Origin of the sequence: Streptomyces sp. NPDC088400 (assembly GCF_044753355.1) — a bacterium.
Classification (GTDB): domain Bacteria; phylum Actinomycetota; class Actinomycetes; order Streptomycetales; family Streptomycetaceae; genus Streptomyces.
On the sequence record NZ_JBIVMZ010000012.1, the window covers coordinates 1 to 112,088 of the forward strand.

Below are 112,088 nucleotides of genomic sequence, written 5' to 3' on the forward strand. Positions count from 1 at the left end.
CGCTGGAACAGCTCCCACAGCTCATCCGGCACCAGCCGCTCAACGATCGCAACCACGACCGAGAGCCTACCGAACCAAATGAGATGACTTCTAAGCACGCCCTCTACCCCCGCGTTGGTCACCGAAATCCGGATCACGTCGCGCGACACAACGCCGGTTCGACGCTGAACAGGCGGCCGGCGCCGCGTATCCGGCGCACACCGTCATGTCTCTGTCTCTCAGCTCTCTGCCTTTCCGGCCCGCCATCGGCGTCGCCGCACCGCGGGCCCACCCCCCAGCAAAAGGTGATGTCAATGTTTGATGTCGTGGCCATTCTTCATTGGTTCGGGCCATTCGTACTGCTCGGCGTATTCGTCATCATCTTCGCCGAATGCGGACTGCTGATCGGCGTCATTCTGCCCGGCGACCCGACGCTGTTCACCGCCGGCCTGCTCGCCGCCACCGGCGCCATCAGCCCCGATCTCGCGCTCGTGTGCCTGGTGGTCACCGTGGCGTCGATCCTCGGCAACATGTGCGGCTATTGGATCGGCGCGAAAGTCGGGCCGCCGCTGTTCGACCGGCCCAACGCCAAGCTCCTGCGGAAGGGGCAGGTGGAACAGGTCGAGCGGTTCTTCGACACGTACGGTACCCGCGCGATCGTGCTGGCCCGGTTCATCCCGCTGGCCCGCACGCTCATCACACTGATCGCCGGTGTCGGCCGGATGGACCCGAAGAAGTACTTCATCTACTCGGCCATCGGCGGCGTGCTGTGGGCCACCGGCATGACCCTCCTCGGCGGACTGCTCGGTCAGATCCCCTGGGTGGCCGACAACATCGACACCATGCTGCTCATCATGCTGGGCGTGATCGCGACGGTCTCGATCGTCCCGATCGTCAACGAGGCCATCAAGAAACGCCGGACGAAGGAACTCGCCGCCACCACTGCCGAGATCACGGCCGATCCCAACAAGACCGCCTGACACGAACCACCCCACGCGCACACTCGTCAAGCGCGGCGATCGACTACGCGCTGGTCAGCTGGGCAAGGTGACCAGGACACGACCACGACCGCCCGCGTCGACCCGGTCATGCGCCTTGGCGATGTCCTCCAGCGGGAAGCGTTCGCCGACATCAGCACTGAGGGCGCCGGCCGCGGCCGCCGCGGTGAGGTCGCGGGCCGCCTGCCGTTTGACCACGGCGGGGAAGTCGTCGCTGCCGAGCAGGCGCAGGGTGACGTTGTTGAACAGCAACGGCCAGAAGGGGAGTTCGGTGCGGTCGGCGTGGGTGCCGTAGGCGGCGATGACGGCATCGAGCGCGGTGACGGCGTTGTCGAGGTCGGCGTTGGCCGACAGGGACACCTCGATGACGCGGTGCACACCGTGGGGCGCGTACGAGCGGATGTCGGCCGCCGGGTCGCCGACATCCAGCGCCACTGCGTGGGAGACGACGGCCGGGTCGACGCGACCGAGGTCGGTGCTCCGGCGGACGGTGCCGATGACGGTGGCGCCTGCCCAGTGGGCGAGTTGGGCGGCCATGGAGCCGACACCGCCGAGCACACCGTGCACGAGGACGAGCCGGCCGTCGACCGGGCCGCCGGCGAACACGGCGCGGTGGGCGGTGATACCGGGGATGCCCAGGCTCGCGCCCAGTTCGTCGCCGAGGTGGCCCGGGAGCCGTACCGCCTGCTGGTCGGGTACGACGGTGTACTGGGCGGCGGTGCCGAAGGGCCGGTAGGACTGGGCGCCGTGGACCCACACCCGCTGTCCCACGCGGTGGGTGTCGACTCCCTCACCCACCTCGTCGATGACACCGGCCGCGTCACTGTGCGGAATGACCCTCGGGTACGGCATCGAGGAGCCCAGCCAGCCGCGCCGCTTCTTGGTGTCGCCAGGGTTGACACCCGACACAGTCACACGGACACGGACCTCACCGGGGCCGGGGTGGGGATCCGGCAGTTCGCCGACGTGCAGGACGTCGGCGGCGGGGCCCTGTTGGTCGTACCAGGACGCGAGCATGGCGGTACCTCCGGTGTCTTTCAGGGATTCTCAGGTGTTTTCTCGCCCAGGACTTCGCGGAGCCAGGCGCGTTCGGCGCGGCTGGTCGCGCGGGCGGGTGAGGAGAAAGCCATGCCGATAGGGGTCGGCGACCTCCCCTCGGCGCGCAGGGGCCGGTCACCGTCGTAGAAGAAGCTCGCCGGCTCCTCCAGGAACGCCAGGCGTCTGCGCAGTACCGCGTGCTGTTGGGTGACGTCGGGCAGCTGCGAGAGGAAGAACCTGCTGGTGCGCCTTCGTACACATGCAGCAGCTACGCGCTCTGCTCGTGTGGTGCGGCCGGACTTCCCTTCTACAGTCCCACCGAAGCAGAACTAGCCGAGGAAGCTCAGCCGGACCTGACGGTTCGTATTGTCGATGTTCGTGTCGACCAGACAGACGGACTGCCAGGTGCCCAGTTCCAGGCGTCCCCCGATCACCGGCAGCGTCGCGTGCGGTGGCACGAGGGCGGGCAGGACGTGGTCCCTGCCGTGGCCCGGGGCGCCGTGTCGGTGTTGCCAGCGGTTGTCGGCGGGCAGCAGGGTGCGCAGCGCGGCGAGCAGGTCGTCGTCGCTGCCCGCTCCCGTCTCGATGACGGCCACACCCGCGGTCGCGTGCGGTACGAAGATGTTCAGCAGGCCGTCCCGGCCCGCGGCGTTCTCCCTGAGGAACTGCTCGCAGTCGCGTGTCAGGTCGGTCACGGTCTCCTCTGTGCCGGTGCTGATGTTCAGGATCCTGGTGGTGAATGCGTCGGACATACGTCCATCCTGCCCGCCCGGACCGCGGGATCGCGCGTCCGCCTGCCGAGACGCCATTGACCGGATCCGGAATCACTCGCTACGTTCTGCCGCATGTTGCGTTCAGCTCTGCTCACCACGCGCGGTCACATCGACCTGCTGCGGGTGGCGTCCGCCGCGTGTCGCCGCGGCTGCTGACCTCTTTTTTCCCTTTTATCGCTCGTCGTTCTCTTTTCCGGCCGAGCTTCGCGTGTTCCTCTCCGCCGCACCCCGCTGATCGCGTGCCGTCGTAGCACCAACCCCGCGGGGGCGTCGAGGCACGTCTCTCCCCTCCTCCCCCCGTCTTCCGCTTCGCCCGATTCCCGCCTGTGGAGCCCCCATGACCGTCGATCACGCACCACCGGATATATCCCCTATATCCATTGATAAAGCGCCCGCCCTGGAGACCGTCACCCCGTCCTCCCCCGCCGGTTCCCGGCGCCGCTCCGTCCCCCGGTGGCTGCGCCGTACCGTCGGTCCGCTGCTGCTCCTGGCCACGTGGCAGGTGCTGAGCGCGACCGGCGTACTGCACCGCGACATCCTCGCCTCACCCGGCACCATCGCCAAGGCCGCGGGGGATCTGATCGCCGACGGCACCCTGCCGGCCGCCATCGGTATCTCGCTCCAGCGCGTCGCCGTGGGCCTGTTGCTCGGCGGGGTGATCGGGGTGGCGCTCGCTCTGGTCTCCGGCCTCTCCCGGCTCGGTGAGGATCTGGTCGACGCGACCGTTCAGATGCTGCGCACCGTGCCCTGGGTCGGGCTGATCCCGCTGTTCATCATCTGGCTGGGTATCGGTGAGGCGCCCAAGATCGCGCTCATCGCGCTCGGGGTCGCCTTCCACCTCTATCTCAACGTGTACGCGGGGATCCGCGGTGTCGACGAGCAACTCATCGAGGCGGGGCAGTCGTTGGGGCTCGGCCGGTGGGGTCTGGTGCGGCATGTCGTACTGCCGGGCGCGTTGCCCGGCGCGATGACCGGCCTGCGGTACTCGCTCGCGACCTCCTGGCTGGCCCTGGTGTTCGGCGAGTCCATCAACGCCGACGCCGGTATCGGCTTCCTGATGAACCAGGCCAGGGACTTCCTCCGTACCGACGTCATCGTCGTCTGCCTGGTCGTCTACGCCTTCCTCGGCCTGCTCGCCGATGTCATCGTCCGTACTCTCGAAAGGCTGCTGCTGCAATGGCGACCGACCTTCACGGGCCAGTGAGCACATCGCACGACTCCTCCGACGCGTTGGCCGTACGGGTCGAAGGGCTGACCCGGGCCTTCGACGGCCGACCGGTGATCGACAACCTCGATCTGACGCTGCGGCCGGGTGAGTTCACCGCGCTGCTCGGTCGCAGTGGCTGCGGCAAGTCGACACTGCTGCGGGTACTGGCGGGCCTCGACCGTGACATCCAGGGCACGGTGCTCGTACCGAAACGGCGCGCGGTCGCGTTCCAGGCTCCTCGGCTGATGCCGTGGAAGCGGGTCTGGCGCAATGTGCTGCTCGGCCTGGAAGGAAAGACCGAACGGGCCGTCGCCGAGAGCGCGTTGGAAGAGGTCGGGCTGAGCCACCGGTCCGGTGCCTGGCCCAAGACGCTCTCCGGCGGCGAGGCCCAGCGCGCCTCGCTGGCGAGGGCTCTCGTACGGGAACCGGATCTGCTGCTGCTCGACGAGCCGTTCGGCGCGCTGGACGCGCTGACCCGGATCAAGGCGCAGCAGTTGGTGGCCGAGCTGTGGCAGCGGCGCGGCTGCGCGGTGCTCCTGGTCACGCACGACGTGGACGAGGCGCTGCTGCTGGCGGACCGGGCGCTGGTGATGCGGGACGGTGTCATCGCGTACGAGACGCCGGTCGCGCTGGACCGTCCGCGCACCATCGGCGATCCGGGCTTCGCCGCGCTCCGTTCACGGCTGCTGACCGAGTTGGGCGTCGACGAACCGGCCGCCCACGAATCCGCCGCCTGACAACCCGGGACCTCCCCTCCTCACCCCCGCTCCCCAAGAAAGTCGCTCCCATGAAACGCTTCCTGCCCGCCGCCCTGCTCCCTCTCGCTCTTCTCCTCTCCGCCTGCTCCGGCGCCTCTTCCGCCAACGACTCCGGCGGCTCGGGTGGTTCACAGGGCAGGACCGACGGCAAGGGCTCACTCACGCTCAAGGTCGGCGACCAGAAGGGCGGCGCCGAAGCCGTCCTGCGAGCCGCGGGTGAGCTGGACGACCTTCCGTACAAGGTCTCCTGGTCGACCTTCTCCTCCGGTCCGCCCCTGCTCGAGGCAGTCAACGCCAAGGCCGTCGACGTCGGTTCCGTCGGCAACACCCCGCCGGTCTTCGCCGCCGGCGCCGGCTCGAAGATCAAGGTCGTGGCCGCGACCCACGGCGACGCCCGGGGCGACGCCATCCTCGTACGCAAGGACTCGCCGCTGAAGAAGGCCTCCGACCTCAAGGGCAAGTCCGTCGCGGTCGCCCAAGGAAGCTCGGCGCACTACCAGTTGATCGCGTCCCTCAGGAAGGCCGGGCTCGGTCTGGACGACATCAAGGTCAAGCTGTTGCAGCCGGCCGACGCCCTGGCCGCGTTCACCAGTGGCCAGGTGGACGCCTGGGCCGTCTGGGACCCGTACACCTCGCAGGTACTGCACGGCGGACAGGGCCGGGCCCTGACCGACGGCCGGGGTGTGGTCAACGGTCTCAACTTCCAGGTCGCCGCGCCGGCCGCTCTTGAGAACAAGAAGAAGTCCGCCGCCATCGGCGACTTCGTCCAGCGGCTGCGCCGGGCTCAGGACTGGGTCTACGACCACCCCGAGGAGTGGGCGAAGGTCTGGTCGAAGGACACCGGGCTGCCCTACGAAGTGGCCCTGGACGCGGTGAAGTTGAGCCATGGCACCCGGGTTCCGGTCGCCCTGGACAAGCCCGCGGTGGACTCCGAGCAGAAGATCGCCGACACCTTCGCCGAACTGAAGCTCATCCCGCGCCGGTTCGACTTCGCCGACTACGTGGACGACCGCTTCAACAAGAACCTGCCGCCGTCGACCTCGCCGGCGCGCAGCTACGGAAAGGCCTCTTCCCGATGAGCGTTCACCTGCACTGGTTTCTGCCGACCGGAGGCGACGGACGTACGCTCGTGGACCGCCACGCGTACACGGACGGAGGCATCAAGCGCTCCGAGATCACCCCGGTGAGCGGAGTCCGCCCTCCCGACATCGAGTATCTGGCGCAGATCGCCAAGGCCGCCGAGCATCTGGGCTTCGAAGCGGTGCTGACCCCGACCGGCACCTGGTGCGAGGACGCCTGGCTGACGACGATGGCGCTCGCCCAGCAGACCGAGCGGCTGAAGTTCCTGGTGGCCTTCCGGCCGGGCCTGATCTCACCGGTCCTGGCCGCGCAGATGGCGGCCACGTATCAGCGGATCTCCCGCGGCAGGCTGCTGCTCAACGTGGTGACCGGCGGCGACTCGACCGAGCAGCGGCGCTTCGGCGACCACCTCGACCACGACCAGCGCTACGCCCGGACCGCGGAGTTCCTCTCGGTGGTCAGGGGTGCCTGGCGCGGGCGTCCTTACGACTTCGACGGTGAGCACTACCAGGTGAACGGCGGACTGACCGCGCAGCCGCCCGACCCGCTGCCGGAGATCTTCTTCGGCGGCTCGTCGGCGGCGGCCGGACCGGTCGCCGCCGAGCACGCGGATGTGTATCTGACCTGGGGCGAACCCCCGGCCCAGGTGAAGGAGAAGATCGACTGGATCCGGGGGCTCGCCGAGGAGCGGGGCCGTGAGGTCCGCTTCGGCATCCGGCTGCACACCATCTCGCGGGACTCCGCCGGGGAGGCATGGGCGACGGCGAACCGGCTGCTGGGCGATCTCGATCCGGAGACGGTCGCGGCGGCCCAACAGGCCCTGGGCAAGAGCGAGTCGGTGGGACAGCAGCGGATGCTCGCCCTGCACGGCGGCTCCCGCGACACGTTGGAGATCTCGCCCAACCTGTGGGCGGGCGTCGGTCTGGTACGGGGTGGTGCGGGCACCGCGCTGGTCGGCAGCCACAGCGATGTCGCGGACCGGATCGAGGAGTACCACGCGCTGGGGATCGAGCACTTCGTACTCTCCGGCTATCCGCACCTGGAGGAGGCGTACTGGTTCGGCGAGGGCGTGACCCCTCAGCTGGCGGCGCGCGGGCTGCTCGCGGAGATCCCGGAGTCCCCGCGGCCGGGCACCCCCTCGGCGGACGGCCTGTCGGCATCCGGCGGCGCCCCGCTGCTGCTCGCCGGGGGCCGGTGAGCGTGCCGGCAGGTCGCCCGCGGGGGTCGGTGACCGTCTTCCCTCCGGCCCGCCCGGCGGGAAGATTCCCGGCCACGGAGCTGTTAGTAGAACCGTGAACGACTTCGGGGAGCGGGAACAGGACGTCAGAGCGGTCGATGTGGTCGTCGTCGGCGCCGGGCAGGCCGGTCTGTCCGGGGCCTACCACCTGCGGCGGCACGGGCTCGAACCCGACCGGGACTTCGTGGTCCTCGACCACGCCGCGCGGCCGGGCGGTGCCTGGCAGTTCCGCTGGCCCTCGCTGACGTACGGCAAGGTCCACGGCATGCACGCGCTTCCCGGTATGGAGCTGACGACCGGGACGGCCGACGACAGCCGCCCCTCCTCCGAGGTGATCGGCGCGTACTTCACCGCGTACGAGCGGCGGTTCGGCCTCCACGTCCACCGGCCCGTCGATGTCTCGGCCGTACGCGAGGGCGACGGCGGGCGGCTGCTGGTCGAGACGTCCGAGGGGACCTGGTCCGCGCGGGCGCTGATCAATGCCACCGGAACGTGGGACCGGCCCTTCTGGCCGCGCTATCCCGGCCAGGAGACCTTCCGGGGCCGCCAGTTGCACACCGCGAACTATCCGGGCCCGGAGGAGTTCGCCGGACTGCGGGTGGTCGTGGTGGGCGGCGGCGCCTCGGGTACACAGCATCTGATGGAGATCGCGGAGGTGGCGGCCGACACCACCTGGGTGACGCGCCGGCCGCCCGTCTACCGCGAGGGGCCGTTCAGCGAGGAGCGGGGGCGGGCGGCCGTCGCACTCGTCGACGAACGGGTACGGCTCGGGCTGCCGCCCCTGAGCGTGGTGTCGGTGACCGGGCTGCCGGTGAACGAGGCGATCGTACGGGCCCGCGAGAAGGGCGTTCTGGACCGGCTGCCGATGTTCGACCGGATCACGCCGGACGGCGTGGCCTGGGACGACGGGCGGACGGTCGCGGCGGATGTGATCCTCTGGGCGACGGGATTCCGGCCGGCCGTCGACCATCTGGCGCCGATGGGACTTCGGGAGCGGGGCGGCGGCATCCGCGTCGAGGAGACGCGTGCGGTACGGGACGAACGTATCCATCTGGTCGGGTACGGGCCTTCGGCCTCCACGATCGGCGCCAACCGGGCCGGGCGCGCGGCCGTACGCGACATCAGGCGGCTGCTGGGACGCGAACCGGCTTCCGTCTGAGGGTGGTTGAGGCGGGCCGGCGGCTCAGGCCATGTTCGTGTCGATCGGGTCCGGCACCGGTGGGCCCGGAGCCGGTCGGGGGCCGAGGCCGGTCGGCGTACGTTCGCCTCAACCCGCGTTCCTGCGGTTCCGGTTGAACTCCTCGACGTTCTTGCGGTGTTCGGCGTACTTGTTCGTGAAGCGGGTGTCACCGGACTTCACGGTCACGAAGTACAGCCAGTCTCCGCGCGAGGGATTGACGGCCGCGTTCATGGCCTCCTCCCCCGGGTTCCCGATCGGCGTGGGCGGCAGGCCTTTGCGCTCATAGGTGTTGTACGGGCTGTCGGTCTTGGTGTCGTGGAGGGTGGTGTCCAATGTGGAGCGGTTCAGCGCGTAGTTGAGGGTCGAGTCCATCTGGAGCGGCATGCCCAGGTCGAGCCGGTTGTGCACGACCCTCGCGACCTTGGCCATGTCGTCCGCCGTCGCGGCCTCGGCCTGCACGATGCTGGCGATGGTGACCGTCTGATAGCCCGTCACACCCTCGGGCCGGGCCCCGGCGCTGACGCGCTCGCCCCCGAACCGCTGGTTCGCGGTGTTGACCATATGGCTGAGCAGACTCGCCGGGGTGGTCGAGGAGTCGACCGGGTACGTGGCGGGGAACAGATAACCCTCGGGGTTGCCTCGCGCGGCCCGCGGCAGGGCGAGATGCGCGGTGGCCACGGCCCTGCGGGCGGTACCCGAAGGCTTCCTCAGGGCCTGGTCGATGGAGGCGTACACCTGAGTCGCCCGCCGGCCTTCCGGGACGACCAGGGTCGACGGCTTCTCCTCGTTGTCGCTCTCCCCGGTCAGCAGGAGTACGGGCACCAGCACGACGGCCGCCGCGACGAGAACCGCGGTCACCAGCAGGACCACCCGCCCACGGCGGGTCAGACGGGGGCGCCGACCGGGCCGTACGCCTGGAGGCTCGTTCATCATGCGGGCACGCTAACCCGGAGTGATCACCGATCCCGGCATCTGCGGTGCGACAACACGAATGACATACGGACGGCAGACGCGCGGCAGACGGCCGGTCGGTCAGCGCGCGACCGGCGCCATGTTCTCGTCCCGTACCGCCCCCGCGTCCACGGTGACGTCGGCCTCGGCGCCCGGACCGTCGGCATCGATGTCGACGTGGTGGGCCGGCCTGCTGTCCCTGCGGACCAGCGCGGCATAGCGGCCGTCCTGCCGGAGCAGTTCGTCATGGGTGCCCCGCTCGGCGACACGGCCCGCGTCGAGCACCACGATCTGGTCGGCGTCCCTGACGGTCGAGAGGCGGTGCGCGATGGTGATGGTCGTACGTCCCTCGGAGAGCGCGTCGATGGCCTCCTGCACCGCGTGTTCCGTACGGGTGTCCAGCGCACTGGTCGCCTCGTCCAGGATCAGCACCGGCGGGTCGCGCAGGATGGTGCGGGCGATCGCCAGACGCTGCTTCTCACCGCCGGAGAAGCGGTATCCGCGCTCACCGACCAGGGTGTCGTAGCCGTCGGGGAGCGAGGCGATGTGGTCATGGATCTGGGCGGCCCTGGCGGCCGTCTCGATCTCCTCGTCCGTCGCCTCCGGCTTGGCGAAACGCAGATTCTCCGCGACGGAGGCGTGGAAGAGGTACGTCTCCTGGGACACGACGCCGACCGCGCGGGCGAGGGTGTCGAAGTCGAGATCGCGCACGTCGACACCGTCGAGCAGGACGCGGCCGCCGGTCACGTCGTACAGTCTGGGCACCAGATAGCTGAGCGTCGACTTGCCGGAGCCCGTGGGGCCGACCACGGCGAGGCTGCCGCCGGACGGGACCGTCAACTCGATGCCGCTGAGCGTCTTCCTGCCCGCACTGTCCGTGTCGCCCTTGTTGCCCTCGCCGCTCTCGTCGCTCTTGTTGCCCTCGTCGCTCTTGTTGCCCTTGTCGCTCTTGCCGTCATAGCTGAAGTCGACGCCGTCGAACCGCACTTCGCCTCGGACCTTGTCGATCCTGACCGGCCGCTCCGGCTCGGTGATGTCGACGGGCAGGTCCAGGTATTCGAAGATGCGCTGGAAGAGGGCGAGCGAGGTCTGCATGTCCACTCCGGTGGACAGGAGGCTCACGGCGGGCCGGAAGAGGCCCTGCTGGAGCGAGACGAACGCGACGAGGGTGCCGATGGAGACGGCGCTGCCGGCGCCGTGCATCGCGATGCCCGCGGCCCAGTAGATGACGGCGGGCATGGCGGCCATGACGATCCCGATGGTCGACATGCGCCAGCGGCCCGCCATGTTGGAACGCACTTCGAGGTCGACCAGCCGCTCCGACTCGTCGGAGAAGGACGTGGTGAGGGAGTCGGCGCGCCCCATCGTCCGGCCGAGGAGGATGCCACTCACCGAGAGCGATTCGGTGACGGTGGCGGCCATCGTGGCCATCTGCCGCTGCCGCTCCGTGGTGATCCTCTTGCGCTCGCGGCCGACCCTGCGGCTGATCCAGACGAACACCGGCAGCAGGGCCATCGAGACGGCGGTGAGCCGCCAGTCCAGCGCGAGCATCGCCACCACCGAGGCCACGACGGCCGTGAGGTTGGAGACCAGGGACGTCGCTGTGGAGGTGACGGTCGCCTGCATGCCCCCGATGTCATTGGCGATGCGGGACTGGACCTCGCCGGTCCTGGTCCTGGTGAAGAAGGCGAGCGGCATGCGCTGGAGCTGCGCGTAGACGCCCGTACGCAGATCGTGCATGACCCGTTGGCCGACCGTCGTCGAGATCAGGGTCTGGAGCACGCCGAAGATGCTGGTGACGACGGCGGTGAGGATCATACCGAGGGCCAGCAGGCTGAGCAGCCCCGTACGGCCCTGCGGGATCGCGGTGTCGAGGATCTCGCGGAGCATGAACGGCGAGGCGACCGAGACCAGCGACGAGGCGGCGACGAGCAGTCCGACGATCGCGAGCCGGCCGCGGTAGGGGCGGAAGAGCCGGAAGATGCGCCGCAACTGGGCGGGCGGCTCCGGCTGCCCCGGGTGGTCGGGACGGGGCGAGGGTGTCCAGGTGGATAGTCCGGGCTTCATGAGCTCCTTCGAGGGGTGAGGAAGCGTCGGCGCAGCCACTGAGCTGCGGTAACACTCGATTCCTTGCAGAGCATAGCTCACTGTTACCTATGTTCACAATGACCCTTGTCCTGATATTATTCCCGCATGACCACCCCCGACGCCGATGGCATGCTCGCCGAGCAGTTGCTGCGGCTGACCCGACGGATCCACCGCATCCAGAAGCTGCAGTTGGAGCCGATCGGTATCACTCCGGCGCAGGCCCGGCTGCTGCGTACCGTCGCGTTCTACGATCAGCCGCCGCGCATGGCCGATCTGGCGGAGCGCCTCGAAGTCGTACCGCGCGCGGTGACCACCCTCGTCGACGGGCTGGAGGGGAGCGGCTGGGTGCGGCGTGTGCCCGATCCGACCAACCGCCGGGTGGTGCGTATCGAGCTCACCGACACCGGCAGGGCCACGCTGAATTCGTTGCGCGGCGCGCGGCGCTCCGCCGCGGAGGACGTGCTGGCTCCGCTGACCGCCGAGCAGCGCGAGGTGCTCGGCGGTCTGCTCTCGACGCTGGTCGACGGGGGTCCTGAGCGGCGCTGCTGAGCCGTCGCACCGCGGCCTTCCCGGCCTCCGTATTACCCGCCCGCCCCGGCCGCCGTCCGGGTGATTCCGGTCGGCTTCGGAAGCCCACCCGCTGGCTCGATCCGGCTCGTATCGCGGAAAACCGATTGCCCAGGCCACTCCAGGAGCGCGAACCTTGGACGGTTTTCGCCACTCCACGAGTCACTCCACGAGCCATGGGACATCATGCAGATTCGCGACCTTCCCTATCCCGATCCAGGGGTTGCCGATGCCCGGTCAGGCCCTCGGCTCCTGCTGTGGCTGGGGCGCAATCAGCTGGGCGGACAGCTCAAGTCCCTGTTCTGGGGCCTGCTGCACCACGCGGGCGTCGCCGGGCTGCCGGTCGGCGCGGGGCTCGCCGTCCAGGCGGTCATCGACCGCTCCGGCGCCCGGCTCGCGTTCGCCGGCGGTCTGATCGCCCTGGTCGGCGCCGCCATCGCCGTCGGCGACACGATGCTGCACCGCGCCGCCATAACCAACTGGATCACCGCCGCCTCACGCGTCCAGCAGCTGCTGGCCCGTAAGACCGCCGAGCTGGGCTCCGCGCTGACCCGCCGGGTCGCCGCCGGTGAGGTCGTCGCGGTCTCCACCGGCGATGTCGAGAAGATCGGCTGGTTCGTGGAGGCGCTCTCGCGCTTCCTGGCCTCGGTCATCGCGATCGTGCTGATCTGTGTCGGCCTGGTGCTCTACCTGCCGTCGCTCGGCATGCTGGTCGCGCTCGGCGTACCCGTACTCGCCCTCGCCGTACTGCCGTTGCTCCCCCGCGCCACCCAACGGGCCGACGTCCAGCGCGAGAAGGCCGGCAAGGCCACCGAACTCGCCTCCGACACCGTCGCGGGACTGCGCGTACTGCGTGGCATCGGCGGTGAGGAGCTCTTCCTCAGCCGCTACCGCGCCGCCTCGCAGGAGGTGCGGGAGGCCGCCGTACGCAGCGCCCGTATGTGGTCGCTGATCTCGGCGATCCAGGTGCTGCTGCCGGGCGTGCTGCTGATCACGGTCGTCTGGCACGGGGCCCAACTCGCCCTGGACGGACGCATCGGCGCCGGCGCGCTGGTGACCTTCTACAGCTCCGTCACCCTGCTGCTCTTTCCTCTGCACCACGTGGAGGAGATCGCCATGGCGTACTCCTTCTCCCGGCCCTCCGCCAAGCGCGCGGCCCGGGTGCTGTCGCTGGAGCGGACCGCGTTCGAGGACGAGCGCGGCGGTCTGGACGACGCCCGGCCGGTCGGGGATCTGTACGACCCCGCCACCGGACTGCTCGTCCCGTCCGGGCTGCTGACCGCGGTGGTGTGCGGGGATCCGGACGTGGCGGGCCGGCTCGCCGAGCGCCTGGGCGGCCATGCGGCCGAGGAGGAGAAGAGCCCGTCCGTGCTGCTCGGCGGGGTGGCGCTGGACGATCTGCCGCTGGAATCCGCGCGGGCGAGCGTGCTCGTACAGGACAAGGATCCGGTTCTGCTGTCCGGGACGCTCACCGAGTTGCTCGACGTACCGGCCTCCGGCGCGGTCGACCCGGAGAAGGCGCTCGCCGCCGCCCAGTGCGGGGACGTTCTCGACGCGCTGGCCCAGGCGTCGGTGGACGGCAGCGGGGATCCGATGGGGTCCCGGATCACCGAGCGGGGCCGCTCGCTGTCCGGCGGGCAGCGGCAGCGGCTGGCGCTGGCCCGTTCGCTGGTCACCGACCCGGAGGTGCTGGTGCTCGACGAGCCGACGTCCGCCGTGGACTCACACACGGAGGCACGGATCGCGCAGAGCGTGAAGGCGCTGCGGGCCGGCCGTACGACGGTGGTGTTCGCCTCCTCACCGCTGCTGTTGGACCACGCGGACCGCGTGGTGTTCATCCGCGCGGGCGAGGTCGCGGCGGTGGGTCTCCACTGCGAGCTGATACGGAACGACCCCGGCTACCGCGCGGTCGTCACCCGCGAGACCGAGGAGGAGGGCCCCACCGGGCCGGAACACCTCACCGGGCCGGAACGCCCCACCGATGGGCAACACCCGGCCGAGCAGGAACAGTTGATGTCCCCGGCGGCACTGCGGGCACCGGAAGAGATAGAGGAATCAGCATGATCGGCGTCGCGCCACCGGCCTACGACCCGGCGGCCCCGGAGTCGGCGACGACCCTGCCCGTCGGCACCCCGGGGACCGTACGGGCCTATGTGAGCGAGCTGCTGAGCCGGCACCGCAAGGCGTTCGTCCTGCTGGTCACCGTCAACGCCGTCTCCGTGATCGCCTCGATGATCGGGCCGTACCTCCTCGGCAGCATCGTCGAGGACCTCGCCGAAGGGGCGCGCGACCTGCATCTGGAGCGCACCGTCGCGCTGTTCGCGATCGCGCTGGTCGTCCAGACCGTGTTCGTCCGGTTGGTACGGCTGCGGGGCGCGATGCTCGGCGAGGAGATGCTCGCGGATCTGCGCGAGGACTTCCTCGTCAGGGCCGTCGGGCTGCCGCCCGGCGTGCTGGAACGGGCGGGCACCGGCGATCTGCTGTCCCGGATCACCACCGATGTCGACCGGCTGGCCAACGCCATGCGTGAGGCCGTACCACAGCTGGCGATCGGCATCGTATGGGTGGTGCTCCTGCTGGGCGCCATGACCGTGACCGCGCCACCGCTGGCGCTCGCGGTGCTGCTGGCACTGCCCCTGCTGATCGTCGGCTGCCGCTGGTACTTCAAGCGGGCGCCCGCCGCGTACCGCTCGGAGGCCGCCGGATACGCGGCCGTCGCGGCCATGCTCGCCGAGACGATCGACGCCGGCCGGACCGTGGAGGCGCACCGCCTCGGCGGGCGCCGGGTGGGGATGTCGGAACAGCGGATCAAGGAGTGGACCGCGTGGGAGCGGTACACGCTCTGGCTGCGGTCGGTGCTCTTCCCCGTCATCAACCTCACCCATGTCACGATCTTCCTGGCCGTGCTGGTGCTCGGCGGGTCCTTCGTCCTCCAGGGCTGGATCTCCGTCGGCCAGCTGACGACCGGCGCGCTGTTCGCCCAGATGCTGGTGGACCCGGTCGGCCTCATCCTGCGCTGGTACGACGAGCTCCAGGTCGCCCAGGTGTCCATCGCCCGTCTCGTCGGGGTGCGTGACATCGAGCCGGCCGAGGGCGACGAGTCGGTCGTACCGGAGGGCCGGGACGTCAGTGCCCATCAGGTGCACTTCGGTTACCGGGAGGGCGTCGACGTACTGCACCGGGTGACGCTGGACGTCAGCCCCGGCACACGGCTCGCCCTGGTCGGCCCCTCGGGCGCCGGGAAGTCGACCCTGGGGCGGCTGCTCGCGGGGATCTACGGTCCTCGCCAGGGACGTGTCACCCTGGGCGCGGCCGAGTTGTCCCGGATGCCCGCCGAGCGGGTACGGGAGCATGTCGCCCTGGTCAACCAGGAACACCACGTGTTCGTGGGCTCGTTGCGCGACAACCTGCTGCTCGCCCGCACGGGCGCGCGGGACGCCGAACTGTGGGCGGCTCTCGGCGCGGTCGACGCGGACAGCTGGGCACGGGCGCTGGAGGAGGGCCTGGACACCGTGGTCGGATCCGGTGGCGTCGCCCTGACTCCGGCGCAGGCCCAGCAGATCGCGCTGGCCCGGCTGGTGCTGGCGGACCCGCACACCCTGGTGCTGGACGAGGCGACCTCGCTGCTGGACCCGCGCGCGGCCCGGCACCTGGAGCGCTCGCTGGCCCGGGTCCTGGACGGCCGTACGGTCGTGGCGATCGCCCACCGGCTGCACACCGCGCACGACGCGGATGTGATCGCGGTGGTGGAGGAGGGCCGGATCAGCGAATTGGGCAGCCACGACGAACTGGTGGCGGCGGACGGCGCGTACGCGGCGCTGTGGCGGTCCTGGCACGGGTGACGGGACCTGCGAGCGTGGGGTGCGGATCCGCGTCCTCGGACCGACCGGCAATTTGGGGGCGGTCTCAATCCGCGAGTTCGCGCTGACGTCAGGGCGCGGCGTGCGCGGGGCCCGGGCGGGAGCCGTCGCACCCGAGACATCCGGCATCTCCGATGGCAAGATCGACTCAACTCGCCGACCAGGTCGAGCCATTGGCCGAAATGCACCACGGAGGCACCGTGCCCGCTCGTTCCACGCCACTCACTCTAGTCACCACCGCCACCGCCGCCGCACTCGTCGTGCTGTCGGGCTGTACGAGCACGAAGCCCTCCGCGTCCGGCGGCTCGGAAGTGGAGCTCGTGAACTCAGGCAAGCTCACGACCTGCACGCATCTGCCGTACGAACCGTTCCAGGTACGCAAGGGCAACGCCATCGTCGGTTTCGACGTGGACCTCGTGGATCTGGTCGCCAAGGAACTGAAGGTCACACAGGAGATCGTGGACACACCCTTCGAGGGGATTCAGACCGGCGAGGATCTCAACGCCGGGAAGTGCGACCTGGCCGCGGCGGGCATGACGATCACGCCGGTACGGGAGAAGAATCTGGACTTCTCCGCCCCCTATTTCGATGCCACCCAGGCTCTGGTCGCCAAGAAGGGCTCTTCCTTCACATCGCTGGCGAGCCTCAAGGGGAAGAAGCTCGGGGTCCAGCAGGGCACCACGGGTGAGACGTACGCGCAGAAGAACGCCCCGGGGGTGACGACCGTACAGTTCGAGGATGTGGCGCTGCTGCTCACGGCCGTGAAAACCGGTCAGGTGGACGCCGCCGTCAATGACAACGGCGTGCTGTTCGAGTACGTACGGAAAAACCCGGACACCGAGGTCACCGCCGAGTTCGAGACGGGCGAGAAGTACGGCTTCGGGGTGCGTACGGGGAATGACGCCTTGCGCAAGAAAATCGACGGGGTGATCAAGAAGGCCCGGGACGACGGCCGTTACGACCGCATCTACACGAAGTGGTTCCCCGCCGCTCCGAAGAAGTGAGGCGTTGACCACCGATGTCCATGAACCGTCGACAACGAACCCGTGTCATACGTGGTGTCCAGTACGCCGTGCTGGCCGCCGTGTTGCTTGTCCTCGCACTGGCCGCCGACTGGGGTGAGATACGCCGGGCGTTCTTCGATGTCGGCGTGGCCAAGGCCCAGTTCCCCGGCATCATCACGACCGCCCTCGTCAACACCGTCATCTACACCCTGCTCGGTTTCGGCTTCGGGCTGACTCTGGGTCTCCTCCTCGCGCTGATGCGGCTGTCGCAGGTCCCGCCGTACCGCTGGCTGGCCGTCGCCTATATCGAGTTCTTCCGCGGCGTTCCCGCTCTGCTGGTCTTCATCGCTCTTGGTTTCGGTGTCCCGCTCGCCTTCCAGGTGGCGCTCAACCAGTACGTGACCGTGATGCTGGCCCTCGGTCTCGTCGGCGCCGCCTATATCGCGGAGACGATGCGGGCGGGAATTCAGGCGGTACCCAAGGGGCAGACGGAGGCGGCGCGTTCGCTCGGTATGTCGCAGGGCCGGGCCATGGTGTCCATCGTCATTCCGCAGGCGCTGCGCATCGTGCTGCCACCGCTCACCAACGAATTGATCCTGCTGACGAAGGACTCGTCCCTGGTGTATCTGCTGGGCCTCTCGCTCTCCCAGTACGAGCTGGCCAAATTCGGCCGGGACGCGCTGAACCAGAATCGCAGCCTGACGCCGATTCTCATCGCCGGACTCTGCTATCTGGTCATTACCCTGCCGCTCGGTCATCTGGTCCGGCGGCTCGAAGCACGTACGGCGAGGGCGAGGTGAGAGCGGTGACGACAGCTCCTACGACGGACGGCGCGGCGGCGGACACACCCGCGATCGAAGTGCGGGGCCTGCACAAGTCGTTCGGTGCGGTGGAGGTGCTCGCGGGCATCGACTTCACGGTCGCCCGCGGCGAGGTCGTATGCGTCATCGGGCCGTCCGGCTCGGGCAAGTCCACACTGCTGCGCTGTGTGAACCGGCTGGAGGAACCGACCTCGGGGACGGTCGAAGTAGCCGGCACCGAGGTCACCGACCCGGATGTGGACATCGACCAGGTGCGTCGGCGGATCGGCATGGTCTTCCAGTCGTTCAACCTCTTCCCGCACCTCACCGCAGTGCAGAACCTGACGCTTCCGCAACGCCGAGTCCTCGGCCGCGGCAAGGCGGAGGCGACACGGATCGCCCGCGACCGGCTGGCCCGGGTGGGCCTGACCGGCAAGGAGTCCGCTTATCCGGCGCAGTTGTCCGGCGGTCAGCAGCAGCGGGTCGCCATCGCGCGGGCGCTGGCCATGGACCCGGAGCTGATGCTCTTCGACGAGCCGACCTCCGCGCTCGACCCGGAACTGGTCGGGGATGTCCTCGCCGTGATCCGCTCACTCGCCGACGAGGGAATGACGATGCTCGTCGTCACGCATGAGATGAGTTTCGCCAGGGAGGTGGCGGACCAGGTCGTCTTCATGGACGGCGGGGTCATCGTCGAGCAGGGCACACCGGCGCGGGTGATCGGCGCGCCCAGCCACGCCCGTACTCGGTCCTTCCTGTCGCGCGTGCTCAACCCCGCCACCGCGGGGCTCGGCGAAGGGACGGCTCCGGAGGCCGCTCCCACGCCACCCGGGGGAACCTCGACGTAGCCCTCGAAGCGGCGGTCCGAACCGGGGCGGGTGGCCGTGACTCGGCGGGGTCGCAGCCACCGATACGCCCCGGGCCTCCGGGGCGTATCCCCGGGGGCCCGGACCGCCGGGGACACGCCCCCGCTCAGATGAAGCCCAGCGCCGCCGCGCCGCCTATCCCGCCCAGCAGCATGAACACCGGCATCAGCACCTTGACCTCGACCCAGGCACCGGCCCGGAACCGCATCGCCTTCGGCGGGCCCAGCGGGTACCAGCGCTTACGGCCCACCGGTATGGGCCACAGGATCGGGCAGCCCGACACCGTCAGCGCGTCCCCGATGTCGTGCACGAGCGCGCCCAGGACGATCGGCAGCCCCAGCCAGAGGTACTCCTGGCCCGGTTCGGTGAACAGCCAGTTCGCCCCGTTGCCCGGCTGGTCGAGGATGCCCGCCAGCATCCACGCGCTGGTCGCGCCGAGCAGCCAGACCAGGATGTCGCTGGAGACCCGGGCGGCCCGCCACAGCAGTCCTTCCACCGCGAGCACCATGTGTACGAAGAGGATCGCGAGGACTCCCCAGCGCCCACCCGCGTACGCGACCGCCGAGGCACCCGCGCCGATCATCACGGCCCAGAGCCAGGTGTGGGTCAGCGTGCGGTGACCGCCGGTCCTGCGGGGGTCCCCCTGCTTCTTGGTCGCCTTGTAGACGGCGTACGACAGTTTGTCGACGACTTCACAGAGAGTCCGCGAGACCGGGCCGAACGCCCGGGAGATCGTCGCGGCCTTGTGGTCCAGGTCGGGGGCGAGCGCGGCGCCCGCGCAGATCAGCGCGCCGGCGACCAGGACCGGCCACGGCATCGCGTAGCCGGCGGCGGCAGCCGCGGCACCCGCCCCCAGCCAGGCCGCCGCCCCTGACAGAGAGTGTGCCGGTCCCATCATGGTCGTACCCGCCCCAATGCAGTTGTCCGCAGTTGTTGTGAAGCTGCCGTCGTCCCGCAGCCGTCGTTGTCGTGCAGCCGTCGTTGTCGTGCAGTTGCCGTTTGCCGTGAAGAACTGTGCGGTGAAGCACAGTTACCACCGCAGCGTATCGTCCGTGATCTTCGCTCAGCCGTCCAGTTCCCGGTTCCAGGGGTAAGGCAGGCAAGATGGGGGGCGTGACCCTTATCGATCAGCTGCCGCCGGATGCCGACCCCGATGCCCTCTTCGAGGCTTTCTCCTCCTGGGCCGAGGGCCAGGGCATCACGCTCTATCCGGCTCAGGAGGAGGCGCTGATCGAGGTGGTCTCCGGGGCCAATGTGATCCTTTCCACCCCCACCGGATCGGGAAAGAGCCTGGTCGCGGCGGGTGCGCACTTCACCGCGCTGGCTCAGGACAAGGTCACCTTCTACACCGCGCCGATCAAGGCGCTGGTCTCGGAGAAGTTCTTCGACCTGTGCAAGCTCTTCGGCACCGAGAACGTCGGCATGCTGACCGGCGACGCCTCCGTCAACGCCGACGCCCCGGTGATCTGCTGCACCGCCGAGGTACTGGCGTCCATCGCGCTGCGTGACGGCAAGCACGCCGACATCGGCCAGGTCGTGATGGACGAGTTCCACTTCTACGCGGAGCCGGACCGCGGCTGGGCCTGGCAGATCCCGATCCTGGAACTGCCCCAGGCGCAGTTCGTCCTGATGTCGGCGACCCTCGGCGACGTTTCCCGCTTCGAGGAGGACCTGACCCGCCGTACCGGCCGGCCGACCTCCGTCGTACGGTCCGCCACCCGGCCGGTCCCCCTCTCGTACGAATACCGCCTCACCCCGATCACCGAGACGCTGACCGAACTGCTGGAGACCAAGCAGGCACCGGTCTACATCGTGCATTTCACTCAGGCCGCCGCCGTCGAGCGGGCGCAGTCCCTGATGAGCATCAACATGTGCACGCGTGAGGAGAAGGACCGGATCGCCGAGCTGATCGGCAATTTCCGCTTCACCACCAAGTTCGGCCGCAATCTTTCCCGCTACGTACGCCACGGCATCGGGGTGCATCACGCGGGCATGCTGCCCAAGTACCGCCGCCTGGTGGAGAAGCTCGCCCAGGCGGGCCTGCTGAAGGTCATCTGCGGTACGGACACCCTGGGCGTCGGCGTCAACGTCCCCATCCGTACGGTGCTGTTCACCGCGCTCACCAAGTACGACGGCACACGCGTACGCACCCTGCGCGCCCGGGAGTTCCACCAGATCGCGGGCCGGGCGGGGCGTGCCGGATTCGACACGGCGGGCTTCGTCGTGGCGCAGGCTCCGGAGCATGTCGTGGAGAACGAGAAGTCGCTGGCCAAGGCGGGCGACGACCCGAAGAAGCGCCGCAAGGTGGTGCGCAAGAAGGCCCCCGAGGGCTTTGTCGCCTGGTCGGACACCACGTTCGAGAAGCTCATCGGCTCCGATCCCGAGCCGCTGACCTCCCGCTTCCGTGTCACGCACACCATGCTGCTGTCGGTCATCGCCCGGCCGGGCAACGCCTTCGAGGCGATGCGCCATCTGCTGGAGGACAACCACGAGCCGCGCAAGCAGCAGCTGCGCCACATCCGGCGGGCGATCGCGATCTACCGCTCGCTGCTGGACGGCGGGGTGGTGGAGCGGCTGGAGACCCCGGACGCGGAGGGCCGCGTCGTCCGGCTCACCGTCGATCTCCAGCAGGACTTCGCGCTCAATCAGCCGCTGTCCACGTTCGCGCTGGCCTCGTTCGAGCTGCTGGATCCCGAATCGCCTTCGTACGCCCTGGACATGGTCTCCGTCGTGGAGTCCACGCTGGACGACCCCCGGCAGATCCTCGCGGCCCAGCAGAACAAGGCGCGGGGCGAGGCGGTGGCCGCCATGAAGGCCGACGGTGTCGAGTACGAGGACCGGATGGAGCGGCTCCAGGACGTCACGTACCCCAGGCCCCTGGAGGAGCTGCTCGTCCACGCGTACAACACGTACCGCACGAGCCACCCGTGGGTCGGTGACCACCCGGTCTCGCCCAAGTCGGTGATCCGGGACATGTACGAACGGGCGCTGTCCTTCACGGAGTTCACCTCCTTCTACGAGCTCGCCCGTACCGAGGGCATTGTGCTGCGCTATCTGGCGGGCGCGTTCAAGGCGCTGGAACACACCATTCCGGACGACCTCAAGTCGGAGGACCTGGAGGATCTCACCGCCTGGCTCGGTGAGATGGTCCGGCAGGTCGACTCCAGCCTGCTGGACGAGTGGGAGCAGCTGGCCAACCCCGAGGTGGAGACGGCCGAACAGGCCCAGGAGAAGGCCGACCAGGTCAGGCCGGTCACGGCCAACGCCCGCGCCTTCCGGGTCCTGGTCCGTAACGCGATGTTCCGCCGGGTCGAGCTGGCCGCCCTGGACAACGTGGCGGAGCTGGGCAAGCTGGACGGCGAGTCGGGCTGGGACGAGGACGCCTGGGGCGACGCGATGGACGCGTACTGGGACGAGTACGAGGACCTGGGCACCGGGCCCGATGCCCGCGGGCCCAAGCTGCTCGCCATCGAGGAGGACCCGGAGCACGGCCTGTGGCGGGTCCGGCAGACCTTCGCCGACCCCAACGGCGATCATGACTGGGGCATCAGCGCGGAAGTCGATCTCGCCGCCTCCGACGAGGAAGGCCTGGCCGTCGTGCGTGTCACGGCGGTGGGCCAGCACTGAGACGCTCCGGCGCTCCGACGCCTGAACGTTCCGAGAACGGGAGAACACCGAACATGACGAACCCCGCCGAAAGACTGGTGGATCTGCTCGACTTGGAGCGGATCGAGGTCGACATCTTCCGCGGGCGCAGCCCCGAGGAATCCCTGCAACGGGTCTTCGGCGGGCAGGTCGCGGGCCAGGCACTGGTCGCGGCCGGCCGTACCACCGAGGGCGACCGCCCGGTCCACTCGCTGCACGCGTACTTCCTGCGGCCGGGCCGGCCCGGCGTCCCGATCGTCTACCAGGTGGAACGGATCAGGGACGGCCGGTCGTTCACCACCCGCCGGGTCACCGCCGTCCAGCAGGGCCGCACGATCTTCAACCTGACGGCTTCCTTCCACCGCCCGGAGAAGGGCGACTTCGAGCACCAGCTGCCGCCGCGGCTCGACTTCCCGGACCCCGAGACGCTGCCCACGGTCTCCGACGAGGTGCGTGAGCATCTGGGACAGCTGCCCCAGCCGCTGGAGCGGATGGCCCGGCGCCAGCCCTTCGACATCCGCTACGTGGACCGGCTGCGCTGGACGCGGGAAGAGGTCAAGGACGCGGACCCGCGCAGCGCGGTGTGGATGCGCGCGGTGGGCCCGCTGGGCGACGATCCGTTGGTGCACACCTGCGCGCTGACGTACGCGAGCGACATGACGCTCCTGGACGCGGTACGCATCCCGGTGGAGCCGTTGTGGGGGCCGCGCGGCTTCGACATGGCGTCGTTGGACCACGCGATGTGGTTCCACCGTCCGTTCCGCGCGGACGAGTGGTTCCTGTACGACCAGGAGTCGCCGATCGCGATCGGCGGCCGGGGACTGGCCCGGGGCCGGATCTACGACCGGGAGGGCCGGCTGCTGGTGTCGGTGGTGCAGGAGGGCCTGTTCCGCAAGCACGACGAGGCGAAGTAGCCCGCGACGAGGCGAAGTAGCCGCGCTCCGGGGCCCGTCGGCCGGTGGTCGGGGCCTTCGGGTCACCCGACGCCCGGCAGCGGGTCCTGTTCGGCGTCCCGCCGCCGGGTCCTGATGTCCGGGGCCGGCGGGTGGAGTTTGGCGTCGCAGGCGGGGCCGAGGCCGGTGCGGCGCGATGCCGTACCGGTGAGCGGCCTGCCGCACATACGGCACCGGACCTCGCGGGCGCGGCGGGCCGCGCCGTCCGGCTCCGAGCCGGGCAGCCGGTCGTCACCGGGCTGGTCGTTACCGGGCTGGTCGTTACCGGGCTGTGGTTCACGCGGGGTTTCGGGCACGTCCCAGCTGTATCAGCCCCGGCCGCCGGGGCCGTCGTCCGCGGGTCCACAATGAGGCGAGAACACCGGATACCGAGGAGATCTTGATGGCTCTGTACGACATTCCGCTGACCACTCTGACCGGTGAGCCCACCTCCCTGGCCGCGTACGAGGGCAAGGCCGTACTCCTGGTGAACGTGGCGTCCAAGTGCGGCCTCACCCCGCAGTACGCCGGTCTGGAGCGGCTCCAGCAGCAGTACGGCGACCGGGGCTTCACCGTCCTCGGCGTGCCCTGCAACCAGTTCGCGGGGCAGGAGCCCGGCAGCGCTGAGGAGATCGGGACGTTCTGCTCGGCGACGTACGGCGTCACCTTCCCGCTGCTGGAGAAGACGGACGTGAACGGGGAGACCCGGCACCCGCTGTACGAGGAGCTGACGCGGACGGCCGATGCCGAGGGCGCGGCCGGGGATGTGCAGTGGAACTTCGAGAAGTTCCTGCTCTCCCCGAAGGGCGAGGTCGTGGCCCGTATCCGTCCGCGTACGGAACCGGAGGCCCCGGAGGTCGTCGCGGCGATCGAGGCACAGCTGCCCGCCTGATCCCGCACCACGGGACAGCGACGCCGACGCCGGCCCTCCGCGGGCTCCGGCGTCGGCGTCGTTTTCAAGACACGTTCCAGTGCCCCATGCCGCTAACGGATCGGCATGCCCGACAGCGTGCGGGCGATCACCAGGCGCTGGATCTCGCTCGTCCCCTCGAAAATCGTGTAGATGGCGGCGTCCCGGTGCATGCGCTCCACCGGATACTCGCGGGTGAAGCCGTTGCCTCCCAGTATCTGTACGGCCTGCGCCGTGACCGTCTTCGCCGTCTCGCTCGCGTACAGCTTCGACATGGACCCCTCGGCCGAGGTGAACGGCTTGCCCGTCGACGCCATCCAGGAGGCCCGCCACACCAGCAGCCTCGACGCGTCGATACGGGTGCGCATATCGGCCAGCTGGAAGGCGATGCCCTGGTTGTCGATGATCGGGCGGCCGAACTGGCTGCGTGTCTTCGCGTAGTCGAGCGCGACCTCGTACGCCGCGCGGGCCGTGCCCACCGCCATCGCGCCGACCGCCGGGCGGGAGGCCTCGAAGGTGGCCATGGCCGCGTTCTTCACCCGCTCACCGCCGCTGCCACCGTCCGCCGCCGCCGCTCGCTCGCGTGCCCGTGCGAGACGCTCGTCGAGCTTTTCTTTTCCGCCGAGCAGACAGTGCCCCGGCACCCGTACGTCCTCCAGGACGACCTCGGCCGTGTGGGAGGCGCGAATACCGTGCTTCTTGAATTTCTGGCCCTGGGTGAGACCGGGGGTTCCGGGCGGCACGATGAAAGAGGCGTGCCCCTTCGAACCCAATTCGGAGTCGACCACCGCGACGACGACATGGACATTGGCTATACCGCCATTGGTCGCCCACGTCTTTGTGCCGTCGAGTATCCACTCGTCCTTCGCCTCGTCGTACACCGCGCGGGTACGCATGGCCGCCACGTCGGAGCCCGCGTCGGGTTCGGAGGAGCAGAAAGCGGCGAGCTTCACGTCGTCCGCGTCGCCGTACATCTGCGGGATCCAGGTGCCGATCTGCTCCTCGGTGCCGTTCGAGAGGACACCGACGGCCGCCAGGCCCGTACCGACGATCGACAGCGCGATGCCCGCGTCGCCCCAGAAGAGTTCCTCCATCGCCATGGGGATTCCGAGGCCCGTCGGGTCGAAGAACTGCTGGGCGTAGAAATCCAGGGAGTAGATTCCGATCTTGGCGGCCTCCTGGATGACCGGCCAGGGGGTCTCCTCACGCTCGTCCCACTCGGCTGCGGCCGGCCGGATGACGTCCGCGGCGAAACCGTGGAGCCAGTCACGGACCTGCCTCTGGTCGTCATTGAGATCGAGCGTGAACTCGGCCATGTTTTCCTCCAGCATGTTACTTGCGGTAACTACAGTCTGTTACTCACAAGTAGGGGATGTCAACCAGCCACGGCTCACTCACCATTGGCGGCGGGCAGGGTGTTACGTTGCCCGAGCGTCAGGCAATCGCACGGGCGGGGAGACACACCTATGGAGACCACACAGCAGACCGAGCAGCAGCGGTCCGCGCGACAGCGGCGTCGGCAATTGCTGGAGGCCGCGGACCGGGTGGTGCTCCGGGACGGCCCCCAGGCTTCCATGAACGCCATCGCCGCCGAGGCGGGCATCACCAAACCGATTCTCTACCGTCACTTCGGCGACAAGGGCGGGCTGTACCGGGCGCTCGCCAAGCGCCACACCGACGCGCTGCTGGACGCCCTGCGGACCGCGCTCGACGCACCCGCCGAGCGGCGCCAGCGGGTCGAGGCCACCCTCGACACGTATCTCGCCGCGATCGAGGCGCGCCCCCAGGTCTACCGGTTCCTGATGCATCCGGCCGAGGACACCCAACTGCCCGAGCCGGGCTTCGATGTGGGCCGCCATTCGGCTCCGCTGCTGCGCCGCCTCGGGGAGGAACTCGCCAAGGTCATCGAGGAGCGGGTGGACCTCGGGCCCGGCAGCGAGCAGCTCGCCCGGGTCTGGGGCCATGGCATCGTCGGCATGATGCACGGGGCCGGGGACTGGTGGCTCGGTGAACGCCCCTGCTCGCGGGCCCAGTTGGTGAGCAGCCTGGCGGATCTGCTGTGGGGCCGGCTGGCCGCGGTCGCCGACCGCGCGGGCGGCCCCGGCTTCTGAAACGCCTGACCGGGCGCGCATCGACGAGTCCGGTTCCTGAGCGCCGGGCGCGCGTCGACCGGTCAGGCGTACGGTCCCGCGGTCAGGCGTACCGTCCCGCGGTGGTCAGGCGTACGGTCCCGCGGCACCGGAGCCGGAACCCGGCCCGACTCCGTTCCCGGCCGCCGGTCCCGCCCCGGCGCCGTCCCCCGCACCGCCCCACGGGGCCCGGCGCGCCGCCCGCAGCGCCCTGGACCGCCGCCAGCCGGTGAGCCGGTCGGTGTACACCATGCCGTCCAGGTGGTCGCACTCGTGCTGGAGACAGCGCGCGAAGAAGCCCGAGCCCTCGATCCGTACCGGCTCGCGGTCCCGCGTGACGCCCTCCACCACCGCGCGGTCGAACCGCTCGGTGCCCGCCTCGATGCCCGGCAGCGACAGGCAGCCCTCCGGCCCGCGCAGGGTGAGGCCGTCCGCCTCGGCCGCCACCGGCCGGGGATTGACGACGTGTCCGAGGTGGCGGACCTCCTCGTCGTCCGGGCAGTCGTAGACGAACACCCGCAGGGGAACGCCGATCTGGTTCGCCGCCAGCCCGACCCCCCGGGCGGCGTACATCGTCGCGAAGAGATCCTCGATCAGCCGAGTCAGCGCCGGACCGAAGTCCGTGACGGGCTCACAGCGGGCGTGCAGCACCGGATCGCCGAGCATTCTCATGGCCTGTACTCGCCCGGTACTGCCGGGGATCGGACGGTTTCGCATGTCGATCAGGGTACGGTCCACGAGGTCCTCGGCCTTCTGCCAGGTGCCGCGGTTCGGGCGCCTGGCCGGATCTCGATAGGCTGACCCAGGGACCGATGCGAGGAGGACCAAGGACGATGTCAGGCAACACGGACCCGTTGTCGCCACGGGCCAAGCTGGCCGTGACGGCGGGCAAGGCCGCAGCGGCGGTGTCGCGCGCCGCCGGGCGTGGCAGCGGATCGGTGATCGGCGGCAAGGTGGCGCTCAGGCTGGACCCCGATCTGCTGGGGCGGCTGGCGCAGCATCTCGACGTCATCCTCGTATCGGCGACGAATGGCAAGACCACCACGACGCGGCTGATCGCCGAGGCGCTGCGGGCCGCGGGGCCCGTCGTGTCCAACGCTCTCGGCGCCAATATGCCCGCCGGAATCACCTCGGCGCTCGCGGGTGGTTCCGACGCCAAGTTCGGTGTGATCGAGGTGGACGAGAAGTACCTGGCCGGGGTGGCCCGGGACACGACGCCCAAGGCGATCGCGCTCCTCAACCTCTCCCGCGACCAGCTCGACCGCGCCGCGGAGACCCGGATGCTCGCGGAGAAGTGGCGCGAGGGGCTGGCCGGTACGAAGTCCGTCGTCATCGCCAACGCCGACGACCCGCTGATCGTGTGGGCCGCCTCCTCCTCGCCGAACGTGGTGTGGGTGGCGGCCGGCCAGGAGTGGAAGGACGACGCCTGGTCCTGCCCCTCCTGCGGCGGTGTGATGCAGCGGCCGGGCGACGACTGGTTCTGCGGCGAGTGCGGTTTCCGCCGCCCCGCCCCCAGCTGGGCGCTCCACGGGGACCATGTCCTCGACCCGCACGGTTCGGCCTGGCCGATCCACCTCCAGCTGCCCGGCCGCGCCAACAAGGCGAACGCCGCCACCTCCGCCGCCGTCGCGGCCACCTTCGGGGTGCCCCCGCAGGTCGCGCTGGAGCGGATGTACCAGGTGCAGGCCGTGGCCGGCCGGTACGACGTGGTGTCGTTCCTCGGCCGCGACCTGCGGCTGCTGCTCGCCAAGAACCCGGCGGGCTGGCTGGAGACGTTCTCGCTCATCGACCCGCCGCCGACCCCGGTCATCCTCGCCGTCAACGCCCGTGGCGCCGACGGCACGGACACCTCGTGGCTGTGGGACGTCGACTACACCCGGCTCGCGGGTCACCCGATCTTCGTCATCGGCGACCGCAAGCTGGACCTCGCCGTGCGCCTGGAGGTCGCCGGGCTGAACTTCCGGGTCTGCGAGACACCCGACGAGGCCGTGCAGATGGCGCCGCCAGGACGTATCGAGGCGATCGCCAACTACACCGCGTTCCAGGATTTGCGCCGCCGAGTGGGGAACTGACGCCGTGCCCGAGAACTGGACCCCACGGCCCCCGCGAACCCCTGGAGGAGGAACGAGAATGAGCGACAACAGCCTGCGCCTGGTGTGGATCTACCCCGATCTGCTGAGCACCTACGGGGACCAGGGCAACGCCCTGGTGGTGGAGCGCCGGGCGCAGCAGCGTGGCCTGGGTGTCACGCGCGTGGATGTACGCAGCGATCAGCCGGTGCCGACCTCCGGCGACATCTACCTGATCGGTGGCGGCGAGGACCGGCCGCAGCGGCTGGCGGCGGAGCGGCTGCGCCGTGACGGCGGGCTCAGCCGGGCCGTCTCCAACGGTGCCATCGTGTTCTCGGTCTGTGCCGGTTACCAGATCCTCGGCCATGAGTTCGTCAACGACCTGGGCGAGCGCGAGGCCGGTCTCGGGCTGCTCGACGTGGTGTCGACGCGCGGCGAGGGCGACCGGTGCGTCGGCGACGTACTGGCCGACATCGACCCGCGGCTGAACCTGCCGCAGCTGACCGGCTTCGAGAACCACCAGGGCATCACGCACCTCGGCCCGACGGCGCGCCCGTTCGCGCGGGTCCAGCTCGGCCGGGGCAACGGCACGGGCGACGGCACGGAGGGCGCGTACAACGACACCGTCTTCGGTACGTACATGCACGGCCCGGTGATGGCCCGCAATCCGCAGATCGCGGACCTGCTGCTGAAACTGGCCCTCGATGTGAACGCGCTGCCGCCGACCGACGACCGCTGGTACGAGGCGCTGCGCGCCGAACGGGTCGCCGCGGCCGTCCAGCCCGCCTGACCTCGCGGGAAGCACCCGGGGGCCCTGGCAGGGCCCCCGGAGGCGCCGTGGGAGCGCGTCCGGCAATCGGGCGGCCGGGTTCGGTCCACCCCCGCCCGCCGGTAGGCTGGCCGGGACCTGGCCGTACAACGGTGTCCGGCCGTCGACCCACGTTGCGAAGGTATCCCGGGCCATGCGAATTGGTGTGCTCACCTCAGGCGGCGACTGCCCCGGCCTCAACGCCGTGATCAGGTCCGTCGTACACCGCGCTGTCGTCGACCACGGCGACGAGGTGATCGGATTCCACGACGGCTGGAAGGGCCTCCTGGAGTGCGACTACCGCAAGCTCGACCTGGACGACGTCGCCGGCATCCTCGCCCGCGGCGGCACGATTCTCGGCTCGTCCCGGGTCCAGCCCGCGCATCTGCGGGACGGGGTGGAGCGGGCCCGGGGGCATGTGGCCGAGCTGGGGCTCGACGCGATCATCCCGATCGGCGGTGAGGGCACCCTCAAGGCCGCCCACCTGCTCTCCGAGGCCGGGCTGCCGATCGTCGGCGTACCGAAGACCATCGACAACGACATCGCCTCGACCGATGTGACCTTCGGCTTCGACACGGCCGTCGGTGTCGCCACCGAGGCGCTGGACCGGCTGAAGACGACCGCCGAGTCCCATCAGCGCGTGCTGATCGTCGAGGTCATGGGCCGACACACCGGCTGGATCGCCCTGCACTCCGGCATGGCCGCCGGTGCCCACGCCATCGTCGTGCCCGAACGGCCCTTCGACATAGGCGAGTTGAGCGAGCTGGTCGGCAAGCGCTTCTCGGCGGGGAAGCGGTTCGCGATCGTCGTGGTCGCGGAGGGCGCGAAGCCGCGCGAGGGCTCGATGGAGTGGGACGAGGGCGGCAAGGACGTGTACGGCCACGAGCGCTTCGCGGGTGTGGCCCGGCAGCTCTCGATCGAGCTGGAGGAGCGGCTCGGCAAGGAGGCCAGGCCGGTCATACTCGGCCATGTCCAGCGCGGTGGCACTCCCACGGCGTACGACCGGGTCCTCGCGACCCGCTTCGGCTGGCACGCCGTCGAGGCGGCGCACCGCCGCGAATTCGGCATGCTGACGGCGCTGCGCGGCACGGACATCGTCATGGTGCCGCTGGGCGACGCGGTGGAGACGCTCAAGACGGTGCCCGCCGAGCGGTACGCCGAGGCGGAGTGCGTGCTCTGATCCGTACCGCCCGCACCGCCGGCGCCTGAGTCACGCACCGTCGGCACCTGAGTCACCGCCGGCACCTGAGTCACGCCGACAGCTGACCAGAACCGCCCCCGGTCGCGGAAGCGGCCGGGGGCGGTTCTAGTCTGGTGCGGACAACCGGCACGAATCAGGCCGGGATGTGGCAGGAACGTCCCACGGGAGCACACGGATGGATCACGGCGGGCACGGCACGACCATGGATCTGCCGCCGTTCACGCTGGGGCGGGCGCTGGAGTACTCCCCGGACCTGTTCTTCCTCATCGGCTGCCTACTGGGGCTCGCCCTGTACGGCTGGGGCGTGCTGCGGCTGCGCAGGCGCGGCGACAGCTGGCCGGTCGGCCGCACCATCGGGTTCACCCTCGGCGTGCTGACCGTGGCGCTGGTGATGTGCACCGGGCTGAACGACTACGGCATGGTCATGTTCAGCGTGCACATGGTCCAGCACATGATCATCAGCATGGTCTCGCCGATCCTGCTGCTGCTCGGGGCCCCGGTGACGCTGGCGCTGCGCGCGCTGCCCGTCGCGGGCGGCGGCCGCAAGGGACCGCGCGAGCTGCTGCTCGCGCTGCTGCACAGCCGGTACGTCCAGGTCATCACGCACCCCGCCTTCACCATCCCGCTCTTCATCGCGAGCCTGTACGGGCTGTACTTCACCCCGCTCTTCGACTTCCTGATGGGATCCAAGACCGGGCACATCGCGATGATGGTCCACTTCCTCGCCGTCGGCCTGGTCTTCTTCTGGCCGATCATGGGCATCGATCCGGGGCCGAACCGGCCCAACTACGTGATGCGGATGCTGGAGCTGTTCGCGGGGATGCCGTTCCACGCCTTCTTCGGGATCGCGCTGATGATGGCGACCGAACCGATGGTCGACGCGTACCGCACTCCCCCGGCCTCGCTCGGGATCGACGCCCTGGCCGACCAGAACGCGGCGGGCGGTATCGCCTGGGCGTTCAGTGAGATCCCGTCCGTGCTGGTCCTGGTCGCGCTGGTCTTCCAGTGGTACCGCTCGGAGCAGCGGCAGGCGAGGCGCTCGGACCGGGCCGCCGACCGGGACGGTGACAAGGAACTGGCGGCGTACAACGCCTATCTCGCCTCGCTCCAGAGCAGGGGCCGCTAGCGCGGAACGCGGGTCCCGGGCGACGATGGGCTTCACGGCCCTGCCCGGAGGAGGACTTACATGTCCGGATCCACGAAGACCATGGGTGTGGTGACCGTCGGCGCGCTGGTCGTGGTGACCGGCTACACGGCGGTGCTCGGCAGCAACGGCTGGCTCTGGTTCGGGTGGGTGGTCCTGGGACTGGTCACGATCGGCATGATCACCTCACGCGGCAACTGAACCACCCCATTGTGCAACTCATCAGTTGCACAACAGTCCGGATTGATGCAACCATGGGGTTGCACGTCAGGTTTCGAGCAGCGGGAGGTTCTTCTCATGTCCACATCCGACGACCGCTTCGCCGACCGTATCGAGCGGGAGATCACCATCGCGGCGCCCGTGGAACGCGTATGGGCGGTGCTGACGGAACCGGAGCACGTCGGCCGGTGGTTCGGGCAGGGCACACCGGCCCCTGTCGATCTGCGTCCGGGCGGCATCATGCACCTGGACCACGGCGCGTACGGCCAGTTCCCCACGACGATCGTGACGGTCGATCCGCCGCGCCACTTCTCGTACCGCTGGGCGAGCGCGTATCCCGGCGAGGCGGCCACCGAGGGCAATTCCACCCTCGTGGAGTTCACCCTCACCCCGGAGGGCGAGGGGACCAGGCTGCGTGTGGTCGAGACCGGCTTCGCCGATATCGTCATCCCCGAGGACAAGCGGGACAGCGCCTCGCAGGAGAGCCACACGAAGGGCTGGACGGACATGGTCGGGAACATCCGGGAGTACGTGGAGCGGCTCGGCGCATGACGGCGGAGACCGGCCGGGAGACCGGCGCCCACGGGGAAGCCGGGCGGGACACAGGCCGCGGCCCCGGCCACGACAGCGGGCAGGACGCCGTGACGGAGGTCCTGTCCGCGCTGGCGGATCCGACCCGCCGCCGGATACTGGACGCCCTCGCCGCGCACGGTGAGGCGACCGCCACGGTCCTGGCCGCGGAGCTGCCCGTCAGCCGGCAGGCGATCGTCAAACACCTCGCCGTCCTGGACCGGGCCGGTCTGGTCACCGGCCGCAGGGAGGGCCGCGAGGCACGGTACGTGGTGCGGCCCGCCGGACTCGGGGCCACCGCCCGGTGGATGGACCGGGTCGCCGCCGACTGGGACAGCCGCCTCGCGGCCGTCAAGCGCCTCGCCGAGGCCACCCAGAACTCCACCGGCGGCTCCCCCGACGAACCGGGCCCCGGACAGGTCCGCGGGATCTGAAAGATCCACGAGACCTGTCCGGGGCCCGGTTGTCACACCCGCGCCGTCACATCGAATCGGTGGCGCGCGTGGGCTTTCCGTTCACGCTCGGAGTCGTGTCGGCCTCCTTGGCCTCGTTGTTCCGCCTGGTGCTTGTGGTCTCCTTGGCGCCTGCGGCCCCGGGGGACGCGCTCTTGAGCGAGTTGAGGATCGCCATGCCCTGGCCCACCAGACCCGCCGCCATGTCGTTGACGCCGTCGGTGCCGTTCAGGACGGTCAGATTCGCACCCGACATGCCCCGGGCGGCCGCGTCGGCGAGCGCCGGCAGGTTCTCCACGATGCGGTTGGCCGCGATGAGTTCCTGGTTGCCGTCCTTCAGCGAGGCGGCACGCGCGGTGTTCGCGTCGGCCTGGGCCTGGGCGAGGGTGCGCTCGGCGTACGCGTTGCCGTCCGCCGCGAACTTCGCCTGGTCACGGGCCGCTTCGGCCAGGGTGCGCTGCCGGTACGCCTCGGCGTCCGCCGGGCGCCTGACCTCGGCCTCCAGCCGCTGTGCGGCGAAGAGCGCCTGACGTTGCGCCAGTTCCGTCTGCTCCTCGACCGTTTCCCGGGATGCCCTCGCCTCGGCCAGCGGTCCCGCCTGGGCGGCGCGGGCGTTTACCTGCTCCGTCTCGGCGTGGAAACCGGCGCGCTTGATCGCGGTGTCGCGTTCGTACTCCGCCTTGAGCGCGGAGGCCTGCTGCTCGCGCTCGGTCGCTTCCTGGTCCGCCTTGGCCTGGGCGATCCGCGCCTGGCTGGCGACCGCGGCCGCGTGCGGGGCGGCCAGATTGCTGATGTAGCCGGTGGCGTCCTCGATCTCCTGGATCTGGAGGGCGTCCACCACGATGCCGAGCTTCTCCATCTCGCTGTGGCTGCCCTGCTTGACCTCCTGGGCGACCCGGTCGCGTTCGCGGATGATCTGCTCCACGGTCAACCCGCCGACGATGGAACGGAGGTGGCCGGCGAAGATCCGGCCCACCAGCTCTTCCATACGGTCCTGTTCCGCCAGGAAGCGGCGGGCCGCGTTGGCGATCGACACCGTGTCGTCGCCGACCTTGAACACGGACACCGCACGGACGTTGAGACGGATTCCCTGCTGGGTGACGCAGTCCTCGACGATCTCCGCCTCACGCAGCGCCAGGGACAGCATGCGGACCTTGTGCTTGATCGGCATCACAAAGCTGCCGTGCCCGGTGACGATCCGGAACTGCGTGTCCTGCGCCTGCCGTTTGGACCCGGATATGAGCATCGCCTCGTTGGGCGCGGGTACATGCCAGAACAGCATGACGGACTCCTGTCCTACTCACTACATGCCTCTTCGGTGATTCAAGAAGGAAAGGGCTCCACGATCACCGACCGCGCCGAGATCGACTCGACGACGATCACGCGAAGGTTTCTGCCGATCGGACGGCCCGCCCAGGCCGCGTACGCCTCGGATCCGCCCCGTACGGACACCAGAACCTCGCCGGGCCCGTCGGCCGGGATCGGAACGGTGACCCTGCCGATCGCTCCGACCGGGCTCTGCGAGGACTCATCTGCCGCGGACATACGTCGTTGCTCCGCCCGTTTCCCTCGTGGCGACGCTCCAGGGCCGGGCGGACGCAGACGTCCGTACGATCGGTTCGCCAGTCGCGATCATGGGTGACCACGCCTTCTGGAGGGCCGCGCCTCCGACCTCGTCCACCATCGAGGACGCCCCCGGCGAATCGGCCGACGGCGACATACCCTCGATGACTTCACAGTACTCCGCACGGTGTCAGGAAGGCATGACGAGCGGCGAGGATCCGGCCGGGCGTACAGGACCGCGGCCGGGACGGGCGGCGGGCAGGCGGGCAGGCAGGCCGTCCGCCCTATCGGGTGAAAATGACGTCCTGGCGGTTGCCGCGCGCGGGCACCGTCCCGGTGGCCGGATTCGCCGCCGGGCCTGCCGTCAGAGGGCCTCCGACGGGATCCGCCGCCGCCCCGGGCGACGCGCCGGAGGCCGGGAGGTTGCACCGCCCCGGTGAAAGCGCCGCCATGCTGCTGCCGAGTTCACCCGCGACCGTTTATCCGGAGGAGCGTTGCAGTGACCACGACGGGCACGGAAGAGTCGGCCGAGGCAGACGACAGCTACGAGAACGAGCTGCCGGTACGGCGTAAGCAGGCGGGCAATGTCGTCGTGAGGTGGCTGACCACCACCGACCACAAGACGATCGGCACGATGTACCTCACCACATCGTTCGCGTTCTTCATGGTGGGCGGTCTGATGGCGCTCTTCATGCGTGCCGAGCTGGCCCGACCGGGCCTGCAGATCATGTCGAGCGAGCAGTTCAACCAGGCGTTCACCCTGCACGGCACGATCATGCTGCTGATGTTCGCGACGCCGCTCTTCATCGGGTTCACGAACTGGATCATGCCGTTGCAGATCGGCGCGCCGGATGTGGCGTTCCCCCGGCTGAACATGTTCGCGTACTGGCTCTACCTCTTCGGTTCGCTGATCGTGGTGAGCGGCCTGCTGACGCCCGAAGGAGCGGCCAACTTCGGTTGGTTCGCGTACTCCCCTCTGACGGACTCGGTCCGCTCGCCGGGGGTCGGCGGTGATCTGTGGATCATGGGTCTGGCGTTCTCCGGTTTCGGCACGATCCTCGGCTCGGTCAACTTCATCACCACCATCGTCTGTATGCGCGCGCCCGGTATGACGATGTTCCGGATGCCGATCTTCACCTGGAACGTGCTGCTGACCGCCGTGCTGGTCATCTTCGCCTTCCCGGTGCTGGCCGCCGCGCTGCTCGCCCTGGAGGCGGACCGCAAGTTCGGCGCGCACGTCTTCGACGCGGCCAACGGTGGCGCACTGCTGTGGCAGCACCTCTTCTGGTTCTTCGGCCACCCGGAGGTGTACATCATCGCCTTGCCGTTCTTCGGCATCGTCACCGAGGTGATCCCCGCTTTCAGCCGAAAGCCGATCTTCGGCTATGTGGGGCTCGTCGGGGCGACCATCGCGATCGCGGGGCTGTCGGTGACGGTGTGGGCGCACCATATGTTCGTGACCGGTGGCGTGTTGCTGCCGTTCTTCTCGTTCATGACGTTCCTGATCGCGGTCCCGACCGGGGTGAAGTTCTTCAACTGGATCGGCACCATGTGGCGGGGGTCGCTGTCCTTCGAGACACCCATGCTGTGGACGATCGGCTTCCTCGTCACGTTCCTCTTCGGCGGTCTGACGGGCGTCATCCTGGCCTCGCCGCCGATGGACTTCCACGTCTCCGACTCGTACTTCGTCGTCGCGCACTTCCATTACGTCGTCTTCGGCACGGTCGTGTTCGCGATGTTCGCCGGATTCCACTTCTGGTGGCCGAAGTTCACCGGCAAGATGCTGGACGAGCGGCTCGGGAAGATGACTTTCTGGACGCTGTTCATCGGCTTCCACGGCACCTTCCTGGTGCAGCACTGGCTGGGTGCCGAAGGAATGCCGCGCCGTTACTCGGACTATCTCGCCACCGACGGATTCACCGCGCTCAACACCGTCTCCACCATCAGTTCGTTCGTGCTCGGACTGTCGATGCTGCCGTTCTTCTACAACGTCTGGAAGACCGCGAAGTACGGCAAGAGGGTCGAGGTCGACGACCCGTGGGGGTACGGCCGTTCGCTGGAATGGGCGACGTCCTGCCCGCCGCCGAGGCACAACTTCATCACGCTGCCCCGGATCCGGTCCGAGTCCCCGGCATTCGATCTGCACCATCCGGTCATCCGGTCGCTCGACGAGGCCCAGAACAATCCCGCCGCCGCCAAGTGAACCGGTCCGATCCGTCTCGGGACAGCCGTCCCGAGGCGTTCTGGTCCCGGAGCGAGGAGAAGCCTGTGAACCCCGAGGAGGACAGCGCCCGCGGTCTGTTCCAGATCGAGGGCTATCTGTTGTGGAGCGCGGAGATGGAGGACATCCGGCGCCAGGCGGCCCGGTTCACCGAGCAGTTGCCGTGGCTCACGACCGCCCAGCGTGAGGACGTGGAACGCGTGTACGCGACCGACCGGGCCGCCGCGTCCCGGGCCATGCTCATCCGGATCTCGGACCGCGTCACCGAGCTGCGCTGCGAATACACCGAGCGCTACCGGCAGCTCAGGGCGCGTTGTGTGACGGCGGCCGTGGTAACTGTCGGCGCGGCGAGCGGCACCTGTACCGCGGTCGCCCTGCTCGCGCGCTGACACCGGGGGGCGGTACGAGGGTGGCCGGTGGCGGTCGCGGGCCGGCGGCGGCCGCTCAGGGGCCGCGCGCCGGTCGCCCGCGACGCACCGGGCCGACGTCGGTGTCGAGGGCGCTCAGACCTCCAGCACGGCTTCGACCTTCTTGAGGTTGTGGCGGGCCAACGCCAGGTTCGCGCGGCCGCGGTCGAGCGCGAGGTAGAGGAACAGCGAGCCGTGGCTGGACATCAGCGGACGGATCAGGTGGTACTGCTTGCCGAGCGTGATCAGGATGTCCTCGATGGCGTCATCCATGTCCAGGGTGGCGAGTGTGCGTACCTTCGCGCGCACGATCTCGGTGTTCCCCGCCGCCGCGACCTCCAGATCGAGGCCCTGTCCCCCGCCCAGGGTCCCGAGCGACATACCACTCTCGTAATCGACCACCGCCACACCGAGGGCGCCTTCTATGCTCATTGCCTCTTTGAGAGCGGTCTCTAGGTTCATCGTGTGGTCCTGTTCCTGAAAGCTGAAGGCAGTCACCTACCCTGGCAACGAAGAGCCAGAGGACAAAGGACGCCAAGTTCGGTCACTAATGCGCAAGTTACAGACTAGGCTACTGTGTAATCTGTCTTGAAATGAAGGGGTACACGTGTCAGCGATCGAGGCGTCCCTTTCCTCGCTTCTGCAGACTCCCGGAGTCACCGGAGCGGCGCTCGTGGACGCGGTCACCGGACTCACGTACTGCGTGGTCGGAGACGCACTCGAAGTCGGAGACGGCGTGGAGACCGCCGAGCTGGCAGCGGTGATCACGAATCACGTGGGCCAGGCGGGGGCCGGGAGCGAACTGGAGAGCGTGATCGTGGCGAGTACGCGTCGCTACCACGTGGTACGGACCGTGCCGCGTGCCGGTGACCCCCTGCTCCTGGTCACCACACTGGACCGCGACGGAACCAATCTCGCGCTGGTGATGCGTCAGCTGAACGACCACGCGGAAGGCGTGCTGGCATGAACGGCGGTCCCCTGCCCCCGAGTCCGGCGCAAGCCGGTTCTTCCCCGCGCAACCTCCCCGCCCAGCTGCTGCGCCTGCATCAGGAGAATTACAGCGGCACCGTGCTGGTCTCCGGGGTGCCTGGCGGAACGATTCACCTGAGGGACGGCCTGATCGGCGCGATCGAGACCCCGGGGACGCCGTCGGTCGAGTCCGCACTGCTGAAATCGGCGCGTATCAGCGACGAGCACTGGGCGGCCGCCCTGACCGCGGCACGGCAGGTGGACGATCTCGGCGCGACGCTGGTCCGCCAGAGCCGGGTCGGCGCCGCCGAGTTGGAAGTCCTCTGCGCCGCGACCGTGTTCGAGGGCGCGTTCGCGATGGCGCTGGCCCGGCCCGACGGCTGGGAGGTGGGCGGGCCCGCACCGACCGTACTGACCCGGCACGGCATCGCACCGCAGACCGTCGCGGAAGAGACGACGCGCCGCCTGGCCCTGGTGTCCCAGCGGTGGGGGTCACCCGCCGAACTGGCCCGCGCGAGGATGCGGCCCTCGTCACGGGCCGACCGTGTGGCCGGCCGGCTGACGCGGCGTTACCAAGCCGTCCTCGCCGTCGCCAACGCCCGCCGTACACCGCGCGATCTCGCGTTCACCCTGGGGCGTGGGCTGTTCGCCGTCATGGTGGATCTGATCCGTATGAACGACCTCCAGCTGATCCAGTGGGAGGAGCCGCCCCCGGCCGACAGGCCGAGCACCGCCCCGCGCGTCGTCGAAGCGGGGGCCGTGGCCCGGACGCCCGCCGGCTCACTGCCACGACGCGTCCCTCGCGGACATCCCGAGCAACGTGCGTACGGCGGGACACGGACGCCCGACGGGCCGAGACCATCGGGGCTCACGGACGGCTCCGGACCCTGACCGGGGAGCTCGGGACGCCGTACGACACCCCACGGCAGGACTACGGCCGGATCACCACCAAGGAGCGAACACCCATGCACGCAAACTCGTCCGTCACTTCTCTCGTCGATGTTCTGGCCTCGCTGCGGGAGCGGGTGATGGGAGTGTCGGAGAGCGTCCTGTCTACAGGCGACGGCCTCCTGGTGGCCGCCGACGCGGACGCTGTCCAGCCGGAAGCCATATCGGCCCTCGCGGCGGCGACACTCGGGCTCGGTACGCGCATGGCGCAGCAGGCCGACGCGGGCTCCCTCCGCGATGTGGTCATCCGCTGCGGGGGCGGCCAGATCGTCGTTCTGGCCGTGGGGGAACGGGCGTTGCTGTCCGTCCTGGGCGACGAGGGACTCGACGTCGCCGCGCTCCAGCGCGAGACTCCGGCGATCGTGGAGGAGCTTGTCGCTCTCCTCTCGGGAGACGTGTCCTCTTGAAGGGAGACGTCTCCCCTTGAGGGGATACGTGTTTTCCGGATCGGCCGGAGGCCGGCCACCGGACGTGGTCGTGCGGTGGGGCGCGTGTGTGAGCGACGCGCCCCACAGCCATGTCGTGGACACATTGGTTCCACGGTGTTCGCCGTGTTCCCCGCTCCGCCCCGCCGGTCAGTGCGGAGGGTCGGGCGGTGCGTCGACGAGCCTGATGCCGGTGACCAGATGGGGACGGATCCGTACGGCGCAGTCCATCGGCCGGTCCGACCAGGGATGCAGCAGCCGCTCGTAGCGGAGCAGATCACACGGGTCGGTGACCTGACGGCAGTAGCCCGTGGCCACGACGCTCCACCCGAGATGGCTGAACGGATCGATGTCGTCCGCCTGGTAGGCGACGACGACCCCCTGGCTGCCGTGCCGCCCGGCCTGGGTGATCAGGGCGGAGCTGTCGTGGGTACGGATGATGATGTCGCCGTCGTCCACCAGATGGTTCACGGGCCGGACGGCGGGCAGGGCGCGCTGGGTGAAGACGATCCGGCCCAGTGAGGCGCGGCTGAGGAGCGCCAACGCCTGTGCGCTGTCCAGCTCGACGGTTCGCCGCGGGCCTGCCGCGGCTGCCCGCGGGGCTGGGTGGCATGCCTTTGTCATGCGTCTGCGTCGTCCCTTCAAGCGGATGCTCCTGCCGCGCGGCGTCGGGCAGGACCGACGACTTGAGTAGAACGCGATCGGTTCCGGCCGCGCCAGGGCCGTTCGGCCCTGAGGCCGAACGGCCCTATCGGCCGGGGCTCGTGGAGCCGACATACTGGGCTTGCGGAGACGGAGCGCTGTCCGTCGTCCCTCCGGCCTCATTGAACCTTGTTGGACCTCGTCGGACCTTGTTGGACCTTGTTGAATTTCTCGACCTCCCCGACCTTCCCGCCGACCGAACGAGCATCGTGTGACTGAGTCCTCCTCGCCCACCACTTCCCCCGCCTCTCCCTCTCCTGTGCGCGTCTTCATCCTCGACGACCACGAGGTGGTGCGCCGCGGGGTACGCGATCTGCTGGACGCGCAGGACGGCATCGAAGTCGTCGGCGAGGCGGCGGACGCCCGGGAGGCGCTGGCCCGGGTGCCCGCCACGCGCCCGCGGGTGGCGGTGCTGGACGTACGGCTCGGTGACGACCGGGGCGGCGACCACGCGGGCATCGAGGTGTGTCGTGAACTGAGGGCCCGGATGCCGGAGTTGGCCTGTCTGATGCTGACGTCGTTCGATGACGACGAGGCGCTGTTCGACGCGATCATGGCGGGCGCGGCGGGCTATGTGCTGAAGCAGATCAACGGCGCGGATCTGGTGGCCGCGGTACGTACGGTGGCGGCGGGCACCTCGATGCTCGACCCCCGGACGACATCACGGGTGATGGCCCGGTTACGCGGTCCGCGGGACGCACCGTCGGCCGGGAAACCCGAGGCGCCCCCCTCGGCAGGGTCCGAACTGGACCGGCTCTCACCGAGGGAGCGTCAGATCGTGGAGCTCATCGGCGAAGGCATGACCAACCGTGAGATCGCCGACCGGCTGTTCCTGGCCGAGAAGACCGTCAAGAACCGGATCTCCTCGATCCTGTCCAAGCTGGGGGTCGGCCGCCGCATCCAGGCGGCGATGATCGCGGGACGTGTCCGGGACCGGAGAGAGCACGGGGAGCACTGCGGCGGTTAGATTCACTGCCGGCCTTGCGGCTCATTCCCGACTCTGCGTCAATTCCCCTCTGACGTGCGCCTGTTACGTGCCGTCCGGCGCCCGGCGCTCGACGGCGCAGCCGGGCAGCGGCACCTGCCACACGATGCGCGTGCCGCCCTCCTCGGGCGCCTCGACGGCCAGTGTGCCGTTGTGCAGTCGCGCTCTGGTGCGCATGTTCGCCAGGCCTCCGGTATGGCTCCGGGCCCCGTTACCGGCGTCCGTACGGCCGGCCGGGCTCATGCCCACACCGTCGTCCGTGACGGTGAGGTTCACCGTGTCGCCGACGGTCAGGGCGACTTCGATCCGGCCGGCCCGCGCGTGCCGGGAGGCATTGGAAAGGGCTTCGGCGGTGACCGCCAGGACCTGCTTGGCCAGTTCGTCCGGGATGTTGGTGTCCACCGGGCCGTCGATCAGCAGCGCCGGCCTGAATCCGAGCGCACGGGCGGCGGTCTGTACGGTCTCCGCCATACGGCGACGCAGGCCGGACCGGCCCGAATGGTCGCCGGTCCTCAGGTCGAAGATCGTGGACCGGATGATGCGAATGGTGGTGTCCAGGTCGTCCACGGCCCGGCTCACGCGTTCGGCCGCGTGGGGCCGGTCCGCGATGAACGGCGTGGTGCTCTGCAAGGTCATACCGGTGGCGAACAGCCGCTGGATCGCCAGGTCGTGGAGGTCACGGGCGATACGGTCACGGTCCTGAAGGACCGCCAGTTCCTCCGACTCGGCGCGCCGCTGGGCGAGTTCGAGAGCGATCGCGGCCTGGTCGGCGAAGCCCGAGACCAGTGCCACCTCGGTCTCGTCGAAGGGCTGACGCCCCGTCAAGCGGCCTAATCGTAAAGCCCCCAGAGCGCCGGTCTCGATCTGGAGGGGCACCGCGACGACGGGCCCGAGGCTGTCCTCCGTACCGTCGCCGAACGGGTGGGCGCGGGGGTCGGACCGGAGGTCGGAACTGTCCACCGGCATGCCGGTACGGGCCGCGAGCCCGGCCAGCGAGCCCGTCGCGGGGACGGACAGCCCGCGGACCCGGGCCGCGCCGTGGCCGTGGGCCACCTCTACGGTCAGCCGGTGCTCGCCGTCGGCCACCGAGGGGAGCATCACGGCGGCGCAGTCGGCGTCCGCGACCTCCATCGCCCGTTCGGCGATCAGATGCAGCACCTGCCCGGCCTCCGTGCCGGAGAGCAGGGTGCGGGTGATCTCGCCCAGCGCTTCGAGCCGACGCTCACGGCGCCGGCTCTCGTCGTACATACGGGCGTTGTCGATGGCGACACCGGCGGCGATGGACAGGGTGGTCAGCACGGCCTCGTCGTCCGCGTCGAAGCCCGTACCGCCGCGCTTCTCGGTGAGATACAGGTTGCCGAAGACCTCGTCGCGCACCCGGACCGGCACTCCGAGGAACGTACGCATCGGGGGGTGGTGCGCGGGAAAGCCGTAGCTGCGCGGATGCCGGCTGAGATCGGTCAGACGCAGCGGCTCCGGGTTGTGGATCAGCTCGCCGAGGATGCCCCGTCCGCAGGGCGTCTGGCCGATCTCCGCCGTGAGTTGGGCGGAGATGCCCACGGGCAGGAACTCCGAGAGTTTCCGGTCGTCGCCGACGACTCCCAGCGCCCCGTACTCCGCGTCGGTGAGGGCGACCGCGGCCTGGACGATCCCCCGCAGCACCTCGGGCAGTTCGAGGCCGTGGCCCAGGCTCATCACGGCGTCCAGAAGGCTGTGCATCCGGTCCGGCTGACTGGGCTGGGGCCACAACGCCGGTGATGTGTGCGGCGTCTCGGCCATTTCCCGCTCCCGGGTGTGTTGTGTTCGCTCACCGGCAACTGTCGAACAGGATCCGGCCTTCGCGCAGCAGCCTACGACAGCGTCCGGCCCCGCCCGCCGTCCACCTGCCCACCGCTTCCGTCCACCTGCCGTCCCCTCTGCCTCCTGTTCGCCGCCCGCACCCGCGAGGCCGGTCGGTGGAGCGGCCGGTCGACGACGGGGCGCGGTGGGCAGGTAGGGCCGGTCGGCCCGGGATGGGGCTGTTCGGCCCTATGTACACGGTCGGCCGCTCAGTGATCATGGTTCAGCCGGGAAGAGCTGAACCATGTCCCCCGCATTCACCAGCTCTTCCCGGCACACTGATCGTTCCGGTGACCAATGTCCTTGCGCACAAGGGGCGTTCGGCTCCGGCTGACAACCTGTTCGCGCCCCCATGTGTGCCGCCGCCGTGGTCGTCGAGGCGAGCACCGGGCCGGCCCTGAGCGGAACGGAACCGAGCAGTCGTGGCAGCAGGCCGTGTGTCCCCGTCAGACTCGACGGGGCTCCGGCAACGGCGCCGCCTCGAGCACGAGCACGGCGAGGTCGTCGTCGACCGAATCGGCGCTGAAGTCGTGGGCGGCGCGGCGCACTCGTTCCGCGACGGCCTTGGCGCCCAGGCCCACGCAGCCGCGCAGGATCTCGGCGAGGCCGTCGTCGTCGTCCAACTGCCGGTCGCCGTCGCGGCGTTCGGTCACACCGTCCGTGACGCACAGCAGCGTCTCACCGGGGGCCAGGTCGATGGTGTCGGCGTGGAACTCGGTCTCCTCGTCGATGCCGAGCAGCAGCTGAGGGTCGGCCGCGGGTGCCACCGCGCCGTTGGCGGACAGCCGCAGGGGCAGGGGGTGTCCGGCGCTGGCGAGTGTGCAGTGCACGCAGCCCGCGGCCGGGTCGGGTTCCAGCTCACCGTAGAGCAGGCTCAGGAAGCGCGGCCGGGCCTGCTCGCCGCCGAGTGCCACGGCCTCGGCGCTCTCCTCCGCCAGGGCGAGGTTCAGCCTGCCGAGTACCGACTCGACGCCGTGGCCCTCGCGGGCCAGCAGCCGGACCAGATGCCGGGCCAGCCCGGTCACGGACATCGCCTCGGGGTCGCTGCCGCACACATCGCCGAGCAGGAAGCACCAACGGCTTCCCCCCATCGGGAACAGGTCGTAGAAGTCACCGCCGACGGTCTGCCCCTCGCCGTGCGGCTCGTAGACGATCGCCGTGTCGACACCCGGGATACGGGCGAGGGACGCGGGGAGCTGGCGGCGCTGGAGTGCCCGGCTGATCGTGGCCTGCTGGGTGTACTGCCGGGCGGTGGCGACAGCCTGCGCCACCCGTCGCGCGACGTCCCCCACGAGCCGTACGACGCCCTCCGTCATCCGCGAGACACCGGCCCGGCCGAGGAGCAGCACGCCGTAACCGCGGCCGCCGGCGACAAGGGGAAAGGCCAGGGCGGAGCCGCCCACGCCTTGCGGGTCCGCTATGTCCGGCCAGGGCCAGGGAAGGCCCGAGACGCCGGTTCCGGCGGGCGGGGGGTCGATCTCCAGGACCGCGCGGAGCGCGCCGATGAGGCGCTCGTCGGTGTGCCAGACGCGGGAGAGCCGCAGCCCGCCGTCCTCGGTGCTCAGCCACACCGCGCACCAGTCGGCGAGCCGGGGCACCAGGAGCTGTCCCGCGAGGGCGGCGACCATCTGCTCGTCGAGCTGCCCCGAGAGGAGTTCGCTGGCCTCGGCGAGGAAGGAGGGCCCGCCGCGGGCGGCCCACTCGGTGCTCCGGTCGTGCCGGACCCCCGGCGACGCGTGGACGAGGGAGTCGGCGGGGATGCGGGACTGCGCGGAGGTGAGGGGCTGCGCGGGAGTGAGGGGCTCGGCGAAGCCGGGATCGGGCCGGAGCGCGCCACGAGAGAGGCCGTCCGTCTCCGGACCGCCGTCCGTCTCCGGACCGCCGTCCGTCTCCGGACCGCCGTTCGTCTCTGGACCGCCTTCCGTGCCGCCCGCCAAGGCGTCCCGTGCCCCGGCTGCCGTACCGGGATCCGTGCCGTCCAGGCGGAACCACACCGCTTTCCTGGTGTGGTGATAGGTGACGCCCCAGGATTCGGCGAGGGCGGCGACCAGTTGGAGACCCCGGCCACGGCGTCCGGCGTTCCGCCCGCCGTCCACGACGCCGGTGGGGTTGAGGTCCACCACTTCGATGACAACACTTCCCCGGACCGGCTCGTCCGGACCGTCCGGCCCTTCCGGACCGCCCGCGTCGAATGGGTCGGCGGGGCTGTCCCCGGCCTCAAGACGGCAGACGACCTCGATTCCGGTACCGGCGTGCAGGACCGCGTTGGTGACCAGTTCGCTGGTGAGGAGCATGGCGTCGTCGAGCATCCGGTCATCGACACCCGGGCCCCCGGCGACCGCGGCCTCGGCCCGCTCGGCGAACGCCGCGCGCACCAGTTCGCGGGCCGCGGCGGGCGCACGCTCGTTTCCGGGCAGGGCCACCCGCGAGACCGATTCACGCGTGAGCGAGGACGAAGACCGCACGTGCGGCTCCTGGGCTCTTCGGATGATGAGACTCACTGGCTGCCATATTATGACAGAAATAGGCATACCGGTTGATCGCCGAGAAGGGGGGCATCATGGCACCCGACCCGGCCGCGCCCGATGCCACACCGCCCGCCCGTCCATCCCGTCGCTCCACGGAATCCGCCGACGACTCCGGCCGGCCCGACTCCGCCCCGGGGGGCGAATGGATACGCGCCACGGAGCTGCGACCACTGCTGGCGGCGATGAACGCGATGCGCGACGGTGACTTCACCGTGCGTGTGGACGGTACGGGTGAGGGCGTGGTCGGCGAGATGGCGAGCGTCTACAACCAGCTGGTCACACGTAACGCGCATCTGGGATCGGAGCTGCAACGGGTCCGCCGGGAGGTGATGCGGCAGGGCAGGCTGGACGAGCGGATCGCGGCGAGCCCCGGCCAGGGCACCTGGGCGACGAACGTGGACGCGATGAACCAGCTGGTGGACGCGCTGGTGGGACCGGTCGCGAACGCGACGCGCGTACTGGACGCGGTCGCGGCGGGAGATCTCACGCAGCGGGTGGACATGCACGACGGCAATCGTCAGCTCCGTGGGGAGCTGCGGCGGCTGGGGAGCGGTGTGAACCGGATGGTGGACCAGCTCTCGCAGTTCACCGGCGAGCTGACACGGGTCGCCCGTGAGGTCGGCACCGAGGGCCGTCTCGGCGGGCGGGCGAAGGTACAGGGGCTGTCCGGGGACTGGCGGGATGTGACAGAGGCTGTCAATACGATGGCTTCGCGGCTGACGGCTCAGGTGCGGGACATCGCCGTGGTGACCACGGCGGTGGCGCGCGGCGATCTCACCCAGCAGGTGACGGTCGAGGCCACCGGCGAGCTGCTGGAGCTGAAGCTGACCGTGAACACGATGGTCGACCAGCTGTCGGCGTTCGCCGACGAGGTCACCCGCGTCGCCCGCGAAGTCGGCACCGAAGGAGAGCTGGGCGGCCGGGCCCAGGTACGCGGGGTCTCCGGCGTATGGAAGGACCTCACCGACAACGTCAACTTCATGGCGTCGAACCTGACCTCGCAGGTCCGCAACATCGCCCAGGTGACCACGGCGGTGGCCAACGGTGACCTGTCGCAGAAGATCACCGTCAACGCGCGGGGAGAGATCCTGCTGTTGAAGAACACCGTCAACACCATGGTCGACCAGCTGTCGGCGTTCGCCGACGAGGTCACCCGCGTCGCCCGCGAAGTCGGCACCGAAGGCCGCCTCGGCGGCCGGGCCCAGGTACGCGGAGTCTCCGGCGTATGGAAAGACCTCACCGACAACGTCAACTTCATGGCGGACAACCTCACCACCCAGGTCCGCAACATCGCCCAGGTCGCCACCGCCGTGGCGGAGGGGGATCTGAGCAAGACGATCACGGTGGAGGCCAAGGGCGAGATCCTTGAGGTGAAGTCGACGATCAACACCATGGTGAACCGGCTGTCGTCCTTCGCCGACGAGGTCACCCGCGTGGCACGCGAAGTCGGCACCGAGGGGAATCTGGGCGGCCAGGCCCAGGTACGCGGCGTGTCCGGGGTATGGAAAGACCTCACCGACAACGTCAACTTCATGGCGCTGAACCTGACCTCGCAGGTCCGCAACATCGCCCAGGTGACCACGGCGGTGGCCGACGGCGACCTGTCGAAGAAGATCACGGTCGATGCCCGGGGCGAGATACTGGAGCTGAAGGACACCGTCAATACGATGGTCCAGCAGCTGCGGGCGTTCGCCGACGAGGTCACCCGCGTGGCACGCGAGGTCGGCACCGAGGGCCAGTTGGGCGGCCGGGCCCAGGTACGCGGGGTGTCCGGGGTGTGGAAGGAACTGACGGACAACGTCAACTTCATGGCCTCCAACCTGACTTCACAGGTCCGCAACATCGCCCAGGTCGCCACCGCCGTGGCCCAGGGCGACCTGTCGAAGAAGATCGATGTGGACGCGCGCGGGGAGATCCTGGAGCTGAAGACCACCATCAACACCATGGTCGACACCCTGTCGTCGTTCTCCTCCGAGGTGACCCGCGTCGCCCGCGAGGTCGGCAGCGAGGGCCGGCTGGGCGGCCAGGCCCGGGTGGAGGCGGTCTACGGCACCTGGAAGCGCCTGACCACCAACGTCAACGAACTCGCCTCGAATCTGACCACCCAGGTCCGGGCGATCGCCGAGGTCGCGTCCGCCGTCGCGCAGGGCGACATGTCCGCGTCCATCTCGGTCGAGGCACAGGGCGAGGTGGCCGAGCTGAAGGACAACGTCAACCTCATGGTTGCCAATCTGCGCGAGACCACCCGCGCGAAGGACTGGCTGGAATCGAATCTCACCCGCATCGCCGGCCTCATGCAGGGCCACCGCGACCTGGTCGAGGTCGCCGACCTGATCCTGAGCGAGCTCACTCCCCTGGTCAACGCACAGTTCGGGGCGTTCTTCCTCACCCAGGCCGGCGCGAAGTCGGGCGAAGGCCTGGAGCTCATCGCCGGATACGGCACCGGCCGGAACCAGGACCCGCTGCCGACGGCCGGGGCCGCGGGCCGCGGCCTGGTCGCGCAGGCCGCGCTGGAGAAGAAGCCCATCCTCATCACCGACGCCCCGCCGGACTACATCACCATCAACTCCGGCCTCGGGGCGGCGCTCCCGGCGAGCGTCGTCATCCTCCCCGTCCTCTACGAGGACCAGGTGCTCGGGGTGATCGAACTGGCCTCCTTCAGCCGGTTCAGCGAGGTCCATCTGGCCTTCATCGACCAGTTCGTCAACACCATCGGCGTCTCGATCAACACCATCATCACGAACGCCCGCACCGAATCACTGCTGTCCGAATCGCAGCGCCTCACCACCGAACTGCGCCAGCGCTCGAACGAACTCCAGCGCACCAACGCCGAGTTGGAGGAGAAGGCCGCGCTTCTGGCGACCGCGTCGCAGTACAAGTCCGAATTCCTGGCCAATATGTCGCACGAACTGCGCACCCCGCTCAACTCCCTCCTGATCCTGGCCCGGCTGCTCGCCGACAACCCCGACGGCAGGCTCTCCGACAAGGAGGAGCAGTTCGCGGCGACCATCCACCGCTCCGGCTCCGACCTCCTTCAGCTGATCAACGACATCCTCGACCTGTCGAAGATCGAGGCGGGCCGGATGGACCTCCGCCCGCAGCGGCTGCCGCTCGTGAAACTCCTGGACTACGTGAACGCCACCTTCCGGCCGCTCGCCACCGACCGGGGACTGACCTTCGAGATCACCGTCGGCGAGGACGTACCCCGCGAAATGTTCTCCGACGAACAGCGCCTCCAGCAGATCCTGCGCAACCTGCTGTCCAACGCGCTGAAGTTCACCTCGACGGGCGGGGCGGAGCTCCTCGTCGAGCGTGTGCCGGGGGCGGAGTTCGACGAGGAGACGCTGCGCGGCGCCGACGCCGTCATCGCGTTCTCCGTGAAGGACACCGGAATCGGCATCCCGCCGGAGAAACTCCCCGTCATCTTCGAGGCGTTCCAGCAGTCCGACGGCACCACCAGCCGCAAGTACGGCGGGACCGGGCTCGGCCTGTCCATCAGCCGGGAGATCGCCGGGATGCTCGGCGGCCGCATCGTCGCCGAGAGCGAGCCCGGCGTGGGCTCCCGCTTCACGCTCTACGTTCCCTCGGTCTCCTCCGGCGTACGCCCCGCGCCCGACGCGTCCGCGCCCCGGGCCACGGCCTCCTCCGTGCCCCCCGCGCTCCCCTCGCGGGCCGAGTCGGTGCCGGACGCCACCGACCACGCGCCGAGCGGTGCGTTCGGCGGTACGGACAGCCTGATCGGCGCGCGAGCCTCCGGGGACACCGACAGCGAGGACACCTCCTGGCCGGAGACGACCCGGCTCAAGGAGTGGCTGAGCGGTCGCTCCGGCCGGGTGCTGACCGGGCGGCGCATCATGATCGTCGACGACGACATCCGGAACGTCTTCGCACTCACCCATGTACTGGGCCGGGTCGGCGTGACCGTGACGTACGCGGAGAACGGCCGCGAGGGGCTGGAGGCGCTGCACCGTAACCCCGATGTGTCCCTGGTCCTGATGGACGTCATGATGCCGGAGATGGACGGGTACGAAACGATCCGGGCCATCCGTGGCACGGCACGCCTCGCCGGCCTGCCGATCATCGCGCTCACCGCGAAGGCCATGCCGGGTGACCGTGAGAAGGCGATCGACAGCGGCGCCGACGACTACGTGCCCAAGCCCGTGGACGTCGACCGGCTGCTGTCGGCCGTCTGCGACCTGCTGGAACGGCGGAACGGGGCCGGGACGGCAGAACCGGTCACGGACGGCGGGGACGGCGAAGGGAACGGGGACGGCGACGGGGACGCCGACTCGCCGAGGCGGGAATCATGAGCGCCGGCACCTCCGACAAGGCCGGCATCCTGATCGTCGACGACATGGAGGAGAACCTGGTCGCGCTGGAGGCCGTCCTGGGACCGCTCGGCCGGACGCTCGTACGGGCCCACTCCGGCGAAGAGGCGCTGAAGGCGATGCTGCGGCAGGAATTCGCGGTGGTGCTGCTCGATGTCCTGATGCCGGGCATGGACGGCTTCGAGACCGCCGCGAACATCAAGCGTCTCGACCAGACCAAGGACGTTCCCATCATCCTGCTGACGGGCGCCGATGCCGACGCGGACTACGCGTACCGGGGATACACGATCGGCGCCGCCGACTTCCTGACCAAACCCATCGACCCCTGGCTGCTGCGCACCAAGGTGAACGTATTCCTGGAGTTGCACCGCAAGAACAGTCAACTCGCCGCCCAGAAAGAGACGTTGGGCAGACAGCTGGCCGCCGAAAGAGGACCGGCGGGCTCCCCCGAAGGCGTCGGCAGCGGACCGGGGAGACGGACCGCGGACGCGCCGGGCGGGTACGAGGAGCGGCTGGCGGAGATCGTCGGACGGCTCACCCAGGCCGAGTTGCTGCTGCGCGAGGCGGGGGACGCCGAGGCGGCCGGACTCGCCGACCGCCTCGCCGACCTGGGACGCGGCGTCGAGGGCCTGCGGGGGAGCCGGGGCGGGGAGTTGGGGCCGACGTGAGCCGAGGCGCGAGGCCCGTACCGCAAGGCATGAGGCTTGAGCCGTAACTACGCGGCGGCGGAACCCTGTTCCACGGTGGACAGCACCAGGGTCACTTCCACCGCCGCCCCGGAGGGCAGGCCGGCCACACCGACGCTGGTACGCGCCGGGGGCGGTCCGGCCAGCAGGGTACGTATGCGGGCGCTCGCGCCGTCGGCGACCCCGCTGTGCTCGGTGAACCGGGGTGTGGCGGCGATGTGAACCGTCATCGACACCGCCGAATCGAGCCGCCGGCCGGCCGTTCGCGCCACCGCCCGCCCCGCCTCGACGGCCCGCTCGGCCGCGAGCGCGGCCAGCGGAGCGGCGTCCTCGACGGCCAGACCGGCCCCGAGGATCCCCGCGGTGATGACGCCGCCGCCCGAGCGTGGGGTCATACCGGCGGTGAAGATCAGGCCACCCACGATCCGGGCGGCGGCGTAGTCCCCGGCCGGAACAGGGGCGTCGGGGACACACGCGTCCGGGACCGGTGCGGGTGGCGCCGGCACGGCCCGCTCCGTCCCGCTCACAGCTGAGGCCCCGCGTCGCAGGAGGTGAGGACCTCGTACCCGGTCTCGGTGATCAGCACGGTCGAGGAGAAGCCGATCCCGGCGGTGTCCCTGACGCGCAGTGTGGGCACCACGTGGACCACCATGCCGGGGGCGAAGAGGCGCCGCTCGTTCTCCCCCAGGGAGAGCAGGTGCCCTTCGCCCCAGTCCGGCGCGAAGGCGATGCCGACCGAGTAACCGCTGCGCTTGCGATACGTGTGTGCCAGTCCCGCGTCCGCGATGGCGGCCTTGCAGGCGGCGTGCGCGGCCGCCGGGGAGCCGCCGGGGCGGACCTCCGTCAGGGCCGCGTCCCTGGCCGCCGCGCAGGCGCGGCCATGGCCGCGGGTTCGCCGGTCAGCGGGCCGGTCCAAACGGTGTGCATGAGAGGCGCGTTGTACCGTCCGGTGGTCGCCGACATCTCCAGCAGTACGGGCTCGTTCTCGCCGATGACCCGGTCGGTCCAGCTCGCGTGGATGGTGCCGGCGCGCGGACCGGAGGCGACGAACGGCTCCATGCCGAAGTACTCCGAGCCGGAGGCGATGAGCCCGCCGAAGGCCGCGGCGGCGACGGTGCGCTCCGAGACCCCGGGAACGGCGGCGGCCGCCGCCGCGGCCATGCCCGCGTTGGTGCTCCGGGCGGCGGCCCTGATCTGCTCGATCTCCAGCGGTGACTTGACGAGCCTGGCCTGGGCCAGCGCGTCGTCGATGTGCGTCACCCGCGTGCCCGCCGCGTCCAGGAGGGCACCCAGCCGCAGGAAGGGCTCGGGCGGCAGAAACCAGGAGCGCGCTTCCACCCCGACCGCCCGTGCGCCCGGCGCCACTTCGGCCAGCAGGTTCGCGGTGGCGAGGACCGGGTCGGAGCTGTCCGGATAGCCCGTGATCCGCTCGAAGTACGTGGTCTCGGCGGCGTTGACGGTCTCGGTCTCGCGCATGAGCAGGGCCGCTTCGCCGTCGGCGGTGACGATCAGGCACTGGTACGTGTAGTAGCCGGGGGTGGCGTGGCCGGAGAGGTAACAGACGTTCTCCGGGGTGTGCACGACGACGGCGTCCAGATCCTTGTCCTTGAGCGTGGCGCGCAGTGCGGCCAGCCGCCGGTCGTACTCGGCCGCGGGAAAGACGGGAGTCATGGAGTGCTCCTGAGGTGTTGAGGGTCGGTGTGGTGATCACGCTGCGGCGCTCGGAGCGCCGGCGCTCACGTTGGGCCGATCAGGGTGAGCGAGGGCGTCACGGCGTGGCCGAGCAGATCGGTACGCAGATCGGTGAGGTACGGGAGCCCGCGTCGTACGGCGGCGGTCTCGGCGGGCGAGACGTTCACGACGCACAGGTCGCTCACGTCGTCCGGGCAGTTGGCCAGCGGCCGCCCTTCCGGGTTCCAGGCTCCGCTGCGGCCGAAGTAGTGCTCCCCCGCGATGTCGCCGACCGCGTTGACGACCAGCGTGGTGACCGTGTTCTCCACCGCCCGTGCCGGGTGGTACACCCCGTAGCGGTACTCGGTGGGGCCGGTGGCGAAGGCGGAGCAGAAGAGGACCGCGTGGGCACCGGCCAGCGCGTAGGCGCGGGTCAGTTCCGGGAAACCGGCGTCGTAACAGATTCCGATCCCCAGGGTGACCCCGCCGTCCTCGATCATGACAAGCCCGGTGCCCGGAGCGAAGACGTCGCGCTCCTCCTGCCACAGGTGCGTCTTGCCGTAGTGGCCGCGTGCTCTGCCGTACGGGTCGATGACGAGTACGGCGTTGTGCGGCCGTCCCGCGGTGGCGACGGCTGATCCGAGCAGCACCCACACGCCCGCCTCGGCCGCCGCCGCGGCGAGGGGCGCCAGGGGGGAGCCACGGGGCGGGGCGGTACCGGCCGGCGGCGCGGTCAGGGACCATCCGTCAGGGTCGGTGCGGATCGACCCGGGATCGTATCCGCAGGAGAACAGCTCGGGCAGGGCCAGTACGCGCGCCCCGCGCCGTGCCGCCTCGTCCACGAGTCGGGTCGCCAGGCCGAGATTGGCGGCGAGATCGCCGGGGACGCTCGGCGCCTGGCCGAGAGCGATGGTCAGCCCCATGCCGGGTCCTCTCCTTCGCGGCGAGTCACCCTTCCGGAGCGACCGCCATCCCTTCCGGAGCGACCGCCGTCGCGGCGAGGCGTCATGCCGGAGCCTCCTCCCTCGCCGCGAGGGCGGCGGCGAGGATCGTCCGGTAGAGCCCCACGGAGCGCACCAGTTCCGTCACGACGATGTGCTCGTCGACCGCGTGCATCACCTCAAGGCTGCCGGGACCGCAGACCAGCGCCGGGACGCCCGCCGCCCTGAAGTGCGTCATGTCGCAGTTGACGGTGAGCCCTCCGAGTGTGTCGTCGGCGCCCGCTGCCGCCAGTGCCCCGCGGCACAGCCGTACGAACGGATGGTCCTGGGGGGTCTCCGAGGGGCCACCGGTGCTGGGGGCGCACTCCACCACCGCGGCGGTCGCGCCCTGACTCTCCGCGTTGAAGCGGGCGAGGACCTCACCGACGGCTTCCACCACGGACTCCTGTGTCTCTCCGGGCAGCAGCCGCCGGTCCAGGGTGATCCGGCAGCGCTCCGGTACGGCGTTGGGCGCCTCACCGCCCTCGATCAGTACGGGCGTGCAGGTGGGCACGCCAAGCAATGGGTGGCCGTGGGCCGAGAGCGAGGCGCTGTAGCGCTCCAGAGCCGCGATCACGTCCGCGGCGGCGGTCACCGCGTTCACCCCCTGGGCAGGGGTCGCGGCGTGCGCGGCCCTGCCGACGACCTCGATCACCGGGCGTACCGAGCCCTTGTGCGCGGTCAGCAACCGCATGCCGGTGGGTTCGCCGACGATGACCGCGTCGGGCAGCCGGCCCTGCCGCGCGAGCTCCGGTACGAGATGGCGGGCGCCCATGGAGTCGCCTTCCTCCTGCGACACGGCGGAGAAGACGATCTCCCCGCGCAGGGCCCCCGCACCGGACCCGGCCGCGTCGGCCCCGCGGGCCAACTCGATCGCGGCGCACGCCATCGCGGCCAGCGGTCCCTTCGCGTCGGCGGCGCCCCGGCCGTACAGCCGCCCGTCGCGAAGGGTGGGCCGGAACGGCGGACTGGTCCAACCGCCGCCCGCGGGTACGACATCGAGGTGCGAGTTGAGCATGATGACGGGCCCGCCTTCCCCGAACCGGCGGCGCGCGGTGAGGTTGACCCGTCCCGGAGCCAGCCGCTCGGTCTCCACATCGAAGCCCGCGTCGGCGAGTCGGGCGGCGAGCAGGGCGGCGGTGCTCTCCTCCTCGCCGGTGGGGGTGGTGGAGTCGCACTCCACCATGGCGGTGAGCAGGCCGAGCACATCGTCGGCGGTATCGACCGTATCGGCGGTATCGGCGCTGTCCGCCCTGTCAGGGGTGGTGGGGCTCGTACGGATCATGGTGCGAACGTCCTTGATCGGTCTGTGTGACATTCATGAGGCGTCGGGAGCGCCGTACCCACCGGGGTCAGTTCGGCGGGGTCCACGCGGACCCGTACGCCGAGGCCGGTGGCGTCGGGGAGGTGTACGGCGCCACGGTGCAGTTCGAGACCGCCGGTGACGTCGTGGGCGACATTGGCGCAGCCCCAGAGTTCGGCCACCTCCACGCCCAGGCCCGCCGCGAGGTGGGCGGTGGTGGCGCAGCCGAGGCGCCCGCAGTCCATCTGCCCGAGTCCCACGTCGAGTTCACGGGAGCGGGCGGCGTCGATGGCCTCGGCCAGTGCGGCCACGGTGCCGGCCTTCTCCAGCTTCAGGTGTACGCCATCGGCTGCGGCCGCGTCGGCGACGGCGTGCACCGAGGCCGCGTCGCGCACCGACTCGTCGGCCCAGACGGGGACCGGCGACGTCGCGCGTACGGCTGCCATCGCCGCCAGGTCACCGGGCGGGGTGGGCTGTTCCAGCCAGGCGACGCCGTGTTCCGCGAGCCACTCGGTGGCGGCGCGGGCGGTGACGACGTCCCACCCGCCGTTGGCGTCGGCTGCCAGGGCGACCGTACCGCTGCCGGACACCCGGTCCACGGACCGGCGGACGGCGGCCACCCGGGCCCGGTCGAGTCCGGGATCGCCGCCGACGCGGATCTTGACCCGGCCGAAGCCGGACTCGGCGGCGGTGACCGCCAGGGCCGCCGCCGCCTCCGGGGTGCCGAACCCGATCGGTGCGTGGGTCGGCAGTGGCGCGTGCCGCCGGCCCGGTGCCGTACGGGGGGAAGCGGGGCCCGGAGCGTGCAACGTCTCCCACAGCGGCAGGCCGCGCGAGCGGGCCGAGGCATCACGCCGGGCGACGTCCAGCAGCGCGGCGGCCGGCGGGCAGTGGGTGGCGAGGCCGGCGGCCAGGGCGGCGGGATCGGCCCACACGGAGTGGCCGACCGGGGGCAGACAGGCCAGGGCCTTGGCGATGTCGCGGGCCGTGTGGTGCGTGGCGTACTCGCCGTTGCCCCGGGTCTCGGCCCATCCGACCTGCCCGTCCGCGAGCCGCACATAGAGGAAGACCTCCGTCAACTCGGCGGCGTCGGCGCTGTGGTGACGCAGCCTCAGCCGAAGAGGCAGCCCGAGCACGCCGTACCGCACCTCGACCACCGCCGCTTCTGCCGCGCACGGGCCCCGGCCGCCTGTCATGCCGGGTCCACTCGTCATGCCGGGTCCAGCGAGCCCACGACCTCGATGACGCGGTCGAGGGCGGCGTCCCACGTGGTCTCGTCCTGGGCGAAGCACAGTCGCAGCCTGCCGGTGCCCGCGAGGCCGAACTGGTAACCAGGATTGACGACCACCCCGGCGTGCTCCTTGAGCGCCAGCGCCACCGCCTGGTCACTCGCCCCGGTCAGGATCTCCGGGAACAGATAGGCCGTGCCGTAGGAGGCGTTGACACGCATGACCGAGGAGGCGTTGAGCTTCTTCACGGTGGTGTCGCGCAGCGCCTGGTACTCCACCAGCCGCCGGTCGAGGAACGCCCCGTCCTCGGCGATCCAGCGCGCCAGCAGATGCTGGGCGTAGGCGGGCGCGCGCAGCGCCGTGCAGGACTGCACGTCCTCCATCACATCGACCAGCGAGGTGGGCGCGACCGCGACACCGAGCCGGTAGCCGGACAGGGATTCGGTCTTGGACGGACCCAACAGGGTCACGGTCCGCTCGGCCATGCCCTCGAAGGCGGCGAGGTGGTGGAACCGCTCGCCCTCGTACACCAGTCGGCAGTAGAGCTCGTCGGCGATGACCGTGAAGTCGTGGCGCTTGGCGGCGTCGGCGATCGCCGTGATCGTCTCCTCGCCGTAGATCGCGCCGGTGGGGTTGTTGGGGTGCGAGAAGACCATCAGGCGGGGCCCCTCGGCGGCGGCTTCCTCCAGCGCCTGGAGGTCGAGGGTGGGGCGGGTTCGCGTACCGCCCTGACTCTCGTCCGGCCAGATCATCGGGATGCGCCGCACCTCGGCGCCGAAGTAGCGCAGCATCCGCTCGGTGGAGAGGTAGTCGGGGTCGGGCAGCAGGACCAGGTCGCCGGGCGACAGAATCGCCGCGAGCGCGGTGAACAGCGCCCCCTGGGTTCCAGGGGTGAGGATGACGTCGGAGGGGCCGGCGGCGGGGATGCCGAGCCCGGTGGAGACGTTGTGTGCGACGGCCTCACGCACCTCGCGATCGCCGCGGTAGGGGGTGTACGTCATACCCTCGCCGCCCGCGGCGGCGGTGAAGGTGGGCAACGCCCACTCCGGCGGCGGGAAGCGGTGTGTGTCGGCGTAGGTGGCGTCGAGGAGTGTGTCCGGCCCCGGGCCGTTCTCCAACTGGCGTTCCGCGTCGCGTACGGACATCCCGAGCCGGTCGGTGTGTTCGGGCAGGGACAGGCGCTGGATGGCCTCGGGCTGATTGATCACGATCGGGATCCTCACTACGTGTTCTCGTACGGAAAGGAGTACGGCGAGTCGGGTACGGAAGGGGGGACGGCGAACCGGAACGGGGAGAGGGGACGGCGAACCGTATGGACCGGGTTCAGACCCGGTCCGACAGGCCGGCCGGCTGGCCGTCGATCGAGCCGGTCAGCGGGCACAGCCCGCCCAGCACATGCGCCCGTGTGAGAGCGGCCGACCGTTCGGGATCCCCGGTCAGCAGGGCGTCGAGGATGTCGGTGTGTTCGTCCACGGAGATCTGCGCGCGGTGTGAATCCGCCAGGTAGAGGGCCACGTAACGGTCGCTCTTCGCCCGCAGCTGGTTGAGAGCGGCCAGGGAGGCCGGCATGGCCGCCAGCGCGTAGATCCCATCGTGGAACTGCCGGTCCAGCCTTCGGACTTGAGCCGTGTCGCCGAGCGACACCGCGATGCGCTGCCGCTCCAGCAGCAGCTCGAAATCGGCGGCCAGGGACCCGCGGTCCCCGCTCTCCGCCTGCGCGGCGGCGGCCGCCAGCAGGCTCTCCAGCGCGGCCCGCCCGTTGTAGATGTCACGGGCGTCCGCGACGGAGACCTCGGCGACGATGGACTTCTGGTGCGGACGGTCCACCACCAGGCTCTCGGCGACCAGCCGCGACAGGGCGTCGCGCAACGGGCCGCGGCTGATGCCGAGTTCGGTGGCCAGGGCTTCCTGGCTGAGCTGTTCGCCGGGGGCGAGTACGCCGGTCAGGATGCGTTCGCGAAGCTGCTGGTAGGCCCAGTCCTGTTTACGCAGACTCCCGGGAGCGGTCGACCGGACAGCGGAGGTTCGTCCCGGAGGGGGCTTGGTCGTCATCGTCCTACTCTCCGAGGATCTGCTCGAAAAAGGTGCGTGTTCTCTCGTGCCGGGGTGCGGTGAAGACGGACTCCGCCGGGCCGTCCTCGACGATCCGTCCGTCGGCCATGAACACCACGCGGTCGGCGCTCTGCCGGGCGAAACCCATTTCGTGGGTGACGACAACGATCGTCATACCGCTGTCGGCCAAGTCGCGCATGACTGCGAGGACTTCGCGGGTGAACTCCGGGTCGAGCGCCGAGGTGGGCTCGTCGAAGAGCATCAGTTCCGGGCGCATGGCCAACGCGCGGGCGATGGCCACCCGTTGCTGCTGGCCACCGGAGAGCTCGTACGGATAGTGGTCGCGGCGCTCCGCCAGCCCCACCCGTTCCAGGAGTTCGTGGGCCTCGTCGCGTGCCTGGCGCCGGGGTGTGTTCCGTACCCGGACGGGGGCCAGTGCCACATTCTCCGTGGCGGTCAGGTGGGGGAAGAGATTGAACTGCTGGAAGACCATACCGATCCGGCCGCCGACCGAGCGCGGCTTGGATCCCGCCTTCGACAGCAACTCGCCCTGGAAGCCGACGCTGCCGGATTCCAGCGGTTCGAGCCCCGCCAGACAGCGCAGCATGGTGGACTTACCGGCTCCTGACGGGCCCAGCACCGCGACGGTCTGGCCGGCCGGGATGGTCAGGTCGACGTCGCTGACCACGGCATTGCCGTGATAGCTGCGGCCGAGGTTCTCCGCCACGAGGACGGTGCGTCCCCTGCGTCCCCCGGGCATGGGTTTCCCGGAGTGATCGCTCCGAGCGGCCGGGGCCGCGGCGGAGGCTCCCGGCGGTGTCGGGATGTCGGGTCCGGCGTCGTTCATGGCACCTCCCTTTCCGGTTGCGATGACCGGCTGTCCGTCCGGCTGTACGGAACTCATCGGGCCGCCGGATCGACGGCCGCCGTCCGCTCGGGATCCTTCGTCAGGACCCGCCCCTTGGTGAGGACGGCGTCCGTCGTGCGCCGAGCGGCGGCACGCCGGTTGACGTCGAGGCGTCGCTCCACCTGCCTGAGCGCAAGCGTGAACACCGTGGTCAGTACGAGGTAGTGGACAGCGGCCGCGCCGAGCGATCCGACATAGTCGAAGTCGGCGGCGGCCTGACGCTGGGCGGTCAGCATCAGGTCCTGGACGCTCACCACGGACGCGAGCGCGGACGTCTTGAGCATCCCGATGAACTGGTTGCCGGTGGGCGGCAGGATCAGCCGGGTCGCCTGTGGAAGCACCACCCAGCGCAGGATGCCCGCCTCGGACAGGCCGAGCATGTGCGCGGCCGTACGCTGGCCCCGGTCCACGCCGAGCAGGCCACCGCGGACGATCTCCGCCATATAGGCGACCTCGTTCAGGCTCAGCGCGATGACCGCGCAGGTGAACGGGGACAGGCTCAGCCCCCACAGCGGCAGTACGTTGAAGACGAAGATGAGCTGGAGCAGGACGGGCGTCCCCCGGAAGAACCAGATGTAGGCATCCGCGAGCCACCGCAGCGGAGCGAACCGTACGCCCTTGACCAGCGCGAGCAGCACGCCGCCGATGATCCCCAGCGCCATCGACAGGACTGTGAGGCCGAAGGTCAGCAGCGAGGCGGTGAGGAAATCGGGGGAGATCGCCTTGTCGAGGAATCCCATCCTACGAACCACCGGTGGTGGCGGAGGCGGATGCCGAGGCACCGGAGGTCGCGAAGTAGTTGGTTTCCTTGGGCAGTTTGTACTTGGCCAACAGATCCGCGTATCCACCGGACTTGACGAACAGGTCCAGCGCCTTGCCGACCGCGGTCGCCGTCGCGGTGTCGCCCTTGCGGACCGCGATGCCGATTCTCGTCTCGTTCTTGAAGGTCGCGGCGAGGGTGAACTTGCCCTTGGTCGCGGCGAGCGTGGCCGCCGCGCCCGGAGTGGAGGTGTCGAACGCGTCCGCCCTGCCCGACTGTACGGCGAGCATCGCGTCCTGGTTGTTCGGCAGAGACATGATCTTCATCTCCGGTTGCCCGCGCTGCTTCAACTCCTTGTTGTACTCGGTCATGTACGTCTCGCCGATGGCACCACGCGTGACCGCGACGGTCTTTCCGGAGAGGTCTTCGGGCACCTTGGCGATCTTCTTGGGATTGCCCGACGGCGTCAGCAGCGTCTCACCGATGACCATGTACGGGACGAAGTCGACCTGCTTCTCGCGCTCGGGCGTGATGTACATGGCCGAGTTGATGACATCGGTCCGCCGTCCGGCCAGTGCCGGTATGAGCCCGTCGAAATCGATGTCGAGGGCTTTGGCCTTCAGTCCCATGGACTTCGCTAGGGCCGTGATCATGTCGATGTCGAAGCCTTGTGGGTCGCCGCCTCCCGCCTTGGACTCGAAGGGCGGAAAACTGGCCGCCGTACCGTAGGTCAGCGTGCCGGACGAGGCGAGGTTCTCGGGCGGCGCGACATCGGCCGCGGCGGACGACGCAGTCTCGGATCCACCGCAGGCGGACACGGTGGCCATGAGGGCAACAACCGCGCACACCGCGGCCGTTCGCATGTTTCCAGCTCTCACCGGACTACTCCCTACTAGCGTTCTCCCTGTTCAGGCTGTTCTGTAAACAGTTGCCAGCCACTGTCACCGGGGAGCGTGTCCGGACGATTGCCGTCCCGTTAAAAGAGGAACACACCATTCTCCGGGTGTTTCACGGAGCCTCAGGGGCACGTGCGAAGTCGGTACGACGACAGTGCTACGACAGTGTGACGACGCTCTCAGAGCTGCCGGAGGTGGTCGCGCAGTACTCACTCACACTGACAAACGCGCGACACGCTCCCACCAGATCCACGGCATGAACTCTATGCCAGTTCGGCATGGAACAGCGCTTGAGCGTATTGGACCGCATGGCCGCCCGGGGGCAAGAGTGATCGTCACGACCACGCACCGGGATGGGGCCCTGCCGCCCCGTCCCCTATGCGCCCCGCGTGCGGGGCCCCGGAGGTTTGGACCATGCGGCAGCACACCCGTGCCCGACGCGCCGTTCTCGGCACGCTTGCCACGCTCTCCCTCGTCGTCCCGCTCGTGGCCTGCGGCCAGGGCGACTCGTCGGACTCCTCGTCCGCGTCCGGCGCGCCGACGAGACCGAGCGCAACGACGAGCGGGACCGCGTCCGCGAAGGCGTCTGCCCGCGAGTTCAAAGAGCTTGAGCGTACGTTCGACGCGCGGCTGGGCATCTACGCCGTCGACACCGGCAGCGGGCGCGAGGTGGCCTACAACGAGGGCGAACGGTTCGCGTACGCCTCCACGTTCAAGGCGTTGGCGGCCGGTGCCGTGCTGCGTAAGCACTCCCCCAGCGGGATGGACCGGGTGGTCACGTACTCCAAGGACGACCTGATCGACCACTCTCCCGTGACCGAGAAACACGTCGAGACCGGGATGAGCCTCAGCGAGCTGTGTGAGGCCGCCGTCCGCTTCAGCGACAACACCGCGGCCAACCTGATGTTCGACGCCCTTGGCGGGCCCAAGGGCCTGGACGCCGCACTTGAGGAGATCGGCGACGACGACACCCGGATGGAGCGCCGCGAGCCCGAGTTGAACCGCTGGACACCGGGTATCACGCGCGACACGAGCACGCCACGGGCGATGGCCGAGGACCTGCGCGCATACGTCCTCGGCGACGTCCTCGACAAGGGCGAACGCAAGCAGCTCACGAAGTGGCTGCGGACCAACGTCACCGGGGACGAGCTCATCAGGGCCGGTGTGCCCAAGGGCTGGGTGGTCGGCGACAAGACCGGATCCGGCAGCTATTACGGCGCCCGCAACGACATCGCCGTGGTGTGGCGCCCCGACGCCGCGCCCGTAGTCGTGGCGATCATGTCGAACCGCCTTGAGAGGGACGCCACTTACGACAACAAACTGATCGCGGAAGCGGCATCCGTGGTCGCCGACACACTGTCGTGACGTCCGCTCCCCGTCCTGAAGGACGGGGATTCCTACCGCGGTCGTCCGACTGTCCCGGTGGGTTCGTCCAGGGAGGCCCGCAGCCTCGGCGGTACGAAGTGCACGGTGGTCACGACGCGTTCGCGGATGACCGAGGCAAGGTACGCCGGGTCCTCGTTCTTGCCGGTAAGGGCTCTTGCCGGTAAGGGCTCTCGTCGACCGTCCGTGGCCGAACCGGTCCGGGGCCCTTTCCGGCCCCGGACCTACGGCGTGTCGCGAAAGTCCCGCCTTGATGGCGGCAACCTCACGCGTTTCCGGGATCTTGCCGTCGATACCGGCTTCCGCGCTCTCGCGGGTCCGGGTCAGACGCGCAGCAGCAGCTTCCCCGTCGTGCGTCGCCCCTGCAAGTCCTCGTGGGCCTGCCGAGCCTCCGCCAACGAGTACTCATGGCCGACCCGGATGTCCAGCGTGCCGTCCAGGACCGCGCCGAAGACCGCGGACGCGTGATGGTCCAGTTCCGCGCGAGTGTCGATGTGGTGATAGAGCGACGGCCGGGTGAGGTACAGCGAACCACCGGCGTTGAGCCGCTGCGGATCGACCGGTGGCACCGGGCCACTGGCCGCCCCGAACAGCACCATCGTCCCCCGCTTCTTCAGGCTGGCCAGACTCGCGTCGAACGTGGTCCTGCCGACGCCGTCGTAGACGACGGGGACCCCTTGCCCCTCGGTCAGCGCACGCACCTCGGCGGCCAGATCCTTGGTCCGGTCGTACCGGATCACCTCGGCGGCGCCGGCACCCCTGGCCAGCTCGGCCTTCTCCTCGGTGGACACCGTGCCGATCACCCGGGCGCCGCGTTTGTCGGCCATCTGCGTGAGGAGCAGGCCGACGCCGCCGGCAGCCGCGTGCACCAGGACCGACTCGCCCGGGGCCACCGGGTAGGTGGAGTCCACCAGGAAATGGGCCGTCATACCCTGCAGCAGTGCGCCGACGGCGAGTTCGTCGGGGATTCCGGCGGGAACGCGCACCGCGCGGCGGGCGGGCACGGCGACCAGTTCGGCGTAGCTGTTCGGCGCGTCGCACCAGGCGACGCGGTCCCCCGCCTCGAAGCCGGTCACGTCTTGGCCTACTTCTATGACGGTACCGATGCCTTCGGCGCCGAGTCCGAACGGCGCGGCCTTGGGGTAGACGCCGGCGCGGTAGTAGGTGTCAACGTAGTTCACCCCTGCCAGGGCGACCGAGACCAACAACTCGCCGCCGCCTGCGGTCGGTTCATCGGTTTCGACCAATTCGATGACTTCGGGACCGCCAGGTCGTTTCACTCGCACGGCACGCATATAAATCCTCCACGAGGGGGTGTTGGCGGCTCACCGAGCCACCGGACAAGGCATGTTCTGTCACGCCGCGATCGAGCCATGGCTCGCCGACGCCGACGGGCGGACCGGCCTTCCGAGCACCTGCTCAAGCGCCTCGGCCAGCGGAGCCGTGTCGGTACCGTCGATGGCGGAGGCACGCCAGGCGACGTGACCGTCGGGGCGAACGAGCACGGCGCCGCCCGCCGAGATGCCGTACGTTTCGAGGAAATCGCCATCGGTGTCGGTGAGGTCACCGTCCCGCCCGATCGTGCGGCCGATGACCGGCACGTCCGTGCGGTCGGCCATCGCGGTCGCGGCATCGACCCACGCTCGTCCCTGTGGCCCGGCCAGAACGACGAATCGCGAGTGCAGGAGGTCGATACTCGACATCCGAACACCGTGATCGTCGAGCCACACATGCGGCGCACGACAACCGGGCACCGCGGTGGGCGTGTACACGGTCTGGCTGGGGGCGGGCGGGATCGAGCCGTCGCCGACAATCGCGCGGGAGGCGTAGGCGAAGCCCAGTTCGGCGCCTTCCTGGCGAATGTGCGCGTTCTCCTCGTCGATTGCCTTGGTGACAGCCGGTTGGTCCTCGGCGAGGGCCGAGGAGATGATGCGCTTGAGTGTGTCGTTGTTTCCGCTCGACCAGTCGGCGTTCTGTTTGGCCACCGGCCTGCGTTCGACCTCGTAGGTGTCCAGCAACGACGGGTCGGCGTACCCGCGCAGCACCAGTCCGAGCTTCCAGGCGAGGTTGTGAGCGTCCTGAATCCCGGTGTTCATGCCGAGCCCGCCGGTATGCGGCAGCAGGTGTGCGGCGTCGCCGGCGAGGAAGACACGGCCTTGCCGGTAAGACCGCGCGACCTGGGAACTCACCCGCCAGACCGCCGCGTTGACCAGGTTCAGGTCGAGGTCCGAGTAGCCGACAGCCTTCCGGATGATGCCGATGGCTTCCTCGTCCGACGGCACCGCGGGCCGGGTCGTCGGCGGCGGCAGGACCTTGAACGTCAGCCACCGGTCCGTTCGGTCGACCACGGAAAACACAACGACGTCGTCGCGGTCGATCGCGTAGATGCCGATGCCGGGGCGCTCACGGTAGGCCTCCCACAGACGGGGGTCCGTGCTCTTCCAGTACATCCCGAGCCAGTAGCCGAGCAGTGGGTTGCCCTCGATCTCGATTCCCAGTCGCTGACGCACCATGCTCATCGCGCCGTCGGCGCCGATCAGGTAGCGGCTGCGCGTCTGGTGGATTTCGCCGGTGCGCAGGTCGCGCATGGTGGTCCGCACGCCGGTCGCGTTCTCCTCGAAGTCCACGACTTCGGTCTGCAGGCGCACCTCGGCCGACTCCCTGGCACGCAACCGCAGTTCATCCTCGATGATGTCCTGCGGAACCAATAGCCGCGGCATCGGGCTCGGCACGTCGGCCCCGTCGTCCGTGACCGTCCGGCCGTACTCGTAACCGAGCAGTGTTCCGCGTCGGTAGGCGAAGGAGAAGTCCTCCGAAGGCAACGCGTTGTGGCGGATGACGTTCTCCATGCCCCATTGACGCATCAGCTCGGCCGTCCGGGTGTTGACACCACGGGCTCGCGGGTGGTCGCTCGTCGCTTCACGCCGGTCGACCGCCAGGCAGGACACACCCAGGCGACCGAGCTGCATGGCCAGGCTCAGGCCGACAGCGCCGGCCCCGACGATGACGACATCTTTCTCGATTACGCCCATCTCATCGATCCTCATCTTGAAGTTTTCTTGTTCGCTGCACAAGAAACGTACCGTGACTCTTGGTCGCTGCACAAGAGTGCTCCGCGCCACGGATGCCGCGCCGACCGCACGGGGAGCACACCCCCGACCGGCTTCCGCCGTCTGGCGCATCGCTACGGGTTGACATCTTGGTCGGCGACCAAGTTCACTGGTCTCGTTGATCGCCGATCAAGAGAGTGGGGATGGCGATCCGGACCCCCGCGTGCTGATCTCGGGCGCCAGGCGCGGCACGGGGGTCGGCAGCCTGATCAGTCAACTCGTAAGAGATTCACCCCAGGAGAAAAAGATGCCGAAGACATGGTTCATCACCGGAGCCTCGAAGGGATTCGGCCGGGAATGGGCGGAAGCCGCGCTCGAACGTGGCGACCGGGTCGCCACGACCAGCCGCTCCGAATCCGCCTTCGAAGACCTGGTCGAGAAGTACGGCGACGCGGTCCTGCCGCTGCGGCTCGACCTTGCCGACCGCGCGGCGGTGTTCACGACCGTGCAGCAGGCGATCGACAAGTTCGGCGGCCTGGACATCGTCATCAACAACGCGGGCTACGGCCTGTTCGGCATGACCGAGGAAGTGACCGAGCAGCAGGCCCGCGACCAGCTCGACGTCAATCTGTTCGGCCCACTGTGGGTCACCCAGGCGGTGCTGCCGCACATGCGCGCCCGCGGATCCGGCCACATCATCCAGGTGTCGTCCATCGGGGGCGTTGTGTCGCTGCCCGGACTCGGCATCTACCACGCGTCCAAGTTCGGCCTGGAAGGCTTCACCGCGAGCCTCGCCGCCGAGGTGAAGGACTTCGGCATCACAATCACCCTGGTCGAGCCGGCCGGGTACGCCACCGACTGGGCGGGGCCCTCCGCCGTGCAGACCGCACCTCTTCCGGCCTATGACGGTTTCCGTGCGGCCATGACGCGGATATCCGCACGGCGCGGCGATCCGAGTGCGACGCGGGCGGCGATTCTGACGGTGGTCGATGCGGAGCAGCCGCCCCTGCGGATCTTTTTCGGTCAAGGACCGCTGGAAATGGTCACCAAGGAGTACGAGGCGCGGCTCGACGAGTGGCGGCATTGGGACGACGTGTCCAAGACAGCGTCCGGGGCCTAGGGTCTTTCGTTTGGATCAGGCCGGATCAGGGAGCGGGGTCTGGTGCCGTGGATCGCAAGGCGGAGGAGTGAGGCGACGCGGAGCGTCGTGGAGTGACGACAACGCGGCGAGGCGCGGTGCCAGGGCACGCGAGCCCGGCAAGATCCAAACGAGAGGCCCTAGCGCTGCCCCTGAGGCGCGACGGCACCCACGGCCGTACGACAGCCATGAATGACGAACCGGCTCATCGCTTTTGAGGGTGCGGGTGGGGTCTGAATCCACCGGAGCCGCAGAGGTGGTCGAGGCGCCCGTTTCCTTCGGGCGCCCGGCGAGCCATGGGGGTGAGATCGATGATCACGGCGACGTGCTTGTCACGGTGTGCCTCCAGACATGCGTGGGGCCCACTTGGATGTACCGAGGCAACGATCACTCCGCTGATCTGGGATTTTTGCCCTGGTTGGCATTGAAGCGCGCTTTCTTCTGACGATTCCCACACGTGTTCATGTCACACCATTTGCGGGTGCGGCTTTGGCTGGTGTCGAAGAAGGCGGCTTGGCAGGTCGGTGATGCGCACAAGGCCAGTTTTCCGTCTCGTTCGCCCGCGATGATGCTGATCGCGTCGGCGGCGATCACGCTGAGGGCATCTTCCACGCAGGGAACCGGGCCAAGCAGCCATCGCCGCTTGCCCTCGGGCGTCAGGACAGCCGCGGCCCGACCGTGAGCGCTGTAGTCATTGATGACCTGGACAGCAGGCGCGGGGAGCGCGTCCTGGATCGCGGCCGCTGTCGCGGCGGCGTGAATCGACTCCCTCAGTTCCCGAGCGAGGTCGAGCTCGGCAGTGGTGCAGGAGTCCACGGCGAGGCCGTACACCGCCAGCCAGTCGACGAGTCGGTGCGGCACGGGAATGCGCTCCACAGCGTTGCCACGACGCTCCGACAGAGTCCCCGTGAAGCTGGTCGCCAGCACGCTACCGAGGCGGAAGTCAGGGAAGCCAGCACGCATGGAACCACCTTAGCGGGTTGCAGCGTGACCCGGAGAGCTGTTAGAACCGTCTTAGCCGGTTCTTGATAGATCGTAGCCGGTTCCACGACGGCCAGGAGGCCTCATGCCCCGCCCAACCAGCGACGTGCAAGCATTTGAAACCCACGCGACTGACGCCGACCTCGACGATCTGCGCGCGCGGCTGGCCGCGGCGCGACTACCGGAGACCGAGACGGTCCATCGCGCCGCGCCCGACCCTCGCCGATGGGAACAGGGCGTTCCTCTCGCCGACCTCGTCGATGTCGTGAACTACTGGCGCACCGGGTACAACTGGCGGTCGTTCGAGGAGCGCCTCAACGGGATCGGCCAGTTCCGTACGACCATTGATGGTCTGGGAATTCACTTCCTGCACCGCCGATCCGCGCGCGCGGACGCCACTCCTCTGATCTTGACGCACGGCTGGCCGGGCAGCATTGCCGAGTTCATCGATGTAGTGGACGAGCTGGCAGATCCGAAAGACGCGGACGCGCCGGCGTTCCACGTCGTGGTCCCGTCGCTACCGGGCTTCGGTTACAGCGACAAGCCGGCCACCACCGGGTGGGGAACCGAAAAGGTCGCGGCCGCATGGGTGGAACTGATGGGAAGGCTCGGCTACAGCACGTTCGCGGCCCATGGCGGCGACTGGGGAGGGAATATCACCACGGTTCTCGGCGGCAGGTTCCCGGCGCACGTTCTCGGCATCCACACAACGTTCGCGGAGGCGCCGCCCGGGTTGACAACGGACGGGCTGACGGCGGTCGAGCGCAAGTGGACCGAGGAAACCCGCGATTTCTGGAGCCACCGCGCGGCGTACGCGAAGCAGCAGGCGACCCGACCGCAGACCATCGGCTACTCGCTCGTCGACTCACCGGTCGGGCTTCTTGCCTGGATCCTTGACAAGTTCGCCGAGTGGACAGACACCGAAGACAGCCCGTTCGAGACGATTTCCATGGACCGCGTTCTTGACAACGTCACCCTGTACTGGCTGACGCGGACCGGCGCATCGTCGGCTCGCATCTACTACGAAAGCCACAACTCGCTGGACCCCGAACTCCGGGTCGACGTCCCGTCAGCAATCAGCATGTATCCCCGCGACATCGAGAAGTGTCCGCGCCCCTGGGCACAGGAGCGGTACCGACAGATCGTCCGATGGAGGTCGCCCGAAAACGGGGGACATTTCCCGTCGCTGGAGGTTCCCGAGTATTTCGTCAAAGATCTGCAAGAGGGCCTCGCGGCAGTGCTGGCCGCTCATCGCTGAACGCGGCTCAGCGACCCGGCACTCGATCACCGCCTGATCCGGCTCAAGGCGTTGCCCGACGGCTTCCGGACCGAGCTCATCGAGACGGCAGAACGTGGCCAGGGCGCGGCGACGACAAGGCGGGGCGGGAGGCGCCGGCGCCTCCCGCCCCGCCTTCAGCTCCCCGGACGACTCCGCGGTCTGGTCGTCGGAGCCGACCGAAGGATCTGCTCGATTCCGAAATCGAAGCGCTCGTTGTAGTCGATCGAAATATAGTCCGCCAGCACTGAATGGAGTCCTGGGAAATTCTGCTCATTCACCGACTCCCGCAGGCGATCGTGGAACGCGGCCGGTGTCGCCTGCTCCTCTTGAACGAGGCCGAGCGTGAAATAGAAAAGACTCCAGGACGTCCATGCGGCCGACTCGCGTGTGGGGCAACCGTCGAAGAGGACGGTCACCAGACGGTCGGAAAAGGCCAGCGTGTTCGGTTCGACGGGAAAGGTTCCGGCGACGATCAAGGCGCCGTCCCGGTGTCCGAGCATCGCTTGCCGCAAGCGCCGGAGCAGTTCGGCCACTTGCTCGCGCCACCCTCCGTGCAGGTTTCCCAGGTCGACCTCGCCCACGATGGATTCCGCCATCAGACCAAGCAGCCGATCCTTGGTCCGGATGTGCCACATGACCGTATTCGTCCTGACATTGAGTTCGGCCGCTATCGCCCGAGTGGACAGTTTGGCGATGCCGTCCCTTTGCAGGACATCGAATGCGGCCCTGACAACATGATCGAGCGTGATGCCGACCTTGGTTCGAGCAGCGGCTTGCGTCTTGGTCACCGATCAACTCTATCTGGGTCGTCATCGTTGTGCGATCCACCTGCGGCAGAGCTTCGGCACCAAGTCCCCCTATGAGATGCGGAAACCAGACCATCCACCACATCGGCGTACAACCAGGGCGACCCCTGGCTCGACGCGCTGCGCGGCCTCGCGGACAATCTCGTACTGAGCGTGATCACTTCTGTGACTCACATCATCTTCAGATTGGCTGATTTTGATGTTACTTTTTCCCACGTCACGAGTCCCAGCGACAAGCCCCGGCTTGCTGGGCGGCAACCCTCCTTCTGCGGTGGGGTGCCCCGGGTGATGACACGGCTCCATGCGCACACGGATGTGCCGGGAGCAAGCGCGGACCTGTCCTTCAGGTCCAGGACCTGGGACAGGAGCACGACATGGCAGCGAAGACAGCGCGTCACGCCCCGTCCCGTCGGCGCTCCGCGCCACGGTTCCTCCCTGTCGAGCGGCCGCTGATCAATCACTCATGGGTCGGCCCGCAGCGCGCCGCCACCCCGCACGGAGGAGCCCTCCACTGATGACATCCGTCCTGCCCCACCGCTCTCGCCGCCCCCGCGGGCGCGGGTATCTGCCGGTCGTCGTGTCGGCAGGCACCGCCACCGTCCTCGCCGTCGCCACCGGCTGCAGCGTCGACACGGGCGGTGACTCCGGCGGATCCTCCGGCGGCAAGGCCGAGCAGATCACCGTCACCGCGTTCGCCGGTGAGTGGGGTGAGCTGTTCAAGAAGTCCTTCGTCAAGCCGTTCGAGAAGGACACCGGCATCAAGGTCAACGTCGTCTACGGAGCGGACTCGGGCTTCCTCACCAAGCTGCGTGCGGCGGGCGGCAAGGACGCGCCGTTCGACGTCGTCGCCCTCACCCCGGGCTCACTGCACCAGGCCGTCGGCGGCGATCTCCTCCAGCCGCTCAAGACAGCCGATCTCAGCCACTGGAAGCAACTCGATCCAGTACTGACCAAGCAGTCCACCATCGGCGGCTCCGCCTACGGCGTCCCGCTGACCACCGGCTCCAACGGCCTGCTCTACCGCACCGACAAGATCAAGCAGGCTCCGGAGGACTGGACCGACATCTTCGACAAGAAGTACTGCGGTCATGTCGCGCTGCCCCCGCTGACCTACAACGCGGGCCTGGAGTTCTTCTCCGCGCTGGTCTCCCAAGGAGGCGGCAAGCTCTCCAACCCGGCCGATGTGGACAAGGCGTTCGACAAGCTCGCCGAGCTGAAGGGCTGCGTCTCGGCCTACCCGGCGGACGCCGGCAGCGTCTCCACGGTCCTCCAGAACGGCGACGCCTGGATCGCGCCCTTCTGGGACGGCCGCGCCTTCGCCATGGAGAAGGAAGGGCAGCCGATCGGCTTCACCTACCCCGCCTCCGGTGCGGTCGGTGCGCTGACCTCGTACTACGTCCCCAAGGGGTCGCAACACAGCGAGGCCGCCTACAAGTTCCTCGACTATCTGAGCTCCGCCCAGCACCAGAAGCCGTTCGCCGAGGGCACCTTCTACGGCGGGGGCAACGACTCCATCGACTACAGCCCCGCCTTCAAGGACAAGGTGAAGTACGGCGAGGCCGTCTACAAGAAGTTCACCTGGGTCGACTACAAGACGGCGACGCCCAAGCTGAACGAGTGGCAGCAGCGCTGGAACCAGATATTCAAGTGATCGGCGATCCTCAAGTGACCGACGAAACACGCGTCGAAGACGTCGAAGATGTCGAAGAAGACGCGCGCACCGAAGACGCACACATCGAAATCGACGGCCTCGCCGCCGGGTACGAGGGCCAGCGGGTACTCGACGTCGACCGGCTGGCCATCCGGCGCGGCGAGTTCCTGTCCATCCTCGGCCCCAGCGGCTGCGGCAAGACGACCCTGCTGGGAAGCCTGGCCGGGTTCGTACGCCCCACCGCGGGCCGGATCACCCTGGACGGTGCGGACCTCACCGACGTACCCACGCACCGTCGTGGCCTCGGGCTGGTCTTCCAGAACTACGCGCTCTTCCCGCACATGACGGTCGCCGACAATGTCGCGTACGGGCTGAAGGTGCGCCGCGTCGACCGCGCGGAGCGGACGGCGCGGGTCGAGGAGTCACTGCGTCTGGTCGGCCTGGAGCAGTACGCGGGCCGTCGGCCCAAGCAGCTCTCCGGCGGCCAGCAGCAGCGCGTCGCCGTGGCCCGCGCGCTGGCCACCCGGCCCGCCGTACTGCTGCTCGACGAGCCGCTGTCCAATCTCGACGCCAAGCTGCGCCGCGAGATGCGAGTGGAACTGAGGGCACTTCAGCAGCGCCTGGGCATCACCATGGTGTTCGTCACGCACGACCAGGAAGAGGCGATGTCGCTGTCCGACCGGATCGCCGTGATGAACGGCGGCCGGGTCGAACAGCTCGGCACCCCCACCGAGGTGTACCGGGCACCGGCGACCCGCTTCGTCGCCGAGTTCATCGGCGCGGCCAACATCCTGCGTGGCACCGGCGCTTCGGACGGGACGCTCGACGTCTCCGGTGTCCGCCTGGACTCCGGTCTGGGCGGGCTGCCGGACGGCGTGCCCACCACGCTCGCCGTACGTCCGGAACGGATCGTGGTCCTCCCCGCCGACGCGGGGCCCGATGCCTTCCCGGGCGCGAGCGGCCGCCGGGGCTCCGGGATCGTCGGCTACCGGGCGTTCACCGGCGAGGCGTGGGAGGCACAGGTCGTCGTGGCCGAAGGCGTCACGGTCAACGCACGGACGACGGAGGAACCTCCCGCCGTCGGTGCGGCCGTCTCGTTCGGCTGGGCCGCCGCCGACGTCATTCTGCTCGGGAACGAGGAGAAGCCCGCGCACGACGAAAATCTCGGGCACGAGGAAAATCTGGGGCACGAAAAGGTCACGCACGAAAAGGTCGCGCACGACGAAAAGGTCGCGCACGGAGAAGAGCCGGCCGGATGAGCCCGGCCGCCACCCGGGCACCACGCCGACTGCGCGGCCTGCTGCCCGTCATCCCTGTCGTGGTCTTCCTGCTGGCCCTGTTCGTGGTCCCGCTGGTGCGGGTCCTCGAACTCAGCCTCCACCCGGTGGACGCCAACGGCTATCCGCAGGACGGCTATTCGCTCACGCAGTACGGCAGGGTGTTCACCGAGTCGTTCTTCTCCGAGGCCCTGTGGCACAGCCTGCTCACCTCGCTGCTGGTCACCGCCCTGTGCGTACTGCTCGGCTTCCCCGCCGCGTACGCGCTCTCCCGGGCTCGGACGGGAGTGCTGCGCACTCTGCTGTTCGTCGTGGTCGTCTCACCGCTGCTGACCAGCGTGGTCGTCCGCAGCTACGGCTGGGTCGTGCTGTTCTCCGCCAACGGCGCGGTGAACCGGGTGCTGGTCGGCATCGGCCTGCTGGACCGGCCCGCCCACCTGCTGACCAGCTATCTGGTCGTGGTCGTCTCCGTCACCCATGTCCTGCTCCCGTTCGCGATCCTTCCGCTGACCACCGCGCTGGGCTCGATCGACGACAACCTCCGCCGCGCCTCGCGGACCCTGGGCGCCGGGTCGGTACGTACCTTCTGGAAGATCACCGTGCCGCTCGGCCTCCCCGGCATCGCCGTCGGGGCGACCGTGGTCTTCGCGCTGGCCATGGGCATCTACATCACCCCGCTGCTGGTCGGCGGCGCCAACCAGCCGCTCGCCGGGCTGCGCGTCTACAGCCAGATCACCAGCGTCTTCGACTACCCGGTCGCCGCGGCGCTCAGCCTGACCCTGCTCCTGCTGACCGTGCTGGGCGTCTCCGCCCTCGGCACCGGATTCCGCCTCTGGGAACGGAAACTCCATGGCTGACCCGTCCCCCCGCACGCCCGGTACGCCCGGTGCATCCGGTACGCCCCGTGCGACGAAGATCTCCGGCACCGGAGCCGACCGGCCCGCGGACCGGACCGCGGACCGGACCGGCCGCCCGACCAGGACCGACCGCCCGGCCGGGGCCCTGGGCCCCGCCGTTCTGCGCCGTACCGGACGGATCGCCGCCGCGCTGCCCGCGGCGGCCGTCTTCCTGTTCCTGATGGCGCCGCTCGCCGTCCTGGCGCTCAGCTCACTGAACTCCACCAGTTCGCTGAGCTTCCCGCCGCGCGGTATCTCCCTGCGCTGGTACGAGGAAGTGCTCACCTCGCCCGACTGGCTGGTGTCGTTCCGGCTCAGCGGACTTCTGGTGCTGCTCGTCGTCCTCACCACCGTGACCATCGGCACGCTCGCCGCGTACGGCCTGGTCCGCGGCGACTTCCCCGGCCGCGGCCTGCTCTCCGGCCTCGCCCTGGCACCGCTGATGGTCCCGGAGATCATCATCGCGCTGGGCCTGCTCTACTACTTCCAGGGCCTCGGCCTGGTCAACAGCCTCATGGGGCTGTGGCTCGCACACTCCCTGGTGGCGCTGCCGTTCGTCGTCCGAACGGTGATGGTGAGCGCCCAGGCCCTCGACCCGACGCTGGAACGGGCGGCGGCCGCCCTCGGCGCCGGGCGGATGCGCACCTTCCGCACCGTCACCCTGCCGCTGCTGCGCCCCGGCATTCTCGCCGGAGCGGTCTTCGCCGCTGTCACCTCGCTCGGTGAGGTGGCGGTCTCCGCGCTCGTGTCCGGGTCCAACACGACGACCGTGCCGGTACGGATCTTCTCCGCCGTCCAGTTCCAACTCGATCCGTCCGTGGCCGCCGTGTCCACTCTTCTGATGCTCATCAGCGTGCTCGTGCTGGTGACGGTCGACCGGTTCACCAATTTCTCGGAAGTGCTCTGACATGACCGCCGATGTGCCCGCCGACCCCCTGACCGCCGATGTGCCTCCCGGCTCCGCCGCCGTTCCGGGCGCCCGTGTCGGGATCGACGTGGGCGGCACCTTCACCGACTTCGTCCTCGCGCTGCCGGGCGACGCCCGGGGGCTGCTCCACCACAAGGAGCCCAGCACCCCCGGCGACCCCGCCCGCGCCGTCGCCGACGGCCTCGCCGCCGTCCTCGACCGGGCCGGGCTCCGCTCCGGTGATCTCGCCTCCATCACCCATGGCACCACCATCGGTCTGAACGCGATCATCCAGCGCCGGGGCGCCCGTATCGCGCTGGTCGTCACCGAGGGCTACCGGGACATCCTGGAGATCGGCCGCAGCCGGATGCCGTCCTCCTTCGACCTGCACGCCGCCAAGGAGGAACCGCTCGTTCCGCGGGACCGGATCGTGGAGATCCCGGCCAGGCTGGGCCCGGACGGGCGTCCCGTACGCACCCCGGACGACCGGGAACTCGCCCGTGTCGCCGAGGAACTGGCCGCCACCGGGGCCGAGGCCGCCGCCGTACTCGTCCTCCACGGGCACACCGATCCCGCCTTCGAGGCCCGGCTGACGGAACGGCTCGGCGCCCTGCTGCCCGGTCTGCCGCTCACCTCCTCGGCCGCGATCTGGCCCGAGGTCCGCGAGTTCGAACGCGCCCTCGTCGCCTGCCTCAACGTGTACATCCAGCCGTTGATGCGACGTTACTTCGACCGGCTCGAAGCACTGCTGGACGGCCTGGGGGTGACGGCTCCCGTCTATATCGCCGCTTCCAACGGCGGCTCGCTCAGCCTGCGTTCGGCCGCCGAACGCCCCATCGAAACCGTGCTGTCCGGACCGGCCGCCGGTGTCACCGCCGCCACCCGGCTCGGCCGCGCCGCCGGGATCCACCGCATCGTCACCTTCGACATGGGCGGTACCAGCAGCGACATCGCCGTCGCCGTGGACGGCGAACCGGAGTTCGCCACCCACACCACCATCGGCGGACTTCCGCTGATCCTTCCCGTGGTCGCGGTGAGCGCCATCGGCGCGGGCGGCGGCTCGGTCGTACGCGCCGACGAGCACGGCGTCCTCAAGGTGGGCCCCGACAGCGCCGGAGCCGACCCGGGGCCCGTCGCCTACGGCCGCGGCGGCACCCGCCCCACCGTCACCGACTGCTATCTGCACACCGGCGTCATCGACCCCGCCACCTTCCTCGGCGGACGGATGGACCTCGACGCGCCCGCCGCGGCCCGCGCCCTGGGCCGGGTCGCGGACGGCCTCGGTTTCGACAGCGGCGACCAGGCCGCCGACGGCGCCCTGCGGGTCGCCACCGCCGGTATGGCCGTGGAACTCCAGAAGACCCTCGCCGGACGCGGCCTCGATCCCGCCGAGTTCACACTCGTCCCGTTCGGTGGCGCGGGCCCCACCCACGCGGCCGTACTCGCCGAGGAAGTCGGCATCCGCGAGATCGTCGTCCCGCCCACCGCCGCGACTTTCTGCGCGCTGGGCGCCGTCGGCGCCGACCTGCGCCGCGACTTCGCCCGCAGCCTGCGCCGCGATCTGGACGAGACCAGCGTCGCCGCCCTGCGCACCATCCTGGCCGGGCTGGAGAGCCAGGCCCGCACGTGGCTCTCCGAGCAGGGGCCCGCCACCGGGACCGCCCAGCTCACCCTCGCCGTCGACATGAGCTACACCGGGCAGGCCTACGAACTCCGGGTCCCGCTCACGTCCCCCCTCACCCCGGCCGGCCTCACCGAGGCGTTCCACCTCGAACACGAGCGCCTCTACGGGTTCCGTGACGCCACCGCCGCCATCCGTATCGGCACCGCCCGGCTCGCCATCAGCGCGGCGGGACCCGATCTCACCCCGGCCGCCCTGCCCGACACCGCGAACGCCGCACCGCCCGGCCCCGCCGGCCACCGGACCGTCCTGCTCTCCGGGCGCCGGGTCACCGCGGAGGTTCACAAGCGGGACGCGTTGCACGCCGGGCACACCCTCACAGGACCAGCCGTGGTCGAGCAGGACGACACCACCGTACTGGTGCCTCCCGGCTGGTCGGCCACCGTCGACCCGCTCGGCAATCTCCGGCTCCGGTACTCCTGACAACGGCAACGGCTCCGGTACTTCTGACGACGGCTCCGTCCCGGTACCCCTGACAACGGCTCCGTCTCCGGTACTTCTGACAACGCAAGGACACATCCGACCATGAAGCTCGACCCGGTCACACTGGAGATCATCGGCAACAAACTCGGTGCCCTCACCGAGGAGATGTGCCTCACCCTCCAGCGCACCAGCCGCTCCCTGTACGTCAAGGAGACGGCCGACTTCTGCTGCGCGCTCGCCGGACCGGACGGCCGCTTCACCGCGTACCCACGTGGCATCGGTGTGTCCGGCTTCGTCGGCCTCGACGTACGTACCGCCGTCGACCAGGCCGGACCCCTGGAGCCCGGCGATGTGATCGTGACCAACGACCCGTACACGTCCGGCGGCCTGGCCACGCACCTCACCGACATCCAGCTCATCGAGCCCTACTTCCACGACGGTGAGATCGCGGCCTACGGCTGGGCGTTCATCCACTGCTCCGACATCGGCGGGCGGGTGCCCAGCAGTCTGGCGCCCACCAACCACGAGATCTACCAGGAAGGTCTGCGCATACCGCCGGTGAAGCTGTTGCGCGCCGGCGAGCCGAGCCGCGACATCGCCGCCCTCCTCGCCGCCAACAGCCGTACCCCCGAGGCCAACGACGGCGACCTGCGGGCCATGCTCGCCGCCCTGCGCACCGGCCGCGAGCGGCTGACACAGGTGATCGCCCAGCACGGCGCCGCCGACATCGCCGCCGCCCACACCGACCTCGTCGACTACACCGCGGAGAAGGCTACCGCCGCGCTCGCCCAACTGCGCGACGGTACCTACCGGTTCACCGACTATCTCGACGACGACGCGGTCTCCCCGGTCCCGGTGCGGATCTCCGTCACCGCCACCCTCGACCGCGGCGCGCTGCACCTGGACTTCACCGGCACCGACCCCCAGGTCGACGCCGCGTTCAACATCGCCAGCCACGGCCGGGCCCACGCCTGGATCACCACCCGGGTCCTCGCTCTCATCTGCACGCTCGACCCGGCCGTCCCGCTCAACGGCGGGCTGATCCGGCCGGTGTCCGTCACCGCCCCCGAGGGGTCCGTCGTCAACGCCCTGCCACCGGCGGCCGTCGGCATCCGGCACGCCACCGCCTCCCGCGTCAACGACGCACTCGGCGGAGCACTCGGCCTGGCCGCCCCCGAAGTGATGCCCGCGGCCAGCAGCGGCCTCGTCGTACCCGTCGTCGTCGCCGAGAACGCGCCGGGCGGCGGACAGAACGTACAGGTACTGGAGCCCATGGTCGGCGGCACCGGCGCCCGGGACGGCGCCGACGGCGTCGACGGCCGTGACAGCGGTATCTCCAACCTCGCCAACAACCCCGTGGAGACCGTCGAGACCGAGATCGGCGCCCAGATCATCCGCTACGCGCTGCGCCCCGACTCCGGGGGCCCCGGCCGCTGGCGCGGAGGCTGCGGCCTCGAACTCGTCTTCCGCGTTCTCGACGACGACTGCCGGCTCCTCGCACGCGGCCTGGAGCGGATGCGCTTCCGCCCGTGGGGCTCCGCCGGGGGCGGCCCCGGCGCCCCCGCCGAACTCGTCGTCAACGAGGGCCGGGCCGGCGAACGTCGGCACGCCAAGATCGACATGCTGGCACTCCGCCGCGGCGACACCGTGACACTGCGCACCTCCGGCGCCGGCGGTTACGGCGATCCCTGGACCCGTGACCCGCTGGCCGTGCTGGGCGATGTACGGCGCGGTCTGGTCACCCGCGAGGCGGCGGCCCGCCACTACGGTGTCGCCGTCACCACCGCCTCCGACGGTCGCCCCGCCCTCGACGAGACGGCGACCCAGGAGCTGCGCCGCGACGCTCCGCCCGCGCCCATCGGCACCGGGCCCGAGCGCGCGGCCTGGGACACGGTCCACGACACCGAGGCCGCCGACCGGCTCATCGCCGCGCTCTTCCGGCTCCCCCAGTCCCGTCGTTACGCACGCCGGGCGGCCATTCACACCGCGGTGCTGGGTGAACTCCCCGACGGCTTCCCGGCCGTGACCGCATCCGATGTCGAACTCGCGGCTGCCCGCGCCGCGTTGGAGGCACACACCACCGAACTCGAAGCGGAGACCACCGGCTGAGGGACACGATCCTCCTGGGCAGGTGACGGCAGGGCGACGGCAGGGCAGCAAGGGGCCACACCCGCACATGCGCGTGCACCCTCCGTCAGACCCGCCCGACGTCCCGGCCTGTCTCCGCTCCCCGGACTTCAACCTATTCCGCTCATCCCCGGTCATAGCCAGGGGAATCGGTGGCATGGTGGAGGTGCGCACGAGTGACGGGGGACACACATGGGCGAGAGTCATGAACCGATGCGCTGGGACGAACGGGCCCGCGGCGGTGCGGGCGGCTGGGTACGGATGGCCGACAGCTCTCCGCCACCCGACCCGCCACCGGGCGGTCACCGGACGCCACAGGGCGGTGACCGGTCGGACAACGACCCACGGCCGGTGCCGCAGCCGCGGCCCGTGCCGGGAAAGTTCATCCTCTTCGCACTCGCCGGTGGGCTGGCGGTCGCCGCCGTCATCCTGATCGTGTCCCACTACGTACGTTCCGCCCCCGCTCAGGCCGACCATCCCGTCGGCTCCGCCTCCTCGTGGTCGGAGCCGCGGACCGGGGCGCGGCCCCCCTCGGCCTCGGCTTCCGCCGAAACGCGGTCACCCTCGTCGCAGGAGACACCCGCCACCGCCGAGGACCAGGCCAGGGCGGTGGACGCGCTGCTGGAGAGAAGCAGGGCCGACCGCGAGAAGGTCCTCGCCGCGGTGAGCGCCGTGGAGGCGTGTGACTCGCCCGCGTCCGTCACGGAGGCGGGCGAGGCGCTGAACGCCGCCGCTGTCCGGCGCGAGGATCTGGTCACCCGCCTCGGCGAACTGTCCCTCGACCAGGTCGATTCCGGCCCGCTCGCCGCCGACAGTCTGCGGGCGGCCTGGCGGCATTCGGCCGACGCGGACCGGGCGTTCGCCGGCTGGGCCGACGACGCCGACGGTTGCGCACCCGGCGATGTGCCCCGCACCGACTCGTACCGACGTGGCGTCGAAAGCAGTGATCTCGCCACCGCCGCCAAGGAGGAGTTCCTCTCGGCCTGGTCACCGATCGCTTCCCGGTACGGACTCCCGGAGCGCGACAGGACCAGGATCTGACGGCGTCGCCCGGGCACCGCGTCCCGGCGTCCCGCCGTCCTGCTTCCGGCACCGCGTCCCGCCGTCCCGCCTCCGGCACCGCGTCCTGCCTCGTAGCTCTCCCCTGTCCGTCCTGACGGAAGGACCGCATCCCGCATGTCTGATCCGAACACCGCCGGGCCAGGCCCGGCCCCCGTACCGGACCACCCGTCCCCCGTACCGCCACCCCAGCCCGGCAGCGCGCTGTGGCACCTCGTCCGGTCCCAGGCCGGGAACCGGCCCGGGGACGCCACCGCCTATCTGCGCGGAGCCGCGCACATCGACCGGGCCTTCCGGGACGCCGTACTCGCGGAGCTGGCCGAGAATCCGCACCGCATCCCGCCGCCGTCGTACGGGGTCGACCTCGCCGCCGTCCTCAAGGAGTGCTACGTCGCCCGGCGTTGGGCCGCGGTCCGGGCGGGACTCCTGCTCGGCATCCCCCTGCTCATGATGCCGTTCAGCGTGGCGGGAGCGCTCATTCCGCCGACGCTGGTCCTGTTGGCCCGGCTGGCGATGTATGTGGGCCGTACGCTGGCACGTCTCGTCCGGGGCGACTCCGGCACGGCCCGGCAGGGGCGAGGGGCCGGCGCGCTGCTCCTGGTACTCGTCGTCCTGTGGCTCGCCTGGGTGCCGCTGCGCGCCCTGGCCCTGCTCCCGGTCCTGCTGATCACGACGCTCGGCGAGAGCGGCGACGGTGCGGCCGACTCGACCGGCCTGGGCAGGCACCTCATGGTCATGCTGGTGGTCTTCATCGGCTGGGGGGCCGTGGCCGCCGTGCACCAGTACCGTACGACCCGTCTCAAGCATCTCTTCGCGACCGGTCAGGCCCCCGACCATCCCGACGGCACAGGAGCCATCGCACAACGGATCGACCAGGTGCGGCGCCGGCAGGCCGACCCGGATGTCGTGTACAGCGACTACGCACCGTTCGTGGGCGCCGGAATCGAGCTGGACCACTGGTCGTTCGCCATCGAACTGGTCCCTGATCCGACCAGCAAGACGACCGATGCGGCGGCCGCCCACCGGGACGCCTTCACCGTGCCCGACGTACACGCGCGGATACGGAGCGAACTGGCGCGACTCGGCGAGGGCAGCGCCTATCCGGGCGACCGGATGCACGGAATCCGGGTGGACGACTACGTCATGAAGAGCGGCAAACGGCTCGGCCCCGTACAGGACTGGAGCGGTACCGGCCCCGATTCCGCCTTCCACCTGATGGCACCCGCGGCCCGCGCCGCAGCGGCCGTCCAGCTCCGTACGCCGCCGGGCGCCGATGTCCCGGCGACCTGGTGGCCCGACAGCCTCGACCTCTTCGCCGAGGAACGGCTGCGGCACTATCTGACGGTCCGGGTGGGCAGTTGGGGCGACGAGGTGGTCCTCACCGTCTTCAGCCGGGTGCAGATGCAGGGCGGTCTGCTGTTCCTGGAGTCCCGCGCGTTCCTGCTGCCACCGATCGCCCGCGCCTACCACGCGATCGACGACGTGCTGCCGCCCTCCGACCCGGCGGACTGGCTGGACCTGCTGCGGGAGTCGTTCGCCTCGGTTTTCGCCCTGGTGTCCGACGCCCCCGGCGATCTCTTCGCCCCCTCCCGCACATCGGCCGCCGCCGCGCGCTCCGAGGCCTGGTACCGACGCATGTGCGCGACCGACCGGGTCGTCGACCACGGGCCGAGGTACTCGGTACGGGAGCTGGCGGCCGAACCCCACTTCCAGCAGCTCTTCCAGGAGATGGACGTCCAGCGCTTCCTGAAGAGCATCCAGACCAGGACCGTCACCGCGGTACGCGCCGCCCTGCGCGACGCGGGATACAGCACCGGCGAGTACGACGCCCGCGCCACCATCGTCTTCGATCACTCGGTACGGGTCGACGGAACAGTGCACGGGAACATCCAGACAGGTGACCACGCGCGGGCGAGCCACCAGACGATCACCACACCGCAGCCACACGTCGGCCCGAGGTCCGACGGCGGCTCCACACCAGGGAGTTGAGCGATGACCCACTCACCGGCCGGCAACGGACGCGGCATCCACATCAGCGGCGGCAGCACATTCAACGGGAACGCCCAGACGGGCGACGGCAGCAGCGCCACGTACGTCCACCACGCGGGCGACACGCGCGGCCCCGCCGAGTCACCCGAGGTGATCCGGCTGCGCGAAGCGGTCGAGGAACTGCGCCGGCAGCTGCGGGACATCGGCGCCACCGAGCTGTCCCCCGCCGCGGCGGACGCCGCCGTCTCCGCGCTGGACGAGGTGGACGAGGCGCTGCCCTCGACCGAAGAACCGGTCCGGGGCCGGGTCCAGCGCGCCATCTTCACGATCACCGGGGCCCTGGCCTCGGCCGCGTCACTGACCGAGGCCGTCACGGCGCTGCGCGACGCGGCGGCTCCCTGGTTCTGAGAGGAGGTCGGCGTCGACCCGCCTGGACACGGTTACAAGGGACGACACCTGCACATACACTTGCACCCGCCGACATGCCCGTTGACCTGGGACAACGCAGCCCTGGGGCCCATCGGGCCAGTGAGGAGCACCCGCCGTGTTCTATTACGTCCTCAAATACGTACTACTGGGGCCCCTACTGCGGCTGCTGTTCCGGCCCCGGATCGAGGGCCTCGAACACATCCCGGACGAGGGCGGGGCGATCGTAGCAGGCAATCATCTGTCGTTCTCCGATCACTTCCTGATGCCGGCGATCCTCAAGCGGCGCATCACGTTCCTCGCGAAGGCCGAGTACTTCACCGGCCCGGGTCTCAAGGGACGGCTGACCGCCTTCTTCTTCCGCAGCGCCGGGCAGATCCCGGTCGACCGGTCGGGGAAGGAAGCCGGGAAGGCCGCGATCCGGGAAGGCATGGGCGTCCTGGCCAAGGACGAACTGCTGGGGATCTATCCGGAGGGCACCCGCTCGCACGACGGGCGCCTCTACAAGGGGAAGGTCGGGGTCGCGGTGATGGCGATCAAGGCACAGGTGCCGGTGGTGCCGTGCGCCATGGTCGGGACCTTCGAGATCCAGCCGCCGGGGCAGACCATTCCGAGCATCAGGCGGGTCACGATCCGCTTCGGTGAGCCGCTGGACTTCTCGCGCTACGCGGGCCTGGAGAACGAGAAGGCGGCCGTCCGCGCGGTCACCGACGAGATCATGTACGCGATCCTCGGGCTGTCCGGGCAGGAGTACGTGGACCGCTACGCGGCCGAGGTGAAGGCCGAGCAGGCGGAGCTGGCCAAGGCGGAGCAGTCGAAGAAGTTCCCGAGACTGCACCGCTGAGAGCGAATCAGCCGGCGGCGAAAGGCGCTGGGCGCGCCCGGCCCGTACCTCTAGCTTTTCTCGTATGACCAGGGGACAAGCGGTGGTGATCGGGGCGACCGGACAGACCGGGCGGGCTGCGGTGCGGGCGCTCGCCGAGGACGGCTGGGAAGTGCGCGCGGCCTCGCGCGGTGGCGGAGGGGACGAGCGCCCGCCCGAGGGGGTACGGACGGTCCGGCTGGACCGGGAGGACGACCGCGCGCTGGCCGAGGTCGTGGGCGACGACTGCGATCTGCTGGTGGACCTGGTGGCGTACGGGGCGAAGCACGCCGGGCAGTTGACGGGACTCGCGGACCGGATCGGTTCCGCCGTCGTCATCTCCAGCGTCGCGGTGTACGAGGACGGCCGGGGCCGCGGCTTCGAGACGCAGGACGAGCCGGACGGCTCACCGCGCTATCCCGTGCCGATCCCGGAGACCCAGCCCACGGTGGCTCCCGGCGACGCGACGTACGCCACGGCCAAGGCACTGCTGGAGCGGGATCTGCTCGCGGCGGGAGACACACTGCCGGTGACACTGCTGCGGGCGGGCGCCATCCACGGCACACACTGCCGCACACCGCGCGAGCTGTACTTCGTCAAGCGGCTGCTGGACGGCCGCCGACGACGGGTGCTGGCGTACGGCGGCCGGAGCCGGTTCCACCCTGTCCATGTCTCCAACATCGCCGAGCTGATCAGGCTGGCGGCGCTGCGGCCCGGATCGCGGGTACTCAACGCCGGGGATCCGCAGGCGCCGACGGCCGCGGAGATCGGTGAGGCGATCGACGCGGTGATGGGTCGCGAGACCGAGACCGTACTGGTGGACGGACCACCGCCGGAGGGCGGAATCGGCGACCATCCCTGGTGCATGGAGCATCCCGTCGCGCAGGACATGACGGCCGCGGAGCGGGAGTTGGGCTACCGGCCCGTCACCGGCTACGCCGAATCGCTGCCGGAGACCGTCGACTGGCTCACCGAGCGGCTGAGCGGCCGGGACTGGGAGGACGCCTTCCCCCAACTGGTCAGGAGCTACGGACGGGACAGTCTCTTCGGCTATGCGGCTGAGGACGCCTGGCTGAAGCGGTACGACCGGGGAGCTGTCCCGGAGGTCTGAGGGACGTCCCGTACGGACAAAGGAGGGTGACGGCACATCAGGCCCGTCACCCTCCTCCCTCACTCGTACCGCCGCTCCTCGCCCTACGGCTTGGGCGTGGCGTGCGGGGCGCACGTCACATCGCGGCTGTCCAGCGCTCCCGTCAACAGGTAGGACTTCACCCGGTCGTTGACGCACGGGTTCACCAGGTTGGTGATGCCGTGCGAACCGGCGTCCCGCTCGGTGATCAGGCGCGAGCCCTTGAAGCGCTTGTGCAGTTCGACGGCGCCCGCGTACGGCGTGGCGGCGTCGCGCGTGGACTGGGCGATCAGGACCGGCGGCAGCCCGTGGCCGGTCCTGACCTCCACCGGGGTCCGCTGCTTGGCGCCCCAGGTGGCGCAGGGCAAGTTCATCCAGGCGTTGGACCAGGTCAGGAATGGATGATCTTGGTGGAGCCGGGTGTTGTCCCGGTCCCACTTCTTCCAGCTGGTCGGCCACTTGGCGTCGGTGCACTCGACGGCGGTGTAGACCGCGTTGCCGTTCTCGGCGGAGGCGTTGCCCTTGGTGTCGGACATGTCGGGAGCCGCCGCGTCGACCAGCGCCTGGGTGTCACCGGCGAGGTACTTGCTCCACACCGTGGCGACCGGCACCCAGCTGGAGTCGTAGTAGGGCGCGCTCTGGAACAGGCCGAGCAGCTCGGCAGGGCCGACGACACCGCCGATCGGGCTCTTCTTGGCGCTCGCGCGGAGTGTGTCCCAACGCTGCTCGACCTTGGCTGCGGTGGTGCCGATGTGGAAGGTGGCGTCGTTCTTGGCGACCCACTCCATCCAATCCTGGAACCGGGTCTCGAAGGCGACGTCCTGATCCAGGTTGGCCTGGTACCAGATCTTCTCCTTCGCCGGGTTGACCACACTGTCCACGACCATGCGCCGCACATGCGAGGGGAAGAGCGTGCCGTAGACGGCGCCGAGGTAGGTGCCGTAGGAGACACCCAGGTAGTTGAGTTTCTTCTCGCCGAGCCCGGCCCGGATGACGTCCAGGTCGCGTGCGGTGTTGGGCGTCGTCATCTGCGGCAGCATCCAGCCGCTGCGCTCCTTGCAGCCGTCCGCGTACTCGGCCGCGAGCTTGCGCTGGGCGCGCTTGTCGGCCTCGCTGCCGGGGACCGGGTCGAGCTTGGGCGCCTTGACGAACTCCTGCGAATCGATGCAGGAGATGGGCGACGAGTGGCCGACGCCGCGCGGGTCGAAGCCCACGAAGTCGTACGCCTTCGAGGCGTCGGCCCAGATCGCGTTCTTGGTGACGACCCGGCGCGGGAACGCCATGCCGGAGCCGCCGGGGCCGCCCGGGTTGTAGATCAGGGAGCCCTGGCGTTCCTTCGTGGTGCCGGTGCTGCCGATGCGGTCGACGGCGATCTTGATCTGCCGTCCGTTCGGCTTCGTGTAGTCGAGCGGAACGCTCACCCAACCGCACTGGATGGGCTTCTCCAGCGCCCAGTCGGCCGGGCAGTCCTGCCAGTCGATGCCCTTCTTCGCGGCCCGCTCGGCGGCGACCCCGGCGCCGTACGCCGCCGCCGGATCGTACGCCGCCGACCCGTGCGCCCCGGAACCGGACGAGGCGGAAACACCGTGCTGACGGCCCTCGGCGACCGCCGCCGGAGCGGCCGTCGCGCCCGCTATGAGTGTGCCTGCGAGCAGCGTGCCGGCCGAGCCGAGCACTGTGGTGCGTCTCAAGTGGAACCTCCCCCTGTGTGCAGCACCGCCCTCGGCAGCGCTGTTCGAGTGGCCTCCCCGGGATCCTTTCGCCTGTGAGGTTCCTACGACCAGGGCAGATGGGTATTTCTTTACCCAACCAATAACCGGTACGCGCGGTCCCGCTCAGCGGTACGCCCCTTCGTCGAGCACGTCGTCGAAGTCGTCCAGTGCCTCGTCGAGTGCCTCGTCCAGCACTTCGTCCAGTACGCGGCGCAGCCGGAGCGCGTCCGGTGCGAGCGCGGTGACCAGAAAACCGGGACCGGCGAGCGGTGTGAGGACGGCGGTGTCCCCCAGCAGCCGCGTCCGCGCCGGTTTCTCCTCGAACTCGGGCCCTGTCACCAGGAGTTGACCGACTGCTCGGTGCCCGCCGAGGACCGCTCCGCCGTCCCAGCCGCCGGGGGCTCCGGGGCCGTACGCGAGTTCCTGGTCGAAGAGGGGGCGTCCGGCGCGGTGGACGGTGAGCCGGCTGAAGAGGGTGCCCGGTTCTTCGCCGTGGCGGCCGAGGATCTGTTCCTCGCGCAGCACGAGCCGCCCGGTGGCGGCGACTTCGACGCGGGTCCGCATCCGCAGGTCGCTGCCGTACGCGGAGATGAGCTGTTCGGGCAGCCAGTTCAGCCGGGCGTGCTCCCCCACGGTCAGCCGCACGTCGTAACGGGCGGGCTCGGCGCCACTCGCGGGCCTCCCCGCGCTGCTGTGGACGGACCCGCTCTGGACCGCCCCGCCCTGTACCCGCTCGCCGGCCGCCCGTCCGGGCAGGGCCACGGTCGCCGCCGCCGCGTCCACGGTCAGCCGGGCTCCGTCCCGTACGTCCGCCTCGATCGCCAGCCGGTCGCCACCGAGCGGTGCGCTCATCGCGCCGACGACGGTGACCCGGCTGCCCGGACCTCGCGCGCGGGTGCGGCGTACCGCGAGCGGCCCTTCGCCGGTCAGTACGGGCAGCCCGTCACGCGTGGCGACGATACGGGCGGTGGCCTGGACGCTCATGCGGTCCAGGCGGCGAGCCGCCCGAGCACCCAGTCCGTGACCGGCCCCGCACCGTCCTCCGCCCTCAACGACGTGAAGGCGACGGGCAGTTCACCACGCTGCTCCTTGGCGTCGCGTGCCATCCTGCCGAGGTCGGAACCGACGTACGGCGCGAGGTCCGTCTTGTTGATCACGAGCAGGTCGGCGGTGGTGACTCCGGGTCCGCCCTTGCGCGGGATGTCGTCGCCGCCCGCCACATCGATGACGAAGATCTGGGCGTCCACCAGCCCCTTGGAGAAGGTCGCGGTGAGATTGTCCCCGCCGGACTCGACCAGGATCAGATCGAGCGGTCCGACGGCGTCCTCCAGATCCTCGACGGCTTCGAGGTTGGCGGAGATGTCGTCACGGATGGCGGTGTGCGGGCAGGCCCCGGTCTCGACGGCCTGGATCCGCTCGGGCGGCAGAACGGCGTTACGGAGCAGGAACTCGGCGTCCTCGCGCGTATAGATGTCGTTGGTGACGACGGCGAGGGACAGCCGGTCGCGCAGTGCGCGGCAGAGCGCGGCGACCGTCGCGGTCTTGCCCGAACCGACGGGCCCGCCCAGGCCGATACGCAGGGCGCGCCGCCTGCCGTCGGGGCGTACGGCGTCGGCGCTGACGGCGGCCGGGCCGTCGTGGCTGTGGTCGAGATGCATGGTGCGGCTCCTGTAGGGGGGGGCGATACGAAGGAGGAGGCGGTACGAAGGAGGGGGCGGTACGAAGAAGGGGGGGCGGCGAGGGCGGCCGAAGGGCTGGGCGCTACGAGGCGAACAGCCGTACCGGCCAGGCCGCATGCGCCTCGGCGGTGATGTCGAGCAGCGGCCCGGAGGCGGCCGGCAGTGCGTCGGTCCCTTCGCGCTCCGCCCGCGCGGCCCGTTCGGCGGCCTGCTCGGCGATCCGGTCGAGTTCGGGCGCGAGACGGGCGAGGACGGCGGTGGCCTCGAAAGGGTCGAGGCTGAGGAGCCGTACGGCCGCGGTGGCGGGTCCGCCGACCGTCTCGTACGCCGCACAGTGCGCGGCGTCCTCGGGGGTGAGTCCGGCGGAACGTGCGGTGAGGCCGAGCACGACCGGCTGGTGCGCGCCCCGCGGCCGGGCGGCGGCGAGCGCGTCCAGTTCGGGTCCCGGCCAGGTGGTGCGGGCCGCGCGCATCAGTTGCCGGCCGAGTTTCCGGGCGGTCGCGCGGAGCGCGGGCGAGGGGGTACGGGCGTCGGCCGCCGCGTCCAGTTCCAGCGGGTCCAGGCCCCGGGCTGCCGCGGCGGCGAGCGCCGCCGCGGTGAGCCCGGTGGTGTGCAGTCTGCCCCGGCAGAAGGCGGCCAGGTCGCGGGCGTCGCGGATCCGCCCCGCCTTGACGGCCGGTTCGGCGCCGCCCGAGTGGGCGTGGCCACCGGCGGGGAACCGGCCGTCGGCGAGGACGAGCAGCGCCGCCCTGCTCATCGGAGGACCGTCGGAAGGTCGTTCACCGGAAGGCCGCCCATCAGAAGAGGAAGTAGCGCTGGGCCATGGGGAGTTCGGCGGCGGGCGCGGGATCGACCGGATCGCCGTCGATCGTCACCGTGAAGGTGTCGGCGTCGACCTCGACGCGCGGCAGCGCGTCGTTCTCCCGCATATCGGCCTTGGTGATCCGCCGGGTGTCGCGAATGGGCACGAACTCCTTCGCCAGCTCCAGGCGTTCGGGCAGCCCGTCCTCGATCGCCGCAGCCGCGACGAAGTTGAACGAGCCCGCCGCCGCTGCCCGGCCGAGCGCACCGAACATGGGCCGGGGCAGCACCGGTTGGGGCGTCGGGATGGAGGCGTTGGCGTCGCCCATCTGCGCGTACGCGATCTGCCCGCCCTTGATGACGAGCCGCGGCTTCACACCGAAGAAGGCCGGATCCCAGAGCACCAGATCAGCGAGCTTCCCGGTCTCGACCGAGCCGATCTCCTGGTCGAGGCCCTGGGCCACCGCCGGGTTGATGGTGTATTTGGCGACATAGCGCCGGGCGCGGTGGTTGTCGGCGCGACCGTCGCCCGGCAGGGCGCCCCGGCGCTTCTTCATCACGTGCGCGGTCTGCCAGGTCCGCATGATCACCTCGCCGACGCGCCCCATGGCCTGGGCGTCGGAGGAGATGATCGAGATGGCTCCGAGGTCGTGCAGGATGTCCTCGGCCGCGATGGTCGAGGGCCGGATCCGGGACTCCGCGAAGGCGAGGTCCTCCGGCACGGCCGGGTTGAGGTGGTGGCAGACCATCAGCATGTCGAGGTGTTCCTCGATGGTGTTGACGGTGTGCGGCCGGGTCGGATTGGTGGAGCTGGGCAGGACGTACGGCTCCGAGACCACGCTGATGATGTCCGGGGCGTGCCCGCCGCCCGCGCCCTCTGTGTGGTACGCGTGAATGGTCCGTCCGGCGATCGCCGCGAGGGTGTCCCCGACGAAGCCCGCCTCGTTCAAGGTGTCCGTATGGATGGCGAGTTGGGCGCCGGTCTCCTCGCAGACACTCAGGCAGGCGTCGATGACGGCGGGGGTGGCGCCCCAGTCCTCGTGAATCTTGAACCCGAGCGCTCCCGCGCGCAGTTGGGAGTGCATCGCGTCGCGCGACATCGTGTTGCCCTTGCCGAGCAGTCCGATGTTGACGGGGAAGGTCTCCAACGCCTCGAACATCCGGGCCAGATGCCAGGGGCCGGGGGTGATGGTGGTGGCCTTCGTCCCCTCCGCCGGTCCGGTGCCGCCGCCCACGAGAGTGGTGACTCCGGACGACAGCGCCTGGTCGACGATGGTCGGCGAGATGAAGTGGACGTGCGCGTCGATCGCCCCGGCCGTGACGATCTTCCCGTTGCCCGCGACGACTTCGGTCTCGGGCCCGATGACCAGGTCGGGGTGGACACCGTCCATGGTGTCCGGGTTGCCGGCCTTGCCGATTCCGGTGATCCGGCCGTCCCGGATACCGATGTCGGCCTTGACAATGCCCCAGTGGTCGATGATCAGGGCGCCGGTGATCACGGTGTCGGGCGCCCCTTCGGCCCGGGTCGTACGGGACTGGCCCATCGACTCGCGGATCACCTTGCCGCCGCCGAACACCGCCTCGTCCCCGGCCCGTCCGGGACCGCCCGAGCGGTCCTCCTCGATCTCGACCAGGAGGTCCGTGTCGGCGAGGCGGATCCGGTCACCGGTGGTGGGACCGAAGAGATCGGCGTACTCGGCGCGCGAGAGTCCGGCGCGGGAGAGCTCAGCCATCGAGGGAACCTCCGGTCTCTCCGCGCAGGCCCGGCACGACGCGCAGACCGGCGAGCGGAACGAGTGCGATGTCCACGGGGATTCCGGGTTCGAAGCGCACGGCCGTACCGGCGGCGACGTGCAGCCGCTTGCCACGGGCGGCGGCACGGTCGAACTCCAGGCCCGGGTTGGCCTCGGCGAAGTGGTAGTGGGAGCCGACCTGCACGGGCCGGTCGGCGACATTGAGCACGGTGAGCCGGGTGACCTCACGGCCCTCGTTCAGGACCACGGGCTCGTCGGCATAGAGGATCTCTCCGGGAATCATGGTCAGCACTCCCCCGTCAGACGATCGGGTCATGGACGGTGACGAGCTTGGTGCCGTCCGGGAAGGTCGCCTCCACCTGCACGTCATGGATCATCTCGGGGATGCCCTCCATGACGTCGTCCCGGCCGAGGACCGTCCGGCCCGACGCCATGAGTTCGGCGACGGTACGGCCGTCCCTGGCACCTTCGAGGATGTGCGAGGTGATCAGGGCGACCGCCTCCGGGTGGTTGAGCCGCAACCCACGCGTCCTGCGCCTGGCCGCCACGTCGGCGGCCACATGAATGAGCAAACGTTCCTGCTCGTGCGGAGTCAGTTGCACGCTTCCACCTCGTCGTCTCCGGCCCGGGTAACGGCCGATCGCAGCGGGACCCTAGCCGATCTCAACACTTCGTTGAACTGTGATCGGGATCCTCACAGCCAGACATCGCACGTTATGGCGGAAGTTTTTCCGGCGCGTTAACAAACGCATAGCTCGGACGGGTCCGTATACGGGATACCGAAGGCGCGCGGACTCGGCGGCCGCGCGCACAGGTGGGGCCGCCTCCGACTCGTTCAGGGCGTCACCGCCCAGGCCCCGGCGGCCGGCCGCCCGGCTCCGGACGGCGTTCCGAGCCGTACTCCGAGCCGTACTCAGGGCGATGCTCGGGGCTGTGCTCGGCGGCGATGCCGAACCGCCGCCGTTCGCCGGGAGCGGACGGCGCGGGCCGGATCTCCGAGACCGAACCGATCACCTGCTCCTCGGCTTCTTCCTGCCGCTCGCTCTCAAGTCGCTCCAGGTCAGCGGCGGAGACCAGCGCGACCAACGGCTTGCCGTGCCGGGTCACGACGACGCGCTCGCCGCCGTAGACGACGCGGTTGATCAGTTCGGCGAGTTCTGCCCGGGCTTGCGTCACCGGAATCTCGTAGGCCATAGTCCCCATCCTAACGGCCTGTACGTCCTGTACATTTTTTACAGAGCCTCGGGCGCGGACCCGCGCCCGAGGCTGAGGAGAGGTACGCCATGAACCACCCTTCGGCCCGCTATGTCCTGCCCGAGTTCACCGAGCGGACGGCCAACGGAACCCGCACCCTCGACCCGTACTCCAAGCTCCTCGAGGAGCGGATCATCTTCCTCGGCACCGCCGTGGACGACACTGCGGCCAACGATGTGATCGCGCAGTTCATCCACCTCGAATACGCCGCGCCCGACCAGGACATCTGCCTCTACATCAACTCGCCGGGCGGCTCGGTCAGCGCGATGTCCGCGATCTACGACACGATGCGGATCGTCACCTGCGACGTGCAGACGACGTGCCTCGGCCAGGCCGCCTCCACCGCGGCCGTGCTGCTGGCCGCCGGCGCCCCCGGCAAACGGATGGCCCTGCCCGGCGCCCGGATCCTCGTCCGGCAGCCCGTCATCGAGGACCCCGTCCAAGGGCAGCCGTCCGACCTGGCGATCCACGCGGACGAGATGCTGCGGCTGCGCGCGCTGCTGGAGTCCCTGCTCGTACGTCACACCGGCCAGAGCGCGGAACGGATCGCCGAGGACATCGAACGCGACAAGATCTTCACGGCTGCCGACGCCAAGGCCTACGGCCTGATCGACCACGTGATCGAGAACCGCAGGACCTCTCTCGACCTCCCCGGATCCACGGGCCCCACAGACCCCTCCGACCCCGCAGACCCCACAGCCCCCTCCGGCTCCTCCGGCTCCTCCGGCTCCTCCGGCGGACGGTGACCACCGGTGCTGCCTCCTGAACTGCCGCCGCTGCCCGCCCTGACCCGCGCCGAGGGCGACATGGTCGACAGCTACCTCCAGCTCGTCGATCTGCTCGGGCGGATCAACCCGGCCCGGGGCTCGGACACCTACGGCGCCCTCCGCGCCGCACAGGCACTCCCCGCCCGAGCCGCCGCCCTGCGGGACGCCCTGACGGCCATGCACACCCGCGGCGAGACCGAGCTGCACGCCGCGACCCTGGCCCGCGCGCTGCGGGTGCTCGACGGTGAGCGACGGGCGGGACGGGTCACGCTGCCTCCCGAACGCCCGGCCTGAGCACACCCCTGGCACCCCGGACGGCCACCCGACGACCGCCCGACGACCGTCCGGCCCTCCCGTATGGACGCGCCCATACGGGAACGGCTCGCTCGTTCAGCGTATGAACTGCATGGACGAGTCCGAGGAAGTGAGTTGCGCAATGCGGCGAGATCCGTAACGCGCCCCCCATTCCCCCGCAGCTACGGCCCTCATCAAGGCTCCGCGTCCGGGCCCGACACACCGAGTCGCCACCCATACGGATCAGACGTGATGAACTTCACATATCGTCGTTTCGGCCCGGATATCCGCCACGGCCAGGTCAAGATCCCTGCACGACAAGCCCCCGCCACCGCGGCGGGGCGGTCCGGGCGGACGCCGAGTCCTGCCGCCGTTCCGGATGACTGGTCGACAGGAGTGGATCGGCAGGAGTGGAGGACCCAATCAGTACGGGATGACCCGCGGTCCGGGCCGTCCCTCGGGGTGAAGCCGCTCACGCGGCCGGGCATCTTCGCCAGTCCGAACCCGACAGGTCATCTTTCACAGGCGGCTGACGAAGGGTTGCGCATGACTGCGCAGGCACATGTCCCGTCTTTGCTGTCCCGGACCGGAGCCGTATCGGTCCTCACACTCGCCGCTGTCGGCGGCACGATGCTCGCGCCCGGCGCGACACCCGACGCCTATGCCGCCACGCACGCGGTCAAAGCCATGAAGGTCGCCGCCTCGAAGCAGGGCTCCCCGTACCGGTGGGGCGCCACCGGGCCGTCCCGCTTCGACTGTTCAGGGCTGACGCTCTACTCGTTCAAGCGGGTGGGCAAGAAACTCCCGCGCACGGCGCAGCAGCAGTACAACAAGACCCGCCACATCTCGCGCTCCCATCGGCGCAAGGGGGACCTGGTGTTCTTCCACTACGGGAACAGCATCTACCACGTGGGGATCTACGCGGGCAGGGGCAAGATCTGGCACTCGCCGAAATCCGGGTCCAAGGTGCGGCTGGAGAGGATCTGGTCCAGGAGTGTCTGGTACGGGCGGGTGAAGTGAGCCGGTGAGGTGAGCCGGCGCACCGGATGTACGGCGCGGTGAACAGGGGCGGCCCCGGTCCACGGACCTGGACCGGGAGCGCTCCGGCAGCGTCCGATCGCGCCCGCCCCCTGTCCGGACCGTGTGTCAGCTCTGGACGGGGGCCGCCGTCCAGGGCAACGCGATCCAGACGGTCTTGCCGCCCTCCGGCGTCGGGGTGACGGAGACCCGGCCGCCGCACTCGGCCGCCAGCGAGCGGATGATCACCATGCCGCGGCCGTTGTCCTGCTGTACGGCCGCCGGCAGCCGCTGCGGCCAGCGCGGGTGGCTGTCGGTGACCCCCAGCCGCAACTCCCCGTCACGCTCCTCCAGCCAGACGTCGACCGTGAAGGTGGGCGACTGGCCGAGGGTGTGCTGCACCGCGTTGGTGGCCAGTTCCGAGACGATCAGCCGGACCGTGTCGGCGGTCTCGGCCTCACCGGGCAGACCCCATGCCGTCAGCAGGTCCGCGACGTATCTTCGGGCCGCCGGCACCGACGCGGGATCGCTCGGCAGTGTGATGGATGCTTCCTGATGGTCTGCCATGGCGATGCCGTCCCTTTCCCGCCGGACCGGACCCGGCACAGAGCGGATGCCTGCGCGGACGGCCTCGGACCGTGCTCCGCGCCAGCGTGCCACTCATGGTGCCGTTCTCCGGGCTGATCCACCGCGATATGCATATATCTGTCGCTCAAAGCGGTGAACCGTACTACGCGAGACCGTATTTGGGCCCCGGAAAGATACCTTCTCCGCGCGGCGCCGGATGGCGTCGGCCGGGAGAGCGCGGAGAAGGGTTAATTCATGCGGCATATTCCAGAGGTGCGTCGGCGCAGGCTCGGGGACGAATTGCGCAAGCTGCGACAGAGCGCGGGCCTCACGAGCGGGGACACGGCGCGGCTGCTCGGCTGGCATCAGTCGAAAGTCAGCCGGATCGAGACGGGCGTCAGCGGGGTGAAGGACGACGATCTGGCCGCGCTCCTGGATGCTCTGGGCATCTCCGATCCCCAACTGCGCGCTTTGCTGGGCGCGTTGGCGGGCGCATCGAGCGGCGGGCCCGGGTGGTGGATGGCGTACGGCGGCGTGATCCCGCCCCAGTACCGGGACTTCATCAGCCTGGAGTCCCAGGCCCGTACGGCGCGGACACTGGAGACCTCGGTGGTCCCTGGGCTGCTCCAGACGCCCTCGTACGCCCGCGCCGTGACGCGGGCCGCGCTGGAGGGACTGCCCGCCGCGACGGTCGACTCCCTGGTCGATGTGCGCCTCGCCCGCCAGGAAGTGCTGCGCGCCGCGCAGCCGTTGGAGCTGCACGCCGTGCTCGACGAGGCCGTGCTGCGGAGAGAGGTGGGCGGGCCGGAAGTGATGCGAGATCAATTACGGACCTTATCGCTGCTGGCCGGTCTGCCTCATGTGCGCCTCCAGGTACTCCCGTTCAGCGCCGGTGGCTATATCGGGCTCACTGGACCTTTCGTTATCTTCTCTTTTCCGCACATTACTGATCTGGATTTGGTCGTTCTCGACCACCTCACGAATAGCCTCTATCTTGAGCGGAAAGAAGACCTTGAGGCGTACTGCGCCGCGTTCCGCATCATGCAGGCGCACGCCCTCTCACCCAAGGATTCATTGGATCTCATCGCCGGGATCGGTGACGGCGCGTAGGGAGCATCATGTCCGCTTGCCTCGCACAGCCCCCAGTCCAGACTTCGGACTCCACTCTCCCCCCATCCCCCACTCCCCCCACCTCTCTTCCCACCGCCCCGGTCCCCGCCCCGGCCTGGCGGCGCAGCAGCTACAGCACCGGGGCGAACAACTGCGTGGAGTCCGCCCGCACCCGCGCGGACGGACTGGCCGTACGTGACTCGAAGGATGTGAACCTGCCGCATCTGTCCTTCACCCCGGGCGCGTGGACGGCGTTCGTCCACGCGTTGTGCGGGGAGGCTGCCGCGTCCTGAGCACGTTCACGTACACACCGGGACCAGAGCCCGGGACTCTCAGGTGGTGGGCCCGGGACAGTCGAGTACCGGATCTCAGCCGACGGACGCGGCAGCCCCCTCCGACGCCGTTGCCACGATCGTCCGTACCGCCGTGCCGATCTGTTCGTCCGTCAGGTCGGCACGCGCGGTGAGCCTGATCCGTGAGATGCCGTCCGGCACCGACGGCGGCCGGAAACAGCCCACCCCCAGGCCCGCCGCGCGACAGTCGGCCGCCCAGCGCACGGCCGCCTCCGGGGACGGCGCCTGTACGGAGACCACGGCGGCGTCCGGTCGTACGGCAGTCAGCCCCGCCTCCGTGAGCAGCCGGTGCAGCGTACGGGCCACCTCGCGGGCGCGCCCGGCCCGCGCGGGCTCCCGGCGCAGCAGCCGCAGGCTCTCCAGCGCGCCGCCGACGGCCGCCGGCGCCAGGCCCGTGTCGAAGATGAACGTGCGCGCGGCGTTGACCAGATGCTCGACGACCCGGGCCGGACCGAGGATCGCACCGCCCTGGCTGCCCAGGGACTTGGAGAGCGTGAGGGTCGCCACCACACCGTCCGCGCCCGCGATGCCCGCCGCGTTCGGCGTGCCCCGGCCGCCGTCGCCCAGGACGCCCAGACCGTGCGCGTCGTCGACGAGCAGGGCCGCGCCGTGCGTACGGCAGGCCTCGTCCAGTTCCCGCAGGGGCGCCGCGTCGCCGTCCACCGAGAACACCGCGTCGCTCACCACGAGCGCCCGCCGACCGGGGTGGGTGCCGAGTGTCTTGTGCACGGCCTCGGGATCCGCGTGCGGGACGACGGCGGTCTCGGCGCGCGACAGCCGGCAGCCGTCCACGATCGAGGCGTGGTTGCCCGCGTCGGACAGCAGCAGCGAGCCGCGCGCGGTCAGCGCGGTGAGGGCCGCGAGATTGGCCGCGTAACCGGAGGAGAGGACGAGCGCGGCCTCGAAACCGCAGAATTCGGCCAGTTCCCGTTCCAGTTCGGCGTGCAGGTCCGTGCTGCCCGTCACCAGCCGGGAGCCGGTGGAGCCCGCGCCCCAGAGACGGGCCGCGTCCGCGGCGGCCCCGGTCACCGCGGGGTGCCGGGCGAGGCCCAGATAGTCGTTGCTCGCCAGGTCCAGCAGGGCGGAGTCGGCCGGGCGCGGCCGGAGCGTACGGACCAGTCCCGACCGCTCGCGGGACCGCGCCTCGTCGTCGGTCCAGCCGAAGGGGTCCTGCACCATGTCTCCGGTCCTTTTGTAGGCTGCGCACAGACTCTAACCGGGGAAGCAACGGAACATGGTGTGGTGATGCACACACCTCGATCCCACGGTGTTGTTGGGTTCCTCCTTTGCCCGGGGCCGCCCGGTAGGCCAGGATCAGCACCATGGATCTGCTGAAGACGCTGGTGGAGAAGGGCCTGCGGCGCGAGCTGCCGACCCGCGAAGAGGCGCTCGCCGTACTGGCGACGTCCGACGACGAGCTGCTCGACGTGGTGGCCGCGGCGGGCAAGGTACGCCGGCAGTGGTTCGGGCGGCGGGTGAAACTGAACTATCTGATCAACCTCAAGTCCGGCCTGTGCCCGGAGGACTGCTCGTACTGTTCCCAGCGGCTGGGCTCGAAGGCGGAGATCCTCAAATACACCTGGCTGAAACCCGATGAAGCCTCGAAGATGGCGGCCGCCGGGGTCGCGGGCGGGGCCAAGCGGGTCTGCATCGTCGCCAGCGGCCGGGGGCCGACGGACCGGGACGTCGACCGCGTCTCGCGGACCATCGAGGCGATCAAGGAGCAGAACGAGGGCGTCGAGGTGTGCGCCTGTCTCGGACTGCTCTCCAACGGGCAGGGCGAACGGCTCCGGGCCGCGGGCGCCGACGCGTACAACCACAACCTCAATACGTCCGAGGCGACATACGGCGACATCACCACCACCCACACCTACGCCGACCGGGTCGACACCGTGCAGCAGGCCCAGGCGGCCGGCCTGTCCGCCTGTTCCGGGCTGATCGCCGGCATGGGTGAGAGCGACGCGGACCTGGTCGATGTCGTCTTCTCCCTGCGCGAGCTGGACCCGGACTCGGTGCCGGTCAACTTCCTGATCCCGATGGAAGGGACCCCGCTCGCCAAGGAATGGCACCTCACCCCGCAGCGCTGCCTGCGGATCCTGGCGATGACACGCTTCGTCTGCCCGGACGTGGAGGTCAGGCTCGCGGGCGGGCGCGAGGTGCACCTGCGCACCCTGCAGCCGCTCGCGCTCCACCTGGTCAACTCGATCTTCCTCGGCGACTACCTCACCAGCGAGGGCCAGGAGGGCAAGGCCGACCTCGACATGATCACGGACGCGGGCTTCGAGGTGGAGGGCGCGGACACGTCGACGCTGCCCGGCCACCGGAGCGGCGGCTGTGCGCCGTGCGGCGGGGACGAGGCCGGCGGGAACACCGGGGCATGCGGAGGCGGAGCCGCCGAGGGCGCCGGATCCGAGAGTGCCGGACGCGACAGCGGCGGGCACGAGAGCGGCGCGCCTCGTACGGAGGAAAGCTCCTCGGTTCGTACGGACCTGGTGGCGGTACGCCGCCGCGGCGCCGGTACGGACCTGGCTCCCAATGCCTGAGCTTGCCCCCCAAGAACTGCTCGCCCTGGACCGGGCCCACGTCTGGCATCCGTACGGCCCCATGCCGGGCCGTACCGAACCGCTGGTCGTGGAGTCCGCGTCCGGGGTACGGCTACGCCTCGCCGAACCCGCCCACGGACAGCGGGAGTTGGTCGACGGCATGTCGTCCTGGTGGTCGGCGGTCCACGGCTACAACCACCCCGTACTGAACGAGGCGGCGCACGGCCAGCTCGACCGGATGAGCCATGTGATGTTCGGCGGACTCACGCACGAGCCCGCCGTGCGGCTCGCGGCCACACTCGTGGACATCACCCCGGAACCACTGCGCCATGTCTTCCTCGCCGACTCCGGCTCGGTGTCGGTCGAGGTCGCGGTCAAGATGTGCCTCCAGTACTGGCGCTCCGTGGGCCGCCCCGCCAAACAGCGGCTGCTGACCTGGCGGGGCGGATACCACGGCGACACCTGGCAGCCGATGTCCGTGTGCGACCCCGAAGGCGGAATGCACGGCCTGTGGTCGGGCGTACTGCCGCGCCAGATCTTCGCGGACGCACCGCCGAGCGACTACGACGAGACATACGCCGACGGGCTGCGCGCACTGATCGCCCGCCACGCGGACGAACTGGCGGCGGTGATCGTCGAACCCGTCGTGCAGGGCGCCGGCGGCATGCGCTTCCACTCCCCCGAATACCTGCGGGTGCTGCGGGAAGCCTGCGACGAACACGGCGTGCTGCTGATCTTCGACGAGATAGCGACCGGATTCGGACGCACGGGAAAGATGTTCGCGGCGGAGCACGCGGACGTCTCGCCCGACGTGATGTGTGTGGGCAAGGCCCTGACCGGCGGCTATCTCACCATGGCGGCGACGCTGTGCACCTCACGGGTGGCGGAGGGCATCTCGCGCGGCGAGGTCCCCGTACTGGCGCACGGACCGACCTTCATGGGCAACCCGCTGGCCTCCGCGATCGCCTGCGCCTCGATCGAGCTGCTGCTCGGCCAGGACTGGCGGCTGGAGGTCGAACGGATCGAGGCCGGACTGCGCGAGGGCCTCGCTGCGGCAGCGGCCCTCCCCGGCGTACGCGACGTACGCGTACTGGGCGCCATCGGAGTCGTCCAGCTGGACCACGAGGTGGACATGGCGGCCGCGACCCGGGCGGCGGTACGCGAAGGTGTCTGGCTGCGGCCGTTCCGCGATCTGGTGTACACGATGCCGCCGTACGTGACGGGTGACGAGGACGTCGCGCGGATCTGCCGCGCGGTGGTCGCCGTCGCCGAGGCGGCCTCGCCGTCCTCTGCGGCGCGGGAGGACTGAAGCATGCCGGTAGTGATCGTGACGGGGACCGGGACGGAGATCGGCAAGACGGTCGTGACGGCCGCGGTAGCCGCCGCCGCGCTGGCGCGGGGCCGTACCGTCGCCGTACTCAAACCCGCGCAGACCGGGCTCCTCCCGGACGAGGCCGGCGACGCGGCGGAGGTCGCGCGGCTGGCGGGATCCGTCACCGCGGTCGAACTCGCCCGATTCCCCGAGCCGTTGGCGCCCGCGACAGCCGCGCGGCGGGCCGGCGCGGCGCCGGTACGTCCACACGCGGTGGCCGTCGCGGCCGAGAAACTGGCCGCCGAGCACGACTTGGTGCTGGTCGAGGGCGCGGGCGGACTGCTCGTACGGTTCGACGAGGGCGGCGGCACGCTGGCGGAGGCGGCCCAGCTGCTGGGAGCCCCCGTGCTGGTGGTGGCGCCCGCCGGGCTCGGCACGCTCAACGCGACAGCCCTCACGGCGGAAGCGCTGCGGTCGCGGTCGCTGGAGCTCCTGGGCGTCGTGATCGGCAGCTGGCCGGCCGCGCCCGATCTGGCGGCGCGCTGCAACCTGACGGACCTGCCGGAAGCGGCGGGAGCACCGCTGCTCGGCGCGGTGCCGGAGGGGGTGGGGGCGCTGGCTCCGGCGGAGTTCCGGGAGCGGGCGGGGTCTTGGCTGGCGCCTCGGCTGGACGGGTGGTGGGACGGGGCGGGGGCGCCGTCCGGCTTGGTTCGGGGTACGGAGGCGCCGTTGTGGGGGCGGGGGCCGGGGGCTCCGGAGGCGCATGTCCGGACTGCATGATTTACGCCGCGTGCGGGTGTGTTCTTTGAGTACGGGTCCGTGAGCGGCACAAATCACGCTTTACGTCCGGACACGTCACCTCCTGCGACCCCGTCCCCCTCCCGCCGGTCGCCCGACTGCCGGCCGCTTCGTGTGTCTGCACGGCCAGCCCTGGTGGGGTGGGTGGGGCGGTCTGCGGTTCGGTGGGGGCTGGGGCTCTGCCCCTGCCCGAGTGCGGGGTGGGTTACAGGGTCCAGCCTCGTAGTTCGTCCGCGATCGTCTCGACGTCCGCTGTGCCGTCCTTGACCAGTTTGGCGAGGTCGCGGACCCGTTCGGGAGCGGTGGCGACCTTCAGTCCGCTCGCGACGAGGTAGCCGTACGCCACGGCGGAGGCGAACAGCGCGTTCGAGCGCTCCAGGGCCGGTACATGCAGCAGCAGTTGCAGCAGGGCGGCGGCGCGGGTGTGCGGGTCGCCGTAGACGGGGGTGCCGAATATCTCCGCCTCGTGGCGGCTGACAGCGGCGACCAGCGCTCCCCAGTCGGTGACGTGCGGGTCGCCCGGTGTGTTGTGTTCAGCGACCATGAGGAGCCAGGACAGCTCGATCCGAAGGGTCAACGCTTGCCTTCGCGATCCGTGCCGAACTCACCGGCGAAGACCGATTCGTACTGCTTCATGAAGTCGGCCGCGGACTCGACGAAGGTGCGCCCGACCTCCCCGGCGTCATGATTGACCAACTCCTCGATATAGCGGTTCACGCTCATTCCGCGATCGGAGGCCCGCCGACGGGCGGCCTCGGCGGTGGATTCGTCCACGCGTACGTTCAGCTGAGTCTTGGCCACCCCTCCAAGCTAGCGCACTCGCGCTAGCAGGGCAAGGGACGGCCGCACCGTGGGCTACCGGCTGTCGCGGCCGCCTCCAGGCTCTTCAGGAGCTGCGCGGCGGCTGATCCCCACGGCCGGTCAGGGGTCAGCCGAGGTCCGGGATCCAACTGCCGTGGAAGCCCGCAGGGACCCGCACGGGAAGGTGGACGGTGGCGACCGGTGGACCCGTGAAGTCCTCGGCGGAGAGGATGACCAGGTCGGTGGCGGCGCGATCGGGGTCGAAGACGAAGACCATGAGATAGCCGTCGTCCTCCGCGTGGGCGTCGGCCATGGGTACGAAGCCGGCCTCACCGGTGTAGTGGCCGTCACCGAACAGACGTACCTCGGCGGACTGTTGACGCACGTCGTGCTTGATCAGCGCGTCACCGGAGACGGACGGCGCGTCGGCCGGCCCCAGGGAGTGGAGGAGCGCGGAGGCGACGGCGGAGTATCCGTAGCGGTGGGCGCGGCCGACGACGGCCGGGCTGACCGCCGGGAACTCCTGGGGTCGGTCGTCGAGGCGGGTCTCGGTGACCTTGCCGGTGACGGTGTCGAGCTCCCAGCGGTCCAGGGTGGGGGCGCTCGGGGCGTTCAGCGCGCCGCCGATGAACATGCGCGGATAACGGACGACATCGATGACCACCCGGTCGCCGTCCTCGTAGGCGTTGAGCGTGTGGAAGACGAAGCAGGGCTCGACGTCGAACCAGCGCACCTCGGTGCCGTTCCTGGGCAACAGCCCGACACGCGCGCCGCGGGCTTCGTTCCACATCACCGGGAACGGCTTGCGCGCCACGTCGGCGACCGGGTCGACCGTGACGGAAAGGTCGTAGACCGCCACGTAGTGGGGAGTGAGGGCCATGTCGTGGACCACCGGCATGTGCGGCGCCGGGATGTCGATTGCGCGGACGACCCTGCCGTACGGGGAAATCGCCACGTGCCGCAGACGGTCGCAGCCGGCGCGCTGCCAGGTGATGGCGTGCAGTTCGCCGGTGGCCGGATCGAGCTTGGAGTGGGCGGCGAATCCGTCGGGCAGGGTCCCGTCGAAGTCGGTGGCGCCGACGGTCTCGATCTCGTAGGAGAGCTCGTACGGCCGGAAGCCGCCTTCGACCAGGGCGAAGGTGCGGTCGGCGTGGCCGATGACGTGGGTGTTGGGACCCACGTCGGCGATCCGGACCGCGGCGCCGTGGCGGGGCCGCTCACCCAGCGCGTCGGCCACGGCAGAGCTGCGGATCCAGCGGTTGCGGTACCACTTGGCCCGGCCGTCGCGCAGCCGCACCCCGTGCACCATGGCGGTGCCGGCGAAGAGATGTGTCCGGCCCGGGGTGCTCAGGTCCATGGGGTTGGGACCGTTGCGCAGATAGCGGCCGTTCAGGTCGTCCGGGATCGTGCCGGTGACCGGCAGGTCGTAGGCGGTGACCTCGTCCCGCACCGGCGCGTAGGCGCCGGTGAAGGGGTTTCCGGTGACGGGCATCGCGGTCCTTCCGGTTCGTCCGGGCGAAGGGTGGTGCCGACTGGCTCCCACTGTGCCCGCCCGGCGGACCTGAGGACGGGCCGGAAGGGTCGGTTACCCCTATCGAGTACCGGAGTCCACCGCGCACGGCCCCCCTGGCCCCGCGGAAATCGTTCGCCGAACGGGTCGGCGAACTGATTGGCTCGCCCGATGAGTGATCTCCACATCCGTTCCGCCGGCCTCCCCGACATCGACACCGTGTTGCGGTTCTGGCGCGAGGCCGCAGAAGGAACGAGCATCAGCGACGACCGTGACGGGGTGGCCCGACTCATCTCGCGCGACCCCGAAGCCCTGCTTCTCGCAGAGCGGGACGGCCTTCTCGCGGGAACTGTCATAGCCGGTTTCGACGGTTGGCGATGCTCCGCCTACCGGCTGGCCGTACACCCGGACTGCCGCCGGCAAGGTATCGCCACCGCCCTGACCGAAGCGGCGGAAGCGCGATTCGCCGCCCTCGGCGGACGACGGGCCGACGCCATGGTCCTGGAAGCCAACGAACAGGCGCACCGGACGTGGGCCGCGGCCGGTTACCACCGTGAGGATCACTGGCGGCGCTGGGTGAAACCGCTGGACCCCACCTGACTCCGCCCGCGCCCGCCCCCACCATCCCTGACGCCCTTTACGGTGGAGAGCTGATCCCCGTCTACCGAAAGGTGTGAGCGTCCCCTCATGGGCGACCCTCCCCGTCCCGACCGATTCGTCCTCGGAAGGGCTGCCCGCCGCCGGCACCGTGCGGTCCTCCGCCCATTGACCGATCATGGGACGGAGGTGAACCGATGACCGAAGTGCTTCTGCTCATCGTGGCGGTGCTGCTGTCGGTCGCCTGCGGGGCCTTCGTCGCGGCGGAATTCTCCCTCACCACCGTCGAACGCGGTGAACTCGAACGTGCCGCCGAGCGGGGAGAGCGGGGCGCGGCGGGAGCCCTGAAGGCCGTACGCGGTCTCACCTTCCAGCTCTCCGGCGCCCAGCTGGGGATCACCGTGACCAACCTGGTCGTCGGCATGATCTCCGAGCCGTCCGTCGCCAAGCTGATCCGGGGCCCGGTGGAGGCCGTGGGCCTGTCCCCCTCGGTGGCCTCTTCGGTGGCACTGGTGATCGGTACGGCCCTGTCGACCGTCTTCCTGATGGTCGTCGGCGAACTGGTCCCGAAGAACTGGGCGATCTCCTCGCCGCTCGCCGTCGCCAAGGTGGTGGCCACTCCGCAGCGGTACTTCACCGCGGCCTTCCGCCCGTTCATCAGCCATCTGAACAACACCGCGAACCGCATGGTGCGCGGATTCGGGCTGGAGCCCATCGAGGAGCTGGCCTCCGCCCGCAGCCCGCAGGAACTGGTCGCCCTGGCCCGGCACTCCGCGAAGGAGGGCGCGCTGGAGCCGGACACCGCCGAGCTGTTCGTACGGACGCTGAGCCTGTCCGCGCTGACCACGGAGAATGTGATGACCCCACGGGTGCGGGTCATGGCCCTGGATGTGCAGGCCACGGTGGAGGACGTCGCCAACGCCACCCGCGCCACCGGTCTGTCGCGCTTCCCCGTCTACCGGACCAGCCTCGACCGGGTCGTCGGGATCGCGCACATCAAGGACGTACTGGCGGTCCCGGCGGAGCGCCGGCCCCGGCACACGATCGCCGAACTGCTGCGCGAACCACTGCTCGTCCCGGAGACCCTGACCGTCGACAAACTCCTCGACCGGCTGTCCGGCGGCAACACCATGGCCGTCGTCATCGACGAGTACGGGGGCACGGCGGGGGTGGTGACGCTGGAGGACATCGTCGAGGAGGTCGTCGGTGAGGTACGGGACGAGCACGACCCGCACGAGACCTCCGATCTGGCCCCGGTGGGTGAGGACGCGGAAGGCAGGAAACTCTGGTCGGCGGACGGCGCGGCACGCGCCGACCAGGTGAGAACGGCCGGACTGCGGATGCCCGAGGGCCCGTACGAGACGCTCGCCGGGCTGGTCGCGACCGAGCTGGGCCGTATCCCGGCCGAGGGCGACCACATCGAACTGGACGGCTGGCGGCTGGAGGTCGTGGACGTCACGCGCCGGCGCGCCGCGCGCGTACTGCTGCGCGCCCCGCGGGCCGGGCACGGCAGCGGGGAGGACGACACGTGATCACCGCGATCCAGCTGTTCGTCGGACTGCTGACCCTCGTCGTCAACGCCTTCTTCGTCGCGTCCGAGTTCGCCCTGGTCTCCGTACGCCGCAGCCAGATCGAGCCGGAGGCGGAGGCCGGCGACCGGCGGGCGCGCAGTGTCATCTGGGGCCTGGAGCACGTGTCGGCCCTGCTGGCGGCGGCGCAACTGGGCATCACGCTGTGCACGCTGGTGCTGGGTATCGTCGCCGAGCCCGCGATCGCGCATCTGCTGGAGCCGCTCTTCGGCGCGGTCGGTGTCGCGCAGGGTCTGGTGCATCCGATCTCGTTCGTGATCGCGCTGGTCCTGGCGACGTATCTGCACATGCTGCTGGGCGAGATGGTCCCGAAGAACGTCGCGCTGGCCGAACCGGCGCGGGCGGCGCTGCTGCTCGGTCCGCCGCTGGTGGGCCTGGCCAGGGCGCTGCGGCCGGTGATCTTCATGATCAACGCCGTTGCCAACGGCCTGCTGAAACTGCTCCGGGTGGAGACCAGGGACGAGGTGTCCGCCACCTTCTCCGACGACGAACTGTCCCGACTGGTCACGGACGCGGGCCACGCGGGGCTGCTCGACGACCGGGCGGCCGAGCGGCTGCACGACGCGCTGGAGCTGGGCCGCCGTCCGGTCCGCGATGTGGTCACGCCGCTGGAACGAGTGGTCTCCGCACAGCTCGGGGTCACCGGGGAGGGGCTGGAGCAGCTCGCGGCGGAGTCCGGTTTCTCCCGCTTCCCGGTGGTGGACGCCTCGCGACGAATCCTCGGCTACCTCCATGTGAAGGACGCCCTGGACGCGATGCCGCGCGATGTGCCGTTCCAGGTCTCGGCGATGCGCGCGATCGCGCGGGTACGGGCGACGACACCGCTGGACGACGTGCTGACCGCGCTGCGCCGCAGCCGTACCCACCTGGCGGCGGTCATGGACGAGGAGGGCAAGCTCGAAGGGCTGGTGACGATGGAGGACGTACTGCGCGAGCTGGTGGGACGGCACGCGTAGAGCCTGTCCGGCGGATCTTTCCGGGGCGGCCCCGGGCGTACCTACCGCGCGGTACGATCTGCTTCGCCATGGACATGAATGCCAACTACACCAGTTTTGTCGCCCTCGGTGACTCCTTCACCGAGGGCATGTCCGACCTCCTCCCCGACGGCTCGTACCGCGGCTGGGCGGACCTGCTCGCCGCGCGGCTGGCCGCCCGTACCCCCGGCTTCCGGTACGCGAACCTCGCCGTACGCGGCAAGCTCATCGGCCAGATCGTCGAGGAGCAGGTGGAGGCCGCCGCGGGCATGTCGGCGGATCTGGTGACGCTCGTCGGCGGGCTCAACGACACGCTCCGCCCGAAGGTCGACATGGGGCGGGTGCGCGGCCTGCTGGAAGAAGCCGTGGAGCGGCTGGCGCCCTCCTGCGGGCAGCTGGTGCTGATGCGCAGTCCGGGCCGTAACGGCCCGGTAATGGAGCGCTTCCGGCCGCGGATGGAGGAGCTGCTCACCTTCGTCGACGAGCTCGCGGAACGGCACGACGCCCTGGTCGTCGACCTGTACGGGGCGCCGGTGCTCGGTGATCAGCGGATGTGGGATCTGGACCGGCTCCATCTGACCGCCGAGGGCCACCGCCGGGTCGCCGAGGCTGTCTGGCAGGCGCTCGGGCTCGACGCGGAGGACGACTGGCGCGCGGAACTTCCCCCTCCGGTGCCCGTTCGGTGGCTGGCGCGGCGCACGGGAGACGCACGGTTCGCGCGACAGCATCTGGGGCCGTGGGTGGCACGGCGCGTCACGGGTCGCTCCTCCGGCGACGGCCGACTGGCGAAGCGGCCCGAACTGCTGCCGTACGAGACGCCGGAGCTGCGGACGACGGGCCCGGAGGCACCCCCGTCGGCCCGCCTGTAGGAAGCCACAACAAAGGGCGCGGCACCGACCTGCACAAAGCGCCAGTAGAATCGGCTCACGTGACTGCCGCCCCTGCGAAGCCTCGCATCCCCAATGTCCTTGCCGGCCGCTACGCCTCGGCGGAGCTGGCCGTTCTGTGGTCCCCCGAGCAGAAGGTGAAGCTGGAGCGTCAGCTGTGGCTGGCGGTACTCCGCGCGCAGCGGGACCTCGGGGTCGAGGTCCCGGAGAGCGCCCTCGCCGATTACGAACGCGTCCTCGACCAGGTCGACCTGGCGTCGATCGCCGAGCGCGAGAAGGTCACGCGACACGATGTGAAGGCGCGCATCGAGGAGTTCAACGCCCTCGCCGGCCATGAGCAGGTGCACAAGGGCATGACCTCCCGCGACCTGACGGAGAACGTCGAGCAGCTCCAGGTCCGGCTCTCGCTGGAGCTGATGCGGGACCGTACGGTCGCGGTGCTCGCGCGCCTCGGCAAACTCGCGGGCGAGTACGGCGAGCTGGTCATGGCCGGCCGCTCGCACAATGTCGCCGCGCAGGCCACCACCCTCGGCAAGCGGTTCGCGACGGCCGCCGACGAGCTGCTCGTGGCCTACGGCCGGCTGGAGGACCTGCTGGGCCGTTACCCGCTGCGCGGAATCAAGGGCCCGGTCGGCACGGCTCAGGACATGCTCGACCTGCTGGGCGGGGACACCGGGAAGCTCGCGGAGCTGGAGCAGCGCATCGCCGGTCACCTGGGCTTCGCGCAGGCCTTCACCTCGGTCGGCCAGGTCTACCCGCGCTCCCTCGACTACGACGTGGTGACCGCGCTGGTACAGCTGGCGGCGGCGCCGTCCTCGGTCGCCAAGACCGTCCGGCTGATGGCCGGGCACGAGCTGGTGACCGAAGGCTTCAAGCCCGGCCAGGTCGGCTCCTCCGCGATGCCGCACAAGATGAACACGCGCTCCTGCGAGCGGGTCAACGGCCTCATGGTGATCCTGCGCGGCTACGCGTCGATGACGGGCGAGCTGGCGGGCGACCAGTGGAACGAGGGCGACGTCTCCTGCTCGGTGGTCCGCCGGGTGGCGCTGCCCGACGCGTTCTTCGCGCTCGACGGCCTGCTGGAGACGTTCCTGACGGTCCTCGACGAGTTCGGCGCGTTCCCGGCGGTCGTGGCGCGCGAGCTGGACCGCTACCTGCCGTTCCTCGCGACGACCAAGGTGCTGATGGGGTCGGTACGGGCCGGAGTGGGCCGCGAGGCGGCGCACGAGGTCATCAAGGAGCACGCCGTCGCCTCGGCCCTGGCGATGCGCGAGCAGGGCGCCGAGCGCAACGAACTGCTGGACCGGCTGGCGGCCGACGAGCGGATGCCGCTGAACCGCGACCAGCTGGACGCGCTGATGGCGGACAAGCTGTCCTTCACGGGCGCCGCGGAGGACCAGATCGCCACGGTCGTCGGCCGTATCGAGGAGATCGTCAAGCAGCACCCGGAGGCCGCCGCCTACACCCCGGGATCGATCCTCTGACCCCCGGATGAAACGCGAAGAACTCGAAGCCGCCCGCGACCGCGTCATTCCCGACGTGGCCGCGGGCGGCCTGCGTGTGCTGTTCTGCGGCATCAACCCGGGGCTGATGTCAGCGGCGACGGGCCACCACTTCGCCCGCCCCGGCAACCGCTTCTGGCCGGTGCTGCACCTCTCCGGCTTCACCCCACGCGTGCTGAACCCCGCCGAGCAGGACGGGTTGCTGACCTATGGGCTGGGCATCACCAACGTCGCGGCGCGTGCGACGGCGCGCGCCGACGAGCTGAGCGCGGAGGAGTTCCGCGAGGGCGGCCGGATCCTCACGGCGAAAGTGGAGCGGCTGCGGCCACGGTGGCTGGCGGTGGTCGGGATCACGGCGTACCGCACGGCTTTCGACGACAAGAAGGCGCAGGTGGGTCCGCAGGAGCGGACGATCGGCGACACGCGCGTCTGGGCGCTGCCGAACCCGAGCGGGCTGAACGCGCGCTGGACGGCGGAGACGATGGCGGAGGAGTTCGCGCGGCTGCGTGCCGCGGCTGCGTGAACGCGGTGTGCCGTCCGGCGGGGCCCGTGGTTCGGGGTGCTTTGTTGGCTGGGGTCGGTGGTTCGGGTGCGGGTTGTTGCCGGGTGCCGCTCCGGGGTCATGTCCTGCACTGCATGATTTACGGCGCGTGCGGCTCGTTCTTCGACTGACAGGCCGGTGTGCGCCACAAATCACGCTTTACGTTCCGGACACGACCCCTGCGCGACCCCCTTCACCGCCCGCCACAGACCACCCCCACCGGGCCGCAGGCGGGCCACCGGCGGGAGGGGGTCGGGGTCGCAGGAGGTGACGTGTCCGGACGTAGAGCGTGATTTGTGGCGCACACCGGCCCGCACCCTAAAAACAAACCCGCACGCGCCGTAAATCATGCAGTCCGGACATGCGCCTCCGGAGGCCCCGGCACCCGCACCCACCACCCGCACCAGCACCCGCACCCCACGCCGGACGGCGACACCGCAGCCCCTTGCCAATATCTTGGCAAGCGTTGACAAGTTTGCGCAACGGTGACGACCATGCAACATGCCGTTCATTCACCCCGCTCCGTCCGACCAGTAACGGAGTCCCCATGGCCCCCACCCTGACCGACGTGGCCAAACGCGCCAACGTCGCCCTCTCCACCGCATCCCGCGCGTTCAGCGATCCGGGCCGACTCGGACCACAGACCTTGCGCAAGGTTCTGGCCGTTGCGCAAGAGCTGGGTTACGAGCCCCCCGTGGCCCGTACCGTCGATTCGCCCGCGGACGGCGACGTCGCCACCGTCGCCGTCGTCGTGCCCGACATCGCCAACCCCGTGTTCGGGGCCTTCGTGAAGGCCGCGCAGGGTGAGGGGTGGCATCGCAGGCAGACCGTCGTGCTCGCCGACACTGATCTCGATCCGGACCGTGAGCGCGAGGTGATCGCCCATCTGCGGGAGCGGGCGGACGGTCTGATCGTGTGTTCGCCCCGGCTCGACGCGGAGGAAGTGCTCGGCATCTGCGGCCGTACGCCCGCCGTGCTGGTCAATCGTGAGACGTCCGGCGCGGACTGCGTGATCGCCGACGCGGCGCACGGGATGCGGCAGGCGATCGAGTATCTGGCCGCGCTCGGCCATCGGCGGATCGCCTATGTGCAGGGCATGCAGCGGTCCTGGTCCAATGCTCACCGCGTCGAGTTGATCCGTACCGAGACCGAACGGGCCGGGCTGGCACTGGAGTTGCTGGGGTGGCAGTCCGAGACGGTGGCGGGCGGGACCGCCGCCGCGGCGAGTGTGATGGCCTCGGGCGCGTCCGCCGTGATCACGCACAACGACCTCGTCGCGTTCGGGGTGATCTCCGGCGCACGGGCGCTGGGGCTGAGCATCCCGGAGGACCTGAGTGTGATCGGGGTCGACGACATCCCGTTCGTCGAGGTGTCGCAGCCGTCGCTGACGAGCATCGCGGTGCCGATGGCGCGGGCGGGTGCGCTCAGTCTGGAGATGCTCGGTCAGGTTCTGGCGGGCGAGCGGCAGACTCCGCGCACGCTGCGGTTGCCGACCCAGCTCATCGTGCGCGGGTCGACCGGCCCCGCCGCCGACACGTCCCGCCGGGGAATCGCGGCGGACCGGGCGATGAAGGGTGTGTCATGAGGACCGGCGAACTGACCGTGGTGGTCGCCGACCCCAACCTCGCTCCGTTGCGTGCCGAGTTCGAGGCCGCGCTGCCGGAGGGTACGGCCGTCCACTGGCCCGATGTACGGGACGCCGGGGCGATCGAGGCCGCGTTGGCGACGGCGGACGTTCTCGTGTCGGGGCACTGCACCGCCCGGATGGCCGGTGCGGCCGGGCGGCTCCGGCTGGTGCACGCCGCCGGCGCGGGTACGGACAAGATCGAGGTCGGCTCGCTGGCGCCGGGTACCCAGGTCGCCAACACCTTCCACCACGAGAACTCCATCGCCGAGTACGCCGTGTCGGCGGCCATTGTGCTGCGGCGTGGTTTTCTGCGGCAGCACAACGCGCTGCGCCGTGGCGAGTGGGACTCCCCCGCGCACGATCCGCTCTCTCCGTGGGTGGACAGTCTGAGTACGGCGACGATCGGGTTCGTCGGTTTCGGGCATATCGGCGCCCGCTGCTGGCAGCGGTTCCGGGCGTTCGGCGCCCGGGGCGTGACGGTCACCCGGCGCGGCGACGTCGATGCGGCGGCTCACGGGCTCGCCTGGTCGGGGACCGTGGACGACCTCGGCACACTGCTGGAGACCTCCGACGTGGTCGTGGTGTCGGCCCCGCTCGCTCCGGAGACCACCGGACTGATCGGCGCGGCCGAGCTGTCCCGGATGCGTCCGTCTGCGGTCCTGGTCAATGTCGGCCGGGGCCCGGTCGTGGAGGAGGACGCGCTCTTCCGCGCCCTGAGCGACCGTACGATCACCGGCGCCGCGCTCGACGTCTGGTACCGGTACCCGTCCGGCGGGCACACCGGTGCCCCCGGCAATCACCCCTTCGAGACGCTGGACAACGTACTGATGACACCGCACTCCTCGGGCCTCACCCGCGAGACCTTCGCGCGCCGGGCCGACGACATCGCCGCCAATATCGGCCGGCTCGCCATGGGTGAGCGGCTGCACAACGTCGTGGCGGTGGCCCGATGACCACGACCGACACGATCGTCGCCGTCGATGTGCTCGTGACCAGTCCGGGCCGTAACTTCGTCGCGCTCAAGATCACCACCGCCGACGGGGTCGTCGGCTGGGGCGATGCCACACTCAACGGACGTGAGCTGGCGGTCGCTTCGTATCTGCGCGACCATGTCGCCCCGCTGCTCGTCGGCCGCGACCCGGCGCGGATCGAGGACACCTGGCAGTACCTCTACCGCGGGGCGTACTGGCGGCGCGGTCCGGTGACGATGACGTCCATCGGCGCGGTGGACATCGCGCTGTGGGACATCAAGGGGAAGACGACCGGGCAGCCCGTCTACCAGCTGCTCGGCGGCGCGGTCCGGGACCGGATCCTCACGTACACGCACGCCACCGGCTGGGATGTCCCGCGGCTGCTGGACTCGGTCGACGCGCAGCGGGAGCGGGGCTTCCTCGCGGTACGGGCGCAGAGCGGCGTCCCCGGTCTCGACACGGTGTACGGGGTGAGCGAGGGCGCTCCGGGGTACGAGCCGGCCGGCCGCGGCGCCGCCCCGGTGGAGGAGGTCTGGGACACCGAGTCCTATCTCAGGCACGCTCCGAAGGTTCTGGCGGCGGTCCGCGAGCATGTCGGGCCCGAGCTGAAGCTGCTGCACGATGTGCATCACCGGCTCACGCCCGGTCAGGCCGCCGGGCTCGGCCGTGCGCTGGAGGCGGTGGACCTCTTCTGGCTGGAGGACGTGACCCCCGCCGAGAACCAGCAGGTGCTGCGGCACGTCCGGCAGCACACCACCGTGCCGCTGGCGATCGGTGAGGTGTTCAACACGGTCTGGGAGTGCCAGACGCTGATCACCGAGCAGCTGATCGACTTCGTGCGGACCTGTGTCACGCACGCGGGCGGTATCAGTCACCTGCGGCGGATCGCGGCGCTGGCCGAGATCTGGCAGGTGCGGCTCGGGCCGCACGGGCCCTCGGACGTCTCGCCGGTGGCGCTGGGCGCGTCGCTGCATGTGGGGCTTTCGACGCCGAACTTCGCGATCCAGGAGTACATGGGTTACGAGCCGGTCGTGCACGAGGTGTTCCGGCACGCGTGGAGCTACGAGGACGGGTATCTGCACCCGGGCGACCGGCCGGGGATCGGGATCGAGGTCGACGAGGAGCTGGCCGCCCGGTTCCCGTACGAGCCTGCCTATCTGCCGGTCGCGCGTCGCCGCGACGGCTCGATGACGGACTGGTGACGATGACTCCGACGAGCCTTCCCCGCCTCGGCCGTACGACCCTCGCCCACCGGCGCCCGCCCGCCGAGACCGGCATCGTGCATCTGGGCCTCGGCAACTTCCACCGCGCCCACCAGGCCGTGCACACCGCGGCGGCGCTGGCGCACACCGACGGCCCCTGGGGCATTCTCGGTGTCGCCGGCCGCTCGACCACCGTGGCCCGGGCGCTGCGCGAGCAGGAGATGCGGTACGCGGTCGTGGAGATCTCTCCCGGGCGCACCGAGGTCACCGTCCCCGCCGTGCACACCGGCGCGCTGGTGGCCGCCGAGCAGCCGGACGACGTCCTCGACGCCCTGGCGGCGCCCGGCACGGCCGTCATCACCATGACGGTCACCGAGCACGGGTACACCTTTTCCCCGCGCACCCATGGTCTCGATTTCGACGCCCCGGTGGTACGGGCGGACCTGCGCGGTGACGCGCCGCCGCGGACCACGATCGGGCAGATCGTGCGCGGACTGCAGCGCCGCAGGCGGGCACACGCGGCGCCGGTGACCGTGCTGAGCTGCGACAACCTGGTGGGCAACGGGGACCGGACGAAGCGGCTGGTGCAGGAGTTCACCGAGGCACTCCCGGCGGCCGAACGCGACGACCTGATGCCCTGGTTGGAGAACTCGGTGACGTTCCCCAGCTCCATGGTGGACCGGATCGTCCCCGCCACGACCGATGTCTACCGCGACGCGGTCGCCACGCGTCTCGGCGTACGGGATGCCGTGCCCGTGCCTGCCGAGCCGTTCAGCATGTGGGTGATGGAGGACCGCTTCGCGGCGGGACGTCCGGGCTGGGAGCACGCCGGGGCGCTGTTCACGGACGATGTCGAGCCGTACGAACTGCTGAAACTCCGGCTGCTCAACGGCACCCACTCGCTCATCGCCTACCTGGGCGCTCTGGACGGCCGGGAGACCATTCCGGACGCGATCGCCCGGCCGTTCATCGCCGACGCGGCGCGGAGTGTGCTGCAC

107 protein-coding genes, 1 pseudogene and 2 riboswitches (1 of these 110 running past the window's edge) are annotated in these 112,088 nt (G+C 70.0%); of the genes and pseudogenes, 65 read left to right on the top strand and 43 right to left on the bottom strand.

What is annotated here, in order from left to right; translation table 11 throughout:
- Positions 1-305: 305 nt before the first annotated feature.
- Positions 306-959 carry a DedA family protein gene (locus ACIQD6_RS26940; RefSeq protein WP_401886842.1) on the top strand — a complete coding sequence of 218 codons (654 nt, stop codon included), beginning with the start codon at positions 306-308 and terminating at the stop codon, positions 957-959.
- A gap of 54 nt (positions 960-1,013) precedes the next feature.
- On the opposite strand, the gene ACIQD6_RS26945 is transcribed toward ACIQD6_RS26940, so the two are convergent.
- The 3 genes and pseudogenes from ACIQD6_RS26945 to ACIQD6_RS26955 form a co-directional block, all read right to left on the bottom strand.
- Positions 1,014-1,994 (bottom strand): NADPH:quinone reductase, encoded by a 981-nt coding sequence (locus ACIQD6_RS26945; protein WP_401886844.1) that lies wholly within the window; start codon positions 1,992-1,994, stop codon positions 1,014-1,016.
- A 20-nt stretch (positions 1,995-2,014) separates the two neighbouring features.
- A pseudogene (locus ACIQD6_RS26950) lies at positions 2,015-2,248 on the bottom strand (PadR family transcriptional regulator); the annotation flags it as partial.
- 96 nt (positions 2,249-2,344) lie between these two features.
- Positions 2,345-2,767, bottom strand: a complete 423-nt coding sequence (locus ACIQD6_RS26955; protein ID WP_401886845.1) for a secondary thiamine-phosphate synthase enzyme YjbQ — start codon at positions 2,765-2,767, stop codon at positions 2,345-2,347.
- Positions 2,768-2,860: 93 nt separating this feature from the next.
- Between ACIQD6_RS26955 and ACIQD6_RS26960 the strand changes: the two genes are divergently transcribed.
- The 6 genes from ACIQD6_RS26960 to ACIQD6_RS26985 all read left to right on the top strand — a co-directional run bounded on the left by ACIQD6_RS26960 (position 2,861) and on the right by ACIQD6_RS26985 (position 8,229).
- Positions 2,861-2,944, top strand: coding sequence for a putative leader peptide (locus ACIQD6_RS26960; RefSeq protein WP_349817350.1), 84 nt, complete (start codon positions 2,861-2,863; stop codon positions 2,942-2,944).
- Between the two features lie 181 nt (positions 2,945-3,125).
- Positions 3,126-3,992 carry an ABC transporter permease gene (locus tag ACIQD6_RS26965; protein ID WP_401886848.1) on the top strand — a complete coding sequence of 289 codons (867 nt, stop codon included), beginning with the start codon at positions 3,126-3,128 and terminating at the stop codon, positions 3,990-3,992.
- Entirely contained in the window at positions 3,965-4,732 is a 768-nt protein-coding gene (locus ACIQD6_RS26970) for an ABC transporter ATP-binding protein (protein ID WP_401886859.1), read from the top strand. Before ACIQD6_RS26965 ends, ACIQD6_RS26970 begins: the two co-directional genes overlap by 28 nt.
- 50 nt (positions 4,733-4,782) lie before the next feature.
- Positions 4,783-5,832, top strand: a complete 1,050-nt coding sequence (locus ACIQD6_RS26975) for an ABC transporter substrate-binding protein (RefSeq protein ID WP_401886892.1) — start codon at positions 4,783-4,785, stop codon at positions 5,830-5,832.
- On the top strand, positions 5,829-7,031 hold the full coding sequence (locus tag ACIQD6_RS26980; protein ID WP_401886895.1) for an LLM class flavin-dependent oxidoreductase: 1,203 nt from the start codon (positions 5,829-5,831) through the stop codon (positions 7,029-7,031). The genes ACIQD6_RS26975 and ACIQD6_RS26980 overlap by 4 nt, the downstream gene beginning before the upstream one ends.
- A gap of 94 nt (positions 7,032-7,125) precedes the next feature.
- Positions 7,126-8,229, top strand: a complete 1,104-nt coding sequence (locus ACIQD6_RS26985; protein ID WP_401886897.1) for an NAD(P)-binding domain-containing protein — start codon at positions 7,126-7,128, stop codon at positions 8,227-8,229.
- Positions 8,230-8,337: 108 nt separating this feature from the next.
- Here the strand turns inward: ACIQD6_RS26985 and mltG are convergent, their stop codons facing one another.
- Positions 8,338-9,183: an endolytic transglycosylase MltG gene (mltG, locus tag ACIQD6_RS26990; protein ID WP_401886900.1), complete on the bottom strand. Its 846-nt coding sequence runs from the start codon at positions 9,181-9,183 to the stop codon at positions 8,338-8,340.
- Between the two features lie 99 nt (positions 9,184-9,282).
- Positions 9,283-11,268, bottom strand: a complete 1,986-nt coding sequence (locus ACIQD6_RS26995; RefSeq protein WP_401886903.1) for an ABC transporter ATP-binding protein — start codon at positions 11,266-11,268, stop codon at positions 9,283-9,285.
- A 126-nt stretch (positions 11,269-11,394) separates the two neighbouring features.
- Here ACIQD6_RS26995 and ACIQD6_RS27000 point away from each other — a divergent pair, with 126 nt between their 5' ends.
- The 6 genes from ACIQD6_RS27000 (at position 11,395) to ACIQD6_RS27025 (ending at position 18,368) form a co-directional block, all read left to right on the top strand.
- Positions 11,395-11,838 (top strand): MarR family winged helix-turn-helix transcriptional regulator, encoded by a 444-nt coding sequence (locus ACIQD6_RS27000; RefSeq protein ID WP_401886907.1) that lies wholly within the window; start codon positions 11,395-11,397, stop codon positions 11,836-11,838.
- A 204-nt stretch (positions 11,839-12,042) separates the two neighbouring features.
- Entirely contained in the window at positions 12,043-13,920 is a 1,878-nt protein-coding gene (locus tag ACIQD6_RS27005; protein WP_401886909.1) for an ABC transporter transmembrane domain-containing protein, read from the top strand.
- Positions 13,917-15,698 carry an ABC transporter ATP-binding protein gene (locus ACIQD6_RS27010; RefSeq protein WP_401886911.1) on the top strand — a complete coding sequence of 594 codons (1,782 nt, stop codon included), beginning with the start codon at positions 13,917-13,919 and terminating at the stop codon, positions 15,696-15,698. Before ACIQD6_RS27005 ends, ACIQD6_RS27010 begins: the two co-directional genes overlap by 4 nt.
- A 218-nt stretch (positions 15,699-15,916) precedes the next feature.
- The gene (locus ACIQD6_RS27015; RefSeq protein ID WP_401886914.1) at positions 15,917-16,720 is read left to right on the top strand and encodes an ABC transporter substrate-binding protein; all 804 of its coding nucleotides are present in this window, start codon (positions 15,917-15,919) and stop codon (positions 16,718-16,720) included.
- A gap of 14 nt (positions 16,721-16,734) precedes the next feature.
- Positions 16,735-17,520, top strand: a complete 786-nt coding sequence (locus ACIQD6_RS27020) for an amino acid ABC transporter permease (protein WP_401886917.1) — start codon at positions 16,735-16,737, stop codon at positions 17,518-17,520.
- Between the two features lie 5 nt (positions 17,521-17,525).
- The gene (locus ACIQD6_RS27025) at positions 17,526-18,368 is read left to right on the top strand and encodes an amino acid ABC transporter ATP-binding protein (RefSeq protein WP_401886920.1); all 843 of its coding nucleotides are present in this window, start codon (positions 17,526-17,528) and stop codon (positions 18,366-18,368) included.
- 124 nt (positions 18,369-18,492) lie between these two features.
- On the opposite strand, the gene ACIQD6_RS27030 is transcribed toward ACIQD6_RS27025, so the two are convergent.
- Positions 18,493-19,284 (bottom strand): metal-dependent hydrolase, encoded by a 792-nt coding sequence (locus ACIQD6_RS27030; protein WP_401886923.1) that lies wholly within the window; start codon positions 19,282-19,284, stop codon positions 18,493-18,495.
- Positions 19,285-19,499: 215 nt separating this feature from the next.
- On the opposite strand from ACIQD6_RS27030, the gene ACIQD6_RS27035 reads away from it, so the two are divergent.
- Together ACIQD6_RS27035 and ACIQD6_RS27040 are read left to right on the top strand one after the other, a co-directional pair.
- Positions 19,500-22,013 carry a DEAD/DEAH box helicase gene (locus ACIQD6_RS27035; RefSeq protein ID WP_401886926.1) on the top strand — a complete coding sequence of 838 codons (2,514 nt, stop codon included), beginning with the start codon at positions 19,500-19,502 and terminating at the stop codon, positions 22,011-22,013.
- A 53-nt stretch (positions 22,014-22,066) separates the two neighbouring features.
- Positions 22,067-22,945: an acyl-CoA thioesterase gene (locus ACIQD6_RS27040; protein ID WP_401886928.1), complete on the top strand. Its 879-nt coding sequence runs from the start codon at positions 22,067-22,069 to the stop codon at positions 22,943-22,945.
- Positions 22,946-23,007: 62 nt separating this feature from the next.
- Here ACIQD6_RS27040 and ACIQD6_RS27045 read toward each other — a convergent pair whose 3' ends face one another.
- Positions 23,008-23,280: a DUF6011 domain-containing protein gene (locus tag ACIQD6_RS27045; RefSeq protein WP_401886931.1), complete on the bottom strand. Its 273-nt coding sequence runs from the start codon at positions 23,278-23,280 to the stop codon at positions 23,008-23,010.
- Between the two features lie 86 nt (positions 23,281-23,366).
- On the opposite strand from ACIQD6_RS27045, the gene ACIQD6_RS27050 reads away from it, so the two are divergent.
- Positions 23,367-23,855 carry a glutathione peroxidase gene (locus ACIQD6_RS27050; protein WP_401886934.1) on the top strand — a complete coding sequence of 163 codons (489 nt, stop codon included), beginning with the start codon at positions 23,367-23,369 and terminating at the stop codon, positions 23,853-23,855.
- Positions 23,856-23,947: 92 nt separating this feature from the next.
- Here the strand turns inward: ACIQD6_RS27050 and ACIQD6_RS27055 are convergent, their stop codons facing one another.
- Positions 23,948-25,189 carry an acyl-CoA dehydrogenase family protein gene (locus ACIQD6_RS27055; RefSeq protein ID WP_401887506.1) on the bottom strand — a complete coding sequence of 414 codons (1,242 nt, stop codon included), beginning with the start codon at positions 25,187-25,189 and terminating at the stop codon, positions 23,948-23,950.
- A 150-nt stretch (positions 25,190-25,339) separates the two neighbouring features.
- On the opposite strand from ACIQD6_RS27055, the gene ACIQD6_RS27060 reads away from it, so the two are divergent.
- The gene (locus tag ACIQD6_RS27060; protein WP_401886936.1) at positions 25,340-25,984 is read left to right on the top strand and encodes a TetR family transcriptional regulator; all 645 of its coding nucleotides are present in this window, start codon (positions 25,340-25,342) and stop codon (positions 25,982-25,984) included.
- A 105-nt stretch (positions 25,985-26,089) separates the two neighbouring features.
- Here the strand turns inward: ACIQD6_RS27060 and def are convergent, their stop codons facing one another.
- Positions 26,090-26,719, bottom strand: coding sequence for a peptide deformylase (gene def / locus ACIQD6_RS27065; protein ID WP_401886939.1), 630 nt, complete (start codon positions 26,717-26,719; stop codon positions 26,090-26,092).
- Between the two features lie 116 nt (positions 26,720-26,835).
- Between def and ACIQD6_RS27070 the strand changes: the two genes are divergently transcribed.
- The 7 genes from ACIQD6_RS27070 to ACIQD6_RS27100 all read left to right on the top strand — a co-directional run bounded on the left by ACIQD6_RS27070 (position 26,836) and on the right by ACIQD6_RS27100 (position 32,447).
- Entirely contained in the window at positions 26,836-28,074 is a 1,239-nt protein-coding gene (locus ACIQD6_RS27070) for a MurT ligase domain-containing protein (RefSeq protein ID WP_401886942.1), read from the top strand.
- Positions 28,075-28,132: 58 nt separating this feature from the next.
- Complete coding sequence (locus ACIQD6_RS27075) at positions 28,133-28,861, top strand: type 1 glutamine amidotransferase (RefSeq protein WP_401886946.1); 729 nt, start codon at positions 28,133-28,135, stop codon at positions 28,859-28,861.
- 172 nt (positions 28,862-29,033) lie between these two features.
- Positions 29,034-30,059 (top strand): 6-phosphofructokinase, encoded by a 1,026-nt coding sequence (locus ACIQD6_RS27080; protein WP_401886948.1) that lies wholly within the window; start codon positions 29,034-29,036, stop codon positions 30,057-30,059.
- Between the two features lie 196 nt (positions 30,060-30,255).
- Entirely contained in the window at positions 30,256-31,206 is a 951-nt protein-coding gene (locus ACIQD6_RS27085; RefSeq protein WP_401886950.1) for a cytochrome c oxidase assembly protein, read from the top strand.
- A 60-nt stretch (positions 31,207-31,266) separates the two neighbouring features.
- On the top strand, positions 31,267-31,425 hold the full coding sequence (locus ACIQD6_RS27090) for a hypothetical protein (RefSeq protein WP_401886953.1): 159 nt from the start codon (positions 31,267-31,269) through the stop codon (positions 31,423-31,425).
- A 96-nt stretch (positions 31,426-31,521) separates the two neighbouring features.
- Positions 31,522-31,995, top strand: a complete 474-nt coding sequence (locus ACIQD6_RS27095) for an SRPBCC family protein (protein WP_401886956.1) — start codon at positions 31,522-31,524, stop codon at positions 31,993-31,995.
- Between the two features lie 89 nt (positions 31,996-32,084).
- Positions 32,085-32,447 (top strand): ArsR/SmtB family transcription factor, encoded by a 363-nt coding sequence (locus tag ACIQD6_RS27100; protein WP_401887508.1) that lies wholly within the window; start codon positions 32,085-32,087, stop codon positions 32,445-32,447.
- Between the two features lie 46 nt (positions 32,448-32,493).
- Here the strand turns inward: ACIQD6_RS27100 and ACIQD6_RS27105 are convergent, their stop codons facing one another.
- Both ACIQD6_RS27105 and ACIQD6_RS27110 read right to left on the bottom strand, forming a co-directional pair.
- The gene (locus ACIQD6_RS27105; RefSeq protein ID WP_401886959.1) at positions 32,494-33,747 is read right to left on the bottom strand and encodes an SPFH domain-containing protein; all 1,254 of its coding nucleotides are present in this window, start codon (positions 33,745-33,747) and stop codon (positions 32,494-32,496) included.
- A 41-nt stretch (positions 33,748-33,788) separates the two neighbouring features.
- Positions 33,789-34,010, bottom strand: coding sequence for a hypothetical protein (locus tag ACIQD6_RS27110; RefSeq protein ID WP_401886961.1), 222 nt, complete (start codon positions 34,008-34,010; stop codon positions 33,789-33,791).
- A gap of 517 nt (positions 34,011-34,527) precedes the next feature.
- On the opposite strand from ACIQD6_RS27110, the gene ctaD reads away from it, so the two are divergent.
- Positions 34,528-36,231 carry a cytochrome c oxidase subunit I gene (ctaD, locus tag ACIQD6_RS27115; RefSeq protein WP_401886964.1) on the top strand — a complete coding sequence of 568 codons (1,704 nt, stop codon included), beginning with the start codon at positions 34,528-34,530 and terminating at the stop codon, positions 36,229-36,231.
- 65 nt (positions 36,232-36,296) lie between these two features.
- A complete protein-coding gene (locus ACIQD6_RS27120) occupies positions 36,297-36,638 on the top strand; it encodes a hypothetical protein (RefSeq protein WP_401886966.1) in 342 nt (113 codons plus the stop codon).
- 114 nt (positions 36,639-36,752) lie between these two features.
- On the opposite strand, the gene ACIQD6_RS27125 is transcribed toward ACIQD6_RS27120, so the two are convergent.
- Positions 36,753-37,118 (bottom strand): hypothetical protein, encoded by a 366-nt coding sequence (locus tag ACIQD6_RS27125; RefSeq protein ID WP_401886969.1) that lies wholly within the window; start codon positions 37,116-37,118, stop codon positions 36,753-36,755.
- A 145-nt stretch (positions 37,119-37,263) separates the two neighbouring features.
- Between ACIQD6_RS27125 and ACIQD6_RS27130 the strand changes: the two genes are divergently transcribed.
- From ACIQD6_RS27130 to ACIQD6_RS27140, 3 genes are all read left to right on the top strand, one after another.
- Positions 37,264-37,623 (top strand): hypothetical protein, encoded by a 360-nt coding sequence (locus tag ACIQD6_RS27130; protein WP_401886971.1) that lies wholly within the window; start codon positions 37,264-37,266, stop codon positions 37,621-37,623.
- Positions 37,620-38,516 carry a hypothetical protein gene (locus ACIQD6_RS27135; protein ID WP_401886974.1) on the top strand — a complete coding sequence of 299 codons (897 nt, stop codon included), beginning with the start codon at positions 37,620-37,622 and terminating at the stop codon, positions 38,514-38,516. Before ACIQD6_RS27130 ends, ACIQD6_RS27135 begins: the two co-directional genes overlap by 4 nt.
- Positions 38,517-38,590: 74 nt before the next feature.
- The gene (locus ACIQD6_RS27140; RefSeq protein ID WP_401886976.1) at positions 38,591-38,980 is read left to right on the top strand and encodes a roadblock/LC7 domain-containing protein; all 390 of its coding nucleotides are present in this window, start codon (positions 38,591-38,593) and stop codon (positions 38,978-38,980) included.
- A gap of 168 nt (positions 38,981-39,148) precedes the next feature.
- Here ACIQD6_RS27140 and ACIQD6_RS27145 read toward each other — a convergent pair whose 3' ends face one another.
- Complete coding sequence (locus ACIQD6_RS27145) at positions 39,149-39,622, bottom strand: pyridoxamine 5'-phosphate oxidase family protein (RefSeq protein WP_401886979.1); 474 nt, start codon at positions 39,620-39,622, stop codon at positions 39,149-39,151.
- 289 nt (positions 39,623-39,911) lie between these two features.
- Between ACIQD6_RS27145 and ACIQD6_RS27150 the strand changes: the two genes are divergently transcribed.
- Positions 39,912-40,667 (top strand): response regulator, encoded by a 756-nt coding sequence (locus ACIQD6_RS27150; protein ID WP_401886982.1) that lies wholly within the window; start codon positions 39,912-39,914, stop codon positions 40,665-40,667.
- 63 nt (positions 40,668-40,730) lie between these two features.
- Here ACIQD6_RS27150 and ACIQD6_RS27155 read toward each other — a convergent pair whose 3' ends face one another.
- Together ACIQD6_RS27155 and ACIQD6_RS27160 are read right to left on the bottom strand one after the other, a co-directional pair.
- Entirely contained in the window at positions 40,731-42,464 is a 1,734-nt protein-coding gene (locus ACIQD6_RS27155; protein ID WP_401886984.1) for a GAF domain-containing protein, read from the bottom strand.
- A 506-nt stretch (positions 42,465-42,970) separates the two neighbouring features.
- Positions 42,971-44,989, bottom strand: a complete 2,019-nt coding sequence (locus ACIQD6_RS27160) for a SpoIIE family protein phosphatase (RefSeq protein ID WP_401886987.1) — start codon at positions 44,987-44,989, stop codon at positions 42,971-42,973.
- Between the two features lie 95 nt (positions 44,990-45,084).
- Here ACIQD6_RS27160 and ACIQD6_RS27165 point away from each other — a divergent pair, with 95 nt between their 5' ends.
- A complete protein-coding gene (locus tag ACIQD6_RS27165) occupies positions 45,085-49,362 on the top strand; it encodes a HAMP domain-containing protein (protein ID WP_401886990.1) in 4,278 nt (1,425 codons plus the stop codon).
- Positions 49,359-50,048 (top strand): two-component system response regulator, encoded by a 690-nt coding sequence (locus ACIQD6_RS27170; RefSeq protein WP_401886993.1) that lies wholly within the window; start codon positions 49,359-49,361, stop codon positions 50,046-50,048. Before ACIQD6_RS27165 ends, ACIQD6_RS27170 begins: the two co-directional genes overlap by 4 nt.
- A gap of 47 nt (positions 50,049-50,095) precedes the next feature.
- Here the strand turns inward: ACIQD6_RS27170 and ACIQD6_RS27175 are convergent, their stop codons facing one another.
- From ACIQD6_RS27175 to ACIQD6_RS27225, 11 genes are all read right to left on the bottom strand, one after another.
- Positions 50,096-50,572 (bottom strand): RidA family protein, encoded by a 477-nt coding sequence (locus ACIQD6_RS27175; RefSeq protein WP_401886996.1) that lies wholly within the window; start codon positions 50,570-50,572, stop codon positions 50,096-50,098.
- Between the two features lie 17 nt (positions 50,573-50,589).
- A complete protein-coding gene (locus tag ACIQD6_RS27180; RefSeq protein WP_401886999.1) occupies positions 50,590-50,982 on the bottom strand; it encodes a M24 family metallopeptidase in 393 nt (130 codons plus the stop codon).
- Positions 50,910-51,737, bottom strand: coding sequence for a M24 family metallopeptidase (locus ACIQD6_RS27185; protein WP_401887001.1), 828 nt, complete (start codon positions 51,735-51,737; stop codon positions 50,910-50,912). Before ACIQD6_RS27185 ends, ACIQD6_RS27180 begins: the two co-directional genes overlap by 73 nt.
- Before the next feature lie 65 nt (positions 51,738-51,802).
- Positions 51,803-52,660, bottom strand: coding sequence for a carbon-nitrogen hydrolase family protein (locus ACIQD6_RS27190; protein ID WP_401887003.1), 858 nt, complete (start codon positions 52,658-52,660; stop codon positions 51,803-51,805).
- 82 nt (positions 52,661-52,742) lie between these two features.
- The gene (locus ACIQD6_RS27195; protein ID WP_401887006.1) at positions 52,743-54,002 is read right to left on the bottom strand and encodes a M20 family metallopeptidase; all 1,260 of its coding nucleotides are present in this window, start codon (positions 54,000-54,002) and stop codon (positions 52,743-52,745) included.
- Complete coding sequence (locus tag ACIQD6_RS27200) at positions 53,999-55,234, bottom strand: mandelate racemase/muconate lactonizing enzyme family protein (protein ID WP_401887008.1); 1,236 nt, start codon at positions 55,232-55,234, stop codon at positions 53,999-54,001. The genes ACIQD6_RS27195 and ACIQD6_RS27200 overlap by 4 nt, the downstream gene beginning before the upstream one ends.
- Positions 55,231-56,457 (bottom strand): aminotransferase class I/II-fold pyridoxal phosphate-dependent enzyme, encoded by a 1,227-nt coding sequence (locus ACIQD6_RS27205; RefSeq protein ID WP_401887011.1) that lies wholly within the window; start codon positions 56,455-56,457, stop codon positions 55,231-55,233. Before ACIQD6_RS27205 ends, ACIQD6_RS27200 begins: the two co-directional genes overlap by 4 nt.
- A 115-nt stretch (positions 56,458-56,572) precedes the next feature.
- Positions 56,573-57,301, bottom strand: coding sequence for a GntR family transcriptional regulator (locus ACIQD6_RS27210; protein ID WP_401887014.1), 729 nt, complete (start codon positions 57,299-57,301; stop codon positions 56,573-56,575).
- A 4-nt stretch (positions 57,302-57,305) separates the two neighbouring features.
- Positions 57,306-58,061, bottom strand: a complete 756-nt coding sequence (locus ACIQD6_RS27215; protein ID WP_401887510.1) for an amino acid ABC transporter ATP-binding protein — start codon at positions 58,059-58,061, stop codon at positions 57,306-57,308.
- A 140-nt stretch (positions 58,062-58,201) separates the two neighbouring features.
- Positions 58,202-58,948, bottom strand: a complete 747-nt coding sequence (locus tag ACIQD6_RS27220) for an amino acid ABC transporter permease (protein ID WP_401887017.1) — start codon at positions 58,946-58,948, stop codon at positions 58,202-58,204.
- Position 58,949: 1 nt separating this feature from the next.
- On the bottom strand, positions 58,950-59,795 hold the full coding sequence (locus tag ACIQD6_RS27225) for an ABC transporter substrate-binding protein (RefSeq protein ID WP_401887020.1): 846 nt from the start codon (positions 59,793-59,795) through the stop codon (positions 58,950-58,952).
- Between the two features lie 483 nt (positions 59,796-60,278).
- Here ACIQD6_RS27225 and bla point away from each other — a divergent pair, with 483 nt between their 5' ends.
- Positions 60,279-61,229: a class A beta-lactamase gene (bla, locus tag ACIQD6_RS27230; protein ID WP_401887023.1), complete on the top strand. Its 951-nt coding sequence runs from the start codon at positions 60,279-60,281 to the stop codon at positions 61,227-61,229.
- 341 nt (positions 61,230-61,570) lie between these two features.
- Here the strand turns inward: bla and ACIQD6_RS27235 are convergent, their stop codons facing one another.
- Together ACIQD6_RS27235 and ACIQD6_RS27240 are read right to left on the bottom strand one after the other, a co-directional pair.
- Complete coding sequence (locus tag ACIQD6_RS27235; RefSeq protein ID WP_401887026.1) at positions 61,571-62,542, bottom strand: quinone oxidoreductase family protein; 972 nt, start codon at positions 62,540-62,542, stop codon at positions 61,571-61,573.
- A 60-nt stretch (positions 62,543-62,602) separates the two neighbouring features.
- Positions 62,603-64,429: an FAD-dependent monooxygenase gene (locus tag ACIQD6_RS27240; RefSeq protein WP_401887029.1), complete on the bottom strand. Its 1,827-nt coding sequence runs from the start codon at positions 64,427-64,429 to the stop codon at positions 62,603-62,605.
- A 175-nt stretch (positions 64,430-64,604) separates the two neighbouring features.
- On the opposite strand from ACIQD6_RS27240, the gene ACIQD6_RS27245 reads away from it, so the two are divergent.
- A complete protein-coding gene (locus ACIQD6_RS27245) occupies positions 64,605-65,417 on the top strand; it encodes an SDR family oxidoreductase (RefSeq protein WP_401887032.1) in 813 nt (270 codons plus the stop codon).
- A 405-nt stretch (positions 65,418-65,822) separates the two neighbouring features.
- On the opposite strand, the gene ACIQD6_RS27250 is transcribed toward ACIQD6_RS27245, so the two are convergent.
- Positions 65,823-66,398: a CGNR zinc finger domain-containing protein gene (locus tag ACIQD6_RS27250; protein ID WP_401887035.1), complete on the bottom strand. Its 576-nt coding sequence runs from the start codon at positions 66,396-66,398 to the stop codon at positions 65,823-65,825.
- A 103-nt stretch (positions 66,399-66,501) separates the two neighbouring features.
- On the opposite strand from ACIQD6_RS27250, the gene ACIQD6_RS27255 reads away from it, so the two are divergent.
- On the top strand, positions 66,502-67,674 hold the full coding sequence (locus ACIQD6_RS27255) for an epoxide hydrolase family protein (protein ID WP_401887038.1): 1,173 nt from the start codon (positions 66,502-66,504) through the stop codon (positions 67,672-67,674).
- Between the two features lie 155 nt (positions 67,675-67,829).
- On the opposite strand, the gene ACIQD6_RS27260 is transcribed toward ACIQD6_RS27255, so the two are convergent.
- Complete coding sequence (locus ACIQD6_RS27260; RefSeq protein WP_401887041.1) at positions 67,830-68,483, bottom strand: TetR/AcrR family transcriptional regulator C-terminal domain-containing protein; 654 nt, start codon at positions 68,481-68,483, stop codon at positions 67,830-67,832.
- A gap of 233 nt (positions 68,484-68,716) precedes the next feature.
- A riboswitch (SAM riboswitch) is annotated at positions 68,717-68,838 on the top strand.
- A 37-nt stretch (positions 68,839-68,875) separates the two neighbouring features.
- On the opposite strand from ACIQD6_RS27260, the gene ACIQD6_RS27265 reads away from it, so the two are divergent.
- From ACIQD6_RS27265 to ACIQD6_RS27320, 12 genes are all read left to right on the top strand, one after another.
- Positions 68,876-69,016, top strand: a complete 141-nt coding sequence (locus ACIQD6_RS27265) for a hypothetical protein (RefSeq protein WP_401887044.1) — start codon at positions 68,876-68,878, stop codon at positions 69,014-69,016.
- On the top strand, positions 69,016-70,152 hold the full coding sequence (locus ACIQD6_RS27270; RefSeq protein WP_401887046.1) for a PotD/PotF family extracellular solute-binding protein: 1,137 nt from the start codon (positions 69,016-69,018) through the stop codon (positions 70,150-70,152). Before ACIQD6_RS27265 ends, ACIQD6_RS27270 begins: the two co-directional genes overlap by 1 nt.
- Positions 70,153-70,166: 14 nt before the next feature.
- On the top strand, positions 70,167-71,411 hold the full coding sequence (locus ACIQD6_RS27275; protein WP_401887048.1) for an ABC transporter ATP-binding protein: 1,245 nt from the start codon (positions 70,167-70,169) through the stop codon (positions 71,409-71,411).
- Positions 71,408-72,286: an ABC transporter permease gene (locus tag ACIQD6_RS27280; RefSeq protein WP_401887051.1), complete on the top strand. Its 879-nt coding sequence runs from the start codon at positions 71,408-71,410 to the stop codon at positions 72,284-72,286. Before ACIQD6_RS27275 ends, ACIQD6_RS27280 begins: the two co-directional genes overlap by 4 nt.
- Positions 72,279-73,232: an ABC transporter permease gene (locus ACIQD6_RS27285; protein ID WP_401887054.1), complete on the top strand. Its 954-nt coding sequence runs from the start codon at positions 72,279-72,281 to the stop codon at positions 73,230-73,232. Before ACIQD6_RS27280 ends, ACIQD6_RS27285 begins: the two co-directional genes overlap by 8 nt.
- 1 nt (position 73,233) lies before the next feature.
- Entirely contained in the window at positions 73,234-75,336 is a 2,103-nt protein-coding gene (locus ACIQD6_RS27290) for a hydantoinase/oxoprolinase family protein (RefSeq protein ID WP_401887057.1), read from the top strand.
- A 102-nt stretch (positions 75,337-75,438) separates the two neighbouring features.
- Positions 75,439-77,445 (top strand): hydantoinase B/oxoprolinase family protein, encoded by a 2,007-nt coding sequence (locus ACIQD6_RS27295; RefSeq protein WP_401887060.1) that lies wholly within the window; start codon positions 75,439-75,441, stop codon positions 77,443-77,445.
- A gap of 210 nt (positions 77,446-77,655) precedes the next feature.
- On the top strand, positions 77,656-78,504 hold the full coding sequence (locus ACIQD6_RS27300; protein ID WP_401887063.1) for a hypothetical protein: 849 nt from the start codon (positions 77,656-77,658) through the stop codon (positions 78,502-78,504).
- A gap of 135 nt (positions 78,505-78,639) precedes the next feature.
- Positions 78,640-80,511, top strand: coding sequence for a hypothetical protein (locus ACIQD6_RS27305; protein WP_401887064.1), 1,872 nt, complete (start codon positions 78,640-78,642; stop codon positions 80,509-80,511).
- A 3-nt stretch (positions 80,512-80,514) separates the two neighbouring features.
- Positions 80,515-80,919, top strand: a complete 405-nt coding sequence (locus ACIQD6_RS27310) for a DUF5955 family protein (protein ID WP_401887067.1) — start codon at positions 80,515-80,517, stop codon at positions 80,917-80,919.
- Positions 80,920-81,055: 136 nt separating this feature from the next.
- The gene (locus tag ACIQD6_RS27315) at positions 81,056-81,781 is read left to right on the top strand and encodes a lysophospholipid acyltransferase family protein (RefSeq protein WP_401887070.1); all 726 of its coding nucleotides are present in this window, start codon (positions 81,056-81,058) and stop codon (positions 81,779-81,781) included.
- A gap of 64 nt (positions 81,782-81,845) precedes the next feature.
- Entirely contained in the window at positions 81,846-82,910 is a 1,065-nt protein-coding gene (locus ACIQD6_RS27320) for an NAD-dependent epimerase/dehydratase family protein (RefSeq protein ID WP_401887073.1), read from the top strand.
- Positions 82,911-82,993: 83 nt separating this feature from the next.
- Here ACIQD6_RS27320 and ACIQD6_RS27325 read toward each other — a convergent pair whose 3' ends face one another.
- The 8 genes from ACIQD6_RS27325 to ACIQD6_RS27360 all read right to left on the bottom strand — a co-directional run bounded on the left by ACIQD6_RS27325 (position 82,994) and on the right by ACIQD6_RS27360 (position 90,068).
- Positions 82,994-84,619: an alpha/beta hydrolase gene (locus ACIQD6_RS27325; protein WP_401887076.1), complete on the bottom strand. Its 1,626-nt coding sequence runs from the start codon at positions 84,617-84,619 to the stop codon at positions 82,994-82,996.
- A 144-nt stretch (positions 84,620-84,763) separates the two neighbouring features.
- Positions 84,764-85,624: an urease accessory protein UreD gene (locus tag ACIQD6_RS27330; RefSeq protein WP_401887079.1), complete on the bottom strand. Its 861-nt coding sequence runs from the start codon at positions 85,622-85,624 to the stop codon at positions 84,764-84,766.
- Positions 85,621-86,298, bottom strand: coding sequence for an urease accessory protein UreG (ureG, locus tag ACIQD6_RS27335; protein ID WP_401887082.1), 678 nt, complete (start codon positions 86,296-86,298; stop codon positions 85,621-85,623). The genes ACIQD6_RS27330 and ureG overlap by 4 nt, the downstream gene beginning before the upstream one ends.
- A 103-nt stretch (positions 86,299-86,401) precedes the next feature.
- A complete protein-coding gene (locus ACIQD6_RS27340) occupies positions 86,402-87,076 on the bottom strand; it encodes an urease accessory protein UreF (protein WP_401887084.1) in 675 nt (224 codons plus the stop codon).
- Between the two features lie 40 nt (positions 87,077-87,116).
- Entirely contained in the window at positions 87,117-88,853 is a 1,737-nt protein-coding gene (locus ACIQD6_RS27345) for an urease subunit alpha (protein ID WP_401887086.1), read from the bottom strand.
- On the bottom strand, positions 88,846-89,157 hold the full coding sequence (locus ACIQD6_RS27350) for an urease subunit beta (protein WP_401887089.1): 312 nt from the start codon (positions 89,155-89,157) through the stop codon (positions 88,846-88,848). The genes ACIQD6_RS27345 and ACIQD6_RS27350 overlap by 8 nt, the downstream gene beginning before the upstream one ends.
- 16 nt (positions 89,158-89,173) lie before the next feature.
- Positions 89,174-89,476 (bottom strand): urease subunit gamma, encoded by a 303-nt coding sequence (locus ACIQD6_RS27355; protein ID WP_401887091.1) that lies wholly within the window; start codon positions 89,474-89,476, stop codon positions 89,174-89,176.
- A 241-nt stretch (positions 89,477-89,717) separates the two neighbouring features.
- Positions 89,718-90,068: a type II toxin-antitoxin system Phd/YefM family antitoxin gene (locus tag ACIQD6_RS27360; RefSeq protein WP_401887094.1), complete on the bottom strand. Its 351-nt coding sequence runs from the start codon at positions 90,066-90,068 to the stop codon at positions 89,718-89,720.
- 89 nt (positions 90,069-90,157) lie between these two features.
- On the opposite strand from ACIQD6_RS27360, the gene ACIQD6_RS27365 reads away from it, so the two are divergent.
- The 3 genes from ACIQD6_RS27365 (at position 90,158) to ACIQD6_RS27375 (ending at position 92,209) form a co-directional block, all read left to right on the top strand.
- Positions 90,158-90,874, top strand: coding sequence for an ATP-dependent Clp protease proteolytic subunit (locus tag ACIQD6_RS27365; RefSeq protein WP_401887096.1), 717 nt, complete (start codon positions 90,158-90,160; stop codon positions 90,872-90,874).
- A gap of 6 nt (positions 90,875-90,880) precedes the next feature.
- Positions 90,881-91,189 carry a hypothetical protein gene (locus ACIQD6_RS27370; RefSeq protein ID WP_401887099.1) on the top strand — a complete coding sequence of 103 codons (309 nt, stop codon included), beginning with the start codon at positions 90,881-90,883 and terminating at the stop codon, positions 91,187-91,189.
- Positions 91,190-91,610: 421 nt separating this feature from the next.
- Positions 91,611-91,722: riboswitch (cyclic di-AMP (ydaO/yuaA leader) on the top strand.
- Between the two features lie 13 nt (positions 91,723-91,735).
- Positions 91,736-92,209 (top strand): C40 family peptidase, encoded by a 474-nt coding sequence (locus tag ACIQD6_RS27375; protein WP_401887101.1) that lies wholly within the window; start codon positions 91,736-91,738, stop codon positions 92,207-92,209.
- A gap of 126 nt (positions 92,210-92,335) precedes the next feature.
- Here the strand turns inward: ACIQD6_RS27375 and ACIQD6_RS27380 are convergent, their stop codons facing one another.
- A complete protein-coding gene (locus ACIQD6_RS27380; RefSeq protein ID WP_401887104.1) occupies positions 92,336-92,773 on the bottom strand; it encodes an ATP-binding protein in 438 nt (145 codons plus the stop codon).
- Positions 92,774-93,028: 255 nt separating this feature from the next.
- On the opposite strand from ACIQD6_RS27380, the gene ACIQD6_RS27385 reads away from it, so the two are divergent.
- Together ACIQD6_RS27385 and ACIQD6_RS27390 are read left to right on the top strand one after the other, a co-directional pair.
- Positions 93,029-93,883, top strand: a complete 855-nt coding sequence (locus tag ACIQD6_RS27385) for a helix-turn-helix domain-containing protein (RefSeq protein ID WP_401887106.1) — start codon at positions 93,029-93,031, stop codon at positions 93,881-93,883.
- 8 nt (positions 93,884-93,891) lie between these two features.
- Positions 93,892-94,176 carry a DUF397 domain-containing protein gene (locus tag ACIQD6_RS27390; protein ID WP_401887109.1) on the top strand — a complete coding sequence of 95 codons (285 nt, stop codon included), beginning with the start codon at positions 93,892-93,894 and terminating at the stop codon, positions 94,174-94,176.
- A 75-nt stretch (positions 94,177-94,251) separates the two neighbouring features.
- Here the strand turns inward: ACIQD6_RS27390 and ACIQD6_RS27395 are convergent, their stop codons facing one another.
- The gene (locus ACIQD6_RS27395) at positions 94,252-95,415 is read right to left on the bottom strand and encodes an 8-amino-7-oxononanoate synthase (RefSeq protein WP_401887111.1); all 1,164 of its coding nucleotides are present in this window, start codon (positions 95,413-95,415) and stop codon (positions 94,252-94,254) included.
- Positions 95,416-95,558: 143 nt separating this feature from the next.
- Here ACIQD6_RS27395 and bioB point away from each other — a divergent pair, with 143 nt between their 5' ends.
- Genes bioB through bioD form a run of 3 tightly spaced genes read left to right on the top strand, consistent with a single transcriptional unit; the run spans position 95,559 to position 98,871 of the window.
- Entirely contained in the window at positions 95,559-96,779 is a 1,221-nt protein-coding gene (bioB, locus tag ACIQD6_RS27400; protein ID WP_401887113.1) for a biotin synthase BioB, read from the top strand.
- Positions 96,772-98,088 (top strand): adenosylmethionine--8-amino-7-oxononanoate transaminase, encoded by a 1,317-nt coding sequence (locus tag ACIQD6_RS27405; RefSeq protein ID WP_401887116.1) that lies wholly within the window; start codon positions 96,772-96,774, stop codon positions 98,086-98,088. The genes bioB and ACIQD6_RS27405 overlap by 8 nt, the downstream gene beginning before the upstream one ends.
- 3 nt (positions 98,089-98,091) lie before the next feature.
- The gene (bioD, locus tag ACIQD6_RS27410) at positions 98,092-98,871 is read left to right on the top strand and encodes a dethiobiotin synthase (RefSeq protein ID WP_401887119.1); all 780 of its coding nucleotides are present in this window, start codon (positions 98,092-98,094) and stop codon (positions 98,869-98,871) included.
- A 223-nt stretch (positions 98,872-99,094) separates the two neighbouring features.
- Here bioD and ACIQD6_RS27415 read toward each other — a convergent pair whose 3' ends face one another.
- The 3 genes from ACIQD6_RS27415 to ACIQD6_RS27425 all read right to left on the bottom strand — a co-directional run bounded on the left by ACIQD6_RS27415 (position 99,095) and on the right by ACIQD6_RS27425 (position 101,182).
- The gene (locus ACIQD6_RS27415) at positions 99,095-99,466 is read right to left on the bottom strand and encodes a fic family toxin-antitoxin system, toxin component (RefSeq protein ID WP_401887122.1); all 372 of its coding nucleotides are present in this window, start codon (positions 99,464-99,466) and stop codon (positions 99,095-99,097) included.
- A complete protein-coding gene (locus ACIQD6_RS27420) occupies positions 99,463-99,690 on the bottom strand; it encodes an antitoxin (RefSeq protein ID WP_401887124.1) in 228 nt (75 codons plus the stop codon). The genes ACIQD6_RS27415 and ACIQD6_RS27420 overlap by 4 nt, the downstream gene beginning before the upstream one ends.
- Positions 99,691-99,817: 127 nt before the next feature.
- Positions 99,818-101,182 carry a carotenoid oxygenase family protein gene (locus ACIQD6_RS27425; protein WP_401887126.1) on the bottom strand — a complete coding sequence of 455 codons (1,365 nt, stop codon included), beginning with the start codon at positions 101,180-101,182 and terminating at the stop codon, positions 99,818-99,820.
- A 189-nt stretch (positions 101,183-101,371) separates the two neighbouring features.
- On the opposite strand from ACIQD6_RS27425, the gene ACIQD6_RS27430 reads away from it, so the two are divergent.
- From ACIQD6_RS27430 to ACIQD6_RS27475, 10 genes are all read left to right on the top strand, one after another.
- On the top strand, positions 101,372-101,800 hold the full coding sequence (locus ACIQD6_RS27430) for a GNAT family N-acetyltransferase (RefSeq protein ID WP_401887129.1): 429 nt from the start codon (positions 101,372-101,374) through the stop codon (positions 101,798-101,800).
- A gap of 194 nt (positions 101,801-101,994) precedes the next feature.
- Positions 101,995-103,329: a hemolysin family protein gene (locus tag ACIQD6_RS27435; RefSeq protein WP_401887132.1), complete on the top strand. Its 1,335-nt coding sequence runs from the start codon at positions 101,995-101,997 to the stop codon at positions 103,327-103,329.
- A complete protein-coding gene (locus ACIQD6_RS27440; protein ID WP_401887513.1) occupies positions 103,329-104,342 on the top strand; it encodes a hemolysin family protein in 1,014 nt (337 codons plus the stop codon). The genes ACIQD6_RS27435 and ACIQD6_RS27440 overlap by 1 nt, the downstream gene beginning before the upstream one ends.
- A gap of 68 nt (positions 104,343-104,410) precedes the next feature.
- The gene (locus tag ACIQD6_RS27445; protein WP_401887134.1) at positions 104,411-105,229 is read left to right on the top strand and encodes an SGNH/GDSL hydrolase family protein; all 819 of its coding nucleotides are present in this window, start codon (positions 104,411-104,413) and stop codon (positions 105,227-105,229) included.
- A gap of 59 nt (positions 105,230-105,288) precedes the next feature.
- On the top strand, positions 105,289-106,731 hold the full coding sequence (gene purB, locus ACIQD6_RS27450; RefSeq protein WP_401887137.1) for an adenylosuccinate lyase: 1,443 nt from the start codon (positions 105,289-105,291) through the stop codon (positions 106,729-106,731).
- A gap of 7 nt (positions 106,732-106,738) precedes the next feature.
- The gene (gene mug, locus ACIQD6_RS27455; RefSeq protein ID WP_401887140.1) at positions 106,739-107,272 is read left to right on the top strand and encodes a G/U mismatch-specific DNA glycosylase; all 534 of its coding nucleotides are present in this window, start codon (positions 106,739-106,741) and stop codon (positions 107,270-107,272) included.
- Positions 107,273-107,837: 565 nt separating this feature from the next.
- Complete coding sequence (locus ACIQD6_RS27460; protein WP_401887143.1) at positions 107,838-108,875, top strand: LacI family DNA-binding transcriptional regulator; 1,038 nt, start codon at positions 107,838-107,840, stop codon at positions 108,873-108,875.
- Positions 108,872-109,870, top strand: a complete 999-nt coding sequence (locus ACIQD6_RS27465) for a 2-hydroxyacid dehydrogenase (RefSeq protein ID WP_401887146.1) — start codon at positions 108,872-108,874, stop codon at positions 109,868-109,870. The genes ACIQD6_RS27460 and ACIQD6_RS27465 overlap by 4 nt, the downstream gene beginning before the upstream one ends.
- A complete protein-coding gene (gene manD, locus ACIQD6_RS27470; protein WP_401887149.1) occupies positions 109,867-111,090 on the top strand; it encodes a D-mannonate dehydratase ManD in 1,224 nt (407 codons plus the stop codon). The genes ACIQD6_RS27465 and manD overlap by 4 nt, the downstream gene beginning before the upstream one ends.
- Positions 111,091-111,092: 2 nt before the next feature.
- Positions 111,093-112,088, top strand: the 5' portion of a protein-coding gene (locus tag ACIQD6_RS27475; protein WP_401887152.1) for a mannitol dehydrogenase family protein. Its footprint extends 558 nt past the window's final position; 996 of the gene's 1,554 nt are visible here — the first part of the coding sequence; it begins with the start codon at positions 111,093-111,095; the stop codon falls past the right edge of the window.

What these genes read in the sequence shown, in the direction of transcription:
- ACIQD6_RS27295 (WP_401887060.1), top strand. Translation starts at nt 75,439, where the DNA reads ATGAAGCTCGACCCGGTCACACTGGAGATCATCGGCAACAAACTCGGT.
- mug (WP_401887140.1), top strand. Translation starts at nt 106,739, where the DNA reads ATGAAACGCGAAGAACTCGAAGCCGCCCGCGACCGCGTCATTCCCGAC.
- ACIQD6_RS27340 (WP_401887084.1), bottom strand. Translation starts at nt 87,076, where the DNA reads ATGAGCAGGGCGGCGCTGCTCGTCCTCGCCGACGGCCGGTTCCCCGCC.
- ACIQD6_RS27270 (WP_401887046.1), top strand. Translation starts at nt 69,016, where the DNA reads ATGACATCCGTCCTGCCCCACCGCTCTCGCCGCCCCCGCGGGCGCGGG.
- ACIQD6_RS27405 (WP_401887116.1), top strand. Translation starts at nt 96,772, where the DNA reads ATGCCTGAGCTTGCCCCCCAAGAACTGCTCGCCCTGGACCGGGCCCAC.
- ACIQD6_RS27320 (WP_401887073.1), top strand. Translation starts at nt 81,846, where the DNA reads ATGACCAGGGGACAAGCGGTGGTGATCGGGGCGACCGGACAGACCGGG.
- ACIQD6_RS27075 (WP_401886946.1), top strand. Translation starts at nt 28,133, where the DNA reads ATGAGCGACAACAGCCTGCGCCTGGTGTGGATCTACCCCGATCTGCTG.
- ACIQD6_RS27145 (WP_401886979.1), bottom strand. Translation starts at nt 39,622, where the DNA reads ATGACAAAGGCATGCCACCCAGCCCCGCGGGCAGCCGCGGCAGGCCCG.
- ACIQD6_RS27225 (WP_401887020.1), bottom strand. Translation starts at nt 59,795, where the DNA reads ATGGCCACCGTGTCCGCCTGCGGTGGATCCGAGACTGCGTCGTCCGCC.
- ACIQD6_RS27280 (WP_401887051.1), top strand. Translation starts at nt 71,408, where the DNA reads ATGAGCCCGGCCGCCACCCGGGCACCACGCCGACTGCGCGGCCTGCTG.
- ACIQD6_RS27190 (WP_401887003.1), bottom strand. Translation starts at nt 52,660, where the DNA reads ATGGGGCTGACCATCGCTCTCGGCCAGGCGCCGAGCGTCCCCGGCGAT.
- ACIQD6_RS27005 (WP_401886909.1), top strand. Translation starts at nt 12,043, where the DNA reads ATGCAGATTCGCGACCTTCCCTATCCCGATCCAGGGGTTGCCGATGCC.
- ACIQD6_RS27300 (WP_401887063.1), top strand. Translation starts at nt 77,656, where the DNA reads ATGGGCGAGAGTCATGAACCGATGCGCTGGGACGAACGGGCCCGCGGC.
- def (WP_401886939.1), bottom strand. Translation starts at nt 26,719, where the DNA reads ATGCGAAACCGTCCGATCCCCGGCAGTACCGGGCGAGTACAGGCCATG.
- ACIQD6_RS27020 (WP_401886917.1), top strand. Translation starts at nt 16,735, where the DNA reads ATGTCCATGAACCGTCGACAACGAACCCGTGTCATACGTGGTGTCCAG.
- ACIQD6_RS27245 (WP_401887032.1), top strand. Translation starts at nt 64,605, where the DNA reads ATGCCGAAGACATGGTTCATCACCGGAGCCTCGAAGGGATTCGGCCGG.
- ACIQD6_RS27460 (WP_401887143.1), top strand. Translation starts at nt 107,838, where the DNA reads ATGGCCCCCACCCTGACCGACGTGGCCAAACGCGCCAACGTCGCCCTC.
- ACIQD6_RS27380 (WP_401887104.1), bottom strand. Translation starts at nt 92,773, where the DNA reads ATGGCAGACCATCAGGAAGCATCCATCACACTGCCGAGCGATCCCGCG.
- ACIQD6_RS27255 (WP_401887038.1), top strand. Translation starts at nt 66,502, where the DNA reads ATGCCCCGCCCAACCAGCGACGTGCAAGCATTTGAAACCCACGCGACT.
- bioD (WP_401887119.1), top strand. Translation starts at nt 98,092, where the DNA reads ATGCCGGTAGTGATCGTGACGGGGACCGGGACGGAGATCGGCAAGACG.
- ACIQD6_RS26975 (WP_401886892.1), top strand. Translation starts at nt 4,783, where the DNA reads ATGAAACGCTTCCTGCCCGCCGCCCTGCTCCCTCTCGCTCTTCTCCTC.
- ACIQD6_RS27070 (WP_401886942.1), top strand. Translation starts at nt 26,836, where the DNA reads ATGTCAGGCAACACGGACCCGTTGTCGCCACGGGCCAAGCTGGCCGTG.
- ACIQD6_RS27200 (WP_401887008.1), bottom strand. Translation starts at nt 55,234, where the DNA reads ATGACGAGTGGACCCGGCATGACAGGCGGCCGGGGCCCGTGCGCGGCA.
- ACIQD6_RS27360 (WP_401887094.1), bottom strand. Translation starts at nt 90,068, where the DNA reads ATGGCCTACGAGATTCCGGTGACGCAAGCCCGGGCAGAACTCGCCGAA.
- ACIQD6_RS27465 (WP_401887146.1), top strand. Translation starts at nt 108,872, where the DNA reads ATGAGGACCGGCGAACTGACCGTGGTGGTCGCCGACCCCAACCTCGCT.
- ACIQD6_RS27390 (WP_401887109.1), top strand. Translation starts at nt 93,892, where the DNA reads ATGTCCGCTTGCCTCGCACAGCCCCCAGTCCAGACTTCGGACTCCACT.
- ACIQD6_RS27085 (WP_401886950.1), top strand. Translation starts at nt 30,256, where the DNA reads ATGGATCACGGCGGGCACGGCACGACCATGGATCTGCCGCCGTTCACG.
- ACIQD6_RS27285 (WP_401887054.1), top strand. Translation starts at nt 72,279, where the DNA reads ATGGCTGACCCGTCCCCCCGCACGCCCGGTACGCCCGGTGCATCCGGT.
- ACIQD6_RS26980 (WP_401886895.1), top strand. Translation starts at nt 5,829, where the DNA reads ATGAGCGTTCACCTGCACTGGTTTCTGCCGACCGGAGGCGACGGACGT.
- manD (WP_401887149.1), top strand. Translation starts at nt 109,867, where the DNA reads ATGACCACGACCGACACGATCGTCGCCGTCGATGTGCTCGTGACCAGT.
- ACIQD6_RS27305 (WP_401887064.1), top strand. Translation starts at nt 78,640, where the DNA reads ATGTCTGATCCGAACACCGCCGGGCCAGGCCCGGCCCCCGTACCGGAC.
- ACIQD6_RS26945 (WP_401886844.1), bottom strand. Translation starts at nt 1,994, where the DNA reads ATGCTCGCGTCCTGGTACGACCAACAGGGCCCCGCCGCCGACGTCCTG.
- ACIQD6_RS27265 (WP_401887044.1), top strand. Translation starts at nt 68,876, where the DNA reads ATGGCAGCGAAGACAGCGCGTCACGCCCCGTCCCGTCGGCGCTCCGCG.
- ACIQD6_RS26995 (WP_401886903.1), bottom strand. Translation starts at nt 11,268, where the DNA reads ATGAAGCCCGGACTATCCACCTGGACACCCTCGCCCCGTCCCGACCAC.
- ACIQD6_RS27240 (WP_401887029.1), bottom strand. Translation starts at nt 64,429, where the DNA reads ATGCGCCAGACGGCGGAAGCCGGTCGGGGGTGTGCTCCCCGTGCGGTC.
- ACIQD6_RS27250 (WP_401887035.1), bottom strand. Translation starts at nt 66,398, where the DNA reads ATGCGTGCTGGCTTCCCTGACTTCCGCCTCGGTAGCGTGCTGGCGACC.
- ACIQD6_RS27040 (WP_401886928.1), top strand. Translation starts at nt 22,067, where the DNA reads ATGACGAACCCCGCCGAAAGACTGGTGGATCTGCTCGACTTGGAGCGG.
- ACIQD6_RS27330 (WP_401887079.1), bottom strand. Translation starts at nt 85,624, where the DNA reads ATGAGCGTCCAGGCCACCGCCCGTATCGTCGCCACGCGTGACGGGCTG.
- ACIQD6_RS27155 (WP_401886984.1), bottom strand. Translation starts at nt 42,464, where the DNA reads ATGGCCGAGACGCCGCACACATCACCGGCGTTGTGGCCCCAGCCCAGT.
- ACIQD6_RS27185 (WP_401887001.1), bottom strand. Translation starts at nt 51,737, where the DNA reads ATGACTCCCGTCTTTCCCGCGGCCGAGTACGACCGGCGGCTGGCCGCA.
- ACIQD6_RS27050 (WP_401886934.1), top strand. Translation starts at nt 23,367, where the DNA reads ATGGCTCTGTACGACATTCCGCTGACCACTCTGACCGGTGAGCCCACC.
- ACIQD6_RS27140 (WP_401886976.1), top strand. Translation starts at nt 38,591, where the DNA reads ATGCACGCAAACTCGTCCGTCACTTCTCTCGTCGATGTTCTGGCCTCG.
- bioB (WP_401887113.1), top strand. Translation starts at nt 95,559, where the DNA reads ATGGATCTGCTGAAGACGCTGGTGGAGAAGGGCCTGCGGCGCGAGCTG.
- ACIQD6_RS27135 (WP_401886974.1), top strand. Translation starts at nt 37,620, where the DNA reads ATGAACGGCGGTCCCCTGCCCCCGAGTCCGGCGCAAGCCGGTTCTTCC.
- ACIQD6_RS27195 (WP_401887006.1), bottom strand. Translation starts at nt 54,002, where the DNA reads ATGATCCGTACGAGCCCCACCACCCCTGACAGGGCGGACAGCGCCGAT.
- ACIQD6_RS26965 (WP_401886848.1), top strand. Translation starts at nt 3,126, where the DNA reads ATGACCGTCGATCACGCACCACCGGATATATCCCCTATATCCATTGAT.
- ACIQD6_RS27425 (WP_401887126.1), bottom strand. Translation starts at nt 101,182, where the DNA reads ATGCCCGTCACCGGAAACCCCTTCACCGGCGCCTACGCGCCGGTGCGG.
- ACIQD6_RS27010 (WP_401886911.1), top strand. Translation starts at nt 13,917, where the DNA reads ATGATCGGCGTCGCGCCACCGGCCTACGACCCGGCGGCCCCGGAGTCG.
- ureG (WP_401887082.1), bottom strand. Translation starts at nt 86,298, where the DNA reads ATGCATCTCGACCACAGCCACGACGGCCCGGCCGCCGTCAGCGCCGAC.
- ACIQD6_RS27090 (WP_401886953.1), top strand. Translation starts at nt 31,267, where the DNA reads ATGTCCGGATCCACGAAGACCATGGGTGTGGTGACCGTCGGCGCGCTG.
- ACIQD6_RS27110 (WP_401886961.1), bottom strand. Translation starts at nt 34,010, where the DNA reads ATGTCCGCGGCAGATGAGTCCTCGCAGAGCCCGGTCGGAGCGATCGGC.
- ACIQD6_RS26955 (WP_401886845.1), bottom strand. Translation starts at nt 2,767, where the DNA reads ATGTCCGACGCATTCACCACCAGGATCCTGAACATCAGCACCGGCACA.
- ACIQD6_RS26960 (WP_349817350.1), top strand. Translation starts at nt 2,861, where the DNA reads ATGTTGCGTTCAGCTCTGCTCACCACGCGCGGTCACATCGACCTGCTG.
- ACIQD6_RS27310 (WP_401887067.1), top strand. Translation starts at nt 80,515, where the DNA reads ATGACCCACTCACCGGCCGGCAACGGACGCGGCATCCACATCAGCGGC.
- ACIQD6_RS27170 (WP_401886993.1), top strand. Translation starts at nt 49,359, where the DNA reads ATGAGCGCCGGCACCTCCGACAAGGCCGGCATCCTGATCGTCGACGAC.
- ACIQD6_RS27395 (WP_401887111.1), bottom strand. Translation starts at nt 95,415, where the DNA reads ATGGTGCAGGACCCCTTCGGCTGGACCGACGACGAGGCGCGGTCCCGC.
- ACIQD6_RS26970 (WP_401886859.1), top strand. Translation starts at nt 3,965, where the DNA reads ATGGCGACCGACCTTCACGGGCCAGTGAGCACATCGCACGACTCCTCC.
- ACIQD6_RS27290 (WP_401887057.1), top strand. Translation starts at nt 73,234, where the DNA reads ATGACCGCCGATGTGCCCGCCGACCCCCTGACCGCCGATGTGCCTCCC.
- ACIQD6_RS27350 (WP_401887089.1), bottom strand. Translation starts at nt 89,157, where the DNA reads ATGATTCCCGGAGAGATCCTCTATGCCGACGAGCCCGTGGTCCTGAAC.
- ACIQD6_RS27080 (WP_401886948.1), top strand. Translation starts at nt 29,034, where the DNA reads ATGCGAATTGGTGTGCTCACCTCAGGCGGCGACTGCCCCGGCCTCAAC.
- ACIQD6_RS27105 (WP_401886959.1), bottom strand. Translation starts at nt 33,747, where the DNA reads ATGCTGTTCTGGCATGTACCCGCGCCCAACGAGGCGATGCTCATATCC.
- ACIQD6_RS27235 (WP_401887026.1), bottom strand. Translation starts at nt 62,542, where the DNA reads ATGCGTGCCGTGCGAGTGAAACGACCTGGCGGTCCCGAAGTCATCGAA.
- ACIQD6_RS27210 (WP_401887014.1), bottom strand. Translation starts at nt 57,301, where the DNA reads ATGACGACCAAGCCCCCTCCGGGACGAACCTCCGCTGTCCGGTCGACC.
- ACIQD6_RS27220 (WP_401887017.1), bottom strand. Translation starts at nt 58,948, where the DNA reads ATGGGATTCCTCGACAAGGCGATCTCCCCCGATTTCCTCACCGCCTCG.
- ACIQD6_RS27445 (WP_401887134.1), top strand. Translation starts at nt 104,411, where the DNA reads ATGGACATGAATGCCAACTACACCAGTTTTGTCGCCCTCGGTGACTCC.
- mltG (WP_401886900.1), bottom strand. Translation starts at nt 9,183, where the DNA reads ATGATGAACGAGCCTCCAGGCGTACGGCCCGGTCGGCGCCCCCGTCTG.
- ACIQD6_RS27365 (WP_401887096.1), top strand. Translation starts at nt 90,158, where the DNA reads ATGAACCACCCTTCGGCCCGCTATGTCCTGCCCGAGTTCACCGAGCGG.
- bla (WP_401887023.1), top strand. Translation starts at nt 60,279, where the DNA reads ATGCGGCAGCACACCCGTGCCCGACGCGCCGTTCTCGGCACGCTTGCC.
- ACIQD6_RS27345 (WP_401887086.1), bottom strand. Translation starts at nt 88,853, where the DNA reads ATGGCTGAGCTCTCCCGCGCCGGACTCTCGCGCGCCGAGTACGCCGAT.
- ACIQD6_RS27030 (WP_401886923.1), bottom strand. Translation starts at nt 19,284, where the DNA reads ATGATGGGACCGGCACACTCTCTGTCAGGGGCGGCGGCCTGGCTGGGG.
- ACIQD6_RS27435 (WP_401887132.1), top strand. Translation starts at nt 101,995, where the DNA reads ATGACCGAAGTGCTTCTGCTCATCGTGGCGGTGCTGCTGTCGGTCGCC.
- ACIQD6_RS27165 (WP_401886990.1), top strand. Translation starts at nt 45,085, where the DNA reads ATGGCACCCGACCCGGCCGCGCCCGATGCCACACCGCCCGCCCGTCCA.
- ACIQD6_RS27095 (WP_401886956.1), top strand. Translation starts at nt 31,522, where the DNA reads ATGTCCACATCCGACGACCGCTTCGCCGACCGTATCGAGCGGGAGATC.
- ACIQD6_RS27215 (WP_401887510.1), bottom strand. Translation starts at nt 58,061, where the DNA reads ATGCCCGGGGGACGCAGGGGACGCACCGTCCTCGTGGCGGAGAACCTC.
- ACIQD6_RS27385 (WP_401887106.1), top strand. Translation starts at nt 93,029, where the DNA reads ATGCGGCATATTCCAGAGGTGCGTCGGCGCAGGCTCGGGGACGAATTG.
- ACIQD6_RS27000 (WP_401886907.1), top strand. Translation starts at nt 11,395, where the DNA reads ATGACCACCCCCGACGCCGATGGCATGCTCGCCGAGCAGTTGCTGCGG.
- ACIQD6_RS27430 (WP_401887129.1), top strand. Translation starts at nt 101,372, where the DNA reads ATGAGTGATCTCCACATCCGTTCCGCCGGCCTCCCCGACATCGACACC.
- ACIQD6_RS27375 (WP_401887101.1), top strand. Translation starts at nt 91,736, where the DNA reads ATGACTGCGCAGGCACATGTCCCGTCTTTGCTGTCCCGGACCGGAGCC.
- ACIQD6_RS27055 (WP_401887506.1), bottom strand. Translation starts at nt 25,189, where the DNA reads ATGGCCGAGTTCACGCTCGATCTCAATGACGACCAGAGGCAGGTCCGT.
- ACIQD6_RS27125 (WP_401886969.1), bottom strand. Translation starts at nt 37,118, where the DNA reads ATGAACCTAGAGACCGCTCTCAAAGAGGCAATGAGCATAGAAGGCGCC.
- ACIQD6_RS27060 (WP_401886936.1), top strand. Translation starts at nt 25,340, where the DNA reads ATGGAGACCACACAGCAGACCGAGCAGCAGCGGTCCGCGCGACAGCGG.